Origin of the sequence: Bacillus sp. 41-22 (assembly GCF_025809295.1) — a bacterium.
Lineage (GTDB): Bacteria > Bacillota > Bacilli > Bacillales > Bacillaceae_G > Bacillus_A > Bacillus_A mycoides.
In genome coordinates this window covers 1,243,432-1,358,774 of the sequence record NZ_CP084035.1, presented here as the reverse complement: position 1 = coordinate 1,358,774, position 115,343 = coordinate 1,243,432, and the positions used below count along the sequence as shown (strand labels likewise).

The following is a 115,343-nucleotide window of genomic DNA, read 5'->3' as shown; positions in this document are numbered from 1 at the left end:
CGTACTTGTTTCAAATAATTTTCTGGAGGTAAAATAATACCGCCCTCTCCTTGAATTGGTTCTAAAATAACTGCTGCAACATCTTCTCCCACTAATGCACATGTCTCAAATGTTTTTCTCATCATATCAATATCGCCAAACGGAACATGACGGAAACCCGGAATTAATGGTAAAAATGGCTTACGGAACATTCCTTTTGCCGTCCCAGATAAAGCACCAAGGCTCTTACCATGGAAAGCACGCGTTGTAGCAATGAACGTTGTTCGTTCACTATACATTTTTGCTAGTTTTAGTGCTGCCTCCACACTTTCTGTACCACTGTTTGTAAAGAAGGCGTATTTCAAATCACCAGGTGTAATATCCGCTAAAATCTTTGCAAGCATTGCTCGAAGTGGATCCAGTAAATCCTGACTGTGCAATGCTTGACGTTTTAATTGATCTGTCACAGCTTTTACCACTTTCGGATTACGGTGACCAACATTATAAATTCCAAATCCACCTAAACAATCAATATATCTTTTACCGTTAATATCCATGAAACAAGATCCTTCATCTGACCACTCTACTGCTGCAAATTGTCCATCTTTTGTTACTGTTTTTCTATAAGCAAGAAAACCAGGGTTTACATGCTCTCTAAATCCATCTACTGTTTCTTTTTGAATCCAGTTTGCCTCTTCTTCAGTAACCTTTTCTTTTTCAATTAACTGTAGTACTTTCGTAATATACTCATTTACATTTGATTCTTTCTCATTCAATTTATTTTTCACGTTCGTTTCCATCTAATTCACCTCTACATTTTTTTTATTTGCAAACCAACCAATAGGTTCTACTTCTAGATTTATATTAATCTGCTTAATTTCTTGAAATTCTTCTAAACCAAACGTTCCTAGACTACGACCTATACCACTCTGCTTATATCCGCCCCAAGGCGCCTCATTGTATGTTGGGTGATAGCTATTAATCCACGTAATTCCTGCGCGAAGTTTGCGAATCACACGCATTGCTTTTGCACCATCGACTGTAAATACTCCTCCAGCCAAACCATAGTCTGTACCGTTTGCCAACTCAATTGCTTCCTGTTCGTCTTTAAACTTTTGAATTACTACAACAGGACCGAAGATTTCTTCCTGGACAATACGCATATCAGGTTTTACATTGACAAAGACTGTTGGTTCAATAAAGAAACCATCACCTTTTCCATCCTCCATTATTCGTCTACCTCCGCAAGCAACGTTTGCACCTTCGTCTTTCCCAATTTCAATATAACGTAATACTTTTTCCATATGTTCTTGACTTACAAGTGGCCCCATTTCTGATTCTGGATTATCACCAGGCCCAACGTTAATTTGCTGTGCTCGCTCTACAAAACTATTAACAAATTTATCATAAATCTTTTCTTCTACAAGGATTCTTGATCCTGCTGAACATACTTGTCCGCTACCTGCATAAATACCGAATAGAGCATAATCAATAGCGGTCTCAAAATCTGCATCTGCAAAAATAATATTTGGAGATTTCCCTCCAAGTTCTAACGAAATCTTTTTCATATTATCAGCCGCTGTTCTCATAATGTGCTTACCTGTTTTTGTTCCACCTGTAAAGGAAATCATATCCACTTTATTACTCGCTGCAATTTCATTTCCTACTATTGGACCAGCCCCCATTACCATATTGGCAACACCTTTTGGTAGCCCTACTTTTTCAAGGATTTCGAATAGCTTTGTTGCAGTGATTGGTGTCACTTCAGAAGGTTTAAACACAATTGTATTTCCAGCTGCTAAAGCAGGTGCAATTTTCCATACACTCATCAATAGCGGATAATTCCATGGAACAATTAATCCACAAACACCAACTGGCTCTCTTACAACCATCGCTTGCATCGGATCGGCTACATGATATGTTTGACCATCTGGCTTTGTAATCAATCCGGCATAATAGCGAAAACAAGCCGCTGCATCTCCAATATCTCCTTCTGCCTCACGGTACATTTTTCCATTATCCATTGTTTCAAGGTACACTAATTCTTCCATATTTTTATCAATTTCATCTGCTATTTTAAATAAATATGATGCCCTTTCAGCAGTGGATGTTGCTGACCAAATTCCGCTATCGAAAGCCGTTCTTGCCACTTCTATCGCGTATTTTGCATCCTCAATCGTTCCCTCAGGTGCATATGCTATACCCTTGCCATTCGCAGGGTTAATAATCGTTCTTTTCTCTTGATTACTAGACTCTCTCCATTCACCGTTTACATACATTTTTAAATCTAGCACTATATTGAATCCCCCTTCATCGATCGTTTATATATTTATAAGCAATTTTCATGCCAATCTTTAAAATCCAAAGGAATCATACATAAACTGACTATTTTCTTAAAAACAATAAACAATTTATGCACTCTCGCATACACTATTCCATTTTGCATAAAACGAAATGTTAATCATTTCTGCTACCGCCTTCACCACTCGGGACTTGAATCCTAGAGAATATGCACATGCTGAGCGCACACAAAAAGGAGAAGTCTATGTGACCTTCTCCTTTTTTAGGAATAAGAGATGATATCAGCCGCTATCCCTTTTTCACTAACAATTTTTTGATATTTACGACTCACTGAAGATTGGCTGATTCCAAGAGCTTTTGCAGCCTTAGTCGTTGTTTTATACTGCTTCATTGCAAGTAAAATCAATTGTTCTTCTACAGAATGTAGCGCTTCTTGTAATGGTAATACTCTTGTAATAACTGGTTTTGATTTTTTAAAGTCATAACCAGTTGTTAAAAACTTACTAACAAACTCCGCTTCAATTACTGGATCGTCTGCTGATACTACTAAACGTTCAATCATATTTTGTAATTCACGTACATTTCCTGGCCATGAGTAAAACTCTAGTAAGCTAAGCGCATCTGGAGTTAAATGATAATTTTTATTATATTTTTCATTTAACTGTTGCAAGAAATGAAAGGCAAGTACCGGAACATCTTCCATTCGCTCTCGTAGAGGAGGCACTCGCAACGGAATTACATTTAGCCGATAAAACAAATCTTCACGGAATGTTCCAGATTCCACCATCTTTTCAAGACTCTTATTTGTAGCAGCAATAATTTGTACATTTATTTTCGTAGGGATTGTACTTCCAATAGGAATTACTTCTTGTTCCTGTAGGACTCTAAGCAATTTCACTTGCAAATGTAAAGGCATTTCTCCAATTTCATCTAAAAATAAAATACCTTGATCCGCCCGCTTAAAATATCCTTCTTTTCCATTTTTATCGGCTCCTGTAAAAGCACCTTTCGTATAACCAAATAGTTCACTTTCTAACAAAGTTTCTGGAATTGCACCACAATTTAATTTTAAAAATGGCTTTGAAGATCGGTTTCCAAGTTGATGAATTGCCTGAGCAATTACTTCTTTTCCGACGCCAGATTCTCCAGAAATAAGAACATTGGAAGAAAAATCTGCTATTTTTTTAGCTTGGTTAATAATTTGCTCCATTTTCGGACTACAGTAAATAAGCTTCTTAAGAAAACGATCTTTATTTTTAAAGTCATCTAACTCCTTCTTATATTGCTCTGATATCTTCTTTATTTCATGTAATTCCGTCTTCAATCTCGTTGCTTCGGTAATATCCCTGGAGGCAATAATAATACGATGAAGCTCTCCGTTTTCATTAAATACAGGGTTTCCAACTGCTAATATTTTTCTTCCGCTTTTTGTTTCTTGTACAACTGATACCTTTTTTTGTTTTTCCAACACTAATCGCGTAACCGATGGACTAAATAATCCTTTCTTTTCTAGGTCTAAAAGATTTTTTCCTAACAAGTCCTTCAAATTACTCCCCCAAAAATCATTGATAACAGTTTCACTATAACGAATTAATTCCCCTTTATGATTAACAACTAATATTTCATCATAAATGCTAGACAAAATTGCATGTAAATCTTTATTTAAATCCTTTATATATTCAATTTCCATCGCCATGTCCTCGACCATCGGCAAATCTTGCACAATAATAACCATTCCTTCAATACTTTGATCAAAGTTTGGAATCGGACTATAGTCAACTAATACACCCATCTCATTTGTGATTTGTAATTGATTCAAAATCGTTTTTCCCTTTGTAAATACGTTATTAATGTGTTCTCCATTAAAAATCAGTTCTGCTGGTACATTCATAACTTTTTCAGGAGTCGATTTAATCATCTTCAAACCAGATTCATTACAATTTACAATTTTCTTTTCTCGATCTACTACAAAAATCCCCATTGGAATAGACGTTAAAATAATTTTCAATATATCAACACTCTGATTTTCTTGTTTAAATAGTTCTGCAAAAACATCCTCTCTTCTTATATATCCTGTTAGCTCATCCACTTCATTTTTTACTATGGCAATCGGCGCTCCAATAATTTGAAAAAGAGCTGTTAAAGAAATATCTTTACTAAGATGACATATTGTATCTAGTGAAACAGCATTTGAAAGTAATAGCTTAGAAGTTAATTCCTTACTATTTGATAGCAGATCCTTCACATGAACGTATGCAAATAATTTCTCTCCTCTTTTTAAAAATAGAAACGATTCTTTTATATTTTTAACATCTATATGCCATTCCTTTTCAGATTGATCGATAGGTAGAGAAACTATGGGTCTAATTTTTGTATGAGCGATGGAAAACATTCTGCTATTCCTCCTTTGAACTATTTAATTTGTATTGTATCATTAAATACAGATTTTTTTAATTAATCTGAAAATAAAACATTTCTTTCTTTATTTAATAAAAAAAGGAAGATGAGTGCCTCCATCTTCCTCATAGTTCTATCATTAATCACTACCACTAACGAAAAGATCTTCTTGAATATAAGCTAATACCATACCTGGAATTACTTTATCTCCCGCTTCTACTTCTAAAGATTGAACTTCTCCACTACATCCCATCTTAATTACTTCCAGTTTACCATTCATATCTTTAATAGCGAATAATGGCTCCCATTCATAAATTCGAGAATCCTTATCGATAGACACTTTTTCAATTATTCCATAACACGGACTCGTAATAATATCATAATACATAATCAATCATCCCTTTCTTTTATTCTATTAATATTGTTCTTCTAACCTTTGTGACTGAAGAATCATATAGAAAAAGCTTTGAAACTCTTCTATATCTTCTACCTCAATTCCTAGCCTTGTTGCCCAATATTGTTCCTCTCCAATATCTTCTTGGCTTAATAAAACCATTCTCCCATTTTGAATTGAGGTAACCATTGCTTTTCCAAGAAACTGTTGCGAATACGTAACAGCTATATCGTAACGATGACTATTCGACACAATACAGTAATAACCGATTTGTTGTCTCTCCACTTCTTCTAATAAAATATCCAGTTTCATTTTAGCCCTCCCTTTAGGTTAAAAATGCAACCAACCTCTTAGGCGCGATGCTTCTACAATCTTGCGAACCCCTTCCATATAGGCAGCAATTTTCATATTTACTCCAAAGCGTTTAGAAGTATCAAGTACGTTAGAAAAACTAGATGTAATTTTCTCCTTTAAACATTGATCAACATATTGCTCCGTCCAGTAATATCCTTGGTTATTTTGACACCATTCAAAATATGAAACAATCACGCCACCAGAGTTTGCTAAAATATCTGGAACAACCAAAATTCCCTTTTCTTCTAACATGGTTATCGCCTCTTTTGTTGTTGGTCCATTTGCAGCCTCAATGATAATCTTACATCCAAGCTTTCCTGCATTATGTTTTGTAATGACTCCTCCAATTGCCGCCGGAATGAGTACATCACATTCTTTTTCTAACAACTCCTGATTAGAAATTGTTTTACTAAAGAGATTCGATACTACACCGAAAGAATCTCTGTTTTCTAGTAAATAAGGAACATCTAGACCGTCTGGATTATAAATTCCTCCTATAGCATCTGATACCCCGACTACTTTCACACCAATATCATATAAATATTTTGCCAAATAACCTCCAACATTCCCAAACCCTTGAATAATAACTCGCATATTTTGTAGCGGAATTTGTTTTAACTCACTTACTAACTGAAGTGTATACAATACACCTTTAGACGTTGCTGTTTCCCGCCCTTGTGATCCTCCTAGCATTAATGGCTTCCCGGTTATAAAGCCTGGAGAGTCAAACTCCCTGATATGGTCATATTCATCTAGCATCCAAGCCATAATTTGCGCATTTGTATACATATCAGGTGCTGGAATATCTTTCGTCGGCCCCACAATTTGACTTACTGCTCTTACATACCCACGACTCAGTAACTCTAGTTCTCTAAAACTCAACTCCTGTGGATTACAAATAATCCCGCCCTTTGCGCCTCCATATGGCAGTCCTGTCACTCCACATTTCAAGCTCATCCAGCCAGCAAGTGCTTTTACTTCTTCTGCCGTAACATCTGGATGAAATCTAATACCACCTTTTGTTGGCCCTGCTGCGTCGTTATGCTGAGCACGATACCCTTGAAATACCTTTGTTGTTCCATCATCCATTCGAACAGGAATGCTTACTTCTAAAAAACGCATTGGTTTTTTCAGAAATTCGAATACTTCGTCTGGATAACTTAAAAAATGAAGCGCCTCTTTTAATATAGCTTGAAATTCCTCTAAAGGATTTTCAACTTCAACTGTATTTGTATGTTTTTCTGATTGAATCGGCACGATAACACCCCTCTTTATACTTTTACTAATTGTACAAAGCAATAATCGTGCCAAGTGAAAATACTACGTTAATCATATCGTGTCATCCCCTTTACTTATGAATCTTTGAGTGACTTATGCAATGCTGCATGATTATCAAATATAAAAAAAGACATCGGAACTTATCCGATGCCTTTTTCTTTTTATATTTCCTGTGCTTCTTCAAAATGCATTTGCGGAGGAGCTGAACGGAACATATTTGTAACATATAGAAGGTAACCAATTCCAATAGCAGCCCAGCAAAGTCCCAAAATAAGTGAATGGATATTGAGATTAAACCATAGTACGGCTACAGTAGCAGCACCCAAAATAGGCATAACTAAGTAATTTAAGAAATCTTTTATCGTCTTATATCTTTTTTTCTTGATTATATAGTAAGAAATTACAGACAAATTAACAAATGTAAATGCAATAAGCGCTCCAAAGTTAATAAGAGATGCTGCTGTTTCTAAATCAATGAATATAGCGAAGAGCGAAATAATTCCTACAAAAATAATATTATATACTGGGGTTCTCCAGCGAGGATGAATGTATCCGAATATTTTCTTCGGAATTACATTATCTCGCCCCATTACGTATAATAACCTGGATACACTTGTATGAGAAGCTAAACCAGACGCAAGTGTCCCCATAAGGGTTCCTACTAAAAAGAAAGCTTGAAATAATTTCCCGCCAACATATAGCGCAATTTCTGGGGATGCTGATTCTTGATTTTTAAATACAGATGTATCTGGAAAAATAGATTGTGTAAAATACGTTGTAGTAATGAATAAAACTCCGCCGATTAAAGCAGTAAGAAAAATAGCTCGAGGAATTGTTTTTTTGGCGTTTGGTGTCTCTTCTGAAAATGTAGTTACTGCATCAAAACCTAAAAATGAGAAACAAAGAATTGTTGCACCTGCAACTAACGGTGATATTTGTATATCTGATTGAAAAAACGGCTGAATGGAAAAAACTTCTCCTGTTCCCTCTCCCGCTAATAAGCCTTTTATAACTAGAAAAACAAATACGGCCATTACTAACACTTGAAATATTACTAAGAACGTATTGAAATTAGCAGTAACATTTACGCTAATCATATTTATTAATGTAACCAGGAGAACAAAGCCAATGACCCATACCCAACTAGGAACACTTGGGAAAAATGCTGACATATAAATTCTCGTTAATAGTGCGTTCACCATTGGTAGAAACAAATAATCCAATAACGCGGACCATCCAACAAGAAACCCAAGCCTTGCACTAATTGTCTTCTGTGTATACGTATAAGCAGATCCTGCGGTAGGAAAAGCCTTTACCATTTTTCCGTAGCTTGCAGCGGTAAACAACATCCCCGCTAATGCAATAAGATAAGCTCCTGGAACATGACCACCCGTTTTTTCAGAAACGATTCCAAATGTGTCAAACCCAACCATCGGTGTCATATACCCGACCCCTAGCATAACAATTGACCAAAGCCCTAATGAACGTTTTAAACCAACTACTTTCCCCACCTATCATTCCTCCTACTTTCTCTATCTAATTTCCATTTAAAAATCGACAATCAAAAGGAAGCGTTTTCAAATAACCATATATCACACCGAGTACTACCTCCCTTTTTGTTGCTTTTTAAATATTCATGCAATTTTCAAGCCAAAATTTCTAGAGTTTAAAAATTCAATATTAAAAAGAACGTATAGGTGGAATTAGACCTCATTTCTTCTCATTTTTTATTCATTTTGACATAAATTATTCAATCTCTCATACGACTAAATATGAAAATAAAACCTTAATCCGTGTTTTTTCTTGATTCCCACTTCCTCAAAAATTGGGCTTTTACAAGATTAAAATATTTCCATGAAATAATAACATTATGTAAACTATTCATAGCAAAAAAGCTGTCTTTTCTATAAAGACAGCTTTTTCTATAACACTATATTAAAAATTGAATACGAAGTCATCGTCTGCTAACTTTTCAACATTCGTTGCTTTTACGTAACCATTTCCTTTTACAGAGAAGAAGTCATGGTTTTTCGTATCTGTACGTAAACCATTTAAAACGATTGGGTTAATTTCTTCTTCCTCAAACTTCGGCTCAAGTCCTAAGTTCATAAGTCCTTTATTCGCATTGTAACGAACGAAACGATTTACATCCTCTACAAGACCGATAGAAGTGTAAATTTCTTCTGTATATGCCAATTCAATTTCATACAGTTCCATTAATAACTCTTGCGTTTCCGTTTGTACTTCTTGTTGCTCTTCTGCAGAAAGTTCTGTGAAGATTTGTTGTGCTAAAATACCAACGAATACGCCGTGAATTGACTCGTCACGAATTATTAGGTTAATAATCTCACCACTTGCCGTCAATTTACCTTGACCCGCTAAGTAAAGTGGATAGAAGAATCCACTATAGAATAAGTAACTTTCTAAGAACACACTTGCTACCATTGCCATGTATAACTCTTTTTTCGTTACTTCAGGCTTTAATAAGCGACGATAGTAACTAGTAACAATACCAGCTTTTTTCTCAAGTAATGGATGGTTATCTACCCATTCAAAAATATCATCAATTTCTTCTTCAGTAGCTAATGTTGTGAAAATATGACTGTAACTCTTCGCATGTACTTCTTCCATAGCGCCCATGAAAGCTAATACACTTTTCGCTTGTAAATTTTCAAGATGAACAAGTACAAGAGGCATCCCTTCGCCACCTTGTTTCGTATCTAAAAGTGTTAAACCACCTAATACACGCTTATAAGCAATTTGCTCTTCTTTTGATAATTGTGCCCAAGTATTTTTGTCAGAAGATACTGCGATTTCTTCTTCTGTCCAAAACTGAGCGATGTTTTGCTTCCAAAACATTAAACTAAAATCATCTTCTTTTTTGTTCCAGTTTACCGCACGCATTAAATCGCCCCTTCTCTAAATAAACATAAAAAATTGATAACTAAGCATGAGCAGGGTTCAGAAAAACCCTGCTCATAATGTCTCACTTTTTATATTAAACGGTACAAGCCACGCACTCTTCCACGCTTAATTTACGTGTTCTCGTATAATAAAGACTCTTCAAGCCTTTTTTATGTGCATAAATGTAGTAACGTGCTAACTCACGTGTTGAAATATCACTATTAACATAAAGAATTGTACTAATTCCTTGGTCAATATGTTCTTGAACTTCTGCGATTAAATCAATTAATTTAAACTGATTCATATCATAAGAAGATTTATAGTACCAAAACGTATCTTTTGATAAATACGGCATTGGATAATATGTTGTCGCATTCGCATACGTTCTTGATTCAATTTGACTTACGATTGGCATTACGCTTGAAGTTGCATTTTGAACGTAACTGATCGATTGTGTCGGAGCGATTGCAAGACGATATGAGTTGTATAAACCATTCTTCTGTACTTGCTCTTTTAAACTTGTCCAATCTTCTTTTGTTGGAATATGAATTCCTTCAAATAATTGCTGAATTTTTTCAGTTACTGGGCTGTAATCTGTCGTTTCATACTTTTCAAAGTATGTGCCGTTTGCATAATCAGACTTATCGAAGTCTTTAAATGTTTCGCCTTTTTCTTTAGCGATCTCCATACTTTTCTCAATCGAGTAGTAATTTAACATCATAAAGAATGTACGAGCGAATTCTTTCGCTTCAGCACTTTCATAAGCGATTTTATTTTTTGCTAAATATCCATGTAAGTTCATTGCTCCAAGTCCAACTGAATGAAGCTCATCATTTGCTTTTTTCACAGTTGGGGCATTCGGAATGATCGTCATATCAGAAACAGCTGTTAAAGCTTCCATTCCCGCATGAACTGCTTCACGAATTTCTTTATTTTCCATTACGTTTACGATATTTAACGATCCTAAGTTACAGTTAATATCACGGCGGATAATGTCTTCTGTACCGTAATCATTTATTTCAGAAGTTTCTTGTAGCTGGAAGATTTCTGTACATAAGTTCGACATCTTCACAGTTCCAATATCCTTCAGTGGATGCTGGTTATTTGCATTTGATTTAAACATTAAGTATGGGTAACCAGACTCAAGCTGAATCATAGCAATTTTAATCAGCATATCACGCGCACTAATATCTAATGGCTTCTTCTTCACTTTCGGATTGCTCATTAATTCATCGTACATTTCGTCGATATCTATATCATCTAAATGTTTTCCGTACTCTTTAAATACTGTATAAGGCGCGAAAACATGGAAAGGTTCGTTTTTCTCAGCAAGCTCAAAGAACTTACTTGGAACGATAATTCCGATTGATAGAGACTGAATACGGCTCTTCTCATCGGCATTTATTTTTTTGGTATCAAGGAATTCAATAATATCCCAATGGAAAATGTTTAAGTATACTGCACCTGCACCTTTTCGTTGCATATTGTTACTCCATATCGTCAAAACGTATGGGGGATAGTCATTTCTGCTATCCTCTCTATATCGCTATAGAGTTCAGACCATATCTTCTTCTCGCCAAATTCTTCATTTAACCATTTATCATATGTTTGATGCACATGAATATGGCATAAACTATAATAACTGTATACACCCTTTGAATTTGGTTGTTTTGAGAAGCCAGGTTCGAGCTACTTAGTCACCTACATAGCCACTTGGTCGTTGAACCTTCTCCTTATCTAATAAATTTAGGAGCTCGGCTGCTGATTTCCTGCAATCTTGGATTTTCAGGGTTCGCTACGTAATTTCTTCGTAGTATCCTACCTTGATATACTCAGGCGTTCCAGCAATTGACCTGGTTTTATAGTTGAGCCATAAAGTTAACCCAACTGATTCGCATACGAAAACGAATCTTCAAGTAATTTCATAACAGGTACTACACCACTTGCGGCGTTATCAATACCTTTAATTTGCTCACCACGTGCGCGTAGCTTAGATAAGTTTAAAGCTACTCCACCACCGATTTTCGATAATTGCATTGCAGTATTAATGTTAAAGCCGATTGAATTTAAGCTATCATCCATCTCTAACAAGAAACAAGACACCATTTCTCCTCTTCTGCTTCTTCCCGCATTTAAAAAGGTTGGTGTCGCTGGTTGGTAGTTTTGTTTTACAATCATGCTTGCGAAGTGTTTTGCCTTCGCAACATCACCGCGTCCTAAGTATAATGACACAATTGCTACACGATCTTCATAGCTTTCTAAGTATTGTTTTTGATCATTCGTTTTTAACGCATAATCTTTATAGAACTTAGATGCTGCCATATAAGATTGGAACTCGAAGTTTTCACCATAAGCGATGTTATAAACTCCTTCTACTTCCTCCAAGCTATACTCGTCCAGAACGTTGTAATAGTAATCATGTTCTTTCATATACTCCATTCGCTCTGCCACGCTATTAAAATGAACGGTATTCTCTCTAGCTTCTTCCATAAAGACTTCTAACGCCTCTTTATCTTTATGAAGCTGATAAAAACCGTCCTGCATTTGCGTGATTTCATTATTCAGTTCAATGTGTCGCAATCTCCCGCACCCTTTCTTTAAAATATTCTACATCATTATTTGTTCCAGATAACTCAAATTTTGATACAATAGGCACTTCATATTTAGTAGAGATTTTGTCAGCACTTGCACCAAACATGTCTCCCCAATTACGATTGCCACTTGCAGATACGCCTTTTAATTTTTCATTATTGCGTTCTAAAAAGTCTAAAACACGTTCCGGTACATTTCCAAAACCTGTTGTATACGTAATAAGAATAAAGTCTTCATCTAATACTAGAGCTTCATCAATTTGAACGGCCGGCATATTTAATTTGTGAATGAAACGCTTCACGTTTCCTGTCATAGAATCATATGCAACTAACATTTCCGACCCTCCCTCTCCAATCTATATTCTCTGTATGTCGTTTCTTGATTTCTCTATATATTGTATTACGTTTCAAAATAAGACACAAGATATATGTATAAATTCTTTCTTTTTTTAACTTTTACTTTTCGACATGACCGTCGATTTTTTTCAATACAAAGACTATGAAACAACATTCTAAAACTCATGTCAATAAAGTGCTTTTCAAAAAAGTTGTCAACGAATTTAACCTTATTTTTAAAAAAGTTACCAATATTTTTTGTCATAAAACAGTAAATGCTGGAGTAATATATTTCTCCAGCATCACGCAAAAAAGAACAGATATTAAACGATAATCTGTTCTAACAAACGATTACATTTATCAATTTTACTTTATTAAATATTATACATATTCTTTCGTTCCTCGTTACATACTAAAAGATAACTATTATAGAAAAAGATTATTATTATGGAACTTCAATTTATTTATGAAAAAAATTATTCAGGGTGCTCAATACGCAAAATATCTCTTACAAATATATGATGTGGATTCTCATCTTTATCGAGCATTGTACATACAGGAGCTTCTTCATCAAAGTATACGATCATTCCTTCTACGTACTGATATGTATGTTGAACTTGTACCGTTACTTTAATTTCTACTGCTTGTTCATACGCCCTTTTTATTTTCTGAAGCATTTTTGCTGAACATTTTCGTTTCTCTGGATACATAACCATTCCCATAAACCTATTCCCAGCTCTATCTTTCCACATATAATCCCAATGTGGCAATATGCCTTGTTTAAAATCCCCCATAATTCTCCTCTCCTTTATCTTCTATTTATGAACGTGGTGTTTCTGAATATGTATAAATTACCTGTCCACCGCGCTGTGCGTTCCCGATAATATGTTTAAAATCTTCTCGATTTACAACAACTTCTCTGAACGTATAAAATACATCTTTCGTCGCAACATACTCCTTTATTTCATCATTTTTCAGCTGATCCAAAATTGTATTTGCTAATTGTTTATCCATGTATTTCACCTCTCTGCAATATTTTATTCTATCGCATCTTCTATAGGTCGACAACGGTAAAATTATCCCGTTACTATTATGTAATTCACTTTCATTATTTTTATATCTATATCACTTTATTATATTCGCACTAAATATCATATACTAACATAGCTACTTCTCTATATCAAACTTTTTGATACCCTGTATAACAAAGTTCCAAATCACTGTTTGATATTTTATTTTATGCTACAATATACATTTAGAACTAGGAGGGATACTATGATTCGGAAAGCAAAAAAGACAGATGCGGTAGAAGTAGCACCTTTATTGTATAACGCTCTGCACGAAATTGCTGAAAAAATCACAGGTAGCACAGTTGAAGCAAAAGTAATACTAGGACTTGAAACATGGTTCGTAAAAGAAAATAATCGATTGAGCTATGAAAACTGTTTAGTGGCTGAACAAGGTGGAAAGGTAGTTGGGGTTATTGTCGTTTATCACGGTAGTGACGCTGAACAACTTGATGCACCAATCATACACTACTTAAGAGAACTACATGAAGACGAATCCATTACGTTAGAAAAAGAAGCTGAACTTGATGAGTATTATATTGACACGTTGTCAGTTTCAAGTATGTACAGTGGACGTGGTATTGGCTCTAAATTAATCGATGCAGCTGAACTTCATGCAACTGAAAAAGGGCATGAAAAAATCGCCTTACTTGTTAATTTAGAAAACAAACGCGCTTTTTCACTATATGAAAAACTTGGTTACAAAGAAGATAAAACCGTTATGCTCGTCGGTGAATCGTATGCCCATCTAATAAAACCATTACGGTCATTGGTTTCTATATCTTAAAAGGACAATTCTTTTTTACTTGTTATGTAGAGAAAGAGGCTGCCAAAGGGACAGCCTCTTTTAAATTAATTTTGTATTTAATACATTTCCATCCATCGCCTCATGAAATGTATACGTTGTACATCCCCATGGCTTCCTATGAAAAATAGGCGAACCAGACCACCCCATTGCCCTCAGTTCAGTCCCAATCATCGCATTAAAATAACTATGACCTACAAGGGCAATATGTCCATGTACGAGCGCATAGCGGTGCAACATATTAGCGGCTTGCCTTGCTCTTTCTCGTACTTCCTTATAAGACTCAACCTCTTTACTATAACCAACTATCCATCGTGTACGTCCAATAAACATCCATACATTCGGTTTACATTTCAACCATTTTGGAGCATAAAAACTCGTTGGAACTTCCGCTTCCCTAAAAAGAGGATTTTGCACAAAAGATAGGGAATCCAATAACTCAGCCGCTGACTGTACAGCGCGCCTTTGATCACTCGTTACAACCAGTTTCGCTGATTCAATCGCCTCAATTGTTTCAATTGGTATAGGAGTTTCTTTTACTGTAGTCCCTAAATCATATTGCTTCATCCATTCACGAAATAAAATAATTGTCATTGGCTCTATAGTACTGTCCAAACGACCATGACGAATAAAAGAAATTCGCATTCTTTCCACTCCCCATTCATCACTTACGAACTATATTACGTACTATTTCTTCTTGCCATCATACCATGCATAAAAAGAAAGTTATATATCCCCACCACTATCATGTGTTATCGAGTTGTGCACACCATCCAGTCCATCAAAATATGTAGTTGTTTCATGATGACGCACTTTCTTCAACTGTATATATGAAAATAAAAATAATAAAATCGCTATAAAGCTCCCCACAATTTCAAACATCATTTTCCAGCCCCTAATTTCTCCCACTTTAGTAGGTCATTGTATCTTTTATTATACTCCCGTATAAAGATGTATGCATTTTCATCATTCTTCTCCTAAACAATATTTTTTACATATTTTCTTACAAAAAGTGAATATTTTTCGAATTTTTACTTTGGAAACATTTACAAAGTAGTAAATATAGTTCAAAATAAGAAGAAATAAAAAAGCCCAAATTATTCTTTTTTTGGGAAAACTGGAACAAGGAGAGTTGCTTATGCAGATCGCAGAAACTGGAGATATCATTGAATTTAAAGGTGGAATGCAAGGCCGTGTTCAAAAGGTAAATCAAAACTCCGTTATTGTTGATATAACAATTATGGAGAATTTTAGAGAACTAGATATGGAACCTCTTACAGTTGTAAGCCATAAAAACTATACTGTCATTAATCAACATGCATAATATAATAGAAAGAAAGGATCTGTATATCATACAGATCCTTTCTTTCTATATTAACGATTATCGATCTTTTCTGGATATAAATCGTGATTCATCATGCGGTAGTCTGCCATTTTCTCATACTTAGTTCCTGGGCGGCCGTAGTTACAGTAAGGATCGATTGAAATACCACCACGTGGTGTAAATTTCCCCCATACCTCAATATAGCGTGGATCCATTAATTTAATTAAATCATTCATAATAACGTTCATGCAATCTTCGTGGAAGTCACCATGATTTCGGAAGCTAAATAAATATAGCTTTAAAGATTTACTCTCTACCATTCTTTGTTCTGGAATGTAGCTAATATAAATTGTTGCAAAATCTGGTTGTCCTGTTTTCGGACATAAACTTGTAAATTCAGGACAATTGAATTTTACAAAGTAATCACGGTTTGGATGGTTATTATCAAATACCTCTAAAATTTCCGGGCTATATTCAAATAAATATTTTGTATTTTGATTTCCTAATAATGTTACATCTTTTAAATCTTCATCTAATCTTCCTGCCATTTTAAACATCCCTTCTCATTATACCCCTCGTTTATTTCCCCATACTAACGCATGAAGCTGAGGCAGTACTTTCGCATCATTCATTTCTTTACAATTCACAGCTTTTTCAATAAGCCACTCATATTTTTCTAATAGTTTTTTTATAAGCACCGCATCATCCACTGTTTTCGTATCATCATTCCCTACTTGTAAGAAAAATGGTACATTCGGATAACGCTCGTGCATCTTAACTGCATATTCAAAATCTTGATCATCGAATACTACTACTTTTAAACTAAAATCTTTCCCTGCTAGTTTATGAATAACAGAATCTAACATATGAAAATCTGTTTTCATAGTTGAACTTGGTGGTTTTGGAGAAATCGTTACCTCATCAATTTGAAGCAACCAATCTTGCCATTTACTCCCTTGCGTTTCTACCGCTGTTCGCATTCCATTCTCCTTTAATATAGAAAGAAGAAATTGCATATTTTTCAGCAAAACAGGATTTCCACCCGAAATCGTAACATGAGAAAAATTTTCTCCACCAATTTCTACAAGCTCATTCCAAATGTCTTCCGGTGTCATTTGTTTAATTTGATCTTTGGCCGATCCATCCCATGTAAAAGCAGAATCACACCAAGCACAGCTATAATCACAGCCCGCTGTACGGATAAACATTGTCTTTTGTCCTACAACCATCCCTTCTCCTTGAATAGTTGGACCAAATATTTCTAAGACGGGGATTTTACTCATCGAGCATCCACTCCCGTCTTACTTCCGCATAACTAGTCGGCGTCTCAAAAAGACGAACAAATTCAACACGAGCTCCCTTATATTCGTTCGCACGATTATCTTTCGTTAATGCTTCTGCCATCTTTTCATAAATCCAAACGACCATATTTTCAGCAGTCGTATTCATTTCTGGCAATGTTTCGTTTAAATAACGATGATCTAAATAAATTTCTATTTCATTTTTCCAAATCTCTTTTATATCTCCAAAGTCAATTGCAAGGCCTATTTCATTTACATATCCGCTAATTCCAAATACGACTTTATATGTGTGTCCATGTAAATTTTTACATTTCCCTTCATAGCAGTGTAAATGGTGCGCTGCGTCAAATGTAAATTCCTTGCTGACCATTACTCTTTTATTATGATATTTGAGTTGTTCACGCTGAATATCCTTGTCCATTTTTTGCAAATTTTCTACGATGCGAAATCCAAAAAAGTTATCCATTAGTTGCTCGCTCCTTTGCGTTCTTGTAGATACGTATCTAATCCCGCTTTACGAAGTTGACATGCTGGACATTCACCGCAACCATCACCAATGATTCCGTTATAACATGTTAATGTTTTTTCTCTAACAAACTCAAATGCTCCAAGTTCATCAGATAATTTCCATGTCTCTGCTTTATCAATCCACATAAGTGGTGTATGAATAACAAACGGATAATCCATAGATAAATTTAATGTAACGTTTAATGATTTCACAAACACGTCACGACAATCTGGATAACCACTGAAATCAGTTTCACATACACCCGTTACAATATGACGTGCTCCAACTTGTTTTGCTAATACAGCCGCAAATGATAAAAATAGTAAATTTCGTCCATCTACAAATGTTGATGGCAATTCACCTTCTTCATGTGTAATCTCCATATCCGTTCTCGTTAACGCATTTGGAGCAAGTTGATTTAATAGGCTCATATCTAGTATCGTATGTTTAATTCCTAGCTCTTTCGCAATTTCCACTGCACAATCAATTTCTAATTTATGACGTTGATTGTAGTTAAATGTTACAGCTTCCACTTCTTCAAACTGCTGTATCGCCCAAAATAAACATGTTGTACTATCTTGTCCACCACTAAAAACAACAACTGCTTTTTCTTTTTTCATTTCACTCATTCTCCTTCTCTACTACGAATAAGAAGAAAGAACGTTCTTGAACTGTCACAATAAAAAAACAAAACAATACCTAATGATATTGTTGTTTCCATAGTTTTTTATAGAGGGAGTTCGCGAACCTCTCCCATGCAGTGCACGGAATTTCTTCTTTCATTGACAAAGATTATTGTAACATATTGTATACTACCAGAAAAAATTTCTGATTTTTTCCGCTATTTCGCATTTCATTTATTTCATTTTATAGTATGATTAATTTAATGTTAGAAGAGAGGAGGCATCCCACTGGAACTCTTTATTATTTACCTCTTTTTAAATATATTATCTATTCTCGTTACAATGCTCGTATATCATTTATTTTGGAATCAGAAAGGGAAACGATCTCCTAAATTAAATTCAGCCATATTTATTGTATTGTGTTGCCTCGCTACCATACTATGTATCACTTTCGCAGCAAAAACAAATAATGGTTTTCAGTTCGACATGCGACATATCGTATTAATTGTCGGCACGTTAACGGGAGGGCCTATTGCTGGTGGTTCTATTTTAGCTGTATTAAACATTTATCGCTTTTTATTGGGAGGAATAGGTGCGTTTCCATCCTTTATCGCTTCTATTCTCCTATTTATTGTTCTACTATTAACATACAAATTTTTTAATCGAAGTTCTAATCATATAAAAATAACACTTGCTATTTTTTACAGTCTTACTTATGGATTTGGTTGGATACCATTTTTCCTTGCAAGTGTTACAAATGAGGCAGATTATATACCACATATCATTGTGTACGAACTATGTACGATGATTGGCACGATCCTTATTTTATATTTACTACACATATTACAAATGCAAGTTCGTCTCCAAAATGAACTTATGAACGCTGAGAAATTTCATTTAATCGGCGAAATGGCAGCTTCTATCTCTCATGAAATTCGTAATCCTTTAACTGCAACGAAAGGTTTTTTACAACTTTTACAGTCAGATACATGTTCTGAGAAAGAACGAAAATTATATATCGACATAGCCATTAATGGTATCGAGCAAGCAAATCACGTTCTTACAGACTACTTAACTTTTGCAAAACCGAGTATTGAAAAAGAACAACAATTACAAGTAGAGGAAGAATTACTTCATGCGTTGTCTTTGATCACACCTCTCGCCAATTTAGCAAATGTTCGTATAAATTATATAAAACAAAGTACATCTTTCTTTATCGCTGGCGAAAAGCAAAAACTGAACCAATGTTTATTAAATATTTTTAAAAATTGTATTGAGGCTATGCCTACAGGTGGCGACCTTATTCTTACATTAGTTCCAGACCATAAACATATACAATTATATATAAAAGATACAGGAGTTGGTATGGATCAAGGACAAATAAAACGCCTTGGATCACCTTTCTACTCAACGAAAGAAAAAGGGACCGGACTCGGAATGATGGTCGTCTTCAGCGTCATTCAAGCAATGGATGGAAAGATTGATATTATAAGCGAAAAAGGGACAGGTACAACCTTCTTATTAACTTTCCCACTCATACAAAAAACGTGATGAACTTCATCACGTTTTTTCTGTTCCTTCAACTAATTCTGCAAAAGCTTTCACTTTTCCATGTGGCTTTTGATTTTCTTTCCGAGCTTTCCAGGCGCGCTCTTCTTCTCTCTTTTTCTTTGACATGCTTTTCAACTCCTTCTTTTCTTTTCTCCATGTAGTATTCCAAAATGAGAAAGAAAACTATGCATGAGTAAAAAAGAAAAGAAGCGGTTCCCCACTTCTTTCATTTTAACGCTGTAAAATTGCATGTTTCGCTTCTTTTAGCTGTGTAAGATGTCTTTGTTCGTGTAAATCTAGAAATTGAACCCATTGATATAAATTCAAATCATTAAAAATAGGATGTTTTAATCCATTTTCAAATAATTCTTTTTCATCTATTACACTATGAAGGGCATGTAATAATTCTTGTCGTGAATGTTCTAGTAATTGAATTCCTTGCAGTTTTTTCATTAATGTTTCTGTTGGTTTCATTTGTTGAGGAGCTTCCCTTTTATGTGTGCGATCAAGCGTAAGTTGGAGGTCTTTAAATGGAGCAAGTTTTCTTTCTTTTTTTTGCAAAGCATATACAAGGGCAGATGTGACAGACTGTTCAACTAAATGCAAATGATGCAAAATTTGAATAATACTCCATTTATCACGGCGTGGCTTTACATTCACCTCCGTATCATTTAACATTTCAATTTCTGATAACAACGTGCTTCGTGTAGACTGTAATGAGTGGACTAAAGTTTCTAAACTAACATCCATATTAGATTGAAGCATAGTGCTTTCCCCCCTTTTGTTGGTGAAAAGGGGCGCTCCCCATTAGAAACACCCCTAAAATAATTCTGAATTTTCTTTTATTATCTCATCATTTTTCTATTATGTCGATGTTAAACATAGGAAAAAAGTGCATGTTTTTTTACAATTTTGTGTCGTCAACAGCACGTAACCACGCTTCAATTTCTGTAATTACACTTTTTACACACCCTTCAGCGAATGGTGATGTTAAATTTGCAACTTCTACTAATTCTAAGAATGATTTACTTCCACCTTGTTGACAAAGATTCACATAATCTTCCCAAGCCTCTTGTCTATTATCTCTTGCACGTTTCCAAAATTGCAGTGCACAAATTTGAGCTAACGTGTAGTCAATATAATAGAAAGGTGAGCTATAAATATGACCTTGACGTTGCCAGAAACCACCACGCTCTAAATAATCATTATCTTCATAATCACGATGTGGTAAATACTTCTTCTCTATGTTACGCCATGCTGACTTACGCTCTGCTGGCGATGCTTCTGGATTTTCATATACATAATGTTGATATTCATCTACAGATACACCGTACGGTAAAAATAGAAGTGCTGAACTTAAGTGTGAGAAATAATATTTATCCGCATCTTCTTCAAAGAATAACTTCATCCATGGCCATGTAAAGAATTCCATACTCATTGAATGGATTTCACATGCTTCATATGTTGGCCAATTATATTCTGGAATTTCATACTTACGACTTTCATATACTTGGAAAGCATGACCAGCTTCATGTGTTAATACATCAATGTCCCCAGACGTTCCATTAAAGTTTGAGAAGATGAATGGCGCTTTATAATTCTCGATATATGTACAATATCCACCACCAGCTTTTCCTTTTTTCGCAACTAAATCTAATAAATCATTATCGAGCATGAAATTAAAAAACTCATCTGTTTCAGCTGATAATTCTTTATACATCGTTTTCCCGTGATTAATAATCCAATCGGCATCGCCTTTTGGAGTTGGATTACCTGTAGCAAACTCAAAGTTTTCATCATAATAAGCGAGCTTTTCTACACCAATGCGTGCTTTTTGTCTATTTCTTAACTCGGTTGCAACTGGAACGATATAATCTAATACTTGCTGACGATAGTTCGCTACCATTTCAGCATTATAATCTGTACGATACATTCTTGCATATCCTAATTCAACAAAGTTTTTAAAACCAAGTGTTTTCGCGATTTTCGTTCTCACTTTAACAAGCTCATCATAAATACGATCTAACTCTTCCTCGTTCTCAGCTAAAAATCCGTAGTATGCTTCACTTGCTGCTTTACGTTCACTTCTTTCTTTTCCTTGCATAAACGGAATAAGTTGCGATAACGTTCTTTCTTCTCCTGCAAAGTCAATTTTTGCAGATGCTAATAACTGCGTATATTGTGAAGACAATTTATTCTCTAATTGTAAATCTTTCACTACTTCATCTGAATATGTTTTTAAATCACATTCAGCTAGAGCAAATAATTGCTTTCCATAATACGCCTCTAATTCTTCGCGGAATGGAGAATGAATTAACGCATTATAATACTTTGTACCATACCCTTGTACAACTGGAGAGAATTCATCAAAGAAATCCTGCTCATCCTTATAAAAGGCATCTGTCGTATCAACAGAATGACGAATGTAACAAAGGTTACCCATTGTACCAAAGTCATTACGAATTTCATTAATTGAATTGATAACTTGTTTTTGTTCTTCTACAGTTTTTGCGTTATCAAACTTCTCTAAAGCAACAGTAAATTTCCCTTTTAATTCTTCAATATTTGGCCGTTTATATTCATAGTCTTTAAATGACATGAACGAGCCCCCTCTCCATTATATGCATCATTATTATAATTCAATTCTTACTTACAAATCTCCTCTTATTCTTCAGCAAAATGCGGTAGATGATGTCATAAATACATGCACACAAAAAAGCCTTGGATTTCTTTATCCAAAGCTCCTTTGGAACATATCATCATTTTTCATACTTTCCAATTTTTTTCAATAGCTCGAGTAATTCATCCTTCTCATCCTTCGTTAACATTTCAAAAGACTGATATATAACTTGCTCATGACCTGGAAAAATAGAAGCAATAAAGCTCTCTCCAGACTCCGTTAATTGTGCATAAATAACACGCCTGTCATTTGGACATGGAATTCGTTTTACAAGCCCTTTTTTCTCTAGCTTATCTACAACGTATGTAATGCTGCCACTAGCTATTAAAATACGCTCACCGATTTGCTGAAGTGGTTGGCCTCCTTTATGATATAGTAATTCTAATACAGCAAACTCAGTTGGATTTAATCCGTTACTTTGTATGGATTTATTTGTAGTATCCATAACAGAACGATGTACACGGGATAATGCAATAAATACTTTTAAAGATTGAGAAATGTCTTCTCGCTCATTATTTGATGTCATACCATTTCAACCCTTCACTTAAATTCTCCGCAACAAAAAGAAAAGCAACGTAGCACCTCATTACAACTTCCGAATGAATATTCACTCATTCCTTTTCCTTTCCCTAATGTAATGCAAATGATTCTTGAATAAAAACATGACAATTTTAACATAGTTTATATATAATGATAATAAAAAAAGAAGGAGTACCAAATTTGAAAGTCAAATTACAAAGCATAGTTTTTTACATACTGCTTGTTATACTGCCAACGATAGGGATTGGTGCCACATTTTTTTCATATCACACTTATCAAATGAAACAGGCAAACAAACTATCTGCTCACACTGTTCTCTTTTTATATAGAGACTATTTAGACCATCACCTTGGTGAAGCTATATCTGCCTTAGAAATGCTCGCAAAAGTCGTAGGGACCGAAACTGGCAACATCAATGGGATTAAACAGATTGTACATGATACCGATGGAAATGATCAACGTTTTTCCGGTCTATATTACGCTACGACAGATGGGATGATTACACTCGCATCCCAAGGCGATTCGCCGCCTATTGACGTTTCTGACCGCCAATACATCCAAGATGCATTGCAATCTAAGAAAACAACTGTATCATCAGTTATTACAGATCGCGTTCTTGGACATCAAGCTATTATGATTGCGTCTCCAATATTTAATAGACAAAAGGAACTCTCAGGATTATTATTAGCAAGTTTACGCTTTGACTACATTTCAGCCTCTTTAAATGCTATTAAACCACAATATCATTTCGAAGTGACTGATAAACATGATGTAGTTTTTCTAACCGATGATAATAACGAAACAAGCGATGGGCATTCTAACATGCTTACTACCCCACTCCAAAGATTAAATTGGAAAGTCTCTGTTTCTCCGTTACCTATTCATCAACAAACTTTATACCAGTTAGTTTCAATAGAGTGTATAGCTACTTTATTTTTAATGTCTATTTTATTTTTACTTGCTCAATATATGTTATTAAAACGTCAAACAAAACTAGAAAGACAACAAAATGAACTACAAAAAATTGAATTGGTTGGAACTTTTGCAGCTAGTACAGCTCATGAAATCCGTAACCCTCTTACTGGAATTAAAGGACTCGTTGCTCTGTTAAAAGAGAAATATAAAGATGAACAGAATCAGTTCTACTTTTCCGTAATCGAACAAGAAATAGAGCGGATTAATGAAATTGTAAGCGAATTTCTTATTCTTGGAAAACCAACTGCCATCATTGAACAAACATATGATGTAAGAACGATTCTTAATGAGGTCGCATTAATTATCCAATCTGAAGCGAATCTACATAACATTGTATTTCATTTACATTTGCCAGACCACCCTGTTCATATACGTTGCTCAAAAGACCATATGAAACAAGTGGTTTTAAACATTACAAAAAATGCAATTGAAGCTATGGCTTCTGGTGATACATTAACCATTGTAGTAACAAACAACGAAAAACACGCACACTTGCAAATTATTGATACTGGAAAAGGGATTCCTAAACATATTCAAAAACACCTCTTTCATCCGTTCTTTACTAATAAAGATACTGGAACAGGTCTTGGGCTTGTTATATGTAAACGAATTGTAGAGATGTACAATGGGCATATATTTATTGATAGTAAAGAAAACAAAGGAACGACAGTTCATATAGAGATTCCATTACACATAGTATAATTATCCTTATCCTAAAAGGGTAATTATACTTATTTCATAAAACCAGCTACAAACATTCTCCAAAAATTGTTTGATTTCCCTTCATACCCAATTTGAAAAATAGGAACCTTTATAATTGAAAACCATTTCGGTGTTTGTTTTTCTTTGTAACGCTGATACTGTACGATAAGCTTGTCCAATTCTTGACTAACTTGAATTGTCTCCATACTATTTAACCCACTTGTTAATCCTAAATGAATCATTTCTTCACGTTTCATATGAATATCATGCGAAAGCTTTTCTAATGTGTACTTCCTTTTTACAGTAAACATCCATATCCCCCTTATTTTTCTTCCATACTCTCAACGCCTCTTCTACTTTAGCCCTTTAAACACTTAATTCTATTTAAAATTGAAGAATCAGAAAATTTAACATTTTTCCCCTGTAATTTACAAATCCTTACCCTCACTTTGAGAATTATTACAAATTATTCTATCTTTGTAAATACATTCGCAATAATAGACATTTTTTTCATCTTCTTTTTTGTAAATACTCAGTAAACAGTGGATTCTCTATTTTCAATGTACTTTTCTTCGACATTTTTTGTTTAATTTATGTAAAAACGCAAAACATAATGATGATTGATAAAGTGAACTTTAATCAGTGGCGGTTTTGTCCATCCTCCACTAATTATTAGCCTTCACCAATCGGGCGTTTATGGGCAGTGGATTTTCCACCTAACTTCTTTACTCCAGCCAAATTTTGAGGTGGGAGTCTTACTGCCCGCAAATAGCGGGATAAAATAGAAAGGAAATATTTATATGCGCAAATATACTATTACAGTTCTTATCTTCACCCTGTTCATACCATTCTTCCTCTTTCCTATTCAAGCAAACGCTCATACGAATAAAGTTGCTATTGTCATCGATGATTTCGGCAATAATATGAAAGGCACAGATAAGATGTTATCACTTCCTATTCCACTCACTGTTGCTGTTATGCCATTTCTTCCTTCTACTAAACAAGATGCAATAGCTGCCCATAAAAAAGGGCATGAAGTTATTATACATATGCCAATGGAACCAATTAGAGGAAAAAAAGAGTGGCTTGGACCAAAAGCGATTACAACAGATTTAAGCGATGAAGAAATAAACAACCGACTCGAACAAGCAATTCAAGAAATACCTCATGCAATAGGAATGAACAATCATATGGGATCAAAAGTAACCGCTGATGAAAGGATTGTACGTCTTATACTTTCTGCCTGTAAAAAACACGGTTTATTTTATTTAGATAGTAAAACAAACCCTAATAGTGTTGTCCCAAAAATCGGTAAAGAATTAGGCGTTCCTATTATTGAAAACCAATTATTTTTTGATGATGTATATACGGTAAGTCACATTTCAAAACAAGCACAATTACTCATAAAAAAAATCCAAGACAAACCCATTATGGTAGCTATCGGACACGTTGGGGCTCCAGGTGAAATTACATCACGTATTATCGAAACTTCTATTCCTAAAATTCGTGAGCATGCAGACTTTATTTTTTTATCTGATTTAGCATTATCTCCACCTTCTGTTTCAAAATAAAATTCATTTCTCGCACTAAAAAAGATACCTATCTACACATAGCAGATAGGTATCTTTCCTTTTCAACTTAAATATAATCTACATGACTCACCCTGAATCCCTTTTTCTCTATCTTTTCAATTAATTGCTTTAATTTTTTTTCATTTAACTCATCCGATATATTTACGATAACACGGCGAATATATTGATCACCGTTATCAAGCGTAAACAGTCCACCGATATTATATGCTTTTAATAATGTCCCAAGCTCTTTAATTGTTCCCTTACAATCTTGTGTTGCAATTGTTAATATATAACCACCCGTCCGCATACCGAACGAATCCTCAATGACATCAAATACATTAGAATGTGTTAAAATGCCGACAAATTCATTATACTCATTTAAAACCGCTAAAAACGGGAGACGACGAATAACGTAAAAAGCTCTAAAAAAAGAATCCTTTTCAAAAATAAACGAATTTGGACTTTCCAGTACATCTTCTATACTTACATCCTCTAATCTGCTATTACACTTCTTTTCTAAAAGATCTACTTTATAAATAATCCCCGTGAATTCCTTCTCATTTTCTGCTAATACAGGAATTGCGCGAAATCCCGTTTCATTCATAATTTGTAACGCCTTTTCACCAGAATCATTCGTTTTGCAAAATGTCACCTGCTGTTTTGGCAGAAAATGATATTTAACTCGCAAAATATGTTCCTCCTTACATGTCAACATGTAATCTATATATAATAAGGAGACCTATATTTTATGAGTAAAATCTTTTTTAAAACGCTTTCATTTTTAAGGGATGGTAATCTCTGTGAATACATCTTTATATAACAGAACTTTTTGCCCCTTTTATCATTAAAAGCTTTACGTGATAGTTCATTAAATACTCTATACCTTCCAACCATTTTTTCGCTTCTTCTGGAGTTTTCCCCCACACGATCATTCCGTAATTATGAACAAGGACTACTCCTCCACCTTCAATAAAATTCGGAACATTATTTTCTAATAAATTAGCGAATTTCTTTTCATCTTCTACAATTGGAATTGTCATTTCTGTAATACCGTCTTTTCCAAAAACACGTTCCACACTACGTTTTTCGAATGTTACTTCTCCTTCTTTCCCATATAGCTCTGACATTAAATGACTATCTACAGTCTGGACTTGTAAAATGCATTCTGCACTACTTTTTTTATAAATATCCGCATGCATAAATGACTCTATAGCTGGTTTTTCTTCGTTTTCAAATACTGGCTCACACATGCAATTTACGACAATAAAATCTTCTTCAGAAAATACCCCTTTATCTCTTCCCTCTACATTCACTAAAAATGTTAATGGCTCTTTTGACGTACACATCGATAAACTAATTTTCGTACCATAAAACCAATCGCGAAGTGCCAATTCTGCTTTCACATCTTTTAATTCGTTCCATTTTTTCAGAAAAAATAACATTTCGTCACCCCCGGCGTAATATTAATATAATATTCAAATCCTTTCTATATAAAAGGAATATTTTTTGATTATTCTAAAAATTTAATTGAATTATCACACGAGAATGCCTTTTTGTCAATATGGTTTCAGCACCTATCGGAAAAATAGGCCTATCACATGTAAACACTCCTGTCTATTTAGCACTTGATTTTGTACATATAAAAAATACGTTATTCTTCTTATTAAAGAATAACGTATTTTTCTCATTTATTATTTTTTTATTGCTTTATACAGAAATTGCGCATATTGCTCACGTGTTACGAAATCATCCCCTAAAAAGTTCCCATTCCCGTCACCTTTTGATATATTATTATCCACTAATGCTTTCACATATCCTTCTGCCCAATGACCTGTTGGTACGTCTGTAAAGTTCTCCAAATTATTTTCAGTTTCATTTAACTGAAATACTTTTTGTAATACTACTGACATCTCGTACCTAGTTAATACTCCTTCTGGACGAAACTTACCTGTACCATCTCCTTGCATAATTCCAGCTTGTGCAACTGTAGCAATATCTTGCTCAAACATATGCCCTTTCGTATCAGTAAACATCTCTTTCTGCTCTACTTTACTTTCTAATTTCAAGTACCTTTGTACTAAAGATGCAACTTGTCCACGAGTAATATTATCCCCAAATCCAAATTGTCCATTTCCATATCCCTTGAAAATATTTTCTTTCGCTAAATAATGAATTGCTTCTTCTGACCAATGTCCTTTTGGTACATCTTTAAATTCTACTACCTCTACTTTCTCATCTTCTTTAGAATTGTTGTCCCCTTTACTTTCTACTACATTTTGAATTACAGATCCTGTAAAGAAGATTCCTGTATCCGCAAATGGATCTTTCACTCCAAATTCATATACTTTCTCACCTGGTGTACTCCATTTCACTACACCATTACTATACGTACCACCATCACTCTTCAGACGGATTTTTGTAGATACCTCGCCGTCTTTTTCGTATATAGGTACTTTTACTTCTTTATTTACTTCTGTATCCTCTAAAAAGACTTTTTGGTTTTGGACATTAATATAAGCTTTCTTACTTAGTTCTATTACTGGTCTAACATCGCGGATTTCATTTGCAACAAAACTTAAATATACTAACTTATTCAACTTACTAACTGGCGATAAGTCTGAAATATAATTTGCTTCTAAATCAAGTTTTTGTAAGTTTACTAGATTTGATAATGGAGTAATATCCTTTAACTCATTATTAGGTAAATCTAATTCTGTAAGCTGAGTCATTTTAGCAAGTGGTGTCACATCTTCAATTTGATTTTTACCGATAAATAATTTATTTAATTGATTCATTTGATCAATACCCGATAAATCTTTAACCTTATTACGCGTTAATACTAAGTCCTTTAAAGGTAATGAATATAACGGTTTAATATCTTCAATTTGATTACCTGCTAAAGTTAAGTATGTTACATTTTTCAATGCGCTTAATGGAGCAACATCCGTAATTTTATTATTTGCTAAATTCAAGTAATCTAGTTGTTCCATTTTCGCTAATGCTGTTACATCTTCTATTTGGTTGCCTGATAGATATAAACTTTTTACATTTTTCATTTCAATTAGTGGTGCAACGTTTGTAATTTTATTATTACTCAAATCAAGAGATTCTAAATTTCCCATCTTAACAAGTGGTGTTACATCTGAAAATTCATTACCACGCAAAGCTAAATGATTTAATTGCTTTAAATTCGCAAAGAACGACGGATCTGTTATCTTCGCATTCGCAACTGTTAAAGATTTTAAATTTGGCATATATTTTAATGCACTATAATCCAGAATCTCATTCGTGTTTAAAAACAAGTCCTTTACTTGTAATAACTCTTCTTTCGTAATTGGTGTATTTAAATCTTTTCTATTAAATACTTTTTTATTAACAAGTTCTCTTAATTTGTTATCTGTTATCATATTTTGATTATCAACTGGATTATCGGTTTCCGTATTGCCTGAATTAGAGTTATCATCTGGTTTCTCTGTTTCTTTTTCACCTACAGTTGGATCTTTAATTTCAAATTGAACTTGATATTTGTGATCATATCCAATAGCCGGAATAAATATATGCATTTGCATATTGTGCTTCTGCTCAAATTCGCCAATTTCAAATTGGACTACTTTCGTTCCATTTTTTCTTTTATCTTCTGACAGAACTTTCACATCATGAAATACACCAGGTTGATTTCTATCTTCTATTCTAAGATATTGAAAATAATCGCTATCTTGTATTGTTACAGTAACGATTTTTTTCCCATCTTCAATTGCTACTTTAGGATTTTTTATGTACTGAGAAACCATAGATGGCTCATCTTTTTGATCCTTATATATTTTAATCTCAGTATCATACGTGCGATCACTGGCTGCTGCTACCGACTGGTTTGCTTCAATTTTTATTGCTGCTAACGCTGTAGTAGAATACGCAGCAAATGGAATAGCTAATGTTGTTGCTACTACTAGAGCTTTAATATAACTTTTTTTCAAAATAATATCCCCTTATCTTATATATATTTCAATTGATAATTACTATCAATCGCTAACATAATAAATGATAATGAATCTCATTATCATTGTCAATAAGAATATTACATTACGTTTATATTTCCATAGATAAAAAATAAAAAACCCTTTACTCAAAGGGCTTTTTTGCCTATCGTATGAAGGATTTCACTTTTTTCTTTTTCATTAATAACACCAATTTTTTGCAAAATGTTTGCATACAATACAAGTTTATTATATATCCGTTCCGACATACTTTCCCTTCTTTCCTTCGACCAACTTTTTTTGTATTGGTAAATTATATGAACGAGATGAGAAAATGTGTCCACTTTTTGCATAAATACAAAGCTTTTATTTTTTTACTTGCTGATAGTAAAACTCCCACCTAAAAATTAGGTGGGAGTCTAAACGTATTCAATTCATTTAGCAAACTGTCCATTGAATATTATGCTTTTTGACTTCTTCTTCAAAACTATAGGGCATTTTCTTATCACAAATAATATGTTGAATACGAGAAAATCCTGCTATTCGGTAGTTCCCTTTGACGCCTACCTTTGTATGATCGCATAAAATATACGTTTTCTCAGCTAATTTCATCATCGCTTCTGACAGTTTCGCCTTTTCTAATTCAAAGCTAGAAACCCCAAAACCTTGCAACAACCCATCAATCGAAACGAATGCTTTATGAAAATGAAATTGATGAATTACTTGCTGTGAAATAGACCCCGACACACGTGAATGTTTTGGAGATACTTTCCCGCCTATAAATAAAACTTCACCGTGAAACATCTTTTTATTAATAGAAGAAATTAATTGTGTTGCTACTGGAAATGAACTTGTTACAATCGTTAAATTTTTACGATGAACAAGATATGGCACCATTTGAAGTGGTGTACTTCCATCATCAATCGCAATAACATCTCCATCTTCCACAAACGTTGCTGCTTTATACCCAATTCTTTTCTTCTCTTCTATATGCAGCATCTCTCGTTCTAACATCGGTGCCTCTATCCCAGCTCCCGGAAGTTGAACGGCTCCACCGTACACTTTCTTCAATTTTTTTTCACGATCTAATTCTTCTAAATACCGACGAATCGTCTCTGTTGATACTGCGAACTCTCTCGCTAATTCTGAAACTTTTACTTTTCCTTTAAACTCTACCTTCTCAAGAATTGTCCTCTTTCTCTCTTCACCTACTACAGACATAGCCTCACCCCATTTATATCTACCTCATAAACTGTCTTACTTATACAAAGTTATAATTTTCTTTTTCAGTGAAAATCTCTTCATGAATATAAATACCGCGCTTTTCTAGTTCGTCAAAAATAATTTGTGGATTTTCGAAAGCTTCTTCAGGAGTAATAACACCGACTTTATTAACTACTCCTTTTGCAATTAACTCTGTAGCGATTCCAAATGGGATACCAACATTTCTTGTATAGGCCCTTAATTTCTCCCAACCTACTACAGAACCGTCAGATAGCGGATGCGTATGGTATAACACATGCCTTTGTTCTTGATTATTTTTCATACCTACTACTTCTACATGAAGTGCATAACCATAAAGCTCTGTTGCTTGTCCTTCTTTCGATTTTAATAGATACTTCGAAATACAATCCATAATACCAATTTCTTTACCGTTTATTTCAATTTGATCATTACGCAATATACCATAATCATATAAAGCACGAACGAGCTGCATATTTTGCTCTGGCCAAGTTCCTCTTGTTTCAATAAGCTGTACACCTTTATCTTCCAGTGCCTTCGCTAACGTAATCGTTTCTGAATGCGGGATTATATACTGCATTGTTTTTCCGTAAGGTGCTGGTAATTCAATTTCTCTCGGGCGCGCAAACGGAGGTACTTGCTTAAATTCACCTTCCTCATACACTGTACGCGTCGGCAAATGTGGATCATATTCATATGTCGTTGTCTCTGTAATTGATGCAGAAAAAGCAATTGGACGATACGAGCCATGACTTACTCGAACTGACTCTACAGTATCTAACTGATTTGCTGCATACATGGCCATCATTTGCGTTACACCTGGTGTCATACCAAACCCAGGTAAACATGTTGTTCCATGTTGAACAAATTTGGAGTGGGATTCATTTTCTTCACCAAATCCATTTAAGTTCACACCGTGACAACCGGCATCTGCGATACAGCGAGTAGACAATCCATTTAACTTTATCGTCGTACCATCCATTACAATGTTATAGCCCTTCATTTTTGCGACCGTATCCTCATGATTTGTCACATCGACTTTCACAAAATCAACACGAGGATCATTTAACCACTCTACTACTTTTCGGCCTTCCTCTTCATTAAAATCGGCTACCGTAATCGTCTCAAAAGATGAAAATTGAACTAAATCTAAAATTGCTTCACGACAAATTTTACCTGCTCCACCTAAGCAAAATACTTTCACCCTATAACAACCCCTTTAGCAATACTATCAACTAAGCGATTAATATCGTCTTCATGTACATCACCGATATTTCCAATGCGGAACGTATCTACTTTCGAAATTTTACCTGGATAAATAACAAATCCATATCGCTTTAATTCATTATATAGCTGCAAAAATTCAAATCCTGCTTCTGGATAAATGAAAGATGTAATAATAGGAGATTGATATTTTTCATCTACTAATGGCTTAAAGCCCATTTCTTTCATTTTGTGCACTAGTAGTTTTTGATTGCTATAATATCGATTGTAACGGGCTCTTATCCCGCCTTCTTCTTCTAATTCAAGTAATGCCTGATAAAAAGCATGTACAACATGTGTAGGTGAAGTAAAGCGCCATTTCCCATTTTGCTCTTCCATCGTTTCCCACTGATCATATAAATCTAATGATAAAGAACGAGCTTGCCCTTTACATTTCAATAGTTCATCACGATTTGCGATGACAAAACCGAATCCGGGAACACCTTGAATACATTTATTCGCACTACTAATTAGAAAGTCAATTTGCAACTCAGCGATATCTATTTCAATACCACCGAAACTACTCATTGCGTCAACCAGTGTAACTTTTCCGTATTGTTTTCCCAATTTACATACGTCTACAATTGGATTAATAATACCTGTAGTTGTTTCACAATGAACAACTACAATATGCGTAATCTCTTTATCTTGTTGTAATAACTGTTCTACTTCTGCAATATTAGTAGGCTCCCACTCTTCTGTTTGACTGACCACCACATCTATATGTAACATCTCTGCCATTTGTACAATCCGCTTACCATACGCACCATTTGTACAAACTAGCAGCTTTCCGTTTCTAGGAATAACAGAACCAATTACTGCTTCAACCGCAAACGTACCGCTTCCCTGCATTAAAACTGTTGTGTACTTTTCTTCTTCCTTTGTCGCTAACGATACAAGCCTATTTCTTACATCTTGCACCATAGTGTTATATTCAACATCCCACGTACACCAATCGTATAACATAACTTCTTTTACAGTTTTTGTTGTCGTTAATGGTCCTGGTGTTAATAATAAATAGTGATTTTCATTCATGATCGTGTGCCCCCCTTTATGAAATAATAAGTTCTTGTTTCTCGATATGTTCAATTACGTTTTCGAGCTCCTGCATCGTTTCAATTGTAAAATGAGCCCCATTTTCAACGAAACGATTACGAACTACTTCTATTTTTTCACGAAGATCTAACGGATCCATATTCTCAACTTCCTCTTCCGTTAAACCGAGCTCACTACTACCGAGGATTACACCAACTGTCCACATTCCAGCATTTCTGCCCTCTTTCATATCTGACACGGTGTCTCCAACTTTTATCATATGATTCATTGGGTATACACAGAGTTCCATCGCATTTTTATAACACATCCACGGATATGGACGACCTGCTGGAACATCATTTGGCGTCACAAGAAAATCAGGTTTATACCCTTGTATTTCTGCTTCTTTTGCAACAATGTCCATCATTTCTCTCGTATAACCAGTTGTTGATCCAATTTTAATACCTCTTTCACGTAGTGAAGAAACCACTTCTTTTACCCCATCAATTGGCGTGGCATAGTACGGTAAAATAGCAAAGAGAATTTCTTCAAACTCTTCATACATCTCATGAATATCTTCTTCTGTTGGTAATTGTCCGAAGACATGCTTCCACTCATTCGAAATACGGGGCATTTCCGTTAATACCCTAACATGATCAATCTTCAATAACCCCATTGGTTTGCGAGCTTCTTCTGCTGTAATTTCAACACCGCGTTTATGAAAAATCTTCATGAATACTTCTAATGGTGCAAAACATCCGTAATCAACTGTCGTACCTGCCCAATCAAAAATAACTGCTTCAATTTTCATTCTATCCATCACCCTTCTTACTTATCTTTTTTGCCATTGTGACGTTCGGTTACGAAGTGCTTTCGTTCCCCATTCATATACAGCCCTCACTACAATATTTGTAACAACAATAAGTACACTCATTGCAGCTGCTGGTGCTACATTTCCTGCATCGTCCATATTTACAATTGATACAGCAGCTAGTTTAAAATCAGCCGCATATAAGAACACTACTGCCGATACAGTCACCATTGAATTTACGAAATAGTACATAACCATTTCTAAAATAGCTGGTAAACACATCGGTACTGTTATTCGAAAGAAAGTTTTATAAAACGGTACGCTCATCGACTGTGAAACAAGTTCAAACTCTCGGTCTAGTTTCTTTAAAGCAGTCGTTGCGGTAACAAACGTTACAGAGTAAAAATGAATGATATTTACTAATACTAAAACAGCAATTGTGCCATATAAGGAATGAAACGGATTTGTTACTGAAAGTCCTAGAATTTGAATTGTTGGTTGACTAAAGAAAAAGACATATCCTAATCCAAGTACTAATCCAGGAATCGCTAACGGTACAATAGAGAAAAAGTAGCCTACTTTTCTGAAAAACTGTAGCTGTTCTATTTTTTCAATCGCATAAGCGAACACAAATGTTAAAATCGCCCCGATAACTGCCGTAATAGCTGAGACAATTACACTATTTTTAAATGCTTCAATTCCGTCTCCTGTCAAACTTGAAAAATTAAAATGCTCAAGTGTAAAACTCATATTATATGGCCATACTTTCACACTTGCAGCAATACCAACTGCCACAAATAAAAGAATGATCATAAACGTGACTATGCTACAATATACGAATGAAATAACATCTCTTTTCTTATTATTTATTATTCTGTAAGGTACTGCTTTTGAAGATAAGAGATTCGCCTGTTTTCTTTGCGTAATACGATCAACTGCAAATGCGAAAATAGCTGGGATCAATAAAATCATTCCGACAGTTGCGCCCATGGACATATTTTGCTGTCCAATTACTTGCTTATATACGTCAGTAGCAAGTACGTTATATTGTCCTCCAACAATTTTAGGTGCCCCAAAATCAGTGAAACTAAGTGTAAATACAACGAACATCGCACTAATTAATCCGTATTTCACACTAGGTAAAGTAACCGTAAAAAACTGTTTCACTTTACTTGCACCCAACATATTAGAAGCTTCATATAAACGATAATCAGAACCTTGGAGAGCAATTAATAAAATAAGGAATGCTTGCGGAAATGTATACATAACTTCAGCCATTACAATTCCTACTGGTCCGTATAACGGTATTTGTATTCCTTCAAATAAACCAAACATTCCTTTTGTTATTAACCCTTGATTACCAAATAAATATGTAAGCGCAATACCGTGCATCATCGTTGGTGCGAATAATGGTAATAATGCTATGTATTGAAATACGCGCTTTCCAAAAACATTTGTACGAGCGATCGCATATGCGTAAGCGAAAGCAAGTGTAACCGAAATAATTGTTGTAGCGCCCGAAATCCATATCGTATTTTGTAGTGATTGAACTAGCGTTGGTGTTGTGAAATATTTACTGAAATTCGCAACACCAACAAAAGCTCCATCTTTATCATAAAAGGCTTGTGTAAACAGTTGTAATAAAGGCAATACAAGCATGATAAAAAATGAAAGAAGCATACCAATAATTAATAGTCTTTGTATCCACTCTTCTTTACCGATACGTCTCTTAATCTTTTTTTTTGTACTTTCTGCCTTAAAGTTTTCTAACATCTCCATCTATACAATGACCTTCTTTCCATATGACAACATATGATTTTCTGAGAAAGAGATTTGAATTGGCTTTCCTTTTCTAATAGCAGTTTCCTCTACTTCTGATGCCAATATATCCACTACAATTTTCTCATTATAAAGGTGTGTTTTCTCTTCTATGACCCGCACTTCCGTCCGGTATACAGAACCGCGAAATTCCATGCTTTCTACAACTGTTTTAATACCATTATTTTGTACAACTGTTACATGTTCAGGACGAATCGCATGTTCTTCGTTATTTTTCGAAAAGAAATTAATAGAACCAATAAAATCTGCCACAAACGGATTGGCTGGTCTTTGATAAATCTCCTCTGGTGTTCCAATCTGCATAATTTCCGCATGATTCATTACAACAATTTTATCAGCCATCGTTAATGCCTCTTCTTGATCATGCGTTACCATAATAGTTGTTACTCCCACTTTTTCTTGCAAATCACGCATTTCTCTGCGCAACTTTTCACGCACTTTTGCATCTAAAGCAGATAACGGCTCATCAAGTAACAAAATATCGGGAGACAGAGCGAGCGCACGTGCAAGTGCTACTCGCTGCTGTTGTCCACCAGACATTTGAGCAGGATATTTATCTTTTACATTCAGCAAATCCACAAGTTCTAACGCCGATAGCGCTTTTTCTTTTACTTCTGCTTTTCCATATTTTTTTGTTTTTAAGCCGTATTCAATGTTTTCAAGTGCAGTTAAATTCGGAAATAATGCATACGATTGAAAAACCATTCCGAAGTTCCTCTTTCCAGGTGGTAATGCTGTAATATCTTTTCCATTCACAGCAATACTACCTGTTGTTGCCTCTTCTAGCCCCGCTAAAATTCGGAGCAATGTCGTTTTCCCACAACCACTTGGGCCTAATAAACAAACAAACTCATTTTTTTTCACAGTAAAAGAAATATCCTTTAACGCTGTAAATGCATCAAACTGTTTTTGGATGTGTTGAATTGATAAATATTCGCTCATTTTTCTCTCTCCCACTCACTTACTTTTTCGGTTCTGCTTTTTGGCCAAACTCTTTTTCCCATTTTTCTAAAATTTTGTCACGATTTTCTGCTGCCCATTTAAAGTCATTCTTTTTATATAACTTTTCTGTCACATCTTTAGGGAATCCATCTGGAAGTTTATAATCATTTTTAATTGTCGCAAATCCATTTTTCTCGAAGTATAACTTCATTACATCATCTGTAATTGCCCAATCTAAAAATGCTTGCGCTAATTTATCATTTTTAGCATTATCTTTTTTAATAAGTGCGTTCGCTTCTACTTCCCAGCCTAATCCTTCTTTCGGCAGTACAACTTCAACTGGTGCACCTTTTTGTTTCTCTTTCAAAGCACTATAAACCATTGATACACCAACTGGATATTCACCTGCACCTGCTAATTTCGCTGGTTTTGAACCTGAATGAGTATAAGTTGCCATATTATCATGAAGTTTCTTCATGTAATCCCAGCCCTTATCTTCTCCCATAATTTGTAGCCATGCAGAAACTGTTAAAAATCCTGTTCCAGAAGAAGCCGGATGCGGCATAACTAGCGTTCCTTTATATTCTGGTTTCGTTAAATCTTCATATGATTCTGGCATCGGTAAATTTTTCTTCTTCAATTCTTCTTTATTTACAGCAATCCCCGTCATAAATGCAGTATTTCCTACCCATTTTTCTGGTTTCTTATCGTCTTTAAATTGCGAAAGGACACGATCTGCTCCTTTTGGAGAGTATCCTTTTAACATATCTTTTTTCTCTAAAGCTAATAGACTAGACGCTGCAGTTCCCCATACAACATCTGCTTGTGTATTTTTTCCTTCAGCTAGCAATTTCGCTGTAATAACTCCTGTTGAATCACGAACAATGTTCAACTTCACGTCTGGGTACTTCTGTTTAAAAGAATCAAGATAAATCGGTACAAGCTCTTCTTCAATCGCTGTGTAAACAGTTAATGATCCAGATAATTTATCATCTTTTACTTTTGCTCCAGCACTTTCTTCTTTCTTTGCACCACACCCCATTAATAACGAAAATACCATTCCAGTTGCTACAGCTTTAAAGATTGTTTTTTTCACTGTCTCTCTCTCCTTTTACAAATCTTATGTACAACTCTAATATAAACAACTAGTGTAAAAGCAGTATTAAACCAACATTAATCTTTTGTTTGTTGTTTGTTTTTGTGTAATACGTTGCTACTTCTATGTTTTTTCGCATTTTTCTGCTAATATCAAACGTGAAATTTACAAATAATTAAAAAAACCTTTATAATCCCACAAAAAAATGAGGCGTTTGTAAAAAACGCCTCACTTTTGTTTACCTTTTTTTGAATTACGATTTGCATACTTCGCACTATTTTCTCCTTCATACTCTAATGCAAATTCTGCATCTGGTAAGCTTTCTTTCGGAGTTTTATTATTATTAATTGCTGCATTTTGTTTTACTTTTCTTTTTACCAACATATTCACCTGCTCTCACGAAATAACTTTCTATTCTAGTTTGAAACAACTTACAGTAATTATTACTGGGAAGTGTTAACAAGTACATAAGAGCTTATAGATGGAAATACTACATACGAACAAGCCATTACAAAAAGGAGCGATTACTTTGAAAGAAAAAGAAACGATACAATCGCCAATTTTAGACGAGACGCTCCCTCATCAAATGAACTTTCCTTCTTTTAAAGGCACAGGCAAAAAGATGCAACAACCTTTTATAAATCAATATGATGTTGTAATTGGAGACAGTAAATACGATTCCACTAACAGTCCTCTTAATAATTGGAGTGATGAGGTAGATCCTGCCATTATGGCTGGGGAAGAATGGATCCATCCTACAAATGATATCGGATGGATTGCAGAAGAAAATCAAGAATTACTTAAAAACGAAGTTGATAATAAAAATGATGCTTTTATGCATCCCCAATTCGGAATTAACGACTAAAAAACCATTCTACCTAACATAGGTAGAATGGTTTCATACTATCCAATAATAATTCTCTCTTTCGGATATTTATAGCGAGGCGGTTGCTCTCTTCCGCCACTAGCTAATATAAATGTTAAAATACCGACGCGTCCGATAAACATAAGTACAATGAGTACAAGTTTACCAACAGTTGTTAAATCAGGAGTAACACCTGTTGATAGTCCCGTCGTTCCGAAAGCAGAACAAACTTCAACGATTAAGCTCATAAGCGGTACATTTTCCGTAATAGATAAAATGAATAGCGCTGAGGCACATAATAAAATCCCCATCGTCATAACGACAGATGCTTTCAACACGTCCTCTTCATGTAGCTGACGTTTGAAAACTCGGACTGTTCTCCCGCCTCTTGCAAATGTATATAACGATAATATACTAACTGCAAATGTTGTTGTACGTATTCCGCCCCCAACTGAACTTGGAGATGCCCCAATGAACATTAATATACTCATAAATAAAAGCGTTGGTTGTGATAATTCACGTATGTCCATTGTAGCGAGTCCTCCACTTCGCGTCGTCACAGATTGGAATAATGTATAAAATACAGTTTCATGCCATGACTTTCCTACTAAAAAATGATTTCGTTCTAATAGAAAAATCATAATTGTTCCAACAATAACGAGTACAAAAAATGTCGTTGTCGTCAATTTTGTAAATAACGAAAAGCGAAATAGTTGTTGTCGCCTTTTACTAAGGAATTGTTTTACTTCCATTAACACTGGGAAACCGATAGCTCCTAAAATAATAAGCAACATATGAATCATTTGAACAATATAATCTTTTTTGTACGGAATAAGTGATTGTCCTGTTAAATCAAATCCTCCGTTCGTTGTTGCACTCACAGCGGCAAAGAAACCGTGAAAATAAGCTTCTTGCCAAGTCGGGAAATATAGTAAGAACCTTGTACCTAACAGTATTGCTCCAATGAGTTCTATCGAAATAATTACAATTAAAATAGAACGCATCAATTCTACAAGGCCCGATAAATTCCCTTGGTTATGGTCTGCCATAATTAATCTTCTTCTTTGCAAACCAATCTTTTTCCCCGTTATAATCCAGACGAATGTACCAAGCGCCATAATTCCTAATCCGCCTAATTGTAAAATAAGGGCTAAAACAATAATTCCTGCCGTTGTAAACGTATCTGAAATCGTAACAACAGACAGTCCTGTAACACTTACCGCACTAACAGATGTAAATAGTGCATCGATAAATGTCCATTTCACTTCAGGCTTCGTAACAAATGGTAAACTAAGCAAAATTACCGATACGACTACTGCTAGTAAATAAAATACAACGATAAGTTGTACGGGACGTAACTTTTGTAAAAACTTTTTTATATCTCTCATTCCATCACTTCGCTACCTTTTTTCTATCGATTAAATAAAGAAAAATCATCACTTTCTTCATTTGTAAATAACTGCTGAAATAGTTTTGCAAATACCATTCCGTATACAGTTCCATTTCCCCCATACGGCAGTGCGTAATATAAATTATGTATTTTTTTATCTTCTTTTAAAATAGGAAGACCGTCATGACTGCCACCAAATGCTGCTGCCCAATAGTACTCTGCCCGTATATTTTTATACTGCGGGAACATTTCTTTTACAATGTTAATAAGAAGATCACGCTTATGCAATAATTTCGTATCGCCGATTTTTTGAATTTTCAGCGCCTCATCTAATCCGCCTATAACAATGCGATTTTGATACGTTCGACTATACAAATACGGACGTGCTGTTTCCCAAATTAACGATTGCTCATGCCAGCCTTCAAAATAATCTATCTTATTTGTCACAACGGCATAAGACGTTTCTACTGTTGTATTTTTTTCTTTCTTTCCAAAAATTGCTTCATAACCTGTCGCCATAATAATATTCTTTGCTACAATTTTATTTCCTGTTTTCGTATAACAAATTAAATCATTTTGGATTTGTTTAATATGTAATGCCTCTGTATGTTTGTATATAGTAGCGCCCATTTGTTTCGCTTTATGCAAAAGACTATGCGCTAATAAATACGGATTCACTTCTGCATCACCGCTTGTATATAACGCTGCTTGTTTTGCAAATGAATAACGTTTCTTAATATCAGACTCTGTAAAATATTCAACCGGAAATTCATAATGGCGTAACGTATTATATTCTTCTTGTAAAAATGAAACATCCTCATCTCTACTTGCATAATACAAACTATTTCGCGGAATAAAATGGGGATCAATATCGAGAGTTGGCACAACCTTCTCCATTGTTTGCAGCGCTTCATAACAAAGTCTATATGCTCGTACCCCTTTCTCTTCACCAAATGTATGAATAAGAGAGGTTAACGATTTATCATGAACAAATTGTAATAATCCTGTATTTGCAGCTGTGCTACCACATGCAATTGCTCTTTTTTCAATGAGCATAACACGCATTCCAATTTTAGCTAACGAATACGCTATATGAGCACCTGCTTCTCCACTTCCAATTACTAGTACATCACATATCATATCATTTTCTAACGTTGGATAACAAGGTACAGAAACTCCAGCACTCCAAAACAACTTACCAGTCATAAGCTTCATATATTATACTCCTACCATGTAATTTTCTCCTTTCTATGTTTCGTCATTTTCCATAAAAAAATCCAACTAACATACGCTAGTTGGATTTCTTCTCTTTAATTAGAACGCTCTTCAAGCCAATTTCCAACCGTCGGATATGTTTGCTTTACAGCCGTTCCACCATACACAATAGACATATGTCCTGTCGGTAAACATACATACTCTTTATCTGTGCTAGAAATATGATCAAGTAAAGCTTCTACTTGACATGGCAGAGCGATATGATCACGCTTCGCAGAAATATTTAAGACATTCGCCTTAATATTTGCAAGGTCTACCTTTTGTCCGCGAATAACGAGTTCACCCTTCACTAATTTATTATTTTGATAAAAATCACGAATCCATTGTCTATACGATTCACCTGGGAACGGAATACCATCGCCTACCCACTTTTGAACTAATTTCCAACTTTCGACGAAGCGCTCATTTTCTGAACGATCGACTAAAGCAACATATGGACCGACAAAGTTTGTAATTGGTTTTAACATCTTATTTCCGAAATCAATCATTTCTGGCGGAATATTTCCGAATGTATCAACCGCTTTATCTAAATTGAAATATTTCTCATCTAATAAAGGACCGTATAATCCTGTTTCAGAGAAATCAAAAGGACTTGTCATAAAAATCAAGTTACGAATTGGCATGTCCGGATGAAGCGCTGCATAAATAGATGTTAACGTTCCACCCATGCAATAACCAAGTAAAGAAATCTCGTCCGATTTTGCAGTTCTCATTACTTTTTTCACTGCTTTTGCAATATAATCGAACACGAAATCATCAAACTTCAAATGACTATCTTCTAAACCGAATGTGCCCCAATCAAGCATATACACATCAAAACCACGATCTACTAAATATTCCACTAAACTATTTCCTGGAGTTAAATCCATAATATACGGTTTATTAATAAGAGCGTATATTAATAAGATTGGAACTCTCTGTGTTTTTTCTTGTTTTGGAATGTAACGATACAGCTTCGTTTTATTCTTCGTCCAAATAACCTCTTTCGGTGTTAAACCAACTTGTGGTTCTGGTTCGCGTAATAAAACTTCGCTCGCTCTTTTCACACGGCGATATGCTTTACGATATTCTTCTGGGTACAACTCCAATTGCTTTTCCCATTCCGTTACGAATGTAGTCATTTTTCCTATCTCCTTTTTGGTCAATTTCTTTCTAAAAAAAGAAGTGCATTCCTGCTATGGATATGCACTTTTTTCTTACTTCATTACATGTATAATCCGCCGTTAATGTTTAATTGCTGACCTGTGATATACGCACCGTCACGGCATAGATATACTACACCTTTTGCAATTTCATCAGCTTGACCAAAACGTTTTTTCGGGATTTTCGCAACGATTTTTTGACGCACTTCTTCTGGTACTTCTGCTACCATTTCAGTATCAATAAATCCTGGGCAAATTGCGTTTACAGTTACATTTGTTCTTGCAAGTTCTAACGCTAATGATTTTGTAAATCCTAGCATACCTGCTTTTGCTGCTGAGTAGTTTGTTTGTCCAAATCCACCAGCTTGGCCAATAATAGAAGAAATACTAATGATTCTTCCTTCTTCTGCTTCCGATATGTATGGAAGTACCGCACTTGTCGTATTAAATACACTGCTTAAGTTCACGTCAATTACGCGCTCCCAATCTTCACGATTTAACTTCTTGAATGTACGATCTCTTGTAATACCAGCATTATTAACAAGAATATCAACTTTACCAAAATGATTCACAGCTTCTTCTACAAGTCTGTTTGCATCTTCTACTTTAGAAACATCCGCTTGAACTGCATAAACGTCATGTCCTTCTTTTCCTAATTCATTTACTAAGTTTTCAGCTGCTTCTTTACTGCTGTTATAGTTAATAACTACTTTTGCTCCCTCTTCTGCTAATGCTACTGTAATTGCTTTTCCAATTCCTTTTGCCCCACCTGTTACGATTGCTACTTTGCCATTTAATTGAACCATTTCTTTTCCCCCTTAAATGAATTTGTGAACGATTGTTATGAATCATTTTGGTACTCATACTAATTGAGTCCATATATTAATTATGTTTCGTTGTTTATACATGAAAAGAGATTCTCCCTCTCTCTTTTACAAGTTATAAACAAACGCGATTATCATTTTTTATTTTCTGGCTTATTTACAGGCTTTACTTCTTCTTTTACAGGTACTTGTAGTTTAGCTAGTACTGCATTTTGCTTTTCTAGCAATTCTAAAATTTGATCAACTTTCGTTTCTAACGTGCGCATATCTTGTTTTACTTTCGTAACATCACGCTTTAATGTAGGAGCTTGTCCTAATGAATCCACTTTCTCTTCTAGAATTTCCTCGATGTTATCAACTTTATTTTCTAAGTTAATAACAAGCGTAGCTACTCTAGCGATATCCTCTCTCGTCGGCACATTCACCTGTTCTAAATAATTTTTTGTCGTATCATTTAATGCTTTTTGATAAAACAAATTCAAATCTAGAACGCTGCCCATCCAAGCAGAATATTCTTCTGTTTTAATTGTTTCATTGAGCGCTTTTCCCCAAAATGTTTCGGTTTGTTCATAAGCATTTTTCCATGCTTGCAATGGATCGAATTTTTGATCAATCACTTCGACTACACTCCCTTTTTCGTTTTTGAAACAATTCAACCTATTCACTATTTTCTAATATTCCGAATAAAACTTCAAGTATATATTTTATTTTTCTTTATTTTCTAACAAATGTATTGACATTAAAAACAGATAGGTGTAAATTGCACTTATAAGCAAAAAATTCCATCTAACTGATTCATGAGGTGATGCACAATCATGCTACATAATGAACCAGAACACCCAGAAAGTTTGGAAAAAAACCAAGCGAAACAACCAAACTCCATGCCAAAAAACTTCTTAGTTCCTTTCTTACTTCTCTGTCTAAAAGACTGGAGTCTTCATGGTTACAAACTTATTCAAATGCTAATGGACATCGGCTTTTCTTCTGTTGACCAAGGTAATGTGTATAGGACACTACGCAAATTAGAAAAAGAAAATCTTATTTCTTCTACTTGGGATACAAGCGAAGGCGGGCCAGCGAAACGAATTTATTCTTTAACAGAATATGGAGAGCAATATTTAACAACATGTGCGACTTCTTTTGAACATTATCAAAATATGTTGCGGACGTTTTTCACGTTATACACCAATGCATTCTTTCCATTTTCTACTTCTCCAGAAAAGGATGAAAAGGATTCTTCATCTTCACCTGGTGGTACAGCAGAGTAATCTGCGTTCACAATATGCAAAAAAACATTTGGAGGTCAAACAATGGAAACTAAGCCATACGAATTAGTCGATGCATTTTGGAAAAACTGGTCTCAATCTCTTTCCCTCTTCTCTTCAGCTGGGAAACAATTAGAGCAACTTACTTTAGAAACGTTAAAACAACAACAAGACGCTTTGCATAAATTAACATCAGGAGTAGATGAACTAGAAAAAGAACTACACCAATTCACTGCTCAGTTCAATAACCAATATACAGACTATGTAAAGCAATTAACTGGAAACTCCTTAAATGATCAAATTAACGAGTGGCAAGAAAAGTGGAATGAGCTTTCTAATCAAATGCACCAACTTACTGTTTCGCCTACGAAAACATCTTTGTCTATTCTTACTCAAACTAGCGGCCAATTTGAAGAAACAACAAAACACTTTATCGAACAACAACAGTCGCAACGTGCAGAGGTTCAAAAACAGTTAGAAGTTTTTTTGGGAGAGTTCAAGTCCAAACAACTAGAACTCGCAAAGCAGTTCGAGGAAAACTCAAAAAATCTATTTACTTCCATCAAGTAAGAAAAATGTGGCAACTAACTGCAGCACAAACAAAACTCTTTCTTCCTCCTACTACATCAAGATGGCTTACATTTTTCGATATGGAAAAGAAGGAGGACAAAATGAATCCATTTCAAGAAGCACAAACTGTTCCGGAGCTTCGTTACGATGAGATTCAAGTCGGTGATCAAGCATCACTTACAAAAAAAATTACGGATGAGGACGTTATCAATTTTGCAAAATTGACTGGAGATGTAAATCCTATTCACATTCTAGACTCTTTTGCAAAAACGACAATGTTCAAAGAACGTATTGCCCATGGCATGCTCGTTTCAAGTTTTATTTCTACCATTCTTGGAACGAAACTTCCTGGCAAAAATACGATTTATTTATCACAAAACGTTTCATTCCGTGCTCCTGTCAAAATCGGTGATACACTTCGCGTTGTGGCAGAAGTTATTAAAAAACGGGACGATAAAAAAATTATCACATTGCAAACAAACATATATAATCAATCTGATGATATTGTCGTAGAAGGTACAGCGACAATACTGAAAAAAGAGTAGCAAATTTGCTACTCTTTTTTCTATCCAAGAACTTCTAATCACACCGTTTACTTCCGTGTATGAGTACGTCGTTTACACATAAAATAACATTACCAGATAGCACTTAGCTAAACTGGATTACTCTTTAAGGATGTGTATCAACATGGTGAAAACAAACAAATTACTAGTTCCGGGTGCAGAGCAAGCACTTGAACAATTCAAATATGAAATCGCACAAGAATTCGGTGTAAGCTTAGGATCTAATACAGCATCTCGTTCTAACGGATCAGTTGGCGGTGAAGTAACGAAACGTCTTGTTGCTTTAGCTCAACAACAATTACGCGGATAACTATATAACCTATGGCTTAGAGGCAGATATTCTCTGCCTCTTTCTTTTTTAACATACATAATAGTGCTTCTTCACATACTAGTAAGAGCAAATCGAAAGGAACGATATGTGAAATGAAACGGATTAACATTAGCATGAGTCCTCCCCGTGTTCTTACTGTATCTTTTATTATGCTATCAATTATCGGTACATGCCTATTGAAATTGCCAATTGCTACAACAACGTCTATTTCATGGCTCGATGCTTTATTTACAACGGTTTCTGCTTGTACGGTTACAGGGCTTGGTGTTGTGGACACTGGTAAAGTATTTACCTTATTTGGCCAATGTGTCATTTTAACACTTATACAAGTTGGCGGGCTTGGCATTATGAGCTTTGCTGTTTTAATCGCAATTATGCTCGGCAGAAAAATCGGCCTTCAAAACCGGATTTTATTACAACAAGCATTAAACCAAACAAATGTCGGCGGAATCATTCGTCTTGCAAAAGCATTATTTTTATTTTCTTTTACTGTAGAATGTATCGCTACTTTACTTCTCTCTTTTGAATGGGTACCAAAATACGGGGTTGCCAAAGGTATATATTATAGCTTTTTTCATTCTATCTCAGCCTTTAACAATGCTGGGTTTTCTGTGTGGAGCGATAATTTAATGCCATACTCCCATAGCATTCTCGTCAATCTCGTTATTTCTTCCCTCATTATTTTAGGTGGGATTGGTTTTACGGTTATCGTAGATATAAAAAGAAAGAAAAACTTTAAAAACCTTACTTTGCACTCAAAGCTTATGCTCTCTTCTACTCTAATCGTCAATATTATTGCTACAGCTTTTATCTTTATATTTGAGTTCCATAATTCAATTTCCATGAGAGGTTTTACACCATTTGAAGAAGGTATGGCTGCTTATTTTCAAGCGGTTTCAACACGTACTGCCGGGTTTAATACTGTTGATATCTCTGCATTATCAAAACCTTCACTTTTATTAATGATGCTTCTTATGTTTATTGGTGCTGGCAGTGCTTCAACTGGTGGTGGGATTAAGTTAACGACTTTTTTGATTATGTTTTTCGGCGTATTTAAATTTTTGCAAGAACAAGATGATATTGTCGTGTTTAAAAAATCCATTAAAGATACGCTCATTGTCAAATCATTAACGATTACTATTATTTCAATTTCTTTTATTTTTCTTTCCATTTTAATTTTAAGCATCACTGAGAAGGTTCCTTTATTAATGAGTGCTTTTGAAGTATTTTCAGCATTTGGAACTGTCGGCCTTAGCATGAATTTGACGCCACACTTAACAATCATCGGCAAAACAATTATTATCTTTATGATGTTTTTTGGAAAGATGGGGCCTTTAACATTAGCCTTTTCATTTGCACGTAAAAAACAAAGAAAAATAAAATATCCCAACGAAGATATTTTAACAGGTTGACAACCGTATAAATTATCCATATAATGAGAGTACAATAGCATATCTCCAAAGGGGAGTAGCGTCCAAGAACTATTTCTTGGAAACAAAGTCGTCATTACGTAGAACTTAGTTCTTCCGGCTTTGTTGGCATTTTCATTACATATGTCTAGCAAGACCTTTGCCTATCAACGGCAGAGGTCTTTTTTGTTTTCAAATTCCTTCCACCGTTGATACGCAGGAGTATGGGGAAACTAAACAGTGGGGAACTTCTTCACTTGTTTAGTCTTTATAGAAATGAGAGGAGAATGTACATGGATGTATCATTATTATTGGAGTATGGTTGGGTATTACTCATCCTAATTGCACTAGAGGGGATTTTAGCGGCTGATAACGCTCTCGTTCTCGCAATTATGGTAAAACATTTACCAGAAGAAAAACGAAAGAAAGCACTATTTTATGGATTAGCAGGAGCGTTCGTTTTCCGCTTCGGATCACTATTTATGATTTCGTTCCTAGTAGATGTATGGCAAGTGCAAGCAATTGGTGCGATTTATCTTATGTTTATCGCGGGGAATCACTTATTTAAAACGTATGTTAAAAAGAATACACATGAAGAAACAGAAGAAAAAGAAGCAAAGAAAAAACAAGAGAACTTTTGGTGGACTGTATTTAAAGTCGAAGTTGCTGATATCGCCTTCGCAGTTGATTCAATTTTAGCTGCTGTTGCATTAGCAGTGACTTTACCGAAAACAGGATTAGGTACGATTGGTAGTCTTGATACAGGTCAATTTATCGTTATCTTTACAGGTGGACTTATCGGATTAGTTATAATGCGATTTGCAGCAACTGCTTTCGTACAAATATTAAAACGTAAACCAGGACTTGAAACTGCAGCATTTTTAATTGTAGGTTGGGTTGGTGTGAAATTAACAGTTTATACGCTAGCACACCCTGCTTTAAATGTCCTTCCGCATTCATTCCCAGAATCCACTCCGTGGAAGCTTACATTCTGGATTGTATTAGTTGGAATCGCAGTTTGCGGTTGGTTCTTCTCGAAAGAAGTAGAAGTAAAAGTAGAAAAGAATTTAGACGAAAAAGCGCTGTAATTACAGCGCTTTTTCTTTTTTCTCGTTTCAATTCCCCTCTCTATTTTCAGAAAAAATTCCATTATACTACCTTTTGTAAACGCTTCCTTTCTAGATGTATGTCCTTTTTGTGAAATATTGCACAAACTTATTGAAACTATGAACAAATCCATGTACCTTATTCATATAAGGAGTATTTATAGACGATGTATTAAAGGAGCGTATTACTCATGCTAGAACAAGGATTAGATTACGTTGTAAAACTGGCTAAGAGCAAAAAACAAATGCTAGATATAAATCCAATGCAATATTTCATTCGTGCTGCACTTGCGGGCATTTATATCGGTTTTATTATTGTACTATGTTTTAAATTAGGTAACTTTTTTCATATTGCAGATTCACCAGCAACATATTTAGCTTCCTCCATGTTTTTCGGAATTGCTCTCGTACTTATTATATATGGCGGCGCTGAATTATTTACTGGCAATACGATGTACTTCACAGTGGCAACTTTAAGAAAAGAAACAACGATTTCTGATACACTTCGCAACTGGGTTGCTTGTTATGCAGGTAACTTAGCTGGCGCTTTATTCTTTGCCTTACTATTTTACGCAACTGGAATTTTCGAAGCAATTGATCACAGTCATTTAATGAATAAAGTTGTTGAAGGAAAGATGAATACACCTACAATGCAATTATTCTTTAAAGCGATTTTATGTAACTGGCTCGTATGTCTTGCCTGCTTCTTACCTTCTCAAGTGAAAGGTGACACAGCAAAAATATTAATGATGATGATGCTCGTTTTCACTTTCTTTTTATCTGGTTATGAGCATAGCATTGCAAACTTATCACTGTTTGCTTTATCTTTAGTATCACCACATCCTGAGACAATTTCTTTTGCGGGCGCTATTCATAACTTAATTCCAGTTACAATCGGTAACATTATTGGCGGATCCGTATTTGTCGGTATGGTATATCATTACTTAACAAAGAAAGCACCTGTTGTTGAACAAGAGAAAACTCAATTAGTTGGAGCTCAAACGGAGGAAATTATTCCTTTACAAGCACATATGAAACATTAAAAACTCCAAAGTTTTACTTTGGAGTTTTTAGCTCCCTACATATTTCAAGGCAATATAAGGATTAATTTCCCCGTTTTCCTTCCCTCTCTCTATGCTCTTTTTCATCTGATGCATACCGATGACATCATTTGTATGAAGGTGAATTTCATTAACATATAAACCTTCGTTGCAGAAAGCTTCTACGAAATCTAACCCACTTTTTTGTCGCCATCCATATTATAATCGAGGGAAATAATATTCACCTCATTATCCCTAACAATTTGCAAGGCAGATTCTACTGTAGTTGCCAAAACATATCCGTATGGGCAACTTCTTTGATCATCCATATATACATTCATTTTCTATCTCCTCTCTATTTTGCATATGTGACCAACACATAACATATTGCTCCAAGGCTAATAAAAGGTCCGAACGGAATTGGAGTTCTTATGTTTATACGTTTTAGCGCTATACTTATCCCGAAAAAACAAAGACTAAAGCAAGATGCTAAAAATAAAGTTATAAAAACCCCTTTCACTCCGACTATACATCCGAGTAACGAAAGTAATTTCACATCACCTCCGCCAAGACCATCTGGATAAATCTTTTGCATGCAATATAACAAAATGAATATAGTTCCACTACCAGCTAAACTATCTATCCAAGTAACTAACGGTACAAAAATACATTCTAAAATAAGCAAAAGCGCAAACCAAATTAAAATACGATTAGGTATTAGCATATATACTAAATCTGTAACTGAAATAATTAGAAGTAACGAAAAAAGCGATAAAATGATGATGAGCTCTCTTTCCATTCCAATTACATATACAGTAAGAAAAAATAAACTGCCTGTAACAAATTCAAATACTATGTACAAACTTGAGATTTTGCTCTTACAATTCGTACAACGCCCTTTTTGTATACAAAATGAAATGATTGGAATAAGTTCTTTCGGCTGTAACGTATACTTGCAGTAATGACAGTACGAACGCGGTTTAATAATAGATTCCCCTACTGGAACTCTCATCGCAATCACCATAAAAAAAGAACCAAACACCATACCTATTAACAATGCATATAAATAAGTGAACATCCCTTCCTCTCCTTTCCAAAAGAACATAACAAAAAAAGGAGAGAACTTCTACTTCATATTATCTTTATTCTATTAAAAAAGCAGGCCGTTTTCCGGCCTGCTTTCCCCTATTTTATACGATGAAATATACTGCTTTTAACGGCCCGTGTACTCCGACAACAAGATTCATTTCAATATCCGCAGAGTTACTTGGTCCTGTAATAAAGTTAATACAAGATGCGACTGCTTCACCTTTTTCCACACGAGAGTTCATATGTTGAACTGCCTGTGTAATACGCGGTACAAGTGTTTCACGTGGAATAATAGCAAAGTATACAGTCGGTAAAAAGTGTAAAGAACGCCCTTGTCCTTTATGACTTTGTACAACAATCGTACCAGATTCAGCTAAAGTATAATCACTAAATGCAATACCGATATTCGCTTTTTCCGCTATACGCATATTCTCTTCTTTTTTCTCAGGATCCCATACATTTACCTCAACATTTTGCTTTGGAAGCTCTTCTTTAAATAAAGAAGTCAATCCATAGGAATCAAAACGTTCATCTGCTGATAATATAATAGGTCCTCCGCCGTTTTCAACGATTACTTTTTGAATATCTTCACGTAAGCGGTCGTTTGTCGTTTCCACAACAGTTGTATGAATGTTTGTACATTGCTTTTTAAATACTTCTAACAATTCTTCTTGTGAATAATCTTTTAACGTTTCAACATTCACATTACTTTTCCATGCTGGACGTTCTACGCCTTCTGTTTTACGCGCGCGCCCAAGTTCTTTTGCGATATTATCTAGAAAGGACTCACGGTTTTGAATTAATCCTGTCATTATTTGTCCCCGCCTTTCTTATGATCTTTATACCAATCACGGAATCGTTCTTTACTTGGAGCTGGGAATTCACGAATATCCGTCCAGTTTTTAAGTGGTCCAACACCTTTTGATACACGGTTACCAGATGTAAATGGACTCATTGCTGCCGGTGCCATTTTCGATCCCATTTTATATAAAGCTGCTGAAGAAGCACCCATACTAAACATTTTCATTGCTAATTTTTCTGCAAGTGGGGCACGACCTTCTTGCTCAACGATGACTTGACGATGTTTTAATAATAAATCATGTAATGGAATTTTTACTGGACAAGCTTCTGTACATGCTCCGCATAAACTAGATGCATAAGGAAGCTCTTTGTAATCGTCATACCCACCTAAAAGTGGTGTTAATACCGCACCGATTGGTCCTGAATAAATAGATCCATACGAATGTCCACCAACGTGACGATATACGGGACATACGTTAACACAAGCGGCACAACGAATACATTGCAATATTGAACGGAATTCCGATCCAAGAATTTGAGAGCGGCCATTATCAACAACGACTAAATGAAACTCTTCTGGTCCATCTACCTCTTCCTCTTGAATTGGTCCTGCTACTGTTACATAACTTGTTAATTTTTGACCTACCGCACTACGACATAGTAAACCAACTAAAACATCTAATTCTTCCATTGTCGGAACCATACGTTCCATACCCATTACTGCAATTTGTGTTTTCGGAATCGACATGACAAGATCGGCATTACCTTCGTTCGTCACTAAACAAAGAGAGCCAGTATTTGCAACAGCGAAGTTACAACCTGTCACACCAATTTCTGCATCCATAAATTTCTCACGAAGTTGTTTACGAACAAACTTTGTCATTTCGTATGGATCATCAGAATTTTCATATCCAAGTTTTTCTTTAAATACATCACGAATTTGCGTTCTGTTTTTATGAAGTGCAGGCGCAATAATATGTGATGGTGGATCGTTATCTACTTGCAAGATATACTCTCCCAAGTCACTCTCTAACACTTCACAACCAATCTCTTCAAGGGCATGATTCATACTAATTTCTTCAGTTACCATTGATTTTGATTTTACAACTTTCTTCGCTTGTTTCTTTTTTGCAACGTCTTGAATATACTTTGCTGCATCCTCTTTCGTTTTCGCAAAGTAAACGTGACCGCCTCTTTTTGATACATTTTCACTTAACTGCATTAAATAATAATCAAGATTTTCTAACGTATGTTGACGAATTTGTTCACCTAGTTCACGCCACTCTTCCCAGTTTCCCAACTCGTCAGCTGCTTTTAATCGATTTGTATATAAACGCGTTTGTGCAGAAGATACCGCTCCGCGCATAAACGAATCTTGAATTCCATCGCCAACGCGATCATTAAATTTTTTCTCACTGATTTTCATAGACATAGCTTATGTTCCCCCTTCATGAGCGACTATTCAAGACCTCAGCAATATGCATTACTTTTACTTCTTTTCCTAAACGCTCAATACGTCCGCCAATGTTTAACAAACACCCACAATCTGCACCGATTAAATAATCAGCACCTGTTTCCATTACACTATCTACTTTTTCATCTACCATTTGCTCAGAAATTGGAGTCATCTTAACTGAAAACGTTCCCCCAAACCCACAACAATTTTGCACGTTCGGCAGTTCTCTCACAATTAATCCTTTTACGCTTGATAATAAAATTCCTGGTGCCTCTTTTACTCCAAGCAGGCGTGTCATATGACAAGATTTATGAATAGTAGCTATCCCTGGTAAACTTGCACCAACATCTGTAACTTTTAAAACATCTACAATAAATTGTGTAAATTCATATGTTTTATCAGCAACCTTTTGTGCACGTTTAGCCCACTTCGGATCATCTTTAAAAACATGCGGATACTCATGAAACATTGTCGCACAAGATCCAGATGGCGTAACAATATATTCTGCATCTTCGAAAGTTTCAATCATATGTTTCATCGCTTCTTTTGCTGCTTCTACATGGCCGCTATTATAAGCAGGCTGACCACAACAAACTTGTGCTTCTGGAAATTCAATTTCACAACCTAAACGCTCCAATACTTCAACTGTTGCTTTACCGACGTTTGTTTCAAACATATCGACTAAACAAGTAACAAATAAAGTAACTTTCATAACTATAATTCCCCCTCATTACAACTCCGCCAAAAATCATATGGTCATCAGATGACTAAGATTAGAAGAAGTAGGCTCAACCATGGCCTATCCTCTCCCTCTTCTAAAGAAAACGCTTACTTAATCTCTCTCTATTTTATCAGAAAATTAGATTTTTAAAAGATTAAATTACGAATTTATATCGCTTTTACCTGTGACAATATGTTCTACATTTGTTAAATGATCTAGCATCGCTTGCTGCGCTAATTCCACATCTTGCTTTAACACCGCATCATATATAGATTGATGCTCTTCTAAAAGTCGTTCTGATGTTGTTTGTTCACCATATAAAATAATGCGTCTTGATTCACCAATCGTTTCAGCAATCATCTCTGAAACATGATTCATGAGCTCAAGCAAGATGTTATTATGCGAAGATTCTGCAATTCCCATATGAAAATGAAAGTCTGCTTTTTCGCCAGCATTCTCATCTCCAATGCTCTTTGCCATTTCATCTAACCACTGCTTCATATTTTGCAAATTAGCTTCCGTACGTTTTGCCGCTGCCGCTCGAACTGCCCCCACTTCGAGCACCTTCCGTACTTCTAATAAATTCAAAATATCCTCTTTCTTCATTAATAACTTGTTATTTAGTGATTTTGTTAATGAAGAAGGATCGAAATTCCTTACATATGTACCTTCTCCTTGTTTCATTTCAATTAAGCCCATTGCTCTTAGCGCACTTAGCGCTTCACGAACAGCAGATCTGCCAACTTGAAACTGCTCAGCTAATTGATGAACAGGAAGTAGTTTGTCACCAGGTTTTAACGTACCATTTTTAATCATTGTTAAAATAGCTTCAGATACTTCTTCGTAAATTTTTTTCGGTTTAATAGATTTGTACTCCAGTTAAATCACCTCAGTATCTTCCAAACAACAATTGTAACGTTTTATAAGAACTTAGCATCCATAACTATTTTAGAACGAATTAGTAAGAAGTACAAATGTTTTGTTCATAAAATAGTCAAATTTTTGATATTTGTTTGATATTAATTAATACATTTACGCGTAACTATTTACCTTCAATATGAAGAGCATATTCCAAAAGTTAGAATATGCTCTCCTCATCTTGTGCTTTTAATTTAATACTAACTGTCGTGCCCTTACCTTTTTCACTTTCTATTCTCCACTCACCGTCATGTATATGAACAATTTGCCTTACAATTGCAAGACCTAAACCTGTTCCACCGTGTTGACGACTTCTCGCTTTATCTACTCGGTAAAAGCGTTCCCCCAGATTTTCTAAATGCTCTCTATCAATACCTATTCCTGTATCTTTTATGTGCAATTCACAATAATCATCGATTTGCTTTAATGTTATTATGATGTCCCCGTTTTGATTTGTATAACGTATCGCATTATCTAACACATTATGAAGTACTTGTTGCATACGATCCTCATCAATCATTACGATAATTTCAGGATTTAAATTCTTTGAAATACGAAGTTTTTTTTCTATAAACTGTAACTCGTACGTATCTAGTACATCTTCAATAAGCTGTGAAAAAACGATAGGTTGTTTCTTTAGAGGAAAGTGTTCACCTTCTAGCTGCGCTAGATCTAATAAATCATGAACGAGGCGCTGCATGCGATCTGCTTCTTTATGGATAAGTTGCGTTACTTTTTCCTGCTGCGGTCCCTTCGCTACACCGTCTAAAATAGCTTCACTATATCCTTTAATATAACTAAGCGGTGTTCTAAGTTCATGCGAAACATTAGCTAAAAATTCCTTACGCTTTACATCTTCTGTTTCTAAAGAATTTGCCATTTTATTAAACGCTTTTCCCAATCGTCCAATTTCATCTTCTGAAGAAATTGTAATCCGCTCTGAGAAATCTCCAGTAGCCAAATGATTTGCAACTCGTTCCATTTGCGAAAGCGGTCTCGTAATAGCAATAATAATTTTTCTACCAATCCATATTGTAATTAAAATCATCGCAAGTGCTAACGGTGCTAAAATAAGACCCATATCAAATATTAAGTCTTTTATACTTTTTAAAGGAATATAAGAGTATACAATACCAACTAATTTTTTATTATCTAAAACAGGGATGACAACACCCATAATATTACGATCAAAATGTTCTTCATACCCTATCTTTGTCACAGTTTCTCCATCTAATAGCGCCTGTCTATCCCCTTCACTTATAAGAGAATGATGGTGAACATCAAAAGGCATACATGCGCTTAAATCACGCGGATTGTACACGAAAAGGACATCTGAACTAGATATTTGATCGTATGCCCTTACTTTCTCTTCAAAAGTGGATACTCCTTCATTTTTATCATATTGCGTGGCAAGACGCTTCCCTTCCATTACTAATGAATCTTTTAAATTATCAACGTATAACTTTTCATATGAGTATAAAGATACAAAATAAAGAAAGGAAACTGTTACACATACTGCACATACTACTGTAAGCCAAAGCTTTTGTACCATCGTAAACATACGTTACACCTCAAATTTATAACCTACACCCCAAACGGTTTGAATGTAGTTTCCACTTTCTCCGAGCTTTAGACGCATCGTTTTCACATGCGTATCTACCGTTCTTGTACTTCCTGCATAATCATATCCCCACACCTTTTCAAGCAATTGTTCCCGGCTAAATACTTGTCCATTATGTTGGCAAAGGAAATATAGTAAATCAAACTCTTTAACCGTAAGTGATACTGCTTGTCCATCCGTCTCAATTCGTCTACTTTTTTCATTAATAAGGATTGGTCCAAACTGAATCTCTTCTTGCTGTTCTTGCTTTGTATATCGTCTTAAAACAGCTTCCATACGAGCGATTAATTCCCCGGGACTAAACGGCTTTACAATATAATCATCTGCTCCCATACGTAAGCCGTTCACCCTATTCCACTCTTCACCTTTTGCTGTTAAAAATATAATAGGTACATCCGACGTTTTTCGAATCTCTTTACAAACTGAAAGCCCATCCATCTCTGGCATCATAATATCTAGTACAACGAAATCGTAATGATCCGTCTCTAATTTTCGAAGTGCCTCTTTTCCATTTTCAGCTTCTCCCCACTCGTATCCGAAGTTATCTAAGTACATTCCGACAAGTTGCCTCATATCACTTTCGTCATCTACGACTAGCACTTTATATTTACTCATTGTCCTTCCCCTTCTCTCTCTATGAGTTGAAACGGTCCTTTTCCGACTTTAATTGTTTGTTTTATTTTCATATTCTTCATATCCATTACGCATACTTCATCGCTATCATAACTAGCTACATATCCTTCTGCACCGCTTTTCAAAAATGCAAATGGATTAGATCCTACTTCTGCAAATCCTACCTCTTGATACGTACTTGCATCAAACTTTCTAAGCGTATTCGAACCGTGACTTAGCGCATATACATACTTATCATCCTTTGTTATATTCACAGGCATAAACGGAGCATGTAAAGAACGTACCATTTCTCCGCTCTGTAATGAATACACTAATACTTTCTCATTCACTTGACTTCCATCACCATGTCCGCCAATCCATATTTCTTTCCCATCAGCGCTAACCGTTGCTCCTGTTGATGCTGGTGGAATCATAAAGGACTGTATCACTTCTTTTTTCATTGTATCAATGGTCGTTAGTTTCGTATCATAAAAGTTGAGTACAGATAACTGGTTATGATGCTCTACCATCGTTATCGGCCCTTTTCCTGTTGAAACACTCCCTGTCTCTTTCCCTTCTATCGTAAAGAACCTTACCTTTTGAGCATTTTGATCGGCAACAAATAATTGTTTTTTATCTTCTGATACGACTACATTCACAATTCCTTTTCCTGTTTTATATTTTTCCACTTGCCTTCCTTCTGCTAGTGAATATACATACATATATTCTAACTGCTTTCCGTATACAAGTATTTCCTCGTTATTTGGAAGTAGTGCAATTCCTGCCATCGGTTCATTTAATTCCCATGTCGCGATTAACTTTTTAGCTTTTTTATCAATAAAACTAATACTACCTTCCTTTATATTCGTTGTTATAATAACACTTTTATCTTTAGTAATCGGTGTATATGAACTTCCTTGACACCCTACTAATAGAAATAAAAAACAGAGAAGAAAAACATACTTTCTCAAAAGATTCCCTCCATCTTCGGATGATTTCGTTATAATTGTAAAATAACAAATAAATGTGTGGAAAATGTGAAATCTTCCTTTATTAATAAACTTACATATATAATGTACAACAAATAGAATTTGAGGTGTGCAAATTATGCTTTTTCCTGATTTAGCGAATAAAATTGTACGTGAAGTACGCAGATTAATTACTGAGAACATTATTATTATTAATATACAAGGAGTTATTATCGCAAGTACAGATGCGGAGAGAATCGGTCAATTTCATGAAGGTGCACTCCGCTGTGCGAAACAAAAGAACACTGTCATTATTACAAAAGAAGATGAAAGGCGACTAGAAGGTGTAAAAGCTGGGATGAATCTTCCTTTACTATTCCATGACGAAGTAATCGGCGTCATTGGAATTACAGGAGAACCTGAAAACATTTCACAATACGGAGAAATATTACGTAAGATGACCGAATTATTAATTCATGAAAACTACTTTTTGGAACAACTAGAACTTGAGCACCGTTCTTATGAAGCATTTGTCTTTGATTGGCTTCAAAATACAGACTGGTCTCCAAGTTTTCTAGATCGTGCAAAAACGCTTGGCATTGATTTATATAAGAAGAAACAACTTATTTTATTATCAATCGCCCAAGATAATACGATGCTCCAGCGTAAAATTTGGCAACATATGCGCAACATTTTAGCAAAAGAAAATTTATTTGTTCGCTGGGGAAATGATCGGTTTATTTTGTTTACAACAATGCAATCCAAAGAGCAAACCTTTCAATTTTTAACACGGTTAAAGCAAGACTGTGAAACTTTATTTTCTATTCCTTTATATATCGGGATTGGACAAACAGTTACGCCAAGCAATATGAACTTATCGTACGAACAAGCATTACGCGCTCTTTCAGTATCACTTGAAACGAAAAAAATTGTATTTAATGAAGATTTACGTTTAGAAATGTGCTTACAAGATATTTCTACTGAAACCCGGGAACAGTTTCTAGAGCGTACCATTGAAAACTTAGTATCATCTCCTGAGCTTATGCACACTTTACGTTTATTTATCGATTATAACCAATCTTATAAGCAGACAGCTGAGCAATTACATATACACATTAACACATTGCATTACAGGCTAAAAAAGATTGAAGAACATACAGGACTTGACCCGAAACAATTCAAAGATTTAAATGTTTTATACTTCGCACTCCTCTTATTAGATAATCATACAAAAAATAACGATAAAACAGATTAATCTTTAGATGATTGTACATAGAAAGAATCCCCCAACTTTTTTATCATTATAATGAAAGCACTGTTACAACGTTTTTTATTATGACGAAATACGTTAACAGTTTGAGGGGGATTTCCAATGTTAGAAAAGCAAATTATTGATTCATTCGTATCTATTGTTGGCGAAGAGAATGTAGATACATCCAATATGGGGCGTTTAACTTATAGTTATGATGCCACTCCAAACTTCCAAGCGATGCCTGATGCAGTCATTGCTCCTCGTAATACAAATGAAGTAGCAGACGTGTTAAAAGTGTGTAACACCCATACAATCCCTGTATATGTTCGCGGGTCTGGAACAAATCTTTGCGCTGGAACGTGTCCATTAGAAGGCGGTATCGTCCTTATTTTCCGCCATATGAACAATATTTTAGAAATTGACGAAGAGAATTTAACAATTACTGTACAAGCTGGTGTTATTACACTTGATATTATTAAAGCAGTAGAAGAAAAAGGTTTATTTTATCCACCAGATCCAAGCTCTATGAAAATTTCTACAATCGGCGGTAACATTAATGAAAACTCTGGCGGATTACGTGGTTTAAAATATGGCGTAACACGTGATTATGTAATGGGGCTTGAAATTGTCTTACCGAACGGCGATATCATTCGTACTGGCGGTAAATTAGCAAAAGATGTAGCTGGTTATGATTTAACTCGTTTATTTATTGGTTCTGAAGGAACACTTGGTGTTGTTACGGAAGCTATATTAAAACTTGTCCCTATGCCTGAAACGAAGAAAACGATGCTTGCGCTATATGAAGATATTAACGAAGCTGCTCGAGCTGTTTCTGCTATTATTGCAAATAAAATTATTCCGGCGACACTTGAGTTTTTAGACCAACCAACAATTGAAGTTGTAGAAGAGTTTGCACAAATCGGTTTACCAACTGACGTTAAAGCAATTTTATTAATTGAACAAGATGGCCCGCCCGAGGTTGTCAATCGAGATATCGAAAAAATGGCTAACGTTTGCCGTGCTATGAATGCGGTCGATGTTCGCGTTGCAAAAGATGAAGCCGAAGCAGATGCGCTTCGTACAGCACGCCGTAGTGCACTATCAGCACTTGCAAGACTAAAACCGACAACAATATTAGAAGATGCAACTGTACCACGTTCACAAATCGCTCCAATGGTTGAAGCAATTAATGCAATTGCAAAGAAATATAATATTCCTATTTGTACTTTTGGTCATGCTGGTGATGGTAATTTGCATCCGACTTGTATGACAGATGCCCGTAATGAAGAAGAAATGCATCGTGCCGAACAAGCTTTTGCTGAAATATTTGCGAAAGCGATTGAGCTTGGTGGTACGATTACTGGTGAACATGGTGTTGGCGCAATGAAAGCTCCGTATTTAGAAATGAAATTAGGTAAAGAAGGTATTGCTGCTATGCAAGGGATTAAACAAGCCTTCGACCCAAACAACATTATGAATCCTGGAAAGATGTTCGCGAAAGACTCTCGTAAAAGAGTGGTGGTTGAGCGATGACCACATTAAATAAAGAAAACATTCAAAAGGAATTTAAAGAACGATTAAGTGAAGATGAACTACTAAACTGTATGCGATGCGGCTTTTGTTTACCAACTTGCCCTACTTACATTCAATCTGGGTATAAAGAATCACATTCCCCACGCGGACGTATCGCCTTAATGAAAGCCGTCGTTGATGGTTTAATTGAGCCGGATGAAGATGTTGAAGATACATTAAATGTTTGCCTTGGCTGCCGCGCTTGTGAACCTGTTTGTCCATCTGGTGTGAATTATGGACATTTATTAGAAGAAGCTCGTGATATTATTAATCAAAATAAAAAGTTCTCCATGCCCGTGAGAGCTGTTCGTAAAGTTGTTTTTGAAGGACTATTCCCGCATCAAAACCGAATGCGAACATTAACAGGACTAATCGGATTTTACCAGCGTTCTGGTTTACAAACGCTAACACATAAAACAGGTATTATGAAGTTATTCCCTGAAACACTTGCAACGATGGACCTCGTTTTGCCAAAAGTCCCTAAAATGAAAGCAATGAAAGATCGTCCTGAATTTTTACCTGCTGAGGTGGCAAAGAAGAAACAAGTTGCATTCTTCACAGGCTGTTTAATGGATACGATGTTTTTAGAAACAAATAACGCAACGATGAAACTTCTTCAGTTAGCTGGTTGTGATATCGTTATTCCGAAAACACAAAGTTGCTGCGGGGCATTACATGGGCATGCTGGTGAAAAGAGTGGAGCAAAAGAATTAGCAAAACGAAATATAGAAGCATTCGAAGATTTAAACATCGACTATATTATTACGAATGCAGGTGGTTGCGGAGCTTACCTCGTAGACTATGATTATCTGTTAAAAGATGATCCCAAATGGGCTGAACGCGCAAAGCAATTTGTTTCTAAAATTAAAGATATTACTGCTATACTAGTAGAACTAGATTTCCATAAACGTAATGACTTACGACTCACGCCGCAAATCATTACGTATCAAGACTCTTGTCATTTACGCAATGTTATGCGAACATCTTCGGAACCTCGTATGTTACTAGAGGCCATTCAAGGCGCAACATACCGCGAAATGAAAGATGCGGACCGTTGCTGTGGTTCTGCTGGTATTTATAATATTGTCCATTCGGAGTTATCAATGGAATTTCTAGATTACAAAATGGACCGTGTACATGAAACAGATGCAGCGACAATTGTTACTGCAAACCCTGGATGTCTATTACAAATGAAACTAGGTATTGAACGTGAAGGTCTTTCTCATAAAATGAGAGGAATTCACATTGTTGATCTATTATTAGAAGCAATTGAAACCAACTCGTAATAACTCGTAACATACGTAATAATAGGAAAACGGCTATCTCCTTCGTCTACGTAAAGAGATAGCCGCTTTTTTGTCCGCTACAACATTAAAAATATGTTACTTTATTATAAAAAAGAACAACAGAAACATTACAGTTTTGTAAAAATACATCCAGTATATTCCTCAAAAAAATGCTAAAATCATTGATACAATAGGATTCTTCATTTTTAATATAGGTACATTTATCCAAAAACCCCCTCTTAAAACCAAGTATAAAAATGCTAAAAATTCCTTTTATACTCTATGTTTCTCTTATTTCATCCCTTTCCTCCTCTTAGGATAAATTAGGAAATTTTTAAGTCTATGAATTTTTTTCCATCTTTTTTCTCGCAAATTGTATGCTACGATGAATTGGTCAGTCAGACAGGCTGTCAAAAACAAATCGTGTGAAAACAAATTAAAACTTTATATAGGGGGACACACATCATGAAAAAGCGTGTTTTATTATCTGTAGCTGCTGCAACAGCTCTTACTTTAGGAGTATCTTCTTTAGATGCACAAGCTGCAACAGTACAACCATCTAACATAAAGGTTCAAAATATTCAGCATTCAAAAATGATGATGAAGCAAATGAGCCAACAAGAATTACAAGCATTCTTACAATCTATGGGAGTTGAATCATTAGCACAATGGAACCAAGGACAATTCCAACAAGATTGCTTCATTCCTGGTCAACAGCCTACTGAAAATGTTGTTACTGAACAACCAACAGCTAAGCCAGAAGCTCAAAAGCCTGCTGAGGAAACTCAAAAACCAGCTGAACAAAAGCCTGCTGAAGAAGTTGCTAAACCAGAAGCTCAAAAACCAGCTGAAAACAACAATACTCAAAACGAAACACAAAAACCAGCTGAGCAAAAGCCTGCTGAAGAAGCAAAATCTTTAAGCGAATTCGAACAACGCGTTGTTGAATTAACAAACGCAGAGCGTACAAAACAAGGCTTATCAGCATTACAAATCGATACTGAATTAAGCAAAGTAGCACGCATTAAGTCTGAAGATATGCAAAAAAACAACTACTTTGATCATAACAGCCCTACATACGGGTCTCCGTTTGACATGATGAAAAAATTTGGTATTTCTTATAAATCTGCAGGTGAAAACATCGCCCAAGGACAACGTACTCCAGAAGAAGTTGTACAAGCTTGGATGAACAGTGCCGGACACCGTGCAAACATCTTAAATAGTGGCTTCACTCATATCGGTGTTGGCTATGTAGAAAGCGGCAACTACTGGACACAACAATTTATTACGAAGTAAATAAAAAGAGAGTCTTCTAGAAGAAGACTCTTTTTTTATGTTTCATAGCTTTCTAATATGTATGCGTATAAAATATAGAACATAAACAAAATAGACCCGCAGCTTATTACACTAATTAACAAGTAAAATCCCCACTTCAGGCTCAAAAGCAACGAAAATAATATGCTGCATGCCATCACTTGAAAGATTCGCCTACTAACTAAACGGATTTTTTGTAATTTGATCGGTTCTTTCTCTCTATCCTTCACCTTTTTAAACACTTTACTAAACATAAAAAGAAACATACTAATTCCAATCGTTAGTCCTGTCTGAAAGGATATAATACTTCCCAAATTAATAAAGAGAATTAGTATATGGACAAACATCATAAATAAAGTAATACTCTTTATAAATCCATTTATAATGAAATACTCTCCTTCATTAAACTTATATATATTATGTAAAATAACATATACTAATCCATGTAAAATAATAATAAGGACAGGGATAAATAATACGACAACTTGTTTACTCATAAACTCGTTCGCTCCACCATTCTCGTTCCAATGCACTGCCATACGAGTTGGTAAATATGGATAAATACATAGAGTAAGTAAAAGACAAGCGAAAAATATCCCTAGCATATATTTATATTTGATCAAGTAATTCTCACCTCTCTTTTCTCTTAACGGCTTCGCCTCTTTCAGAGAAATCCCTGCAAAAATCTACCTTTTTCAACTTTAAACTTACACTTTACCTATTTTCTCTTTCAAATTTTTTCATTGTATCGTTTAAATTTGTAGGGAAAGGTACGTCAACAACGATCTCTTCTTTCGTAATCGGATGCAAAAAATTAATCTTCATCGCATGTAACGCTTGCCCGGACATATATGTTGTTTGCCCACCATATAATACATCCCCAACTAATGGATTTCCATTATAGCTCATATGAACGCGAATTTGATGCGTTCTACCAGTTTCTAACTGTAACGTTACGAGCGTCGCATTTTGTTTTTTAAAATATTTCTCTACTTTATAATACGTTATAGCTTGGTCTCCCTTTGGAGAAACACGACGCCTTGTAGCATGATGTCGATCTCTTCCGATAGCTGCATCAATTGTCCCCTGCTTCTTTTTTACTTTTCCTTCAACAAGTGCCATATACGTTCTTTTGATTTTCCGTTCCATTAATAAACGATCCATAATTGCACCCGCAATTCTATGTTTTGCGAATACAACACCACCTGTCGTATCTTTATCTAATCTATGGATATGCCGAACCTTCGTCTCTAAACCTTGCATTTGAAAATGAAAAGCAACAAGATTGGCAAGTGTTCCCGTCCCATTTTTTTCAGAAGGATGTGTATCCATTTGCCCCTGCTTATTTACAATGAGTACGTGATCGTCTTCAAACACTACATTTAATTCACCATATTCCGGCTCTACGCCGTACTCCTCCTCCATAAACATATGAACTTGTAACTTATCTCCTTCTTTTAAAAGTTCATTCCATCTCCTTTGTTCTCCGTTAACCGTAACACCTTTTTCCATACGAAGCTGATGTAATAACTTTTTTGGTACTTCCCATTCTACTTTTAACAACGACTCAATACTTATACCATTCCACGTCGCTGGAACCGTAATTTCGCACCATTCGCCCTTTTTCTTTGTTTCCATACTATAATCACCTTATTTCTATTGATTCTCTCATTGTAACGGAAAACATAATTTGATGCACCGTCAAAAATAGAGGACAGCCTTATAATCGACTGTCCCCTCACGCTCTAAGCCTTTTCATTTCCTGCAACACTTCTTCAGCTTTTTGTTCATACAATAAATCTTTAAAGAAATCCGCCAATCGTTTATAGTCGTTGTACGTATCTAATAAGTCGTCTATTTTCTCTCCTTTCATAACTTGTTGCTTTTGCTTCATTTTTACTGGATAGCGATACCCCGATACTTCTTGTATTTTGTAATACTCATCCTCTACTTGAATGACTTTTACAAGTTCCTCTTCTTCCGCATCCATCGTATACCCGTCAAAGTCTCTAAGCAGTTCATAAATAATATGAGTCCATTCATCTTTTGGGTAAAACCCTTTTTCCAACCGATAACCGACAATGCGATACATATGCCCATCGTTTTCAGCAAACTGTACTGTATCATTTAGCTTAAACTTAAAATAACGAAACATTGCCTTCACCTACTTGTATGTAATGTTCTTATCACATACTATGCGCAAAATATGGGCCCTGCTATTCATAAAAAAAACTCATCTTATAGATGAGTTTTTTTATGATGATTTTTCTCTTTTCTTTCGAAATGGTAGCCACCAGTTCCAATCCCCAAACAATTTCATTAAACTTGGTACGAGCATAAGACGGATAATTGTTGCATCAAGAAATATTGCTAATGCAACCCCAAGCCCCATCTGCTTTACTGGTAAAATATCAGTAAAGGCGAACGCACCGGTAACAACAATCATAATTAAAGCGGCGGACGTAATAATCCTACTTGTCGAAACAAGCCCTTCTAACGTTGCTTGATCGTTATCCCCTGTTTCTTCATAGAGCTCATGAATACGTGAAATAAGAAATACTTCATAATCCATGCTAAGCCCAAATACGAGGCCGAAAATAAAGATTGGTAATACAAATAAAACTGAACTCTCTTCTAATCCGAAATGACCACCTTCAAATAACCAAATTACAATTCCAATTGTTGCACTTAAACTAAGTACGTTCATAATAATAGCTTTAATTGGAATGAGTATAGAGCGGAATGCGAATAATAAAATGACAAAGGTTGATCCAAATATAACAGACATACCAATTGCAACTTTATCTTTAATTTCATCTTCTAACTCTTGCTGGAACGTCGTCATACCGCCCAAATAATAAGTAACATCATTTTCTTTATAATTCTTTTTGAAATCACGAACCCATTGTTTTGCGGTTTCTGTACTTGGCTTCGTATCCAAAAAGACTTCCATTGTTGTTTTATTCCCTTTCGTATACGCTTCAAATACAGGAGCTATTTTCGCAGCCTCTGGCGACTGTAACATTCCAGCAACTTGATCTGCTTTCATTCCATTTAGCCCGTCATATACACTTTTCACCTTATATACTTGCTTATCGTCTTTTAACTTTTGAACAACAGCTTCTATCTTTTGTAAACTTTCTTTTTCTGTTATATCTTTCTTCGTCTCTACTACTAATGTCACATCAGCGTGTGTTTGGACAGTTTTATTAAAGGCTTCTTCATACTTCTCAAATGCAACTCTCGTATCACTCTTTTCAGGTAACGCTTCAACACCAGGAAACTGCAAGTTAGCTGTACGTAGCGGTAATAAACAAATAACAATAAATGTTGTAACAACAATAATCATGACGATTGGATGTTTCATTACAAACTGTGCAAATTTACGCCATACATTTGATGGCGTAGGCGCCGCCTGATTCTTTTTTAATATCCTTTTACCAATTAAAGATAATAGCGCCGGAAGAAGTGTGAGCGAAAACAAAATGCTCATAATAACGACAATCATCCCGCTAATAGCAACAGACTGAATATAATCTATCTTAAAGAAAAATAAGCCTGATAAACCGACGAATACACATAACCCTGAAAATACGATAGCACGCCCTGCCGTTTGATACGTAATCGCTATCGCTTCTTTCACTGTTCTCTTCGCAACTTCCTCTCGAAAACGATTTACAAATAACAGTGCGAAATCAATTGATAATGCGAGCCCAATCATCGGCGCGACATTTAACACGAAAATAGATAGCTCTTTATCACTACCTATAAAATATAAAATCCCCATCGTACTAATGACACTAAGCGCGCCATTTACAATCGGTAAAATAGACGCAATCAGACTACCAAATGAGAATAATAGTACGAGAAAAGCAATAGGTAATCCAATCATCTCTGCTACTTTTAAATCATTTTGCGTTCTTTCATTAATCTCTTGATTAATTTTCGGATATCCTGTCGGTGTTACTTTTAATACGCTATTACTTTCCTTCTCGATTTTCCCGGCAAATTGTAATGTCTTTTCCATTCGTTCTTTATTTGTTTTCCCGGAAAATAAAATCGTCGCATAACCGATATCATCTTGTAACATCTCTTTATTTTGCATTGGATGATGGAAAGATTCGTATTTTTCTTTCTCTTCAATTTGATTTATTATCCCCTCTATACGCTTTTGAAACTCCTCATGCGAAGTATCCTTTTCCTTCTCAAAAACGAGTAAAAGTGTATCTTGAGACTGCTTAAAATCCTTATCTAAAATTTCTTTCGTCTTTTGATAATCCCCTTCTGTTTGGAAACCATCACCGCCCAATACTCCTGGAAGTTTTGGAGCAAAAATACCGAGCACTATCGCAAGTAGTAGTAATGCTACAATTACTGTATAACGAAATTGATACAAAAAAGTTCCTAACTTCCCCCACTTATCAATTTTATGTACATTTGTCTTCACACATTTTCACCTACTTTATATAATTCACTTGTCATTTATACTTTATCACATCTCCCCATAAACAAAAAACGTCTAGAAAAACTATAATACTAGTTTTTCTAGACGTTTTTTATCTCTCGTTATTAAGTCCCAATCTCTCGGTAAGTAAACGATGACAATAAATTGCGATGATTAACAAAATGCCACCTGCACAGTAACCAGCTAAAATATCAGTCGGGTAATGAACATTTAAAATAACTCTACTTAATCCAATCAATATAATTAATATGCCCATCGAAATCGTAATACCACATTTTCCAGCTACACTCTTCAAATTGGCAGCAATGATATAGGCAAGAAAACCGAATGTTATAATAGATAGCATTGCATGTCCGCTTGGGAAGCTATACCCAAGTGCGTCAAGTGCCTCATTTAATGATGGGCGGTCTCTTTTTACAATTTCTTTTATTCCCTTATTAACAAGGTGTGTCGTTAATATAGCCATTGGATACACAATCATAGCAGCATAATAACGCTTTTTCCAAAAAACGAGCAAGCTTATAATTAGTGTCGTTATAACTCCAATTGCAGATCCTAGCTTTGTAAAGTATGAGAAGAATGTAAGTGAGCTTTCCGTTTGTAATCCTTTTACCATATCACGTACGTATGTATCCATCATTGTAACACCACCTACATGTACCCTCCAAGCGATGATGCTAAATAGAACAAACAATAAAATGATACACATTAACTCATACTGATGTAACTTTTTCTTCAATCGACTTCCTCCTACTATGAAAAAATGCGATTTCTACTTTAGAAACCGCATTTTCTTACTTATTTACCTTTTGTTTTCAGCTCTGTCCAGTAGCGATCGTAGTCTTTTAACTTATCGTCTACATCAACAAGCCACTCTGTACGATCTAATTCTTCTTTTGTTAAGAAGATCATGTGATTATCACGATATTCTTTACTATGAAGAGGATGAGCTTTTTCATTTGGATTACTGTAACCAATTGACTCGTAGTTTTTCACACTTACTTTTTCATCTAATAAGTAGTTCATAAACTTCTCTGCAAGTTCTTTATTTTTCGCACCTTTTGGAATTGCTAACGTATCAGCCCAAATTGTGCCACCTTCTTTTGGTACAACGTATCCTACATCTTTATTGTCTTTCGCAATGAATGCTGCGTCTCCAGACCAAACTGTCCCGATCCAAGCATCTTCTGTAATGAATTTTTGTTTAATATTATCTGTATCGAATGCTAATAAGTTTGGAAGTAGCTTCTGCAAATCAGCAGACGCTGTCTTTAACTGTGCATCCTCTTTCGTGCTATTAGAGAAACCGTTTTTCTTAAGTCCCATTCCTAATACTTCACGAGAATCGTTTAATAAAGTAACATGTCCTTTATATTTCTCGTTCCATAAATCATTCCAGCTTGTAGGTGTTTCTTTCACATACTTTTTATTGTATGCAATTCCTGTTACACCCCAAGTATATACTAGAGAATACTTATTCTCTGGATCAAACGCAGGTGTTTTAAAGTTAGACACAAGGTTCTCGATGTTCGGGATATTCTTCTTATCTAAAGGCGCTAATAAGTCCATCTTCGCCATCGTTTTCACCATGTAATCAGATGGCTGAATTAAATCATATGTCGCGCCACCAGCTTGTAATTTCGCAAGCATTTCTTCATTACTTGCATATTTATCGTAGTTAATTTTCACGTTATATTTCTTTTCAAAATCTTTTAAAACTTGCTCATCAAAATTGTCCGCCCAGCTATAAATGTTTAATTCTTCTTTTTTCTCACCACAACCAGCAAGTACACCTGCAGCAAGACTGAAGCTAATTGCTATACCAGCTAATCTCTTCACTAATTTCATCGGTTTATTACCTCCTCGTTCTTTCTATATCATTCGTATTATAAAGGAAGGTGTCCTCCAGAGTTCTCTTCACCGTCTGCACCTTTATTACGGAAAATTTCCGATAGCACCATTAATCCTACAATTACAACAATTAATATTGTAGAAAGAGCATTAATTTCAGGCGATACTCCACGCTTAACCATACTATAAATGTATAATGGCAATGTTGTTGATCCTGGTCCTGATACGAAGAAACTAATTACAAAATCATCAATCGATAATGTGAATGTTAATAATGCGGCTGAAATAACTCCTGGTGCAATTGCTGGAAACGTTACATAACGAAACGTTTGCCACGGCGTTGCTCCTAAATCGTTTGCAGCCTCTTCTAAATCACGTCCCATACCAGAAAGACGTGCCGCTAAAATAACAACAACAAATGAAATACTGAATGTAATGTGTGCAATAATAATTGTTGTTTTTCCAAGTTCCATACCTAATTGACTAAATAGGATAAGTAAAGATAATCCCATTAAAATATCAGGAATTAAAATTGGTAAATATACAAGACCGTTAATGGCCCCTTCAAAACGATATTTGTAACGGTGTAATGCAATAGCAAAAATCACACCAAGAACTGTCGTCACAATTGTCGTTATAACAGCAATCGTCATACTATTTACAAACGCATCAATAACATCTTGTTTTTGAAATAAATCTGTATACCAATGGAGTGTAAAGCCCTCCCATTCCGCATTAATGCGAGAATCGTTGAAGGAATATACCATTAAAACCATCATTGGAAAATACAAAAACAATAAGATTAACCAAGAATAAGAAACTAAAAACTTCTTCATTTTTGCCTATTCCCCTCCGTTTCCATCATATTTATATACTTTCGTTGCACGATAATATAAGTAAATTAACAGAACAGAGAATAGAACAACAATCATAGATAACGCGGAACCAAATGGCCAGTCACGTGAACCTAAGAATTGGTTTTGAATTACGTTTCCGATTAATGCTACTTTCGATCCACCCATAACGTCTGATACAACAAACATTCCGATAGAAGAAACGAATACTAAAATAGAACCAGTTGTAATCCCTGACATCGTCATCGGTACTGTTACATTCCAAAATGCCTTTACTGGTGTTGCTCCTAAATCATAAGCCGCCTCTAGCTTACGCTTATCAAGCTGCTCAATTGCTGCATACACTGGTAAAATCATAAATGGTAATAAAGAATATACCATTCCGAGTATTACAGAAGGCGTATTATATAGCAGATTTAAAGGTTCACTAATAATACCTAGTTTCAATAGCAATGTGTTTACAAGACCTTGTGAACGTAAAATAACAATCCATGCGTATGAACGAACAAGAAAGTTAATCCAGAACGGAATCGTTGCCAATAATAGAAGGATAGAACGATATTTACGATCAACAATTGTAATTGTATAGGCGAATGGATAACCGATTAATAAACATAGTACTGTCGTAATAACAGCTATCTTCACTGTTTCCCATAACGTCCCCATATATAATGGATCAAACACACGTGCTATGTTATCTAATGTAAATTTCATTTCCACTGTCCCGTATGCTCCGCGCTGCATGAAGGCAAATGCTAATACGAACAGAAGTGGAATTAGGAAGAAGAGTAACAGCCATACGACTGTAGGTAATGCGAGTAATTTCCCTTTCTTCAATTTAAGGTCACCTCGTCCTCTTGCTCCCAGCCTACATATACATTATCTCCAATGCTCCACTGCGTTGCTTCTTCAGCAGTTTGGTATGCCATTAGTAATTCCGCTGTTTTCTCCTCACGTACATATAGCTTTTCCATATTTCCAACAAATTCAATATCTTCAATATGTCCAAGATGGTATTCTTTTAAAATTGGCTCTTCAACCGAGCGAACTTTTACATTTTCAGGGCGAACTGCTACGTAGTTTCCCCCATTTTTCACGATATTATTTTCACCGATAAACGTCGCAACAAACAATGTTTTCGGCTTATTGTAAATTTCCTTAGGCGTGCCGACTTGTTCGATATGCCCTTTATTCATAACGACAATACGATCACTCATACTCATCGCTTCTTCTTGATCGTGCGTTACATATATGAACGTAATTCCTAAATTACGTTGTAAGTTTTTCAATTCACGTTGCAAATCTTTTCTTAACTTAAAGTCAAGCGCTCCAAGTGGCTCATCTAATAGTAATACACGTGGGTTGTTTACAATTGCTCTTGCAATTGCTACACGCTGCTGCTGTCCACCAGAAAGCTTCGAAGGTTTACGATTACGGAACTCAAGTAACTGCGTTAAACGCATTGCCTCTTCCGCACGTTCTTTCTGTTCTGCTGCTGATACTTTTTGCATTTTCATACCGAAACAAATATTTTTTTCAACATTCATATGTGGGAATAGTGCGTAATGTTGGAACACTAAATTCATATGACGCTTGTATGGCGGCAAATCGTTAATCTTTTCATCATCTAATAAAAGATTCCCTTTAGTTGGGGTTTCAAATCCTGCGATCATACGAAGTAAAGTCGTTTTCCCGCAACCACTCGGTCCTAAAATTGTTAAAAATTCTCCTTCTTTAATATCTAAAGAAAGAGGGGGGATAATCACTTGATTTCCAAAATGTTTTTCTACTGCTTCAACTTTAATAATCTTTTTCATTTTCCCGTCCTATCTACCTTAAATTTTAATTTTTATATTCATGAATAAATATTTATGTTCTATAGACTATTTTTTTGTTTCGATCCAAACAAAAATGGTTGTTTAGCAGCGTTCTCTTCTATTCTTTATGTAGTATGTTTGATTCATTTTCGCATGATACATATGTCGAACAGAAAAACCCCTTCAGTTGCGAAGGGGTTTTTATCATACGGCTACGCCTACTGATAAACACCATCATCATTTTAACAACTTTCGTATGAATTTTAAAGCACTTTTTGTAGAAGAGTAACGAATTTTCATGTCGAATGCTGTAGATTGGGACAAAATGCTTTTATAATGGGAAAAAGTCCGAAAACTTTGTTCACCATGATAGCTGCCTAATCCACTACTTCCAACGCCCCCAAAAGGTAAATATGGCGTTGCAAGATGATATACGACATCATTTATACATCCTCCGCCATATGAAATATTACTCGTCACTTTCTCTTGCACTTTTCTATCTTCAGAAAATACATATAGTGCTAACGGCTTTGGATGGTGCTGAATCGTTTCAATTACCTCTTCTATTTTGTCATATTCTATAATTGGTAAAATCGGCCCAAAAATTTCATCTTCCATAACAGCACTTTGCCATGTAACATTCGTTAACACTGTCGGTTCGATGTGTAATGTTTCTTTCGTATAATTCCCGCCAATCACAGGTTTACCATCTTGCAAAAATGTACATAAACGTTCAAAATGACGCTCACTCACAATTCGCACATAATTGTCATTTTGCAAAGCATCTTTTCCATATTGCTCTGCGATTTCATGTCTTAATGCCTCGATTAACTGCTCTTTCACTGAAGAATGAACGTACATATAATCAGGCGCTACACACGTCTGCCCAGCATTCAAAAACTTGCCCCAAACGATACGTCTTGCGGTTACATCTAGCTTTGCATCTTTATGTACAATACATGGGCTTTTCCCGCCAAGCTCTAACGTAAGAGGCGTTAATTTTTTCGCCGCTGCTTCCATCACAACTTTTCCGATACCAACACTACCTGTAAAGAAAATATAGTCAAACGGTTCCTTTAAAAGTGCAGTGCTTTCCTCAGCACCGCCTTCTACTACCGATACAAGCTCTTCTGGGAATAATTCACCTAACATTCTCGTAAGCACTTTTGAAACGTTTGGCGTTAACTCTGACGGCTTTAAAACGACTGTATTGCCAGCTGCCAATGCTCCTACGAGTGGTGCAATCGCTAATTGAAACGGATAGTTCCACGGTGCGATAATAAGCGTCACACCATACGGTTCTGGCACCACTTTCCCCTTCGATCCAAAATGAGTAAGAGCTGTGCGAACACGCTTTGGTTTACTCCAAGATGAAATATGCTTCATTTGAAAAGAAATCTCTTTTAGTACATATCCAATTTCTGTTGTAAATGATTCGTGAACTGATTTATTCAAATCTAATTTCAACGCTTGAAAAATCTCATCCTCAAAACGCTGAATTCCTTCATAAAGCTTCTTCAAATTATTCTTTCTCGTCTCTAGACTCCTCGTATGTCCTTTATAAAAATATTCCTTTTGTTTATTTACAATAGAGGAAATACTCATGCACTCACCTTCTCCCACTATTTTTATCCAATTCTTTCATTATTTATATAGACTTCATATGTAACAAATTTCTATTCTTAAAGTTACATTATATATAACTTTTCCCTTTATATAAAATTCATTGCTCACAAAAAACTACCGAAAGAAAATCTCCCGGTAGTTTTACTGTATTAACGGTATAAACGAACAGCACCTGCAGAATTATCATCAGCTTGTCCTACTACTTCAAACTTCAGACCAAGCTTCGGTAAAATACGTCCTGCATCTGGAATCTGCTCATTAATATACTTTTTAGAGTCATCGAACTTCGGTACCCCTGGTAATCCATCGTATACGAATGTTCCACGCGTTGGAGATACAACTTTCCAAGCTGGCGTTTTGTCGAATGAGAACGCCGCATCAGCAATTTGGAATCGCGTACTGCTTGTAAATGTTGGTTTGCCATTTAAAGTTCCTGCAATTGCTTCTGGATGAGAGTCAACTACACCAAGGAAACCATGTCCTGGATGTACGCCAACCCAGTTATCTGTGTAAGCTGAATCCGCATACCATACAACCATACCAGTGTTATATACTGGACCGCGAGCAAATTTCAATGCGTTATCTGAACCCGCATAGTTTCTCCACTCTACATAGTAGTTATGCTTTTTCTTATCCATTCCGTTAGATGCAACGAAACCGTCCAATTTGAATTGTGGTGTACCTTCTGCATCATCAGAGAATGCAACATTTCCATCTACAGTTAGTGACGCATTATCAAGTGTAAATCCATTTAACGCCAATCCACCGTCTGTAATATATTCAAATACTAGTTTCACTTTCTTACCTTTGAATTGACTTAAATCATATGATTTATCAACCCATTTTCCATTTGTCGTAGCTGCATTTCCACTATTTGCTTTCTCACCAATTCTTTCAATCAACGTTTTTTGTCCATCTTCTGTTACAGCGTGTACTTCAAGGAAATCGTACTCTGCTTCGATTTCATACAATGACTTATAATCGAATTTTGCAGTCGTTGCTTTCGTTAAATCGAATAGTGGCGTTTCCATCGTTGTATGAAGGTCATCACCTTTTGTGCTGTAGTAATACTGTTTACCAAATGCAGGTTGAATTCCTTTTACATCTTTATCTGGTAAGTTAACACGAATCAGACCTGGACGATCTGACTTCGTAACACTTTGGTCTAAGTATGTTGCCAGACCGATACCTTTATTTAATTTCTCGTAATCTACTTCTACGATATTCGCCCAGTTACCACCGATTGTTTTTTGGAAAAACTCTTTATTTTGTGGTGATAAACTCGTTGGCGTTGTTCCTGCGATTTTACCAGCCCAGCTTCCGCCACTCATAATAGACCAAGCTTCAACCGGTTCACCATCACCGCTATACTGTGTATCATACTCATCTGGAAGACCTAAATCATGGCCATATTCATGTGCGAATACACCAACCGCGCCATCTTCTGGTTCAATTGTGTAGTCGAATGCTGCCATATTTCCGCCCCAATATGGAACTTTCGCTTGTGTACCTTCAATTGCGAATGGTTTTGGTCCAACTGTCCAGCGATGTGACCAAATTGCATCATCACCTAATTTACCACCGCCAGCTTCTTGTCCAACACCCGCATGAATAATCATTAAGTGATCGATTAAACCGTCCGGTTGATTTTGATTCCCATCACCATTTACATCATATTGATCGAACTGATCAAACTGTGATAAATCAAGTCCGCTATCTACAGCCGCTTTTAATGCATCTTTTACTAGATCACGTGGTCCTTTTGGTCCTTTATTATCATGACCTGTACCAGCATCTGCACCGTAATCAGCAGCTTTACCTGGAACTGTTAACCATTTTGTGACTGTTCCGTCCACTGTGTAACTACCACCTGATTGCTCTTCGTAATATTGTTTAAACGTTTCGATTTTGCTTCCATCCTCTAACGCGAATGGCTCATTACCGAATAACATTTTTTCATAATGTTCTTTGTTAAAATCGTTAGAATACATGTAGCCAGGCTCTTTATCAATATTGTTATGCTTGAAATCAGCGTACTCTACAAGTAAAACAAGTACTTTATCTTTACGAACTTCACCGTTATACTCTTTTTGCTTAGCAGGTGAAGTTGGTACTTTCCCATTTAAGCCTCCTCTAACTGGACCTGTTCCTGCTGTAGTCCCGTTTGCTGGCTGCTCTGATTTTTCTTTCGTATCTGCCTTTGCATCTTTCACTTTCTTTAAAAAGTCAGATGCATCTTTCGTAAGTTGGTCCCCACTTGCCGCTTCTTTCCCAGGATTTTCACCCTTCTTTTTCTCTACATACTTTTCGACAGCTTTCTTTGTTTCTGTCCCTGAAGCAGATGAATCAATTACCCCACGTTTTTTTAGCGCATTTGCTAATCTCTCTTCTGGGATTAAGTGATCATCAACTGGGCTTGTAGCTGTCTTGTTCTCCGGCGTTTCAGCATATACAGACTGGCTTCCAGCACCAAACGACAAGCCTAGAACAGCTGTCAAAGCAATTGATGATAACACTTTAAATGGTTTCTTTTTCATCCCTTATTGCCTCCCCTAATATAAAATATGTATTACACACTCTATATTATTAAAAATTCAATATATTTTCAATATTTAGTTATATTATGTAATTTTTTTAATATATTTGTAAAAATTTCATAGTTAGTATACGAATATATCACAATTCAACAATGTTTTCAGAAAATATTGAAAATATTTGTCAGAAACTTTATAATCGCCATAGAGGGAATTTAATGGGGATTTTATCTTTGTTTCATCTACAAAATATTTGATAATTCACTATATAAAATACAAAATCCGATTGCATTATCATATATTCTGTAGCAGCAATTATGACCACTAATTAGGGAGGAATTACATTTGTACAAAGATAAGGCTGACTCACTAGATCAAGAATGGATTGATTTAATACTTGAAGCTCTAGATGCTGGCATTGCCCTGCAAGATATTGAACACTTTTTTCAACGTATGAAGCATACGAGCCAGGCTCAATAGCCTCGTTCTTTTTAACGAAGTTTATGTTATAATAATCACATCATAAGACGACTACATATTGATAGAAAGGTGCGCAAATATGATAGGAGAACGTATAAAACGCCTTCGTTTACAAAAAGGCATTTCATTAACAGAACTCGCCGAAAAAGCTGGTGTCGCTAAATCTTACATTAGTTCTATAGAACGAAATTTACAAAAAAACCCTTCTATTCAGTTTCTTGAAAAAATTGCAGCTGTTCTACAAATTCCAGTTGATACTTTACTTCACGATGAAACAACAACGGAGGGTCACCTAGACTCCGAATGGACACAGCTCGTTAAAGATGCGATGAGCTCTGGTGTCTCAAAAGAACAGTTTCGTGAATTTCTCGAATTTACACAATGGAAGAAAAATCAACAATAATACATATAAAAGAGTGCTTAAAACGGGCACTTCTTTTTTTCTTTATAAAAAAAAGCGGGGAATCCCCCGCTTTTTTTATTTATTATTTTTCTTCTCCATCTGTTTGGTTAGCATTGAATGTCCATTCTAAGTTCAATGAATCGCCTTGGAATTTGTTTTGATCTTGACCATTCTCTTCGAATACAAATTGTACCCATAGATAGTCCTCTGTACCAGCTTCTAAGCCACCTTTTTCTCCCCACTCAGGAGCAAAGATGTCTTTAGCTAAAAGATCTGGATCAGCATTTTGTAAATCAGCTAAAGTTGTTTCATATACAGGCTCGCTTTGTTTATCCCAGTTCCAAAGGAATTTCACTTTAATATGCTTACCGAAGTCTTCACCAGCATTATCGCCCTTTGCATCTGCAACAGTGTACTTTGTAGCTAATTTAACATCTTTAATTGCTAACGTACCGTCGTTCTTTAATAAGAACTCTTTCTTAACAGAATCCCCTGGTTTTAAATCTTTAATATCTACAAGCGTTTTAGGGTTTAATGTAAGATCTAACGTCCCAGCTGCAAATGTATTGTTTGATACTTCTTTATCGCTAAAGTAAGCGAATGTTCCTCCACCAATTAAAGATAACCCCAATGCTGCTGATGCAACTCCCATACCTAATTTCTTTTTCAGACTCACAATCAATTCCCCCTAGCTGTTTTTTGTATTTTTATCTCTTATTTCAAAATAAGAGGTGTAACTAAAACTATATTAGCTTAGCTAATATTTGTTCTTTTTTTAAAACCTTAAGTTCATTATAACGAACAAGACTATATAAATACAATATATATTTTGATTATTTTTATTTCTCAACATTTTTTCCTTTTTTTCAGAAAAGTATTGAGAAATAAAGTGAAACTTTAATCAGAGTTTTTCTGTCCATCCCCACTGATCATTAACCTTCACCTAGCGGTGGGCTGCCAACTAACTTCCTCGCATTCGTTAAATTTTTAGGTGAAGACCTTATACCCACGAATAGTGAAATAAGAAAAACAAAGCAAATAGGTGAGTCGTAGGGCTCTCTCACCTATTTGTCTTATCATTGTATTTATTCCTTCCGAAATGCTGCTGTATTTTACTTACTATTCCTTCTTTTCTTCTTGCTTCTTACTCTCTTCTAGTTTTTTCGCCTCTTCCTGCTTCTTACTCTCTTCTAGTTTTTTCGCCTCTTCTTGTTTCTTACTCTCTTCTAGCTTTTTCGCCTCTTCTTGTTTCTTGCTCTCTTCTAGCTTTTTCGCTTCTTCTTGCTTCTTACTCTCTTCTAACTTTTTCGCCTCTTCTTGTTTCTTGCTCTCTTCTAGCTTTTTCGCTTCTTCTTGCTTCTTACTCTCTTCTAATTTCTTTTGCTTCTCAGCCTCACTCACTTGCTTTGCTGTTTCATCTACTAATAATTTTTCAAAAGCTTGAATTTGTTTATCAATCACCTGTAAATTAACCTCTTTATCAACATACTCACAGTGCTCTTTAACTATATGAAAACCAGCATTCACATACGAGAATACTTGCTTATTAGATTCACTTTTATTTCCCTTTAACTCTTCTTTCACTTTGTTATAAGGATTTTCTATTGATGCATATACCTTTTGTAACAGTTCCCTCTCAGTAACAATTTTCTCACGTCCTTGCTTCCACGTAACAAGCGCCTGTTCTAATTCTTGAGTGGAAGTGAAAGTTACTTTCGATTTCATCTCTTCATACTCATGCAAAATTACTTCCTTATGTTGCTTAGCTTGTTCTGTCAACTGATCAACTGTTTTTGGAAAAATACTTGCTGTAGAAATAGTAGCCTGCACTTTCGTCTCATGAATGAAAGCTGCCTCTGTATAAGTCATCATTTGAGAACCTAAATAAAAAGTAATAGAGCACAAACATGGCAATATAAGCATCTTTTTGAATTTGCGAGGTGCCTTCAGCATTTTAATCTCTCCTATCGAACAACTTGTTCTTTATCAAGAACTATACCTTTATTATAATAAAGTGAATTACAAAATGATATAAAAATTATGTTTCTTTTTACATTTCTCTTTTAACACAAAAAGAGACTACCACTTTTGATAGTCTCTTTTTGTTGTCATTATTATTTCGTTTCACCATCGCCTTGCTGTGCATCAAACGTCCAAGTTAATTGTAACTTATCGCCTTGGAATTCATTTTGGTCTTTTTTATTATCAACGAATTCAAATTTCACTTTGAATTTATCAGATTTACCTGCAGAAATACCTTTTTCATCCCAGAACCAAGCAGCTAAATCATTATTTACTGCTGTAAGTGTATCACCCTTCAATTTATCTAATGTAGTTTCTTTCACAATCGTCTCATGCTTATCTACATTTTTTAAGAATGTTACTTTAATATGTTTACCAAAATCATCTTTATTATCTTTCTTCGTATCTTCTACATTATAGTCTGTTTTTAATAGAACCTTTTTAATATCTAAAGAGCCTTTATTTTCTAGTTTAAATTCTTTTTCAATTGTATCACCAGGTTTTAAATTCGATACATTAACAACTGTTGATGGATTTAATGATAAATCAAGCGTACCAGCCGCAAATGTATTATTTGACACTTCTTTATCGCTAAAGAATGCAAATGTTCCTCCACCAACTAATGCTGCTCCTAATACTGCTGATGCGATACCCATTCCTAATTTTTTCTTTAAAGTCATGTCCATATCCCCTTAATATATATATATATTTGTTAACTTCCTAAACGGAAAGTATAACCAAACGAACTAGACGGATTGTTCTACTTTTTTATCTTTCTTTTCTCCGTCAATGCTACGAATAGCGCCAAAAATAGAAATTGCGGAATAGCCAAGTAAAAAGACTCCAGGAATAATGAGAAGTAATGCTGCTCCCGCTTTTGAACTCGCATAATTCAGTCCATAACCAACGTATGGAACTGTAATATCTGCATACTTTCCAATTACATTCTCTGCAAGTACTGGTGCTAAATCTGGTCCGTTGTTGTTATCCCCTTTTGTTTCATACATTACTTTTCCATTTGTATCTTTCACACCGATAATACGGTGAGTGATAATTTTGTCATCTTTCTCTTTAAACGTAATAACATCACCTTTTTTATATTTAGAACCATCTTTCGTTGGCTCTATCGCAATGATTGATCCTGTTAAAAATGTTGGTTCCATCGATCCTGAAAGAACGCTCTTAAACTGATATCCCATCACTGTTGGATCCCCGCCACTCGCTTTTGAAGAAATAACTACAAAAGCTAAACAAACCATTACCGCAAATAAAACAAATGAGATAACGTTGCTAATCACCTTCCAAATTAATTTCATCGTCTCTCTCCCTCTCCGTTGTTTTATGTTATTTGAAGTATACAATATCTACTTTAGTTCTCTAACAAGAACACAAGTAAATAATATAACGAACGATTTGGAAATGCAATAAGAAAATTTACAATTATTAGTTAAATTATTTTTGAAATGCATACAAAAAAGACCGTGACAAAATCTCATCACGGTCTACTAGCAATTTATTTTTCTTCTGATTTCATCCCTTGGTTATTTCGGCGCAGCACTACATATAAAATCGCTCCAAATAATAAAATCGCACCTATTCCAACACTTATCACTTTCACATTCGATTCCTTTACTTCAGGTGCAACTGTATCTTTTTTAGGCATCGCAAAAGTAACATCTTCTTTTGAAAGAACATTTATAGTCGCAATCGTTTGATTATTCTTTATAATATCTACCGCACCAACTACTTCACCGCGATGAATTCCTTTTTGATACAAAGATTCTTTATCCACTGAATTAACCCGAAAAGCCGTTTTTATATTTTTCCCTTCATCTTTCTTTAGCATAAGCTCTGCACTTTTTTCCAGCTCAGAATCAACATCTTTATTTAAATACTTTGCCTTTTGGTGCCAACTATGTTTATCTAGTACAGTTTGCTTCGTAAATTGCCCAAAAGAATATTCCGCCATCTGCTTCAAATCTTCATAAATTTCAGGTCTTTGAGAAGCCATTACTACATTTATAATACGATTACCATCCTTCTCATTTAATAAAACGAGCGTATTGCGTGCTTCATTCGTAAATCCTGTCTTACCACCCATACTATATGGATTTTCAAAATAAGTAGACTTATTAAAAATAGAAACTGTTTGCGTAGATGTCGTAACCGTCGTTCTTTTCGTATTCATCGCTTGTAAAATTTCAGGATACTTTTGCACACCTCTCGTAATCATGGCCATATCATATGGCGTCGTATAATGATTTGGATCATGCAATCCATTTGGCGTTACAAAATGACTATCTTTAGCCCCTAATTGCTTCGCCCTTTCATTCATCATATTGGCGAAGTTTTCAACACTTCCTCCAATACGCTCCGCAATCGCATACGACACATCATTCGCACTCAGCACCATTAAAATCATAAGTGCAGTATTTCTATTAATAGTCTCACCAGGGTGAAACTCAATTTGATAATTACTCTTCTCTTGATCTAATGCTAATTGTGAAAACGTAAATTGATCCTCTGGCTTCGTATGCTCCATCAGTAAAATCGCCGTTAACACTTTCGTCATACTAGCAGGGAACGCACGATGATGTGCATTTTTGTCGTACAACATATCTCCTGTTTTCGCATCAATCGTAGTCGCAAACTGACTAAAAACATTCGGCCCTTCCGCAGGTGGAGGTGCCACTTGCTCCGGATTTACTCCAATATTCGTCTCAGCATATAACGTCATAGGTGTCAAAAAAAATAAACAAATAACCATAACAAAAACCGAAATTTTCTTAAAATTTACCATATGACTCTCCCTTTTCCCTTTACTTTCACATTCTATAAAATACCTCTACCAACCTATATATAATTTGTATTAATTTGGAAGAATATTCACTTTTTTTACTATATCACACTTTTACGATTAGGAACATAAATATACAACAAAAAATAAGAAGGAATTACTCTTTCTTATCCTTCTCATCAATCAATGAGTCTATTAAATTTTGACTAGCTTCCTCAGGTGTAATCTCATCTGTCATCCCCATAAACGACCAACCTTTAGAATCGACCCACTCAACAAACTCTTGTAAAAACTCATCATGTGTAACATCCACATCAAGAATTGAGCCATTAATCGAAATCGTTCTATTTCTAGATACGCGCATCTTGAACGTTTTTCTTACCATTACAATAATTCTCCCTCTACTTCTGAATATTTATAAATATCTTGTACTTCTTTTATACATGATTTCTTGAAAATTGTAAAAAGGATATATTGGCCAATTTGCATATTAAAAATGAAAATCTCTTATTATATAACCCTCACACTACATTCATTTAGTCATAAATTACGGAATACATCCATATAAAAAAACAAACCAACTTATATTCTATCACACCAACTACACTTGACTTTAGTACGATCAAATAGAATATATTAGAAAACACCTTAAAATGAGGAGGAACTCCATGGCGCGTTGTACATATTGTAAAACAAAGTGGAAAGTAAAAGATGTATGGTCGATACTCGTGACATTTGAAAAAGATTGTCCGTATTGCTTCGGAAGACAATATCTATCAAGGAAAACATTGAACGCTATGCCAGAACTTATAAGCTTACCTTTACACTTCTTATTCCCTTTTCTTGTTGACTTAAGCGATGAAGGTCCTTTGGATTGGTATCGGAAATCATAACACTTCAGCATCTTCTATTTATTAAATATAAAAACATACATACTAGTATACCTCTGAAATAAAACCTATTTGATATTGGACTACCTCTTTAAAAAATTACTACACAAAAACATTGTAAATTTTCAGTTAATTATATATAATTGCTTTAGCATAATGATTAAAGATGCTATTACATAAGCATTTTTGAAGATCCCGTAGCTCAGCAGGGAGAGCGCCACCTTGACAGGGTGGAGGTCGCTGGTTCGAGGCCAGTCGGGATCATATGAGAAACCCCTTGATAGTCAAGGGGCTTTCTTTATGTAGCAAATCAATATACTTTTTTAAGAATAAATTTTTTATATACTGTTCAAGATTTGATCAATAGCTCTCTTTTGGTTAACGATTAATTTTTCATATGAAAATAAACTTATGATTTTAAATCTCTTATTAGATTTGAGTCAATATTTTAGACAAAAAAATCCAATCTAAGCTAGCTTTATTTTATTTGATTTACTGCTATTTGTAATATCGTTCACCGTGATATAGCAAAGTGCGATTCTAAACTTGTAATATTATACATATCTTAAAAAACCAGTAAATATATCCTTTTCTTTCAACTTGTATTCATCTCGATTGAAACATTGCGTAGGATTCTGTGAGACTTCCGGTTCATCAATCGCTAATATTATATTTCTACCATTTTCCCCTACTTCTTTTCCTCAATTCTTAAGAAAGACATAAATTATATCAATCATCACTCTGCGTTGTTCGCCAGAACTCAATTCTTCACTCTCTTCTTGGGAGCTTTTTAAAGTTTTCTTTGAAAAATAGCCTAATACAATAATTTTTATATTTATTTATATATATTTTGTAACAACAAAGAACTACATAGATTAACTATGTAGTCTTTTTAAATATGAATAGGCCAATCTTATTTTTTCCCTAACTTGATTGCCTTTTTTATATTACTGAATGCACCTTTACCATATAATAATACGCCACCGCGGTAAACACGACTCGTTAAACCAATCATCATACATATTGTTGCTAATAGAATCGCTAATGCAAGCGCAATCTCCCATACTGGGATATTGAGGAATCCAATTCGTACGAGCATAACAATAGGAGTAAAGAAAGGTATATAGCTAGTAATGGTAACAACCGTGCTGCTTGGATTTGACATTCCATAAAGTGCGATATACAAAGCAGCAATTAACATAAATGTCAGCGGCATAACAGCTTGAGAAGATTCCTCTATACGACTAATAACAGAGCCGAGTAGACAAGATAATGAGCCATATAATAAGAATCCTAATGTGAAGAATAGAATCCCATACACCACTAAAGTAGGAGCAACAGAATTTAAATCAATACTATTTAAAATATCATTTTTCGATTCATTAATTGCTGTTTTATACCCTACAGTTGCGACCAAACCCCAAATTATTATTTGTGTAATACCTGCCAACAATGTTGAGAAGAGCTTCGCATATAAATGTTTTGTAGGCGAAATACTTGAAACAACTAACTCCATTACACGAGAAGATTTTTCTGTTGCAACATCTGTAGCTAATTGTGCAGCATACATTAATATCATTACATAATTTAGCATGATAAAGGTATTAATTAAAATTCCTACACCCTCTGTATGTTCTCCATCTTTAACCTTATCTGAAACAGTTTTGGTTTGTATTTCTACTGGCGTTGTTAACACCTTTAATTCATCTTGCGATAGATTCAATTGCTGAGCGAAATTAGAAGATTGTATTTGAGATAAAATAGTTTGAACCTTGCTAACATCTTGCTGATTTACATCTGTCTCAGTTATATACGTAGCCTTTAGTTGTTTATTATCCAATTCCTCTACAACGATTGCATATGTATAATCACCATTTTTAACACCTGATTCTGCTTTTGGTTTATCCGTACTACGCTTAACATGTATCTTACTATCGACATTTTTAAACACTTGATTAATAGTTGTATATAATTCTTCTTTTTCTGTAACAACAACAACTTGATCGTCCTCGTTACCTGCAAAATAGTTATAAATCTTGTCAAAATTCATCAATCCTATAATTAACATAGAAATTATTATTGTAATAGCAAAATATGATTTTGATTTCACTTTAGATTTATAGTTTTGTAAAAAGATTGTCCAGAAACTACTCATTTTGTGCACCTACTTTCGCAATAAAGATATCATTTAATGTAGGCTCTTCTACTACAAACTTTTTAACATATCCTAATTTTGTTATCTCTTTAAATAAAACATGTGAAACTTCTTCATATGAAATTTTAAGAGTAACTGCATTTTTACGTTTCTTCATACTTTCTACACCTTTTATTTTTTTCAAATGGTCAAAGTCATGATCGCCAACGATTACAACGTTCTTTTTACCAAAATCACTTTTAATTTTGGCAATGTCACCCTGAACAACAGGTACTCCTTTGTGCATAATACAAATGTGTTGGCATAACTCTTCCACATGTTCCATACGATGTGAACTAAAAAGAATTGACGACCCTTGTTTTTGCATATCAAGAACAGCGTCTTTTAACATTTCAACATTTACTGGGTCTAAACCACTAAATGGTTCATCTAAAATTAAGAGTTCAGGCTTATGTATAATCGCTGTTATCAGCTGGATTTTTTGCTGATTCCCTTTAGAAAGTTCTCCTACCTTCTTGTTCAGATGCTCAGTTATATTAAAACGCTCCAGCCAATAGTGAAGTTCTTTTTCTGCATCTTTACTTTTCATGTTCTTTAGTTTTGCAAAAAAGTTAACTTGTTCTTTGACAGTCATTTTCGCATAAAGACCACGTTCTTCTGGTAAATACCCAATCTTATCTGTAACACCATAATTTATAGGTTTACCATTCCATGAAATGGTTCCGCTCGATTTCGATAAAAGTCCAAGTATCATTCGAAATGTAGTCGTTTTACCTGCTCCATTCCCGCCCAAGAATCCAAAAATTTCACCTTTTGGTATCTCGATATTCAAATTATTCACTGCAACATGCTCGTCAAATTTCTTTGTTAAATCTTTAATTAGTAAACTCATTATCCACACCCTTAATTCCCAAGATGATTTATTTATACAATTGTATATCCATAGTCAACCACAATATTTTGCCCTCTAATGGCATCGCTTTTATCAGACATTAAAAATAAAATGACATTTGTTACATCTGAAATTTCAACAAATTTCCTATATGGAATTTTTTTTAATAACTTATTTCCTTCAAAAATCATTCATTACCAACAAATGTTATATTTTTCATTATAAGGTTAGCATAAGATTTAGAATAACCAATATGCAATTTTGCATATTTTAATATTTTCATAAAGTGTTTCTTTGGAAAAATTTTCGTTATGTACTTTAAAATAACTTATAGGCACATTTAAGCTGCTCAATAGATAAATCATTCGCTTCTATCTTTTCAAAAGTTCCTGCTTTCCATCTCATAACGCTCACTACTCTCTATTAAAAATTTGTTTCTTCATTATTATAGTACTTACTTTAACATCGGCCTTACTACTCTACATTCTTCACTATGAGGCTCTTTTACGAGTATGGGCAGCCTTTTATCCTCTTCTTCTAAAATCACTTCCAATACTTCTGTTTTTTCTTCTAATATGTTGGATTCACTATCTTTAGTAGGATTTTTGCTTGTTTCAATTTTCTTCGTCACTTCGCCAAGTTTTTGCCCAACTTCTTCTGCTTTGGCAGATTCATTCGTAACGTAGTATTCTTGTTCCTCCCTTACTAACATAGGTGGCACTTGTTCTCGTTTGTTACATATTATATAAGTAATACTAGCTACAAGTAGTAGACATGTTAATAAAAAGAAGATAGTTTTTTTGTTCATATACTATTCTCCTTATCTATCATTTTATTGGATTATTTAATAGGAAATATAGTCACTAAATAGTTTTTATAGTATTTTTTGGTATTAATTTCAAATAGAAAAACCTTACTATAAAGTAAGGTTCCGTTTTTAAATTCTATAATGTTTTATTAATTAGAACGATCATTACGATAATCGCTATAAACATAACAACTAAGCAGCCGATCATTTTATAAAATCCTCGTTTCGTTAACGTTCCGCCTTGAACGTCTTTACGAATAAATAAGAATACGGCTAAAAATAATACAAGCCCCATGCCAAAAGCATACATCATTTGCATATGTTAATCTTCCTTTCTCTTTTACATCTTAATATCTTTTCGATAAAACAACAAACGATATAAAAACTGTACTCATCATAAGTGCCATTAATATATTCAATAGTTCAACCGCAGATAGCGTAATTACTTTTAAGTTTAAGCCAATAGAGAAAAGAAGATAGTATGCCGTTAGTGCAAAAAAACTGAAGAACATTCCTTTATAACGAATGAGTTTCATTCGCTCATCTTTTTCTTTAAATTGCGGGTGCAAGTAGCTTAGGCAAAAACACATGATCATCATTGCAAGTACTGTATAGGTTGGAATTGGCGGCGCGGAATGTGTCATTATACCTGCTAATATCATAGTTCCACTCATAATTAAAAAGATAATTCCCATAATTACAAAGTACTTTTGTGAATAATTCATCTCTATTCCTCCCCTTCTTTTCCTTCATAAATAAATACATGTTCTATCGTTGTCTGAAATGTTTTTGCTATTTCAAATGCTAACGGAAGTGATGGATCATATTTTCCCTTTTCAATTGAAATGATGGTTTGTCTGGAAACTCCAAGTTTCTCAGCCAATTTTTCTTGAGATAGTCCAAATTTTTTTCGGTATTCAACCATTTTATTTTCCAAGGAAATTTCTCCCTCCTTCCTTATACCGAGTATATATGTAAAGGAAACTTTACGTCAAGTTTCCTTTACATTCATTTCGTCTATTTTTCATTCTATTTATATAGAAGAAACTTTTTCAAATTCAGCACGTCTATTTTGAAATGAAACATGGAACAATGTATATAGCCGTTACTATATCTCCTCTCCGTTTTTATGAAAATTTAATATCTCCATATTTGTTTTATCCTTTTAAAATGTTTCATTCTGCTCTTTATCGGGTGAAATACGCTATTGTTTTTACGCTATTTTTCGCCATATTTATAGAAACTAACGGTTTATGAAGCATTTTTTATGTATAGCCACTTTTTTTGTAGAAATCCTTCATTTTCCTTTCGATATTTAACACTATCGAGATAAAGTTTATGGTAAATTCATAATTTTTTATTTTTTATACTATATTCCGTTATATTGTTGTATAATATCAATGAAAGCGCTTATTATTCCAATATACATAATTCGAACTAAACTTTATCGAAACATTCTGATAGTTATACTTATATTTAAATGCAACAATTATAGGTATTAATGTAGGTATACCAAATATATCCACCCCGTTTTCCCGTGAAATTACTTTATAACATGAAAGATTAACTTGGGTGATAAGTTATTGTGAATGTTTTTTTACAAAACAGATAAGTAATAGTGTTTGGTATTATGTAAATTATTGTAATAACATAAGAGTAAAGAAAAACATTTACATTGATTATTGGTTCATCAATTATTGAAAAGAGCAAAATGCACCTTTTTGTATGGAAAAAGGATTATATGCATTGGGAGGTTTAAACAAATGACGAGGAAGAATACAACGACAAACCCTTGGGCCAAGTTCCATGGTCCGAACCTTGGTTATGTTATTGAACAGTATGATCTTTACGTAACTGGAGCAGGTTCTGTTGATCCGGAATTACAAGAGCTTTTTGAAATTTTTGGAGCTCCTTCGTTTCAAGATGATGTCGTAACAGGGGACAACACAGCAACACATTTTTCTCCTCAAAACACAGGGAACATTGAAAAGATTCTTAAAGTCGTTCAACTTGTTGAACAGATCCGTTCTTTCGGGCATACATTGGCTCACATTAATCCGATGGAAGATGCTGCAAACGGACAATCTCTTATCGAGAAAACAATGAACGAACTGAGCGATGCTGACTTGAAAGCGATTCCAGCAAAAACAGTATGGCAAGATGCACCAGAGGGTATTCACACTGCACTTGATGTAATTCATAGATTAAAAGACGTTTATACAAAATCTTTAGCTTATGAATTCTCACATATACAAGATAGTGAAGAACGCGCGTGGTTGCATCAAATGGTGGAATCAAATTCATTGCGTCAACCATTATCAAATAAAAAACGAACTGCTCTTTTAAAACGTTTAACTGCTGTTGAAGGTTTCGAGCAATTCTTGCATAAAACATTCGTTGGTCAAAAACGTTTCTCAATAGAGGGCGTTGATATGCTTGTACCTGTACTAGATGAAATTGTTTCAGAAGGTGCTAAAGGCGGCGTTGAAGATGTCATGATTGGTATGGCTCACCGTGGTCGTCTAAGCGTACTCGCTCACGTATTAGAAAAGCCATATAATCACATGTTTGCAGAATTCAAACATGCAAAAATAGAAGGTGCAGTGGCAAATGCTGGCTGGACTGGCGACGTGAAATACCATTTAGGTAGAGAACAAGTCGTTGGTAATGAAGAGGTTAGCACTCGTGTTACATTAGCAAATAATCCGAGTCATCTTGAGTTCGTTAACCCTGTTGTTGAAGGTTTCGCACGTGCAGCTCAAGAGAATCGTAAAAAATCTGGTCTTCCAGAACAAGATACTACAAAATCATTCGTAATTTTAGTTCATGGTGATGCTGCATTCCCTGGTCAAGGTGTTGTGTCTGAGACACTCAACTTAAGTAGATTGAATGCATACCAAACTGGCGGAACTATTCATGTTATCGCAAATAATGCAGTCGGCTTTACGACTGATAGCTATGATTCTCGTTCTACTAAATATTCAAGCGACCTTGCAAAAGGTTTCGATATTCCGATTGTTCACGTGAATGCTGATGATCCGGAAGCTTGTCTTGCTGCTGCAAACCTTGCGATCCAATATCGTACGCTGTTCAAAAAGGACTTCTTAATCGATTTAATCGGTTACCGCCGATATGGTCATAACGAAATGGATGATCCAGCAGTTACGCAACCACAAGTGTACAAAAAAATTAAAAATCACCCAACTGTAAGAGCAATTTATGCAGATCAATTACAATCTGCTGGCGTTCTGAATGCAGATGAGGTTGAAACAATTACTCAGTTTATACAAGAGGAATTAAAGGCTGAATACGCACAAGTGCCACCAGCTGATACGAGTGCTGCAACAATTCACGTTAAAGTTCCAGAGGTTGTTGCAAAAGGAATTCAACCGATTGACACTGGTGTTTCAATTGAATCACTTCGTGCAATTAATGAAGGACTATTATCTTGGCCTGAAGGCTTTAACGTATATCCAAAAGTGAAGAAAATTCTTGAGCGCCGTAAAGATGCTCTTGAAGAGAACGGTAAAATTGAATGGGCACTTGCTGAATCGTTAGCATTCGCTTCTATTTTGCAAGAAGGTACGCCAATTCGTTTAACTGGTCAAGATTCACAGCGTGGTACATTCGCGCACCGTCATATCGTATTACACGATACTGATACAAACGAAACATATTCACCATTACACCGTTTACCGAACATTAACGCATCATTCTCTGTTCATAACAGTCCGTTATCAGAAGCTGCTGTTGTTGGTTACGAATATGGTTACAACGTATTTGCTCCAGAAACTCTTGTGATGTGGGAAGCTCAATACGGTGACTTCTCAAATACTGCGCAAGCATTATTTGATCAATATGTTTCAGCAGGAAGAGCAAAATGGGGTCAAAAATCTGGTTTAGTTCTTCTATTACCACACGGTTATGAAGGTCAAGGGCCAGAACACTCTAGTGCACGTCCAGAACGTTTCTTACAATTAGCTGCGGAGAACAACTGGACAGTTGCAAACTTAACGAGCGCGGCACAATACTTCCATATCTTGCGCCGTCAAGCATCTATCTTAGGAACAGAAGCTGTTCGACCATTAGTAATTATGACGCCGAAAAGCTTATTACGTCACCCACTTACACTTTCTACAGGTAGTGAGTTAAGTGAAGGACGTTTCCAACCTGCTTTAGAACAAGGAAACCTTGGTGCGAAACCAAATAAAGTAAAACGTCTTGTTTTAAGTACAGGTAAAATGGCAATTGACTTAGCAGCAGAAATCGAAAGTGGTAAGCATGAGTACAGCCTAGATGAAGTTCATATGGTTCGTATCGAGCAGTTGTACCCATTCCCTGCTGAAAAAGTTCAATCTATTATTAAACGCTTTAAAAACTTAGAAGAAATCATTTGGGTTCAAGAAGAACCTCGTAATATGGGCGCATGGCATTACATGGCTCCAATTCTGTTCGAACTAGCTGGGGATAAAGTGAAAACAGGTTACATTGGACGCCCGGATCGTTCTAGCCCATCTGGTGGCGATCCATTCGCTCACAAAGCTGAGCAAGAATTAATCGTTGCACACGCTTTAGATGTGAAGTACAACTTCCGTCAAGATAAACAAGAAATTGAAGTTTTCAGCAACTGAAAGTAACAATGAATTTTTCAGGCTTGGCTGTGGCAGATAGTCTGCCACAGCCAGGCTAACAAATGGAGATTACCGAAGATTAAAGAAGATAAAACACACCGTTAGGCAAATAAGGGGAGGACATTTAAAATGATCGAAATTAAAGTACCTGAGCTTGCAGAATCTATTTCAGAAGGAACTATTTCACAATGGCTTATCAACGTAGGCGACAAAGTTGAGAAAGGTGGCAGCGTTGTTGAGCTTGAGACTGACAAAGTCAATGTAGAAATCATTGCAGAGGATTCAGGTATTGTATCGAAGTTACTAGGCGAACCTGGAGATACAGTTGAAGTTGGTGCTACTATCGCAATTTTAGATGCAAACGGCGCAGCGGTGGAAGTAAGCACACCTGCTCCGGCTAATGAGCAACCAAAACAAGAAACTACTGAAGCACCGAAAGCAGCAGCTCCAAGTGCTGAACAAAATAAAGCGTTGCAAGGTTTACCAAATACAAATCGTCCTATCGCATCACCAGCTGCTCGCAAAATGGCTCGTGAATTAGGAATCGATTTAAACGAAGTACGTAGCACAGATCCACTTGGACGTGTGAGACCACATGATGTACAAGCTCACGCTGCAGCGCCAAAAGAAGCACCAGCTGCTCCAAAACAAAGTCCGGCTCCAGTTGCAAAAACTGAATTTGAAAAACCAGTTGAGCGTGTGAAAATGTCCCGCCGCCGTCAAACAATTGCAAAACGTCTTGTAGAAGTTCAACAAACATCTGCAATGTTAACTACATTTAACGAAGTTGATATGAGTGCAATCATGGAATTACGTAAAGAACGCAAAGATGCTTTCGAGAAAAAACATGATGTACGTCTTGGCTTTATGTCATTCTTCACAAAAGCAGTTGTTGCAGCATTAAAACAGTTCCCATTATTAAATGCTGAAATTCAAGGCGATGAGCTTATCATTAAAAAATTCTATGATATCGGTATTGCAGTAGCAGCTCCAGATGGATTAGTTGTTCCAGTTGTACGCGATGCTAACCAATTGAACTTCGCTGAAATTGAAAGCGAGATTCGTAATTTAGGTCTGAAAGCACGCGATAATAAACTTTCATTAAAAGAGCTACAAGGTGGTACATTTACAATTACAAATGGTGGTGTGTTCGGTTCTCTAATGTCGACACCAATCCTAAATAGTCCACAAGTAGGTATTCTAGGGATGCATAAAATCCAAGTACGTCCAGTTGCAATTGATGCAGAGCGTATGGAAAACCGTCCAATGATGTACCTTGCACTATCTTACGATCACCGTATTGTTGATGGTAAAGAAGCAGTTAGCTTCCTTGTTGCTGTTAAAGATATGCTTGAAGATCCAAAATCATTATTATTAGAAGGTTGATAGATTATTAATCTATTAAAGGCTGTAGAATGAATCATTCTACAGCCTTTTTTCATTATGTTCATACGGGACAAATCACACTACATAGACTAATAATGTATGCCTAAAACGTAAGGGGGATAAACATGAATAACCTTCCAGTTCATGCAAAACTTAAAGCAAATAAGGATACTTTCTTCCTCCCCGATTCAAACGGGGGTGTTTACTTTCGAAATAACTCCAGTTCATTCCGTATGGATGGTGATGGAATTTATGACTGGATTGAGAAATTAATGCCTATGTTTAACGGTAATCATTCTTTGACAGAAATAACCGATGGTCTCCCTCTCCCCTATCAAAATCGTGTATTTGAAATTGGAGAGATTTTATATGAAAATGGTTTCATTCGTGATGTAAGCCAAGATGCTCCCCACGAATTAAACAGTGCATTACTCGACAGATACGCTTCGCAAATTGAGTTTTTAGAAGCTGATTCCCATTCAGGCGCTTTAAAATTCGAAACGTACCGCGCAGCAAATGTGCTTATAATTGGTTCTGGCGATATGCTTACTTCCCTAGTTTCTTCTTTATTAGAATCTGGTTTACCTACATTCCATTATCTTGTTACAGATCGTGCTGAAACAAACTACGATCGAATTCACGAACTAAGCGAACGTGCATATGCAAATGATGACAATGTACTTATTCAAGAAATAGATATTACAATTGATCGCCCTTTACATGAAGTATTCGAGCCTTTCGACTGGATTTTATACGTTTCCCAAAATGGAGATATTGAAAGTTTAAGAGCAATCCATACTATTTGTAGAGAGTTTAAGAAAAATTTCATACCAGCTATTTGCTTATCAAGAATTGGTTTAGCTGGACCCGTCGTAACCGCAGACCGTGAAGAATGCTGGGAATCAGCTTGGCATCGTCTACACGAAACTACTTTACAAAGTGAAAATCCACCTGAACTTTTCTCACCAATTGCATCTGCAATGTTAGCAAATGTTATCGTTTTTGAGTTATTTAAACATGTCGCTGAAGGTTCACATAGGCAGCATAATCCTCAATTCTTTTTATTAAACTTGGAAACACTTGAAGGAAAGTGGCACCCTTTCATAAAACATCTTCTCGCAACCGATGAAATCTTTACAATTGATACGGTGCAAAATCTTCAAGAAAACCTTGCCCAACGTTCCGGACAATATACTTCAACTGAACTTTTTCGTTTTTTTGATACGTTAACTTCTAAAGAAGCTGGTATATTCCACATGTGGGATGAACAAGATTTACACCAATTGCCTTTATCACAGTGCAATATTCAAGTTGCAAATCCATTATCAGACGGACCTACCTCTCCCCTTCCTACTATAACTTGCGGTGGATTAACTCATAATGAAGCACGCCGCGAAGCTGGTTTAACAGGAGTTGAAACATATGTAGCTGAAATGATTCATCGTCTTATCCCCGAACATACTGATATCGGTATTGGTGCTGGGGAAACGATGACAGAAGGTGTATACCGAGCACTCCAAAAACATTTAAATAATAAGTTATATGAACGCCAATCACATATGCTAGAAGAGATTACAAAGCTTTATTTAACCGAAATTCATGATAAACATTGTAGGTTTTACTACGATGCTCTCTCTACAATTCATGAAATACCTAAAGTAGGAATGAGTGAGGAGTTACTTGGTTTTCCTGTCGTTTGGATCGGTATTAATGATAGATGGTATGGTGCGGCAAATATTAATATAACACTCGCATTAAGAAATGCTCTGCAACAAGCACTCCTTCATATTCAAAATGAAGAGATTCCTTATAAAGCTAATATGTTACCGGAATCATCCATTGTTTTATATAGTACGGATCCTGTTAGAGTAGCAATACAAGAAGAGGAAGAAATTCCAGGCGTACAGTCTTTACAAGTTGCTTTGCAAAATTTAACGGAAAACAACTTGTATCCATTCGTTTTTGATTTAGCTATTGAGTCATTTTTAAGAGACAACTTAGATGGTGTATATGGGGTATTAATTGCAAAGGAGGATGACCAATGACTCAAAACATACTACTTATAGGAGATGGCCTACTCACAGACTATGTACATGAGCAATTGTGTAAGCAATATTCACTCATCCGCCAGCATACAATTACAGAAGCTCTCCCTGAAAACATTCATCTTGCTCTCGTTTTACATGACGGGTCTCCTTCTTCCGTACATCATGATGCAGAGCTTATCTTTCGCTCAAATAATATTCCGTGGCTTCGCGCGTTTACTTCGTTTGGTGAAGGTATTATCGGTCCTTACGTGAAGCCTCTTACAACTGGATGTTCCCACTGCGCTGATGGACGCCGGTTTATAGCTGGCTTTGATCAAAAAGAAATGTGGGAACTACAACGAAAATATGCATTAAAAGCAGAGAACGTGACGAGGCGTGATGTACGTGCCACCCAAAATGGAATGTTACAAATGTGCCAGCTCATTCATGCCGAAACAGAGAAAATATTAGCTCATGGATATTCTTCTTTAGAAAACGAACTCATTTTACTGGACTTACAAACGTTACAATGTACCCGGAATTCGTTTCTTCCAGACCCTCTCTGTCCGGTATGCAGCAATTTGCCTGACGATACAGCAGATGCAGCGCAAATTTCTTTACAACCAAGTTTGAAAACGAGTACTGAAACGTATCGCTGTCGTTCCATTCATGAGCTAAACACATTTTTAACGAGAGACTATTTAGATTACCGGACTGGTATTTTAAACGGCAAAATGCAACATTCTTTATTACCGTTTGCTGATGTCATTATAAACATGCCGTTACTGTTTGGAAATGAAGGTGTCGCGGGCCGGACTCATTCATTTTCACTTAGTGAAGCAACCGCTATTTTAGAAGGTTTAGAACGCTATTGCGGTATGTCGCCTCGTGGAAAAAAAACAAATGTACATGGCAGTTTTCGTGAGCTAGAAGATATTGCACTGAATCCCCTCACACTTGGTGTGCATACAAATGAACATTACAATCGTGATAGTTTTCCATTTAAGCCGTTTGATCCTGATTATGAGCAAAACTGGGTATGGGGATATTCTTTATTACAAAACCGACCACTTCTAGTTCCAGAATCAATCGCTTATTATAGCCTTGGTCATAGAGATGCTTTCGTGTATGAAACATCAAATGGATGTGCAATTGGTGGTAGTTTAGAAGAAGCAATTTTTCACGGCATTTTAGAAATTGTAGAGCGTGACGCCTTTTTGCTCACTTGGTATGCCGAATTACCTCTTCCCCGTCTCGATCTTAGTTCAGCCAATGATACTGAATTGCAACTAATGTTGGAACGCTTACGCACAATTACTGGATATGAATTATACGTTTTCAACGCGACGATGGAACATGGTATTCCGAGCATATGGGTCATTGCGAAAAATACAAGGCAAGATGGTATGAATCTCGTCTGTGCTGGCGGCGCACATATGGAACCAATTCGAGCTGTAAAAAATGCAATTCATGAAATAGCGGGCATGTTACTTATAACAGATGAAGAGCTTGAACAAAAAAGAGAGAAATATGAAAACGGTTTACAAGATCCATATCTTGTTTCGCAAATGGAAGATCATAGTATGCTGTACGGATTGAAAGAAGCGGAAGAACGTCTTCACTTCCTTTTACGTGATGATGCTCCAGTGCAAACGTTCCAAGAAATGAATGCATTACAATCATTTGATATGGATTTAACATCTGATCTTCATCAACTTTTAAACAGGTTACATCAATCTGGACTTGAAGTAATTGTTGTAAATCAAACGGTCCCCCTTATAGAAAAGAACGGCTTACATTGTGTAAAAGTAATTATTCCAGGCATGTTACCGATGACGTTCGGTCACCATCTCACTCGGGTTACAGGACTGGATAGAGTGTATACCGTACCGATGACACTTGGATATTGGGCTGAGCCTTTAACGAATGAAAGTTTAAATCCACATCCGCATCCGTTTCCATAATTCATAGTGAGGGGGAAATTTGATGCAACCTGATACTTTTTTACATCATCTCCATTTTTCTATTAATGAAATTATGTCGTCCGATAAAGAGATTGACTGGGAAGACGCACCACTTCCTTATAAATTATATCGAAATTTACCAGTAATCCCTCTCTCTTTAGAAATCCCATTAACTTTGCGGAATTCTTCTACTAAACCTAACTTAGAGGAAATCGGGCATTATCTTTGGTACTCATTTGGTTTAACACAATTATGTCAGCCTACTACTAACCTAGAAAATAATAAAACAACGACTCTATTTCGAAGATTCATCCCTTCTGGGGGTGCTTTATATCCGAATGAATTATATATGTATTTAAAAATTGATCATTATCCAGACGGCATTTACCATTACGACGCCGCGCACCACCGTCTTATCTTACTTCGTGAAGGAAATTTTGATTCTTATCTTACAGAAGCACTCGGCAATCGTTGTAACATACATTCTTGTTTTGGTGCTGCATTTGTATCCACTATGTTTTGGAAAAACTTCTTTAAATACAATAACTTTTCGTATCGTCTGCAAGGATTAGATAGTGGTGTTCTAATCGGTCAATTACTTGAATGCGCAAAACAATTTGGTTATACAAATGGTGTATATTTTCAGTTTCTAGATCGGGCAATGAATCATTTACTTGGACTGTCAGAAGGTGAAGAAAGTGTGTATGCTGTTATTCCTTTAAGTACAGAACCGAATACAGATTGGTTTCATGATGATCATCACGAAAATAAAACTATTACTTCTCATGACTTGTTGCAGCAAATCCCGCCGTTAACACATGAGCATTTCGTTCGCTCAAAATATGTAGATGAATATCCGATGATAAAAAAAATAAACGCAGCTTCTATGATTGAATCAACAGAACACTTCCAAACATTTACCCGTGAAGAACGACAACAATATAGTGCACACGCTATGCAGCTACCTAAAGTGGAACGTTTATCATATGATTTTTTACAACTTTGTAAAAAACGATATTCACCTGATTCTGACTTCATTTTAACGAAATGGGATGCAGCCGAGCTCGCTACTCTACTACAAGCAGCGAGCCTCTCCTTCCCTTATTACAACGACCTTGATGGCAAATATTTAAATGAAAACGCACGAGTCTCACTATATGGATGTTTTTATAACGTAAAAGACATAGAAAACGGCGCTTACGCTTATAACAGTAGGACACATTCCATACAGCCAATTCGGTACGGAGACCTTCGTTATTCTCTGCAATCCAGTATGACGATGGATAACGTAAACCTTTTTCAAGTACCACTTTGTCTACATGTAATCGGAAATAAAGATTACTATAAAAATAAATTAGGTTATAGAGGATATCGAATTCATCAAATGGAAGCTGGCATGCTCGTTCATAAACTCGTTTTAGCTGCGACCGCTATGGGGATGGGCGGGCATCCGTTACTAAGTTTTGATACAAATTCATGCGATCAATTGTACGGGATTGATGCCGGAAATGAAACTTCACTCATTCAAATTCCGGTTGGGGCGTATCGAGCGCGAAATTGGCTAAAAGGGTCCTTGCATAATTAGAAGCACGCCGATTAATGGCGTGTTTTTTTTAAAGGAGTTAAATTATTAAAAGCGAAATAAATACATATTCTTATATAAAAGGAGAGTTTGAATTGAGTATTTTACAAAGATTAATCGAGCAAGCGAAAAATCCTCGCGGGACAATTGGTTCCTCTATGCTTTGCATTATGAATGCTGCGCATACGAGACTAACAAATTGGGTTTTACAAAAAATACATATACGTGAAAATACAGTTATTTTAGATATTGGTTGTGGGGGTGGTAAAACCATACAGACTCTTTCAAAACGAACTCCGCTTGGGAAAATATACGGGATCGACTACTCCAATCAAGCTGTTGAAAACTCAAAGAAAGCAAATATGAAGGATGTCAAAGCAGCGAAAGTAATTATTCATCAAGCAAGCGTCTCCTCTATTCCATATCATCCGGACTTCTTTGATCTCATTACCGCTTTTCAAACCCACTACTTTTGGCCTGATGTTGAGAATGATATGAAAGAAGTATTTCGCGTCTTAAAACCGAATGGATCCTTTTTACTAGTCGCTGAAACTTTCAAAATCCAATATCATATGGATAAATTTAAGACGACCGAAGAATTAGTAAACCTTTTTTATGAGACGGGATTTACAAGCGTGAAATGTTATGAAGAAAGAGGGTGCCTTTATTTAATAGGAAATAAGTAAAAAAGCAGACCTTTCAAGGTCTGCCTTTTTTACTAGATTACTTTAAAAATACTCTTAATTTGTCTTGCAAATAACCAGTTTTTCGTACCGTAGTTATCATTTAGACTATCTAAATTAATAGCTTTCCCGTTAGAAAACTTTAGTTCTAACGTTGTATTTTTGTCATTTGTTTTTAAGTTGCTATTTGTAATGTCATCATACTTTAATTTTTCAATCTCAATATACTCTTCCTTCTCTTCTCCGATAACGACGTGATCTTGGAAGAAGAAGAATACTTCTACTTTCTTACCGAAACAAAATATGTTTTTCGTATAAATTAATGTCGCGTTATCAAGTCCGACACATACTTCTTTCATCTCTTCAACAACGTTTCCTAAGTCTTCTTCGTTTCTTGCATTTGATTCAGCAATCCATTCTTCGATTGTATTCATGTTAATTGCCATACTGTGCCCCCTGGTTCGTTCATTGCTTTATTAAAAAACAAATACTATATGACAATATAAGCGATACGTACTATGTTTTCAAGGGTGAACGGTATATTCAAAATAAAGTGAAACTTTATTTATTCCCCTTTCACAAAAAAAATAGCACTTAAAAAAGTGCTATTCCGCTCTCCTTGCTGCTTGTTGAATTGGATCCCAAACGCTGTTATATGGTGGTGCGTAACTTAAGTCGACATCTTCTAAATCGTGAATACTCATTTTATTGAAAAGTGCCATCGCGATAACATCAATACGTTTATCTACGCCCTCTTCTCCAATTACTTGACCGCCTAATAATTGTTTCGTATCGGCGTGATATAGTAATTTCAAGTGAAGTGGCGAAGCACTCGGGTAATAGCCCGCCATATTTGTTGAATCTACTTTGACCGTCTTATACGGGATGTTTAGCCCTTTCGCTTCTTTTTCATTTAAGCCTGTTCTTGCGAGCGTCAGATTCATAAATTTAATAATGCCTGTACCTAACGTACCTTTGAATGCTCTGCGTTTATCAACCATGTTGAGTCCGGCAAGTCGCCCTTGTTTATTCGCAGTCGTTCCGAGCGGGATATGGTCATGAATTTCCTTTATAACATGGTAATGTGTTGCACAATCACCAGCAGCATATACGTCTTTCACATTCGTTTGCATATAAGCATTTACTTCAATTGCACCTTTATGGTTTTTACGTATATTTGTCCCCTCAAGAAAATCAGTATTTGACTGTACACCGACAGATACTAAAACGAGATCAGTTTTATACGTCCCTTTATCCGTCTCCAGTTGTTCTACTCTTTCTTTTCCTTTAAACGCTTTTACATTTTCATTCGTTAAAATTTCAATATTATGTTTATCTGCTTCTTTATGTATATATTCCGCCATATCGGCATCATAAATTGTGCCAATATGATCGTTTCGCTCAATCATTCTTACTTTCTTACCAAGTTCGACGAATGTTTCTGCCATCTCTAGTCCAATTGCACCGCCGCCAATAATAGTTACAGCCTCAACTTTATTCGTTTCTAGCGTTTTTAATATGCGCTCAGCATCCGGAATTGTTTTTAAAAGATGAACGCCTTGCAAATCTCGCCCTTCCCATTCTGGCATAACAGGACGCACTCCAGTCGCAATTAATAAACGGTCATACGGAAATTCAAAAACATCTTTCGTCTCCGTATGCTCTGCGTACACCATTTTCTTTTCCGTATCTACTTTCGTTACTTCATGACGTACTTTCGCATCAATTCCATATTTATCACGAAACGTCTTTACATCGCGTGCAATTAACTTTTCAGTAGAAGCAATAACACCACTAATCACATACGGTAATCCGCACTGAGCGTATGAATAGATTTCACCTTTTTCTAACGTTACAACATTTGCAGTTTCATCGTTTCTAACAATTTGCATTGCTGCACTCATACCTGCTGCATCTCCGCCAATAATGACATAGTTCACTTTACCACTCCTTCTTTTTTACATACTCTTTACGATTTCCATATTTTATAGAAATAACACCTACTTCCATTGTAAAGAAATAGAATTCTATCTACAAATTTGGTGCACAAACCTATGCATGAATAGGTATCCGTCGTGTCTTATAAACAAGATGTTTAATATGCTATAACAGTAACTATTGAAAGTAGGTGAAACATACATGTGCGCCGGCCTTCTCGCTCAAACTCCAGAGGAACCGCAAGAACCGAAAGCCGCCATGCCACTTGATCAAGAATTTTCTATTAACGTAACATTATACAGCGCTCGTGCTTGGTTATCTAATGATGAGACTTTCGCACAAACGATTTGGAAAGGCTCTCGCTTTGCTTCAGCATCACACGCTGGCAAGTCCATCTTGCCAATCGGTACTGTTAAAATTGTAAACTTATCTGATGATACAATAACAGTTACTGCCTCATCAGAAAAAGATGATACTCTCAAAATAGTCGTACCCCCTCGTTCTGAAGGTGTTTTAACATCTAGTGCATTATCTGATGTGCAAGCAAGTACATCAGGAGGAGCAAGCAAAGTCACATTCCTCTTTCATATCTTTTTCTCAAGGGATCCTGGTCCAGCTAAATAACCATAGAAAAGGTACAGCTATGCACTGTACCTTTTTCACGTGTTTATTCTCTTGATTTGATCAATTCAACATTATAAGTTTCAATATCTGTTAGCTTTCCTGTAAAATACGGATTTTCTCTATACCAAGACTGTTTTGAAAAATACGCTTGCATATCTTTCGTTTGAAACATATGTCCATGTCTTGCGTATATTTCGTTTCTTGCTATTTTCAATTGTTCTTTCGATAAATATGTTAAGTCCGTACTCGTTAATTTTCGAATATCACTATCAGGGAAGATGAAACCATTATATACATAATGAGTCGTAGGCGGTGGAGTAACATTGTAAACAACTGTTTTTTCTACACTTTTCTTTTGAAATGGAAGATTATAAGCCGAAAGTGCCGTTACCGTTTCTACCTTTGTCGTTTCCCTTCCGTTTTCTCCATTTCGTTCTAAATAAATCGCCGCACTTCCATCAGTCGCTATCGGTCCCCACGTAATTTCTTCTCCAGTCAACGCAGTAACTGGCTTTTGATTCACGTACAATGTTGCACCAGACGCATTCGTTTGAACTGTAATATATTGCCCTTGCAACGTTAAATCTACCGTTACATTATTTTGACTTTGTTTCATAAGTACAACCTTTTCCTCACGTGATAGTTTTACATAGTCATTTTTATATTCAGATTGAAATACTTGAGTTCCAGGAAGAAACGGTCCATATTGCTTCTCAAACTTTTTGTCATTTGTCTTATCAATTTCTTTTCCGTTCAATTTTAAAGATGTACCTTTTTCATTTGTAAGCAGAGTCGTATAATACGTCTTCGCTTTCAATTTATACCGATCAAATAAAAAGAAATGTTTCCCATCTTTCGTTAAAGAAAAATCTGCTCTTTCTATTCCATCCCCTTGTTTTTCACCTTGCCTCAAATATTCTTTCAATTCATTCACGTAAAATGGATTTTCTTTTATATATGAAAATAGAGGCGTTAAACTCTCTCTCGTTACAATAACGGTTAGATCATCTGCCGTGATGATCTCAGCTAATTTCTCCCCGTCCCTCTCTTGTAAAATAGTAATCATTCGGTCTACTTGTGCCGTCTGCTTATAATACGATGATCCATACAAATACAATCCAACAATTACTATAACAAGTAATGTTAAGAGTGTAATGCCAACTTTTGTACCACCGCTCATTTTCTTCTTTACTACAAGACTTTCCCTCTTCATCCCGCAGTTTTGGCAAAATTGCACTCCACCTTCATACTGAGCTCCGCATTTTGTACATACATTCATCCATTCAACCACCTTTTCGTTAGAAGCCTGTTAATCCCCCGATAAAGGTTTGGATTATCGTTTTAATGTAAGACCAAAACACGATAAACGTTGCAATTCCGATTAAAACATTTGCGATAATAAGTGTGTAAACAGGATCTACTCCGCCGTTGTCTAATTTTAATATAGCTACAATTATACTGATTCCCATATACGTTGTAGCCAGCCCTAATAAGATTGGTAAAAAAAAGATCAATAGGAAACTAAATAGAAAAGAAAGAACTAGTATAGCAATAGCTGGCGTCGCTATCGTCCCCCATATACCGAATGATTCAAGAAAAGAAAAAGATGATTTCATCATCTTACCACTTACAAAAATAATAAATCCGACAAATAAAGTTAAAATTAATAAAAAGAAAAAGACCATTACAGATTCTCCAAAGAAAGTAGGAGTAGCTATATCTGGCACTAATGTCCTCGTAACAGTCGCCGCTGCGCTCATCATTCTATAAAAAATACATGCTCCTAAAAAGCAAATAAGCACAAGACTTACAATTCCATTTCGCACTTCAATATTTCCACTTTCCATAATGGCCGATGGTGATTTAAAAGCATTTTTAAAGAACTGAAAATAGCCACTTGCAAATTGTTTCACTTGCTCTACCGTTTCATTCGGACGAGTTTCCTTTACTCGTGCCGGGCGCGATAGCTGCCCTTCTTCCTGCCCACCACTCGCTACAACTTCTTCCGTTAACGAATGTCCACAATTTCCGCAAAACCTTGCTTCCGCTGCATTTTCAGTATTACATGCCGGACATTTCATTCTCTCATCCCTCCTTAAGCATATACCTTATAGGGTGTTACAAATTCAATATATGACTTTGTACATAAAACATGACTACAAGAAAAAGAATATGAAATCCTTCTTTTAAACGAAACTATGTGTGCTAGTAATATAGAAAAATAATGTTATTATGAAACAGAGCAAATAAAGTGAAACTTTAAACAGATTGGATGAAGACAGTGGAATTTGTAAACTCGATTTTTCAAACACTCCTTACAAGTGTGATCCAATTATTTTCTTTAATTGGTGTCATCATTGTAATTGGATTTATATTAGGTTATTTAGAATCTCTCACACGAACGTATTGGTCGAGAGCTTTTGGTAGGAAAGGTTTTCTTTTAACCGCGTGGATTGGTGTTCCCGTTCATGAGCTTGGACATGCAATTATGTGTCTATTATTTCGTCATAAAATTGTAGCAACGCAGTTTTTCCCAACAGATACAAGTCAGGGGGCTTTAGGTTACGTACAACATCAATACAATCAAAAAAGCGTATACCAACGAATCGGTAATTTCTTTATCGGCATCGGTCCTATTATTTCTGGGATTACTGCCTTAATACTTTTAATGCGCTATTTCGTACCAGATTCATATTCTTTATTTAATACGAATCTGGAAAAAACTGTTACATCGACTTCTATTAACTTAGACATGATCCAAAACATGCTACTATCGACGTTTGTATTATTGAAAAGCTTATTTACATTTAGCAATTTATTGAATCCTTCATTTTGGTTATTTTTATTTATCGCTATTTGCATTTCCGCACATATCGCTTTAAGTAAACCAGACATTAAAGGATCAATAGACGGTGTTATCGTCATGTTTATCATATTATTTTTATTCAATATAATAGCAGGACTTTTTCAGTACGATAGTAATCAACTAATCGGCAAAGTTATGAAATATAATATGTATTTCATTGCATTTTCTAGTGTGGCGCTTCTTTTCTCTTCTATTTCTACACTTGTTAGTTTTGGGTTTTATAAAATGAGAGGAGGACGTTCGTTGTGAACGTCCTCTTCTCTCCTTAAATAATTATTTATCAGCTTTAATAAGTTATTGAATCGGAATAGGTGGTCCAATTTTTTTGTTTTCTTTCCCCGAATACGGTACAAGTGAATATTTTCCCACCGCTACATTTATTCCATCAAATCTACTAAAAGAAATACCGCCATCTTCATTCGATATAACCACCTCTTTAAATGTATGTGCTTCCCCAGATTCTGATTCGATTTTAAAATAAATATCTTCATTTGTACTTTGTGTCACATCATAATAAATCGTTGTGGAAATCGGCGTAGAAACTACTTTTTTAACAGTTACTTTATTGCCATCATATAAAACAATTGTTTCATTTAAATCAAACGTCTGCTTCTCTTTCATCAACTGAGCTTGCGATACTTCAATATCAAATATCCATGGTTGCTCAATTACAGTATCCCTGTTGAATGTATCATAAGTAATTTCGATTTGAAGTTCATCAGTTTGTGGCATTTCACTTAACTCGATACCACCGTAAATTGTAAACATAGAATCATTTACTTCAATTGATTGTGCATCCTTTGTATTAGAAAAGTCACGCCCATTTATTCGTACCTGTGGAATTAAATATGTTTGATAATCAAATTTCACACCCTTCGCTGGCTCAAATGTTGAACTGATGAATAATTTATTGTCATCCACTAATACCTCATTTAACGTCAGTTTACCGTATTTATTTTCAGCAGTTTTCCCAATAGCCGTTTTATAGGGAGAATAGTCAAGTGGTTGCTGTTTATCAATATATTTTTCAATCAATCCCGCAATAAATGGCATATTTGCTAAAGATGTTTGTCCAAGTGGCACTATAATACTGACAATTAACATGCAAGCTGCTGCGACTCCGAACCATTTTTTTGTTTTTTTATTTTTGCGTAGCTTATTTTTCACACGTTTTTCCCACTGCTTTTCCTCTATTTTGGTTAAGGGAGTCTCCTCAAACTCTGTGATGTCCAACTGAATATCATTTAACTCTTTATAAATAGACATGCCCTCACACTCCATTTTTAAAAATAAAAATCTGTTTGAGCTTTTTTCGTCCGCGTGACAGTTTGTTATGAATCCATGACTCTTTCACATTAAGGTGGGATGCAATTTCACGAGACGGTACACCTTCTAAATAATACTTTTCAAAAATGTTACGCTCTGTTGCTGACAACTCACTAAGCAATTCCTGTACGTCTAAGAAGTCATTTTGTTTTCTTTGTTCTTGATACAGACGATCATTAATCTCTGTACAGACAGTTTGTTGCTAATTTCTCGCATTTTTCCGCTGATAATCAATTGCCCGATATTTAGCAATGGCTGCTATCCATTGTTTAAACGTATTTTTACTTGAATCAAATGAATCGATATGAAACCAAATGGCTAATAATACATCATCTAAGCATTCTTCATAATCTTGCTGATTACTATATACATATCGTTTAATAATAGCGCTGAGTAAACCTCCATATGTTTGGATAATGAACGTAATGCTCTTTTCATTACGTTGTTGAATTTGTTGCACAACATTTTCTTCTGTTATCTTCAAGCGTAGACCTCCTTGTACTGCTAATTGGTACCTACTTTCTAATACGAATGAAAATCGATTACTCTATCACTGCTTTTAATATTGCAAACATAATCTCACCATTCCATGCCATATACCTCGCTCACGATAAGAAGAGCTAGTTCATTTAGAACTAGCTCTTCTTATCACTTCTCCCTCTTATAATCACAATGCTCAACCGGAACACGAGCGTGCCCTTCTTCATCGGTACACCATGACTGTGACTGAAAGGCAAGAAAAATACCAATCCACTCTTCCTTCTTCTCAAAGTGAATCAATATCCCACCGTCTTGCCATTTGCCATCATCACCTTGCCATTTCTCTACATTCCCTTGATTCATATGAATATCGTGTATACCGTTTCCAGGTGTAAAGTGGAAATACGAATCCGGAACCTTTTCTTCTGGTCCCCACCTTTCACCAAACGCATAAATAATTGCTTTCTCATCTATTGCTCTTTTTATATAATGTTCTATTTTCTCATTTAAATCATTATCAGATCCCGATTTTTCAGCAGGTAAAGGAATCATTTGCTTTGAATCAAATAAATTACCTCTTACATAATCTAAAGCTACTTTCGGCTCATTGTTTTTCACTTCCGTAAAACCGAACGGTAATGTCGGTAAAATATGAATCGCCTCTGATCGAATATTGTTACTCGCAAAATATAAAACTTCCGACGGATAGCTTTGCGATTTCACGTTAATTGCAATGCGATAATTAACTCCTGCTTCGCCTTGTAAATGAACTTGATAATGAGGTGTTTTCCCTTTTCCAATCTTAGATTGTACAACTGTACCTTTTAATACACCGTAGTTTTTTAAGGGCATCTCTTTCATCTCCTATTCATTTAGTAGAAGCTTTTCATACTTTAGGCATTATCCATATAAAAAGAAAATCCTCCTTTCCCAGGAGGATTTCTTATTTTCTCAACATATACCAAACAATAACCTCCACCACTACAAGCAACACCGCACCAAAAATCATTAACGTCGTCTTCTTTAATAGTTCATTTTCACGATAAGGGATATTACATAAATACGCGCCTAGTGTAATCCGTGATGGACAAGCGATTGTGGCTACTGATGATGCGGTGTTTTGGAGTGTTGTGACATATTGCCACGGGATCGCTACGTTTTGCGCTGTTTGCATTTGTAGCTTTATAAACATCGCATTTGATCCTGCGTTACTACCTGTTAAAAAGCCGCCAATTCCGCCTATGAAAGGAGCAACGAAAACGAAAAATGTCCCAAATGTTTCACCAGCTGTTTTTGCGAGTAATGAATGCATACCAGATGCACCCATTAGTTCTGAAATTGCGATAAACATTGTCGTTGTAATAGCGAAAGGAATCCATTGTTTTATCGTTTGTGAGAGTGATTGTTTAATAATATTTGATGGAATGCGGAAGAAAATAATTGTAAATAAACAAGTCATAGCGAGCCAAAATCCTGGTGAATATAGTAGCTCTAGTTTGTAAGAATATGATTTTAAATCGAGAACTGCATATGACCTAAGAAAATCATGTAATACTGGAACGAGGCGGGAAAGTAAAATACAAACTGTTAAAAAGATATAAGGGCTAATAATTTTTATAATAGATACTTCTCTCTCTGCAGTCGCCGCATGTTCTGTTATAAAGTTTTGCTCACTTTTGCCTTTTAATTTAATGATTAGAAAGCCAAATGTAATGGTAACGATAGAACTTAATATCCCTGCAAGTTCAACACTTACGTATGCGTTAGAAAGATAGATTCCGAGAGAAAATAATAGAAAGAATCCTACTCCTTCCTTACACTTTTCTATAACTGCCTGCCAGCCACCGACAACGTATAAAGAAAGGAAGATAAAATATGCGAAAATCGGGATGCTTAATAATGCTGTATTTGTACCAAGAGTTGTGAGCGGCATGTTAATAAGCTGAGAACCGATAATCGTACCCGTTGCCATCGCGCCCCATGAACTTGCAAGTAAACCGATAAACGATAGTAGCACAGCTTGAAACGGTTTATAACCGAGCGAAAGAAAAATAGGTGCTGCGACCATAAAACCAATTCCGAATCCACTTACTGATTCAATAAGTGGACAAATGCCAAAGCACATAAGAAGCATTTGTAGTAAGCGATCGTGCGTAACTTCTTCTAGAAAACGCGCTACTTGATCGATGTACCCCATTTTGTTCATGAGGTGAAATAAAAAAATACCGAAAAATAAAACGTATCCGACAATAAAACAAATTAACCAACCTTTAATCGTTGCGTGCACAGTTTCACTTATCCCTAATTGGAACGTTGGCGAAAGTAAAACGATTCCGACAGAAACGGCATAAGAAATTAATGAAGCCCTTAATGACGTTTGTTTAAACAAAAATAAACAAATAAAAATCATCATAATTGGGATAAGTGCCAACAATATGGCCATGCTATCATCTCTTTTCGTAAAAATTGCAATTTTTAACTATTATATAACAGATGTTATGATTTTCAATTATTTTTATAACAGATTTTAAAAAGGAGCCGCTTGGCTCCTTTTTTGAATAACTAATATTTTATCTTTTATCCTGAAAAACCGTCTGCTGTCCAATCATTTTTTCTAGTACAACAAACACAATATAAGCACATATTACTTGCAATACAATATTCCCAAGTTTTATTAATTCAAATGAATGGATCCATTGGAATAATTCACTTAATAATACAATCGAAACGATACTAAATAGTTCTATACTAATCGAAAATATACATACTTCTAAAATAGATTGCTCTTGTATTCGATTTAATTGGGAAAAGATGAATACATATCCTAAAAACAGAGCCATCAACTCTATTTTCGTCATGCTAATGAGCCAAGCGTATAATGGTACAGTTAAAAAAAGATATAATAGTTTACGTCTTAGCATGCCTTCTCACCCTCTAAGTTATAAGTATTTTCTGTATATTTTAACATTTATTACACAAAAGAAACAGAAGAGACTTAAGCCTCTTCTGTTTCTTTTACTGCATGTATTAACTCACAAATTTCTTCTCGCTTTTCATTTTCTAACAGCTCAATGACTTTACTTCCAACGACAACGCCGTCACATATTGTAATCATTTCTTCAATTTGCTCTCGTGTTGAAATACCGAATCCTGCGACTACTGGTAAGTGGACGTGTGCTTTTACTTTTTCTAAGTAACTACGAATCTCATCTTTAAAGTTTTGACGTACTCCCGTTACGCCCGCTACTGTAACGGCGTAGACGAATCCTTGTGATTCACTCGTGATTTTTTCGATTCGTTCAATAGGGCTCGTTACGGTAACGAGTGGAATTAAAGCGATATTCGCCACGCGAAGGAGCGGTGCAATAATGTCTTGTTCTTCATACGGTAAGTCTGGAACGATAATACCGTCCACCCCTGCTTCAAGACAGCTCTCAATGAAACGTTCCTTTCCGAATGCGAGTACTGGATTTAAATATGTCATAAGTACAAATGGAATTTGAACTTCTTGCCTCACCTCTATTAATGCTTGAAAAATACCTTTCAATGTTACACCGCTATCTAATGCTCTTTTTCCTGCCCTTTGAATAGTTGGACCGTCTGCGACTGGATCTGAAAATGGGATACCAATTTCAACGATGCTTGCTCCTGCTTCATCAAGAAAACGAATTCTTTCTTTTAACTTTTCAAGTCCACCATCTCCGCCCATTACATACGGAATAAATGCTTTCTTGCCATTTTCAAACGCTGCTATAATTTTTTCTACTCCCATTTTTTACACCTCTTCCATATAACGTTTTATACTCTCTACATCTTTATCACCGCGGCCGGATAAACAAATGACAAGTCCTTCGTCTTTCTTCATTTGCGGCGCTAGTTTTAAAGCGTATGCAACAGCATGTGAACTTTCTAATGCCGGGATAATCCCTTCTTTTTTCGTTAATAATTGAAATGCTTCTAACGCTTCTTCATCTGTAATGGAATGATAAGAAACGCGGCCAATATCTTTTAGCAAGCTATGTTCTGGCCCAACACCTGGGTAATCCAGCCCTGCCGAAATAGAGTGCGCTTCTTGAATTTGCCCTTCTTCATTTTGCAGAAGATACATCATCGATCCGTGTAAAACACCGACACTTCCTTTCGTTAAAGTGGCTGCGTGCTTTTCTGTGTGAACACCTTTTCCAGCTGCTTCAACACCGTAAAGAGCAACTTCTTCATCGTGTACGAACGGATAAAACATTCCCATTGCATTACTACCACCGCCAATACAAGCAACGACTGCTTCTGGTAATTTCCCTTCTAACGCTTCGTATTGCTTTTTCGTTTCTTTCCCAATTACACTTTGGAAATCACGAACAATTTGCGGGAATGGATGTGGCCCGAGAACTGATCCCATAATGTAGTGCGTATCGTGTACATGTGAAACCCAGTAACGCAGCGCCTCGTTTACCGCATCTTTCAACGTGCCGCTACCTGCCGCAACGCTTTCTACTTTTGCTCCGAGTAATTCCATTCGAAACACGTTTAATTTTTGTCGTCTCACATCTTCTTCTCCCATGAAGATGACGCATTCTAAACCGAAAAGTGCACATACAGTAGCTGTTGCAACTCCGTGTTGTCCTGCTCCTGTTTCAGCGACAACTTTCTTCTTACCCATTCTTACCGCAAGAAGTGCCTGACCGATTGTATTGTTAATTTTATGAGCTCCCGTATGGTTCAAATCTTCACGTTTCAAATAGATTTTTGCTCCGCCGCAATACTTCGTCATATTTTCAGCGAAATAAAGCGGTGTTTCTCTTCCAACATACGTTTGTAAATAATGATCTAATTCCTTTTGAAACGCTTCATCTTGCATCGCTTCTTTATATGCTTCTTCTAATTCTAATACGGATTGCATTAACGTTTCTGGAACGTATCGTCCTCCGTATATACCGTAATGACCTTTTTCATCTGGATATGCGTAGTTCATTTTGAACACTCCTTCGCTTTTTTAATAAATTGTTTTATTTTCTTTAGATCTTTCTTTCCTTCTGTCTCTACTCCGCTGCTCACATCGATCATATATGGCTGAACGGTTCGAATTGCTTCTTCTATATTAAGGATGTTTAATCCGCCAGCTAATATCGTTTTCTCTCGCAACTCGTTTGGCATATGTGCGAGTAACTCCCATGAGAATGTCTTTCCGTTTCCTCCGTGGAACTTTTCTTTCGGGCTATCAAATAACAGATAATCTGTATCATATTTTTTCGCACATTCAATATCTTTCTCTAAAGCTACTCCTACCGCTTTTATAGACGGAATATTCAATCTTTCGATTTGATGATTGTCTTCATCCCCATGCAATTGCACATGCGTTAACCCGCACTCCTCTGCAATTTTCTGGATCACTTCTACTGATTCATTTACGAAAACACCTACCTTGAAAACGTGGACTGGAATTTCCCCAATAATTTCTTTCGCTAGCCCTGGGGTGATTTTCCGCTTACTTTCTGCAAAAACAAATCCAATTGCATCTGCTCCGTATTCGCAAGCATGTTTTGCTGTTTCAACATCAGTGATGCCGCAAATTTTCACTTTCATATGTTCACCTTACAGTCTTCGAAAAAGTTACTTATAGAAGATGATGTCATAAGTGCTTCTCCAACTAATACACCTTTTGCACCAGCTCGTTTGACGCGAATGATATCTTCTTTTGAATGAATGCCACTTTCACTAATCCAAAGTAGGTTTTCCTCATTCAGTCGTTTTCCGAGCTTTTCAGTTTGGCTTAAATCTACTTCAAATGTTTTTAAATTACGGTTGTTAATACCGATAACGTGCGGATTTAATCGGATTGCAATTTCTAATTCCTGTTCATCATGAACTTCAACAATCGCTTCTAATCCTTTTTCTAGCACGTAGTTATAAAGCTCGTTTAATTTCTCTTTTGACAATGCTGCAACAATTAATAAAATAAGATCTGCTCCTGCTTCATACGCTCTATCAATTTGGATTTTATCGATTATAAAATCTTTACATAAAAGCGGAATGTTACTTTCTGCTCTTGCCGTTTGTAAGTCGTGAAACGACCCTTTAAAAAATTGACCGTCTGTTAAAACCGAAACTGCTCCAGCACCGCATTCTTCATATGTTTTCACTTGTTTTGGCACATCAACGTGTAAATTAATATCGCCTTTTGATGGAGACGCTCGCTTTACCTCTGCTATTACAGTAAACTGCTCTAAAGCTTTTACAAGTGAGTGTGTTTTCCTTTTTTCTTTCACTGGTGAATATGTTTCATATAACTCCGCAACTTCTACTTTCTTTTGCTCTACAATTTTGTCTAAAATCGTCCCCATTTTAATTCACCCTTTCTAATTTTTCATGGCTTGCTGCAATTAATAAGTTTAGTTTGGCTAATGCTTTTCCAGAGTCAATGCTATGTGCCGCTAGTGTAATTCCTTCTTCAATCGTTTCTGCTCTTCCATTTGCGAAAAGGGCTAGACCTGCATTTAATAAAACAGTATCGCGATAGACACTCTTTTCTCCGCTTAATACTCCGAGCGTAATCTTTGCATTTTCTTTTGAATTCCCACCTCTAATTTCTTCATTTTTCACTCTTGAAAAACCATACTTTTCTGGATCAATACTCATTTCTACTATTTCATTATCTTTTAAAACGACGACATGATTTTCTCCCTGTAATGATGCTTCATCTAAAAAGCCACTTCCGTTTACGACGAGCGCTTGTTTTCTGCCAAGTTTCTGCAATACTTCCGCTACTGGCAATAACATATCTCGCTTATAAATACCGACAAATTGTGTTTCTAAATTAACCGGATTCGTCAACGGTCCAATTAAGTTAAAGATCGTCGGAACGTTTAATTCTTTTCTTATTTTCATAATGCGTCTTAATGCTGGATGCATCGCTGGTGCGAATAAGAAGGCAATACCTACATTCTCTAATAAATAGTCAATCTCACCCGGCGTACAGCTTATGTTTACACCGAGTTCTTCTAATAAATCAGCACTTCCTGTTTTACTAGAAACAGCGCGGTTTCCATGCTTCGCAACCTTTACACTAGCTCCGGCAAGTACAAATGCCGATGTTGTACTAATATTGAATGTTTGCGCACCGTCACCACCCGTTCCGCAATTGTCCATCGCGCCTTTTATATGATTTGAAAACGGTAATGCCTTTTCGCGAAGAGCACGAACGAGACCGTATATTTCTTCTGCTGTTTCGCCTTTCGCTTTCAGCAATACTAAGAAAGCTGCAACTTCACTTTCCAATATGTTGTCACTTAATAAAAGAAGTCCCGCTTCATACATTTCTTCTTCTGTTAAATGTTGTCCCTCTACTAATTTTCGAAGATAACTGTTCATACTCTCTCCTCCTCTTTCACTTCTGCTAAAAAGGCACGTATTAACTTTCCGCCTTCTTCTGTTGCAATTGATTCTGGGTGAAACTGTAATCCAAAGAGCGGATAATAGTTGTGACGAACTGCCATGATTTCTCCGTCATCCATCGCTGTCGCAAGTATGTCAAAACACTGCGGCAAACTATTTTGCACTGCGACGAGTGAATGGTAACGCATTGCTGTTAGCGGCTGCGTTACGTACGAAAAGATTGACGTTCCGTTATGTTTCACACGCGATGTTTTTCCGTGTTTAATGCGCTCTGCTCTAACAATTTCTCCTCCAAATGCGGATATGATTGCTTGATGGCCAAGGCAAATTCCTAAGATGGGAACGTTCTTATAAAAATGACGAATAACATCGATACAAATTCCAGCATCTTCTGGTTTCCCAGGTCCTGGTGAGAGCACAATTCCTTTCGGCTTCATCTCCTCTAATTGTTCAATTGTTATTTGATCATTTCTTACGACAACAATTTCTTTCTCGTACTCGCCTAATAGTTGATACAAGTTATATGTGAACGAATCATAATTATCGATAAGTACAATCATTTCATAACCTCCAAAAGCGCTCTCGCTTTATTTAATGTTTCTTCATATTCAGCAACCGGGTCTGAATCGTAGACGATACCCGCTCCTGCCTGAACGTACGCTTTCTCGTCTTTTACAACCATCGTTCGAATTGCTAGCGCCATATCAAGATTTCCTGAGAATGAAATATATCCAACTGCTCCGGCGTATACATTTCTTTTTTCATGCTCTAACGTATTAATAATTTCCATCGCTCTAATTTTCGGAGCACCTGATACTGTACCCGCTGGTAAACAATACGCTAATGCATCAAATCCACTTATTCGTTTTCGCAATGTTCCGTAAACTTCAGATACAATGTGCATAACGTGAGAGTATTTTTCTACTTTCATATATTTATCTATCATCACAGATCCAATTTCACTTACTCTGCCAATATCATTTCGCCCTAGGTCCACAAGCATCATATGCTCCGCCCGCTCTTTCTCATTTCCTAACAGTTCTTTTTCGATTTCCTCATCTTCCTGCTCCGTTTTCC

Annotated in this window: 113 protein-coding genes, 1 tRNA gene, 4 pseudogenes and 2 riboswitches (2 of these 120 only partly in view); of the genes and pseudogenes, 29 read left to right on the top strand and 89 right to left on the bottom strand. The window is 35.6% G+C overall.

What is annotated here, in order from left to right; translation table 11 throughout:
* From LCF45_RS06910 to LCF45_RS06850, 13 genes and pseudogenes are all read right to left on the bottom strand, one after another.
* A protein-coding gene (locus LCF45_RS06910) for a putrescine aminotransferase (RefSeq protein WP_002168835.1) crosses the window boundary here: on the bottom strand, nt 1–779 show its 5' portion. 595 nt of this gene lie to the left of the window's left edge; only the first 779 of its 1,374 coding nucleotides appear in the window; the start codon lies at nt 777–779; its stop codon lies beyond the left edge, outside the window.
* Nucleotides 780–2,273, bottom strand: coding sequence for an aldehyde dehydrogenase family protein (locus LCF45_RS06905; protein WP_033730619.1), 1,494 nt, complete (start codon nt 2,271–2,273; stop codon nt 780–782).
* A gap of 269 nt (nt 2,274–2,542) precedes the next feature.
* Nucleotides 2,543–4,672, bottom strand: a complete 2,130-nt coding sequence (locus tag LCF45_RS06900; RefSeq protein WP_002186350.1) for a sigma 54-interacting transcriptional regulator — start codon at nt 4,670–4,672, stop codon at nt 2,543–2,545.
* A gap of 144 nt (nt 4,673–4,816) precedes the next feature.
* Nucleotides 4,817–5,065 (bottom strand): biotin/lipoyl attachment domain-containing protein, encoded by a 249-nt coding sequence (locus LCF45_RS06895; RefSeq protein ID WP_002011502.1) that lies wholly within the window; start codon nt 5,063–5,065, stop codon nt 4,817–4,819.
* A 27-nt stretch (nt 5,066–5,092) separates the two neighbouring features.
* Nucleotides 5,093–5,383 carry an SAV0927 family protein gene (locus LCF45_RS06890; protein WP_000762559.1) on the bottom strand — a complete coding sequence of 97 codons (291 nt, stop codon included), beginning with the start codon at nt 5,381–5,383 and terminating at the stop codon, nt 5,093–5,095.
* 18 nt (nt 5,384–5,401) lie between these two features.
* Entirely contained in the window at nt 5,402–6,682 is a 1,281-nt protein-coding gene (locus LCF45_RS06885) for a Glu/Leu/Phe/Val family dehydrogenase (protein WP_002126199.1), read from the bottom strand.
* Nucleotides 6,683–6,864: 182 nt separating this feature from the next.
* Nucleotides 6,865–8,214, bottom strand: a complete 1,350-nt coding sequence (locus tag LCF45_RS06880) for an APC family permease (RefSeq protein ID WP_002126196.1) — start codon at nt 8,212–8,214, stop codon at nt 6,865–6,867.
* Between the two features lie 424 nt (nt 8,215–8,638).
* Complete coding sequence (gene nrdF / locus LCF45_RS06875) at nt 8,639–9,607, bottom strand: class 1b ribonucleoside-diphosphate reductase subunit beta (RefSeq protein ID WP_002011508.1); 969 nt, start codon at nt 9,605–9,607, stop codon at nt 8,639–8,641.
* Between the two features lie 94 nt (nt 9,608–9,701).
* A pseudogene (locus tag LCF45_RS06870) lies at nt 9,702–11,087 on the bottom strand (ribonucleoside-diphosphate reductase subunit alpha); the annotation flags it as partial.
* A gap of 401 nt (nt 11,088–11,488) precedes the next feature.
* Nucleotides 11,489–12,187: pseudogene (locus LCF45_RS06865) on the bottom strand (ribonucleotide reductase N-terminal alpha domain-containing protein); the annotation flags it as partial.
* Nucleotides 12,174–12,533 (bottom strand): class Ib ribonucleoside-diphosphate reductase assembly flavoprotein NrdI, encoded by a 360-nt coding sequence (gene nrdI, locus LCF45_RS06860; protein ID WP_000959445.1) that lies wholly within the window; start codon nt 12,531–12,533, stop codon nt 12,174–12,176. The pseudogene LCF45_RS06865 and the gene nrdI, both read right to left, overlap by 14 nt.
* A gap of 477 nt (nt 12,534–13,010) precedes the next feature.
* Nucleotides 13,011–13,328, bottom strand: a complete 318-nt coding sequence (locus LCF45_RS06855) for a hypothetical protein (RefSeq protein ID WP_002011512.1) — start codon at nt 13,326–13,328, stop codon at nt 13,011–13,013.
* A 25-nt stretch (nt 13,329–13,353) separates the two neighbouring features.
* Nucleotides 13,354–13,548, bottom strand: a complete 195-nt coding sequence (locus LCF45_RS06850) for a hypothetical protein (protein ID WP_002011514.1) — start codon at nt 13,546–13,548, stop codon at nt 13,354–13,356.
* Between the two features lie 261 nt (nt 13,549–13,809).
* On the opposite strand from LCF45_RS06850, the gene LCF45_RS06845 reads away from it, so the two are divergent.
* Complete coding sequence (locus LCF45_RS06845) at nt 13,810–14,388, top strand: GNAT family N-acetyltransferase (protein WP_002168839.1); 579 nt, start codon at nt 13,810–13,812, stop codon at nt 14,386–14,388.
* A 60-nt stretch (nt 14,389–14,448) separates the two neighbouring features.
* On the opposite strand, the gene LCF45_RS06840 is transcribed toward LCF45_RS06845, so the two are convergent.
* Together LCF45_RS06840 and LCF45_RS06835 are read right to left on the bottom strand one after the other, a co-directional pair.
* Nucleotides 14,449–15,051: a histidine phosphatase family protein gene (locus tag LCF45_RS06840; RefSeq protein WP_002126185.1), complete on the bottom strand. Its 603-nt coding sequence runs from the start codon at nt 15,049–15,051 to the stop codon at nt 14,449–14,451.
* Nucleotides 15,052–15,132: 81 nt separating this feature from the next.
* The gene (locus LCF45_RS06835; RefSeq protein ID WP_002126183.1) at nt 15,133–15,291 is read right to left on the bottom strand and encodes a hypothetical protein; all 159 of its coding nucleotides are present in this window, start codon (nt 15,289–15,291) and stop codon (nt 15,133–15,135) included.
* A 253-nt stretch (nt 15,292–15,544) separates the two neighbouring features.
* Here LCF45_RS06835 and LCF45_RS06830 point away from each other — a divergent pair, with 253 nt between their 5' ends.
* Nucleotides 15,545–15,730: a YkvS family protein gene (locus LCF45_RS06830; RefSeq protein WP_002064385.1), complete on the top strand. Its 186-nt coding sequence runs from the start codon at nt 15,545–15,547 to the stop codon at nt 15,728–15,730.
* A 50-nt stretch (nt 15,731–15,780) separates the two neighbouring features.
* Here LCF45_RS06830 and queF read toward each other — a convergent pair whose 3' ends face one another.
* From queF to queC, 4 genes are read right to left on the bottom strand one after another with little or no spacing between them, the layout of a single operon-like run.
* The gene (queF, locus tag LCF45_RS06825) at nt 15,781–16,278 is read right to left on the bottom strand and encodes a preQ(1) synthase (protein ID WP_002086808.1); all 498 of its coding nucleotides are present in this window, start codon (nt 16,276–16,278) and stop codon (nt 15,781–15,783) included.
* Between the two features lie 18 nt (nt 16,279–16,296).
* Entirely contained in the window at nt 16,297–17,013 is a 717-nt protein-coding gene (gene queE, locus LCF45_RS06820) for a 7-carboxy-7-deazaguanine synthase QueE (protein ID WP_002126181.1), read from the bottom strand.
* Nucleotides 17,006–17,497: a 6-carboxytetrahydropterin synthase QueD gene (gene queD, locus LCF45_RS06815; RefSeq protein ID WP_002011526.1), complete on the bottom strand. Its 492-nt coding sequence runs from the start codon at nt 17,495–17,497 to the stop codon at nt 17,006–17,008. Before queD ends, queE begins: the two co-directional genes overlap by 8 nt.
* Entirely contained in the window at nt 17,497–18,159 is a 663-nt protein-coding gene (gene queC, locus LCF45_RS06810; protein ID WP_263894718.1) for a 7-cyano-7-deazaguanine synthase QueC, read from the bottom strand. The genes queD and queC overlap by 1 nt, the downstream gene beginning before the upstream one ends.
* 93 nt (nt 18,160–18,252) lie before the next feature.
* A riboswitch (PreQ1 riboswitch) is annotated at nt 18,253–18,296 on the bottom strand.
* A gap of 208 nt (nt 18,297–18,504) precedes the next feature.
* Between queC and LCF45_RS06805 the strand changes: the two genes are divergently transcribed.
* Complete coding sequence (locus LCF45_RS06805; RefSeq protein WP_002186353.1) at nt 18,505–19,713, top strand: ATP-binding protein; 1,209 nt, start codon at nt 18,505–18,507, stop codon at nt 19,711–19,713.
* A 9-nt stretch (nt 19,714–19,722) separates the two neighbouring features.
* On the opposite strand, the gene LCF45_RS06800 is transcribed toward LCF45_RS06805, so the two are convergent.
* From LCF45_RS06800 to LCF45_RS06785, 4 genes are all read right to left on the bottom strand, one after another.
* Nucleotides 19,723–19,839: a DUF6254 family protein gene (locus LCF45_RS06800; RefSeq protein WP_000038354.1), complete on the bottom strand. Its 117-nt coding sequence runs from the start codon at nt 19,837–19,839 to the stop codon at nt 19,723–19,725.
* 105 nt (nt 19,840–19,944) lie between these two features.
* Nucleotides 19,945–20,478: a DinB family protein gene (locus tag LCF45_RS06795; protein ID WP_002030551.1), complete on the bottom strand. Its 534-nt coding sequence runs from the start codon at nt 20,476–20,478 to the stop codon at nt 19,945–19,947.
* A 139-nt stretch (nt 20,479–20,617) separates the two neighbouring features.
* The gene (locus tag LCF45_RS06790) at nt 20,618–22,312 is read right to left on the bottom strand and encodes a M3 family oligoendopeptidase (protein ID WP_002011536.1); all 1,695 of its coding nucleotides are present in this window, start codon (nt 22,310–22,312) and stop codon (nt 20,618–20,620) included.
* 160 nt (nt 22,313–22,472) lie between these two features.
* The gene (locus LCF45_RS06785; RefSeq protein ID WP_002011538.1) at nt 22,473–22,919 is read right to left on the bottom strand and encodes a MarR family winged helix-turn-helix transcriptional regulator; all 447 of its coding nucleotides are present in this window, start codon (nt 22,917–22,919) and stop codon (nt 22,473–22,475) included.
* A gap of 194 nt (nt 22,920–23,113) precedes the next feature.
* On the opposite strand from LCF45_RS06785, the gene LCF45_RS06780 reads away from it, so the two are divergent.
* Nucleotides 23,114–24,610 (top strand): DUF3149 domain-containing protein, encoded by a 1,497-nt coding sequence (locus LCF45_RS06780; RefSeq protein ID WP_078206331.1) that lies wholly within the window; start codon nt 23,114–23,116, stop codon nt 24,608–24,610.
* Nucleotides 24,611–24,639: 29 nt separating this feature from the next.
* Here LCF45_RS06780 and LCF45_RS06775 read toward each other — a convergent pair whose 3' ends face one another.
* Complete coding sequence (locus LCF45_RS06775) at nt 24,640–24,921, bottom strand: aspartyl-phosphate phosphatase Spo0E family protein (RefSeq protein ID WP_002011543.1); 282 nt, start codon at nt 24,919–24,921, stop codon at nt 24,640–24,642.
* A gap of 489 nt (nt 24,922–25,410) precedes the next feature.
* Between LCF45_RS06775 and LCF45_RS06770 the strand changes: the two genes are divergently transcribed.
* Complete coding sequence (locus LCF45_RS06770) at nt 25,411–26,181, top strand: divergent polysaccharide deacetylase family protein (protein WP_002011545.1); 771 nt, start codon at nt 25,411–25,413, stop codon at nt 26,179–26,181.
* A 67-nt stretch (nt 26,182–26,248) separates the two neighbouring features.
* Here the strand turns inward: LCF45_RS06770 and cbpA are convergent, their stop codons facing one another.
* The 11 genes from cbpA to LCF45_RS06715 all read right to left on the bottom strand — a co-directional run bounded on the left by cbpA (nt 26,249) and on the right by LCF45_RS06715 (nt 38,770).
* Complete coding sequence (cbpA, locus tag LCF45_RS06765) at nt 26,249–26,872, bottom strand: cyclic di-AMP binding protein CbpA (RefSeq protein ID WP_002126172.1); 624 nt, start codon at nt 26,870–26,872, stop codon at nt 26,249–26,251.
* Between the two features lie 124 nt (nt 26,873–26,996).
* Nucleotides 26,997–27,626, bottom strand: a complete 630-nt coding sequence (locus tag LCF45_RS06760; protein ID WP_002011549.1) for a class II aldolase/adducin family protein — start codon at nt 27,624–27,626, stop codon at nt 26,997–26,999.
* 249 nt (nt 27,627–27,875) lie between these two features.
* Nucleotides 27,876–30,158: an NEAT domain-containing leucine-rich repeat protein gene (locus LCF45_RS06755; protein ID WP_078202988.1), complete on the bottom strand. Its 2,283-nt coding sequence runs from the start codon at nt 30,156–30,158 to the stop codon at nt 27,876–27,878.
* A 438-nt stretch (nt 30,159–30,596) separates the two neighbouring features.
* Nucleotides 30,597–31,379, bottom strand: a complete 783-nt coding sequence (locus tag LCF45_RS06750) for a DeoR/GlpR family DNA-binding transcription regulator (RefSeq protein WP_002030497.1) — start codon at nt 31,377–31,379, stop codon at nt 30,597–30,599.
* A gap of 40 nt (nt 31,380–31,419) precedes the next feature.
* A complete protein-coding gene (locus LCF45_RS06745) occupies nt 31,420–32,604 on the bottom strand; it encodes a saccharopine dehydrogenase family protein (protein ID WP_002126167.1) in 1,185 nt (394 codons plus the stop codon).
* Nucleotides 32,601–33,698: a 2-aminoethylphosphonate--pyruvate transaminase gene (phnW, locus tag LCF45_RS06740; RefSeq protein WP_002168848.1), complete on the bottom strand. Its 1,098-nt coding sequence runs from the start codon at nt 33,696–33,698 to the stop codon at nt 32,601–32,603. The genes LCF45_RS06745 and phnW overlap by 4 nt, the downstream gene beginning before the upstream one ends.
* A gap of 16 nt (nt 33,699–33,714) precedes the next feature.
* Nucleotides 33,715–34,509 carry a phosphonoacetaldehyde hydrolase gene (gene phnX / locus LCF45_RS06735; protein WP_002186358.1) on the bottom strand — a complete coding sequence of 265 codons (795 nt, stop codon included), beginning with the start codon at nt 34,507–34,509 and terminating at the stop codon, nt 33,715–33,717.
* Between the two features lie 21 nt (nt 34,510–34,530).
* Nucleotides 34,531–36,288 (bottom strand): putative 2-aminoethylphosphonate ABC transporter permease subunit, encoded by a 1,758-nt coding sequence (locus tag LCF45_RS06730; protein ID WP_078206333.1) that lies wholly within the window; start codon nt 36,286–36,288, stop codon nt 34,531–34,533.
* Entirely contained in the window at nt 36,289–37,290 is a 1,002-nt protein-coding gene (locus tag LCF45_RS06725) for a putative 2-aminoethylphosphonate ABC transporter ATP-binding protein (protein ID WP_002086828.1), read from the bottom strand.
* Nucleotides 37,291–37,309: 19 nt separating this feature from the next.
* Entirely contained in the window at nt 37,310–38,386 is a 1,077-nt protein-coding gene (locus LCF45_RS06720) for a putative 2-aminoethylphosphonate ABC transporter substrate-binding protein (RefSeq protein WP_002030507.1), read from the bottom strand.
* A gap of 228 nt (nt 38,387–38,614) precedes the next feature.
* Nucleotides 38,615–38,770 carry a hypothetical protein gene (locus LCF45_RS06715; protein ID WP_002011566.1) on the bottom strand — a complete coding sequence of 52 codons (156 nt, stop codon included), beginning with the start codon at nt 38,768–38,770 and terminating at the stop codon, nt 38,615–38,617.
* Between the two features lie 97 nt (nt 38,771–38,867).
* Between LCF45_RS06715 and LCF45_RS06710 the strand changes: the two genes are divergently transcribed.
* Nucleotides 38,868–39,251 (top strand): DUF3905 domain-containing protein, encoded by a 384-nt coding sequence (locus LCF45_RS06710; protein ID WP_002011568.1) that lies wholly within the window; start codon nt 38,868–38,870, stop codon nt 39,249–39,251.
* A 38-nt stretch (nt 39,252–39,289) separates the two neighbouring features.
* Here the strand turns inward: LCF45_RS06710 and LCF45_RS06705 are convergent, their stop codons facing one another.
* From LCF45_RS06705 to phaR, 5 genes are all read right to left on the bottom strand, one after another.
* Entirely contained in the window at nt 39,290–40,639 is a 1,350-nt protein-coding gene (locus tag LCF45_RS06705) for a TrkH family potassium uptake protein (protein ID WP_002126155.1), read from the bottom strand.
* Between the two features lie 23 nt (nt 40,640–40,662).
* The gene (locus tag LCF45_RS06700; protein WP_263894717.1) at nt 40,663–41,856 is read right to left on the bottom strand and encodes an NAD(P)/FAD-dependent oxidoreductase; all 1,194 of its coding nucleotides are present in this window, start codon (nt 41,854–41,856) and stop codon (nt 40,663–40,665) included.
* 95 nt (nt 41,857–41,951) lie between these two features.
* The gene (gene phaC / locus LCF45_RS06695) at nt 41,952–43,037 is read right to left on the bottom strand and encodes a class III poly(R)-hydroxyalkanoic acid synthase subunit PhaC (protein WP_002011573.1); all 1,086 of its coding nucleotides are present in this window, start codon (nt 43,035–43,037) and stop codon (nt 41,952–41,954) included.
* Between the two features lie 83 nt (nt 43,038–43,120).
* Nucleotides 43,121–43,864, bottom strand: a complete 744-nt coding sequence (locus LCF45_RS06690) for an acetoacetyl-CoA reductase (RefSeq protein ID WP_000250406.1) — start codon at nt 43,862–43,864, stop codon at nt 43,121–43,123.
* Nucleotides 43,865–44,016: 152 nt separating this feature from the next.
* Entirely contained in the window at nt 44,017–44,499 is a 483-nt protein-coding gene (gene phaR, locus LCF45_RS06685; RefSeq protein ID WP_000566956.1) for a polyhydroxyalkanoic acid synthase subunit PhaR, read from the bottom strand.
* 198 nt (nt 44,500–44,697) lie between these two features.
* On the opposite strand from phaR, the gene phaQ reads away from it, so the two are divergent.
* The 7 genes from phaQ (at nt 44,698) to LCF45_RS06650 (ending at nt 50,169) form a co-directional block, all read left to right on the top strand.
* Nucleotides 44,698–45,150 (top strand): poly-beta-hydroxybutyrate-responsive repressor, encoded by a 453-nt coding sequence (gene phaQ / locus LCF45_RS06680; RefSeq protein ID WP_000903018.1) that lies wholly within the window; start codon nt 44,698–44,700, stop codon nt 45,148–45,150.
* 42 nt (nt 45,151–45,192) lie between these two features.
* Nucleotides 45,193–45,717, top strand: a complete 525-nt coding sequence (gene phaP, locus LCF45_RS06675) for a polyhydroxyalkanoic acid inclusion protein PhaP (RefSeq protein ID WP_078178267.1) — start codon at nt 45,193–45,195, stop codon at nt 45,715–45,717.
* Between the two features lie 101 nt (nt 45,718–45,818).
* Entirely contained in the window at nt 45,819–46,262 is a 444-nt protein-coding gene (locus tag LCF45_RS06670) for a MaoC family dehydratase (RefSeq protein WP_001067911.1), read from the top strand.
* A 142-nt stretch (nt 46,263–46,404) separates the two neighbouring features.
* Nucleotides 46,405–46,590, top strand: coding sequence for an alpha/beta-type small acid-soluble spore protein (locus LCF45_RS06665; protein WP_000241212.1), 186 nt, complete (start codon nt 46,405–46,407; stop codon nt 46,588–46,590).
* A gap of 113 nt (nt 46,591–46,703) precedes the next feature.
* Nucleotides 46,704–48,023: a TrkH family potassium uptake protein gene (locus LCF45_RS06660; RefSeq protein WP_002126145.1), complete on the top strand. Its 1,320-nt coding sequence runs from the start codon at nt 46,704–46,706 to the stop codon at nt 48,021–48,023.
* 38 nt (nt 48,024–48,061) lie between these two features.
* A riboswitch (yybP-ykoY riboswitch) is annotated at nt 48,062–48,234 on the top strand.
* Between the two features lie 79 nt (nt 48,235–48,313).
* Complete coding sequence (locus tag LCF45_RS06655) at nt 48,314–49,108, top strand: TerC family protein (RefSeq protein WP_002011580.1); 795 nt, start codon at nt 48,314–48,316, stop codon at nt 49,106–49,108.
* Between the two features lie 209 nt (nt 49,109–49,317).
* Nucleotides 49,318–50,169: a formate/nitrite transporter family protein gene (locus LCF45_RS06650; protein WP_002011581.1), complete on the top strand. Its 852-nt coding sequence runs from the start codon at nt 49,318–49,320 to the stop codon at nt 50,167–50,169.
* Nucleotides 50,170–50,196: 27 nt separating this feature from the next.
* Here LCF45_RS06650 and LCF45_RS06645 read toward each other — a convergent pair.
* The 9 genes and pseudogenes from LCF45_RS06645 to LCF45_RS06605 form a co-directional block, all read right to left on the bottom strand.
* Nucleotides 50,197–50,507, bottom strand: a pseudogene (locus tag LCF45_RS06645) (cyclic-phosphate processing receiver domain-containing protein).
* 14 nt (nt 50,508–50,521) lie between these two features.
* Complete coding sequence (locus LCF45_RS06640; protein WP_263894716.1) at nt 50,522–51,244, bottom strand: prepilin peptidase; 723 nt, start codon at nt 51,242–51,244, stop codon at nt 50,522–50,524.
* A gap of 112 nt (nt 51,245–51,356) precedes the next feature.
* Nucleotides 51,357–52,067: a LutC/YkgG family protein gene (locus LCF45_RS06635; protein ID WP_002126142.1), complete on the bottom strand. Its 711-nt coding sequence runs from the start codon at nt 52,065–52,067 to the stop codon at nt 51,357–51,359.
* Nucleotides 52,067–53,488 carry a LutB/LldF family L-lactate oxidation iron-sulfur protein gene (locus tag LCF45_RS06630; protein ID WP_002011586.1) on the bottom strand — a complete coding sequence of 474 codons (1,422 nt, stop codon included), beginning with the start codon at nt 53,486–53,488 and terminating at the stop codon, nt 52,067–52,069. Before LCF45_RS06630 ends, LCF45_RS06635 begins: the two co-directional genes overlap by 1 nt.
* 16 nt (nt 53,489–53,504) lie before the next feature.
* Nucleotides 53,505–54,224 carry a (Fe-S)-binding protein gene (locus LCF45_RS06625; protein ID WP_002011587.1) on the bottom strand — a complete coding sequence of 240 codons (720 nt, stop codon included), beginning with the start codon at nt 54,222–54,224 and terminating at the stop codon, nt 53,505–53,507.
* Between the two features lie 168 nt (nt 54,225–54,392).
* Entirely contained in the window at nt 54,393–55,082 is a 690-nt protein-coding gene (locus LCF45_RS06620; RefSeq protein WP_263894884.1) for a FadR/GntR family transcriptional regulator, read from the bottom strand.
* A 229-nt stretch (nt 55,083–55,311) separates the two neighbouring features.
* On the bottom strand, nt 55,312–56,712 hold the full coding sequence (locus LCF45_RS06615) for a sensor histidine kinase (RefSeq protein ID WP_078202985.1): 1,401 nt from the start codon (nt 56,710–56,712) through the stop codon (nt 55,312–55,314).
* Between the two features lie 3 nt (nt 56,713–56,715).
* Entirely contained in the window at nt 56,716–57,387 is a 672-nt protein-coding gene (locus LCF45_RS06610) for a response regulator transcription factor (RefSeq protein ID WP_078202984.1), read from the bottom strand.
* Complete coding sequence (locus LCF45_RS06605) at nt 57,384–58,355, bottom strand: YncE family protein (RefSeq protein ID WP_263894715.1); 972 nt, start codon at nt 58,353–58,355, stop codon at nt 57,384–57,386. Before LCF45_RS06605 ends, LCF45_RS06610 begins: the two co-directional genes overlap by 4 nt.
* A gap of 136 nt (nt 58,356–58,491) precedes the next feature.
* On the opposite strand from LCF45_RS06605, the gene LCF45_RS06600 reads away from it, so the two are divergent.
* The 4 genes from LCF45_RS06600 (at nt 58,492) to LCF45_RS06585 (ending at nt 63,758) form a co-directional block, all read left to right on the top strand.
* Nucleotides 58,492–59,607: a CdaR family transcriptional regulator gene (locus LCF45_RS06600; protein ID WP_078202982.1), complete on the top strand. Its 1,116-nt coding sequence runs from the start codon at nt 58,492–58,494 to the stop codon at nt 59,605–59,607.
* Between the two features lie 117 nt (nt 59,608–59,724).
* Nucleotides 59,725–61,137: a glycolate oxidase subunit GlcD gene (gene glcD, locus LCF45_RS06595; protein WP_078202981.1), complete on the top strand. Its 1,413-nt coding sequence runs from the start codon at nt 59,725–59,727 to the stop codon at nt 61,135–61,137.
* Nucleotides 61,134–62,462, top strand: a complete 1,329-nt coding sequence (locus LCF45_RS06590; protein ID WP_002086860.1) for a (Fe-S)-binding protein — start codon at nt 61,134–61,136, stop codon at nt 62,460–62,462. The genes glcD and LCF45_RS06590 overlap by 4 nt, the downstream gene beginning before the upstream one ends.
* A gap of 465 nt (nt 62,463–62,927) precedes the next feature.
* A complete protein-coding gene (locus LCF45_RS06585; protein WP_002030537.1) occupies nt 62,928–63,758 on the top strand; it encodes a CAP domain-containing protein in 831 nt (276 codons plus the stop codon).
* A gap of 35 nt (nt 63,759–63,793) precedes the next feature.
* Here LCF45_RS06585 and LCF45_RS06580 read toward each other — a convergent pair whose 3' ends face one another.
* From LCF45_RS06580 to inhA1, 11 genes are all read right to left on the bottom strand, one after another.
* A complete protein-coding gene (locus tag LCF45_RS06580) occupies nt 63,794–64,399 on the bottom strand; it encodes a DUF1648 domain-containing protein (RefSeq protein WP_002126129.1) in 606 nt (201 codons plus the stop codon).
* Between the two features lie 91 nt (nt 64,400–64,490).
* On the bottom strand, nt 64,491–65,414 hold the full coding sequence (locus LCF45_RS06575) for an RluA family pseudouridine synthase (protein ID WP_002126127.1): 924 nt from the start codon (nt 65,412–65,414) through the stop codon (nt 64,491–64,493).
* Nucleotides 65,415–65,514: 100 nt separating this feature from the next.
* Nucleotides 65,515–65,931, bottom strand: coding sequence for a hypothetical protein (locus LCF45_RS06570; protein WP_002126125.1), 417 nt, complete (start codon nt 65,929–65,931; stop codon nt 65,515–65,517).
* A gap of 99 nt (nt 65,932–66,030) precedes the next feature.
* The gene (locus tag LCF45_RS06565) at nt 66,031–68,223 is read right to left on the bottom strand and encodes an MMPL family transporter (RefSeq protein ID WP_002166118.1); all 2,193 of its coding nucleotides are present in this window, start codon (nt 68,221–68,223) and stop codon (nt 66,031–66,033) included.
* A 109-nt stretch (nt 68,224–68,332) separates the two neighbouring features.
* A complete protein-coding gene (locus LCF45_RS06560) occupies nt 68,333–68,980 on the bottom strand; it encodes a phosphatase PAP2 family protein (RefSeq protein ID WP_002011488.1) in 648 nt (215 codons plus the stop codon).
* Nucleotides 68,981–69,039: 59 nt separating this feature from the next.
* Nucleotides 69,040–70,089, bottom strand: coding sequence for a spermidine/putrescine ABC transporter substrate-binding protein PotD (potD, locus tag LCF45_RS06555; protein ID WP_002011485.1), 1,050 nt, complete (start codon nt 70,087–70,089; stop codon nt 69,040–69,042).
* A 38-nt stretch (nt 70,090–70,127) separates the two neighbouring features.
* Nucleotides 70,128–70,928, bottom strand: a complete 801-nt coding sequence (potC, locus tag LCF45_RS06550; protein WP_002011483.1) for a spermidine/putrescine ABC transporter permease PotC — start codon at nt 70,926–70,928, stop codon at nt 70,128–70,130.
* A 6-nt stretch (nt 70,929–70,934) separates the two neighbouring features.
* On the bottom strand, nt 70,935–71,783 hold the full coding sequence (gene potB, locus LCF45_RS06545) for a spermidine/putrescine ABC transporter permease PotB (RefSeq protein WP_002126118.1): 849 nt from the start codon (nt 71,781–71,783) through the stop codon (nt 70,935–70,937).
* Complete coding sequence (gene potA, locus LCF45_RS06540) at nt 71,780–72,763, bottom strand: spermidine/putrescine ABC transporter ATP-binding protein PotA (RefSeq protein WP_002126115.1); 984 nt, start codon at nt 72,761–72,763, stop codon at nt 71,780–71,782. The genes potB and potA overlap by 4 nt, the downstream gene beginning before the upstream one ends.
* A 237-nt stretch (nt 72,764–73,000) precedes the next feature.
* Complete coding sequence (locus tag LCF45_RS06535; protein ID WP_002126112.1) at nt 73,001–74,368, bottom strand: aldehyde dehydrogenase; 1,368 nt, start codon at nt 74,366–74,368, stop codon at nt 73,001–73,003.
* Nucleotides 74,369–74,538: 170 nt separating this feature from the next.
* The gene (inhA1, locus tag LCF45_RS06530) at nt 74,539–76,926 is read right to left on the bottom strand and encodes a M6 family metalloprotease immune inhibitor InhA1 (protein WP_002126109.1); all 2,388 of its coding nucleotides are present in this window, start codon (nt 76,924–76,926) and stop codon (nt 74,539–74,541) included.
* A 342-nt stretch (nt 76,927–77,268) separates the two neighbouring features.
* On the opposite strand from inhA1, the gene LCF45_RS06525 reads away from it, so the two are divergent.
* Nucleotides 77,269–77,403: an anti-repressor SinI family protein gene (locus tag LCF45_RS06525; protein WP_002011474.1), complete on the top strand. Its 135-nt coding sequence runs from the start codon at nt 77,269–77,271 to the stop codon at nt 77,401–77,403.
* 79 nt (nt 77,404–77,482) lie between these two features.
* Nucleotides 77,483–77,806, top strand: coding sequence for a helix-turn-helix domain-containing protein (locus tag LCF45_RS06520; protein ID WP_002030429.1), 324 nt, complete (start codon nt 77,483–77,485; stop codon nt 77,804–77,806).
* 82 nt (nt 77,807–77,888) lie between these two features.
* Here the strand turns inward: LCF45_RS06520 and calY are convergent, their stop codons facing one another.
* The 6 genes from calY to LCF45_RS06490 all read right to left on the bottom strand — a co-directional run bounded on the left by calY (nt 77,889) and on the right by LCF45_RS06490 (nt 83,010).
* Nucleotides 77,889–78,482 (bottom strand): biofilm matrix protein CalY, encoded by a 594-nt coding sequence (gene calY, locus LCF45_RS06515; RefSeq protein ID WP_002126106.1) that lies wholly within the window; start codon nt 78,480–78,482, stop codon nt 77,889–77,891.
* Between the two features lie 443 nt (nt 78,483–78,925).
* A complete protein-coding gene (locus tag LCF45_RS06510; RefSeq protein ID WP_002168858.1) occupies nt 78,926–79,759 on the bottom strand; it encodes a DUF4047 domain-containing protein in 834 nt (277 codons plus the stop codon).
* Nucleotides 79,760–79,920: 161 nt separating this feature from the next.
* Nucleotides 79,921–80,508 carry a CalY family protein gene (locus tag LCF45_RS06505; RefSeq protein ID WP_000172837.1) on the bottom strand — a complete coding sequence of 196 codons (588 nt, stop codon included), beginning with the start codon at nt 80,506–80,508 and terminating at the stop codon, nt 79,921–79,923.
* Between the two features lie 66 nt (nt 80,509–80,574).
* Nucleotides 80,575–81,144: a signal peptidase I SipW gene (gene sipW / locus LCF45_RS06500; RefSeq protein ID WP_002064334.1), complete on the bottom strand. Its 570-nt coding sequence runs from the start codon at nt 81,142–81,144 to the stop codon at nt 80,575–80,577.
* Nucleotides 81,145–81,341: 197 nt separating this feature from the next.
* Complete coding sequence (locus LCF45_RS06495) at nt 81,342–82,628, bottom strand: D-alanyl-D-alanine carboxypeptidase family protein (RefSeq protein ID WP_002126097.1); 1,287 nt, start codon at nt 82,626–82,628, stop codon at nt 81,342–81,344.
* A 154-nt stretch (nt 82,629–82,782) separates the two neighbouring features.
* The gene (locus LCF45_RS06490) at nt 82,783–83,010 is read right to left on the bottom strand and encodes a hypothetical protein (RefSeq protein WP_000251865.1); all 228 of its coding nucleotides are present in this window, start codon (nt 83,008–83,010) and stop codon (nt 82,783–82,785) included.
* Nucleotides 83,011–83,293: 283 nt separating this feature from the next.
* Here LCF45_RS06490 and LCF45_RS06485 point away from each other — a divergent pair, with 283 nt between their 5' ends.
* Together LCF45_RS06485 and LCF45_RS06480 are read left to right on the top strand one after the other, a co-directional pair.
* Entirely contained in the window at nt 83,294–83,518 is a 225-nt protein-coding gene (locus LCF45_RS06485) for a hypothetical protein (protein WP_002168860.1), read from the top strand.
* Nucleotides 83,519–83,706: 188 nt separating this feature from the next.
* Nucleotides 83,707–83,779: transfer RNA gene (locus LCF45_RS06480), tRNA-Val, on the top strand.
* Nucleotides 83,780–84,428: 649 nt separating this feature from the next.
* Here LCF45_RS06480 and LCF45_RS06475 read toward each other — a convergent pair.
* The 7 genes from LCF45_RS06475 to LCF45_RS06445 all read right to left on the bottom strand — a co-directional run bounded on the left by LCF45_RS06475 (nt 84,429) and on the right by LCF45_RS06445 (nt 88,307).
* A complete protein-coding gene (locus LCF45_RS06475) occupies nt 84,429–85,670 on the bottom strand; it encodes an ABC transporter permease (protein WP_078202979.1) in 1,242 nt (413 codons plus the stop codon).
* The gene (locus LCF45_RS06470) at nt 85,663–86,562 is read right to left on the bottom strand and encodes an ABC transporter ATP-binding protein (RefSeq protein WP_078202978.1); all 900 of its coding nucleotides are present in this window, start codon (nt 86,560–86,562) and stop codon (nt 85,663–85,665) included. Before LCF45_RS06470 ends, LCF45_RS06475 begins: the two co-directional genes overlap by 8 nt.
* 32 nt (nt 86,563–86,594) lie before the next feature.
* On the bottom strand, nt 86,595–86,753 hold the full coding sequence (locus LCF45_RS06465; RefSeq protein ID WP_078179204.1) for an SDR family oxidoreductase: 159 nt from the start codon (nt 86,751–86,753) through the stop codon (nt 86,595–86,597).
* 263 nt (nt 86,754–87,016) lie between these two features.
* Nucleotides 87,017–87,370, bottom strand: a complete 354-nt coding sequence (locus LCF45_RS06460) for a hypothetical protein (RefSeq protein ID WP_078206338.1) — start codon at nt 87,368–87,370, stop codon at nt 87,017–87,019.
* Nucleotides 87,371–87,506: 136 nt separating this feature from the next.
* Nucleotides 87,507–87,689 (bottom strand): DUF3976 domain-containing protein, encoded by a 183-nt coding sequence (locus LCF45_RS06455; RefSeq protein WP_002011459.1) that lies wholly within the window; start codon nt 87,687–87,689, stop codon nt 87,507–87,509.
* A gap of 28 nt (nt 87,690–87,717) precedes the next feature.
* Complete coding sequence (locus LCF45_RS06450; protein ID WP_263894714.1) at nt 87,718–88,095, bottom strand: permease; 378 nt, start codon at nt 88,093–88,095, stop codon at nt 87,718–87,720.
* A gap of 2 nt (nt 88,096–88,097) precedes the next feature.
* Entirely contained in the window at nt 88,098–88,307 is a 210-nt protein-coding gene (locus LCF45_RS06445; protein ID WP_000428510.1) for a helix-turn-helix transcriptional regulator, read from the bottom strand.
* A gap of 826 nt (nt 88,308–89,133) precedes the next feature.
* Between LCF45_RS06445 and odhA the strand changes: the two genes are divergently transcribed.
* The 6 genes from odhA (at nt 89,134) to LCF45_RS06415 (ending at nt 99,646) form a co-directional block, all read left to right on the top strand.
* A complete protein-coding gene (gene odhA, locus LCF45_RS06440) occupies nt 89,134–92,001 on the top strand; it encodes a 2-oxoglutarate dehydrogenase E1 component (RefSeq protein ID WP_002126030.1) in 2,868 nt (955 codons plus the stop codon).
* Between the two features lie 129 nt (nt 92,002–92,130).
* Entirely contained in the window at nt 92,131–93,387 is a 1,257-nt protein-coding gene (gene odhB, locus LCF45_RS06435) for a 2-oxoglutarate dehydrogenase complex dihydrolipoyllysine-residue succinyltransferase (RefSeq protein WP_002168867.1), read from the top strand.
* Nucleotides 93,388–93,512: 125 nt separating this feature from the next.
* Entirely contained in the window at nt 93,513–95,432 is a 1,920-nt protein-coding gene (locus LCF45_RS06430) for a putative thiazole-containing bacteriocin maturation protein (protein WP_078202975.1), read from the top strand.
* Complete coding sequence (locus tag LCF45_RS06425) at nt 95,429–97,378, top strand: TOMM precursor leader peptide-binding protein (protein ID WP_263894713.1); 1,950 nt, start codon at nt 95,429–95,431, stop codon at nt 97,376–97,378. The genes LCF45_RS06430 and LCF45_RS06425 overlap by 4 nt, the downstream gene beginning before the upstream one ends.
* Before the next feature lie 22 nt (nt 97,379–97,400).
* Nucleotides 97,401–98,963, top strand: a complete 1,563-nt coding sequence (locus LCF45_RS06420) for a SagB family peptide dehydrogenase (protein ID WP_002126024.1) — start codon at nt 97,401–97,403, stop codon at nt 98,961–98,963.
* A 92-nt stretch (nt 98,964–99,055) separates the two neighbouring features.
* Complete coding sequence (locus LCF45_RS06415) at nt 99,056–99,646, top strand: class I SAM-dependent methyltransferase (RefSeq protein WP_078206341.1); 591 nt, start codon at nt 99,056–99,058, stop codon at nt 99,644–99,646.
* Between the two features lie 32 nt (nt 99,647–99,678).
* On the opposite strand, the gene LCF45_RS06410 is transcribed toward LCF45_RS06415, so the two are convergent.
* Both LCF45_RS06410 and LCF45_RS06405 read right to left on the bottom strand, forming a co-directional pair.
* A complete protein-coding gene (locus LCF45_RS06410; RefSeq protein WP_002126019.1) occupies nt 99,679–100,089 on the bottom strand; it encodes a DUF3908 family protein in 411 nt (136 codons plus the stop codon).
* A gap of 159 nt (nt 100,090–100,248) precedes the next feature.
* Nucleotides 100,249–101,583, bottom strand: a complete 1,335-nt coding sequence (locus LCF45_RS06405; protein WP_002126016.1) for an FAD-dependent oxidoreductase — start codon at nt 101,581–101,583, stop codon at nt 100,249–100,251.
* A 199-nt stretch (nt 101,584–101,782) separates the two neighbouring features.
* Here LCF45_RS06405 and LCF45_RS06400 point away from each other — a divergent pair, with 199 nt between their 5' ends.
* Nucleotides 101,783–102,205, top strand: a complete 423-nt coding sequence (locus tag LCF45_RS06400) for a hypothetical protein (RefSeq protein ID WP_002126015.1) — start codon at nt 101,783–101,785, stop codon at nt 102,203–102,205.
* Between the two features lie 43 nt (nt 102,206–102,248).
* Here the strand turns inward: LCF45_RS06400 and LCF45_RS06395 are convergent, their stop codons facing one another.
* Nucleotides 102,249–103,484: a TcaA 3rd/4th domain-containing protein gene (locus LCF45_RS06395; protein WP_263894712.1), complete on the bottom strand. Its 1,236-nt coding sequence runs from the start codon at nt 103,482–103,484 to the stop codon at nt 102,249–102,251.
* A gap of 19 nt (nt 103,485–103,503) precedes the next feature.
* Nucleotides 103,504–104,286, bottom strand: coding sequence for a zinc ribbon domain-containing protein (locus tag LCF45_RS06390; protein ID WP_002126012.1), 783 nt, complete (start codon nt 104,284–104,286; stop codon nt 103,504–103,506).
* 200 nt (nt 104,287–104,486) lie between these two features.
* On the opposite strand from LCF45_RS06390, the gene LCF45_RS06385 reads away from it, so the two are divergent.
* Complete coding sequence (locus tag LCF45_RS06385; protein ID WP_002126011.1) at nt 104,487–105,320, top strand: hypothetical protein; 834 nt, start codon at nt 104,487–104,489, stop codon at nt 105,318–105,320.
* A gap of 45 nt (nt 105,321–105,365) precedes the next feature.
* Here the strand turns inward: LCF45_RS06385 and LCF45_RS06380 are convergent, their stop codons facing one another.
* The 12 genes and pseudogenes from LCF45_RS06380 to trpE all read right to left on the bottom strand — a co-directional run.
* Nucleotides 105,366–106,337 (bottom strand): DUF4179 domain-containing protein, encoded by a 972-nt coding sequence (locus tag LCF45_RS06380; protein WP_003188036.1) that lies wholly within the window; start codon nt 106,335–106,337, stop codon nt 105,366–105,368.
* A gap of 4 nt (nt 106,338–106,341) precedes the next feature.
* Nucleotides 106,342–106,881, bottom strand: a pseudogene (locus LCF45_RS06375) (sigma-70 family RNA polymerase sigma factor).
* Nucleotides 106,882–107,045: 164 nt separating this feature from the next.
* Entirely contained in the window at nt 107,046–107,729 is a 684-nt protein-coding gene (locus LCF45_RS06370; RefSeq protein WP_078202970.1) for a DUF2278 family protein, read from the bottom strand.
* 91 nt (nt 107,730–107,820) lie between these two features.
* Nucleotides 107,821–109,320, bottom strand: a complete 1,500-nt coding sequence (locus LCF45_RS06365) for an L-lactate permease (protein WP_003188030.1) — start codon at nt 109,318–109,320, stop codon at nt 107,821–107,823.
* A 127-nt stretch (nt 109,321–109,447) separates the two neighbouring features.
* Nucleotides 109,448–109,798, bottom strand: coding sequence for a DUF4029 domain-containing protein (locus tag LCF45_RS06360; protein ID WP_016126699.1), 351 nt, complete (start codon nt 109,796–109,798; stop codon nt 109,448–109,450).
* 74 nt (nt 109,799–109,872) lie between these two features.
* Entirely contained in the window at nt 109,873–110,649 is a 777-nt protein-coding gene (trpA, locus tag LCF45_RS06355; protein ID WP_002011422.1) for a tryptophan synthase subunit alpha, read from the bottom strand.
* Between the two features lie 3 nt (nt 110,650–110,652).
* Nucleotides 110,653–111,846: a tryptophan synthase subunit beta gene (gene trpB, locus LCF45_RS06350; protein ID WP_002086917.1), complete on the bottom strand. Its 1,194-nt coding sequence runs from the start codon at nt 111,844–111,846 to the stop codon at nt 110,653–110,655.
* A complete protein-coding gene (locus LCF45_RS06345) occupies nt 111,843–112,457 on the bottom strand; it encodes a phosphoribosylanthranilate isomerase (protein WP_263894711.1) in 615 nt (204 codons plus the stop codon). Before LCF45_RS06345 ends, trpB begins: the two co-directional genes overlap by 4 nt.
* Complete coding sequence (trpC, locus tag LCF45_RS06340; protein WP_002011417.1) at nt 112,454–113,215, bottom strand: indole-3-glycerol phosphate synthase TrpC; 762 nt, start codon at nt 113,213–113,215, stop codon at nt 112,454–112,456. The genes LCF45_RS06345 and trpC overlap by 4 nt, the downstream gene beginning before the upstream one ends.
* Before the next feature lies 1 nt (nt 113,216).
* A complete protein-coding gene (gene trpD, locus LCF45_RS06335; protein ID WP_078202968.1) occupies nt 113,217–114,242 on the bottom strand; it encodes an anthranilate phosphoribosyltransferase in 1,026 nt (341 codons plus the stop codon).
* Complete coding sequence (locus tag LCF45_RS06330; RefSeq protein WP_002086924.1) at nt 114,239–114,826, bottom strand: anthranilate synthase component II; 588 nt, start codon at nt 114,824–114,826, stop codon at nt 114,239–114,241. Before LCF45_RS06330 ends, trpD begins: the two co-directional genes overlap by 4 nt.
* A protein-coding gene (gene trpE / locus LCF45_RS06325) for an anthranilate synthase component I (protein WP_078202967.1) crosses the window boundary here: on the bottom strand, nt 114,823–115,343 show its 3' end. The gene runs 898 nt beyond the window's last position; 521 of the gene's 1,419 nt are visible here — the last part of the coding sequence; its start codon lies off the right edge, out of view — the gene reads right to left on this strand; it ends in the stop codon at nt 114,823–114,825. Before trpE ends, LCF45_RS06330 begins: the two co-directional genes overlap by 4 nt.

What these genes read in the sequence shown, in the direction of transcription:
- LCF45_RS06900 (WP_002186350.1), bottom strand. Translation starts at nt 4,672, where the DNA reads ATGTTTTCCATCGCTCATACAAAAATTAGACCCATAGTTTCTCTACCT.
- LCF45_RS06895 (WP_002011502.1), bottom strand. Translation starts at nt 5,065, where the DNA reads ATGTATTATGATATTATTACGAGTCCGTGTTATGGAATAATTGAAAAA.
- LCF45_RS06890 (WP_000762559.1), bottom strand. Translation starts at nt 5,383, where the DNA reads ATGAAACTGGATATTTTATTAGAAGAAGTGGAGAGACAACAAATCGGT.
- nrdF (WP_002011508.1), bottom strand. Translation starts at nt 9,607, where the DNA reads ATGCGTGCGGTAAACTGGAACAAAAAAGAAGATGATTTTAGTTTAATG.
- nrdI (WP_000959445.1), bottom strand. Translation starts at nt 12,533, where the DNA reads ATGTTAGTTGCATATGATTCTATGACAGGAAACGTGAAGCGTTTCATT.
- LCF45_RS06855 (WP_002011512.1), bottom strand. Translation starts at nt 13,328, where the DNA reads ATGGGGGATTTTAAACAAGGCATATTGCCACATTGGGATTATATGTGG.
- LCF45_RS06850 (WP_002011514.1), bottom strand. Translation starts at nt 13,548, where the DNA reads ATGGATAAACAATTAGCAAATACAATTTTGGATCAGCTGAAAAATGAT.
- LCF45_RS06845 (WP_002168839.1), top strand. Translation starts at nt 13,810, where the DNA reads ATGATTCGGAAAGCAAAAAAGACAGATGCGGTAGAAGTAGCACCTTTA.
- LCF45_RS06840 (WP_002126185.1), bottom strand. Translation starts at nt 15,051, where the DNA reads ATGCGAATTTCTTTTATTCGTCATGGTCGTTTGGACAGTACTATAGAG.
- LCF45_RS06835 (WP_002126183.1), bottom strand. Translation starts at nt 15,291, where the DNA reads ATGATGTTTGAAATTGTGGGGAGCTTTATAGCGATTTTATTATTTTTA.
- LCF45_RS06830 (WP_002064385.1), top strand. Translation starts at nt 15,545, where the DNA reads ATGCAGATCGCAGAAACTGGAGATATCATTGAATTTAAAGGTGGAATG.
- queF (WP_002086808.1), bottom strand. Translation starts at nt 16,278, where the DNA reads ATGGCAGGAAGATTAGATGAAGATTTAAAAGATGTAACATTATTAGGA.
- queE (WP_002126181.1), bottom strand. Translation starts at nt 17,013, where the DNA reads ATGAGTAAAATCCCCGTCTTAGAAATATTTGGTCCAACTATTCAAGGA.
- queD (WP_002011526.1), bottom strand. Translation starts at nt 17,497, where the DNA reads ATGGATAACTTTTTTGGATTTCGCATCGTAGAAAATTTGCAAAAAATG.
- queC (WP_263894718.1), bottom strand. Translation starts at nt 18,159, where the DNA reads ATGAAAAAAGAAAAAGCAGTTGTTGTTTTTAGTGGTGGACAAGATAGT.
- LCF45_RS06805 (WP_002186353.1), top strand. Translation starts at nt 18,505, where the DNA reads ATGCTCGTATATCATTTATTTTGGAATCAGAAAGGGAAACGATCTCCT.
- LCF45_RS06800 (WP_000038354.1), bottom strand. Translation starts at nt 19,839, where the DNA reads ATGTCAAAGAAAAAGAGAGAAGAAGAGCGCGCCTGGAAAGCTCGGAAA.
- LCF45_RS06795 (WP_002030551.1), bottom strand. Translation starts at nt 20,478, where the DNA reads ATGCTTCAATCTAATATGGATGTTAGTTTAGAAACTTTAGTCCACTCA.
- LCF45_RS06790 (WP_002011536.1), bottom strand. Translation starts at nt 22,312, where the DNA reads ATGTCATTTAAAGACTATGAATATAAACGGCCAAATATTGAAGAATTA.
- LCF45_RS06785 (WP_002011538.1), bottom strand. Translation starts at nt 22,919, where the DNA reads ATGACATCAAATAATGAGCGAGAAGACATTTCTCAATCTTTAAAAGTA.
- LCF45_RS06775 (WP_002011543.1), bottom strand. Translation starts at nt 24,921, where the DNA reads ATGTTTACTGTAAAAAGGAAGTACACATTAGAAAAGCTTTCGCATGAT.
- LCF45_RS06770 (WP_002011545.1), top strand. Translation starts at nt 25,411, where the DNA reads ATGCGCAAATATACTATTACAGTTCTTATCTTCACCCTGTTCATACCA.
- LCF45_RS06760 (WP_002011549.1), bottom strand. Translation starts at nt 27,626, where the DNA reads ATGTTATTTTTTCTGAAAAAATGGAACGAATTAAAAGATGTGAAAGCA.
- LCF45_RS06750 (WP_002030497.1), bottom strand. Translation starts at nt 31,379, where the DNA reads ATGTCTGTAGTAGGTGAAGAGAGAAAGAGGACAATTCTTGAGAAGGTA.
- phnW (WP_002168848.1), bottom strand. Translation starts at nt 33,698, where the DNA reads ATGAATGAAAATCACTATTTATTATTAACACCAGGACCATTAACGACA.
- phnX (WP_002186358.1), bottom strand. Translation starts at nt 34,509, where the DNA reads ATGAAAATTGAAGCAGTTATTTTTGATTGGGCAGGTACGACAGTTGAT.
- LCF45_RS06730 (WP_078206333.1), bottom strand. Translation starts at nt 36,288, where the DNA reads ATGGAGATGTTAGAAAACTTTAAGGCAGAAAGTACAAAAAAAAAGATT.
- LCF45_RS06725 (WP_002086828.1), bottom strand. Translation starts at nt 37,290, where the DNA reads ATGAGCGAATATTTATCAATTCAACACATCCAAAAACAGTTTGATGCA.
- LCF45_RS06715 (WP_002011566.1), bottom strand. Translation starts at nt 38,770, where the DNA reads ATGTTGGTAAAAAGAAAAGTAAAACAAAATGCAGCAATTAATAATAAT.
- LCF45_RS06710 (WP_002011568.1), top strand. Translation starts at nt 38,868, where the DNA reads ATGGAAATACTACATACGAACAAGCCATTACAAAAAGGAGCGATTACT.
- LCF45_RS06705 (WP_002126155.1), bottom strand. Translation starts at nt 40,639, where the DNA reads ATGAGAGATATAAAAAAGTTTTTACAAAAGTTACGTCCCGTACAACTT.
- LCF45_RS06700 (WP_263894717.1), bottom strand. Translation starts at nt 41,856, where the DNA reads ATGAAGCTTATGACTGGTAAGTTGTTTTGGAGTGCTGGAGTTTCTGTA.
- phaC (WP_002011573.1), bottom strand. Translation starts at nt 43,037, where the DNA reads ATGACTACATTCGTAACGGAATGGGAAAAGCAATTGGAGTTGTACCCA.
- LCF45_RS06690 (WP_000250406.1), bottom strand. Translation starts at nt 43,864, where the DNA reads ATGGTTCAATTAAATGGCAAAGTAGCAATCGTAACAGGTGGGGCAAAA.
- phaQ (WP_000903018.1), top strand. Translation starts at nt 44,698, where the DNA reads ATGCTACATAATGAACCAGAACACCCAGAAAGTTTGGAAAAAAACCAA.
- phaP (WP_078178267.1), top strand. Translation starts at nt 45,193, where the DNA reads ATGGAAACTAAGCCATACGAATTAGTCGATGCATTTTGGAAAAACTGG.
- LCF45_RS06670 (WP_001067911.1), top strand. Translation starts at nt 45,819, where the DNA reads ATGAATCCATTTCAAGAAGCACAAACTGTTCCGGAGCTTCGTTACGAT.
- LCF45_RS06665 (WP_000241212.1), top strand. Translation starts at nt 46,405, where the DNA reads ATGGTGAAAACAAACAAATTACTAGTTCCGGGTGCAGAGCAAGCACTT.
- LCF45_RS06660 (WP_002126145.1), top strand. Translation starts at nt 46,704, where the DNA reads ATGAAACGGATTAACATTAGCATGAGTCCTCCCCGTGTTCTTACTGTA.
- LCF45_RS06655 (WP_002011580.1), top strand. Translation starts at nt 48,314, where the DNA reads ATGGATGTATCATTATTATTGGAGTATGGTTGGGTATTACTCATCCTA.
- LCF45_RS06650 (WP_002011581.1), top strand. Translation starts at nt 49,318, where the DNA reads ATGCTAGAACAAGGATTAGATTACGTTGTAAAACTGGCTAAGAGCAAA.
- LCF45_RS06640 (WP_263894716.1), bottom strand. Translation starts at nt 51,244, where the DNA reads ATGTTCACTTATTTATATGCATTGTTAATAGGTATGGTGTTTGGTTCT.
- LCF45_RS06635 (WP_002126142.1), bottom strand. Translation starts at nt 52,067, where the DNA reads ATGACAGGATTAATTCAAAACCGTGAGTCCTTTCTAGATAATATCGCA.
- LCF45_RS06630 (WP_002011586.1), bottom strand. Translation starts at nt 53,488, where the DNA reads ATGTCTATGAAAATCAGTGAGAAAAAATTTAATGATCGCGTTGGCGAT.
- LCF45_RS06625 (WP_002011587.1), bottom strand. Translation starts at nt 54,224, where the DNA reads ATGAAAGTTACTTTATTTGTTACTTGTTTAGTCGATATGTTTGAAACA.
- LCF45_RS06615 (WP_078202985.1), bottom strand. Translation starts at nt 56,712, where the DNA reads ATGTTTACGATGGTACAAAAGCTTTGGCTTACAGTAGTATGTGCAGTA.
- LCF45_RS06610 (WP_078202984.1), bottom strand. Translation starts at nt 57,387, where the DNA reads ATGAGTAAATATAAAGTGCTAGTCGTAGATGACGAAAGTGATATGAGG.
- LCF45_RS06600 (WP_078202982.1), top strand. Translation starts at nt 58,492, where the DNA reads ATGCTTTTTCCTGATTTAGCGAATAAAATTGTACGTGAAGTACGCAGA.
- glcD (WP_078202981.1), top strand. Translation starts at nt 59,725, where the DNA reads ATGTTAGAAAAGCAAATTATTGATTCATTCGTATCTATTGTTGGCGAA.
- LCF45_RS06590 (WP_002086860.1), top strand. Translation starts at nt 61,134, where the DNA reads ATGACCACATTAAATAAAGAAAACATTCAAAAGGAATTTAAAGAACGA.
- LCF45_RS06585 (WP_002030537.1), top strand. Translation starts at nt 62,928, where the DNA reads ATGAAAAAGCGTGTTTTATTATCTGTAGCTGCTGCAACAGCTCTTACT.
- LCF45_RS06575 (WP_002126127.1), bottom strand. Translation starts at nt 65,414, where the DNA reads ATGGAAACAAAGAAAAAGGGCGAATGGTGCGAAATTACGGTTCCAGCG.
- LCF45_RS06570 (WP_002126125.1), bottom strand. Translation starts at nt 65,931, where the DNA reads ATGTTTCGTTATTTTAAGTTTAAGCTAAATGATACAGTACAGTTTGCT.
- potD (WP_002011485.1), bottom strand. Translation starts at nt 70,089, where the DNA reads ATGAAATTAGTGAAGAGATTAGCTGGTATAGCAATTAGCTTCAGTCTT.
- potC (WP_002011483.1), bottom strand. Translation starts at nt 70,928, where the DNA reads ATGAAGAAGTTTTTAGTTTCTTATTCTTGGTTAATCTTATTGTTTTTG.
- potA (WP_002126115.1), bottom strand. Translation starts at nt 72,763, where the DNA reads ATGAAAAAGATTATTAAAGTTGAAGCAGTAGAAAAACATTTTGGAAAT.
- LCF45_RS06535 (WP_002126112.1), bottom strand. Translation starts at nt 74,368, where the DNA reads ATGAGTATTTCCTCTATTGTAAATAAACAAAAGGAATATTTTTATAAA.
- inhA1 (WP_002126109.1), bottom strand. Translation starts at nt 76,926, where the DNA reads ATGAAAAAGAAACCATTTAAAGTGTTATCATCAATTGCTTTGACAGCT.
- LCF45_RS06520 (WP_002030429.1), top strand. Translation starts at nt 77,483, where the DNA reads ATGATAGGAGAACGTATAAAACGCCTTCGTTTACAAAAAGGCATTTCA.
- LCF45_RS06510 (WP_002168858.1), bottom strand. Translation starts at nt 79,759, where the DNA reads ATGCTGAAGGCACCTCGCAAATTCAAAAAGATGCTTATATTGCCATGT.
- LCF45_RS06505 (WP_000172837.1), bottom strand. Translation starts at nt 80,508, where the DNA reads ATGACTTTAAAGAAAAAATTAGGAATGGGTATCGCATCAGCAGTATTA.
- sipW (WP_002064334.1), bottom strand. Translation starts at nt 81,144, where the DNA reads ATGAAATTAATTTGGAAGGTGATTAGCAACGTTATCTCATTTGTTTTA.
- LCF45_RS06495 (WP_002126097.1), bottom strand. Translation starts at nt 82,628, where the DNA reads ATGGTAAATTTTAAGAAAATTTCGGTTTTTGTTATGGTTATTTGTTTA.
- LCF45_RS06490 (WP_000251865.1), bottom strand. Translation starts at nt 83,010, where the DNA reads ATGGTAAGAAAAACGTTCAAGATGCGCGTATCTAGAAATAGAACGATT.
- LCF45_RS06485 (WP_002168860.1), top strand. Translation starts at nt 83,294, where the DNA reads ATGGCGCGTTGTACATATTGTAAAACAAAGTGGAAAGTAAAAGATGTA.
- LCF45_RS06475 (WP_078202979.1), bottom strand. Translation starts at nt 85,670, where the DNA reads ATGAGTAGTTTCTGGACAATCTTTTTACAAAACTATAAATCTAAAGTG.
- LCF45_RS06470 (WP_078202978.1), bottom strand. Translation starts at nt 86,562, where the DNA reads ATGAGTTTACTAATTAAAGATTTAACAAAGAAATTTGACGAGCATGTT.
- LCF45_RS06465 (WP_078179204.1), bottom strand. Translation starts at nt 86,753, where the DNA reads ATGATTTTTGAAGGAAATAAGTTATTAAAAAAAATTCCATATAGGAAA.
- LCF45_RS06460 (WP_078206338.1), bottom strand. Translation starts at nt 87,370, where the DNA reads ATGAACAAAAAAACTATCTTCTTTTTATTAACATGTCTACTACTTGTA.
- LCF45_RS06455 (WP_002011459.1), bottom strand. Translation starts at nt 87,689, where the DNA reads ATGCAAATGATGTATGCTTTTGGCATGGGGCTTGTATTATTTTTAGCC.
- LCF45_RS06450 (WP_263894714.1), bottom strand. Translation starts at nt 88,095, where the DNA reads ATGAATTATTCACAAAAGTACTTTGTAATTATGGGAATTATCTTTTTA.
- odhA (WP_002126030.1), top strand. Translation starts at nt 89,134, where the DNA reads ATGACGAGGAAGAATACAACGACAAACCCTTGGGCCAAGTTCCATGGT.
- odhB (WP_002168867.1), top strand. Translation starts at nt 92,131, where the DNA reads ATGATCGAAATTAAAGTACCTGAGCTTGCAGAATCTATTTCAGAAGGA.
- LCF45_RS06430 (WP_078202975.1), top strand. Translation starts at nt 93,513, where the DNA reads ATGAATAACCTTCCAGTTCATGCAAAACTTAAAGCAAATAAGGATACT.
- LCF45_RS06425 (WP_263894713.1), top strand. Translation starts at nt 95,429, where the DNA reads ATGACTCAAAACATACTACTTATAGGAGATGGCCTACTCACAGACTAT.
- LCF45_RS06420 (WP_002126024.1), top strand. Translation starts at nt 97,401, where the DNA reads ATGCAACCTGATACTTTTTTACATCATCTCCATTTTTCTATTAATGAA.
- LCF45_RS06410 (WP_002126019.1), bottom strand. Translation starts at nt 100,089, where the DNA reads ATGGCAATTAACATGAATACAATCGAAGAATGGATTGCTGAATCAAAT.
- LCF45_RS06400 (WP_002126015.1), top strand. Translation starts at nt 101,783, where the DNA reads ATGTGCGCCGGCCTTCTCGCTCAAACTCCAGAGGAACCGCAAGAACCG.
- LCF45_RS06395 (WP_263894712.1), bottom strand. Translation starts at nt 103,484, where the DNA reads ATGAATGTATGTACAAAATGCGGAGCTCAGTATGAAGGTGGAGTGCAA.
- LCF45_RS06390 (WP_002126012.1), bottom strand. Translation starts at nt 104,286, where the DNA reads ATGAAATGTCCGGCATGTAATACTGAAAATGCAGCGGAAGCAAGGTTT.
- LCF45_RS06380 (WP_003188036.1), bottom strand. Translation starts at nt 106,337, where the DNA reads ATGTCTATTTATAAAGAGTTAAATGATATTCAGTTGGACATCACAGAG.
- LCF45_RS06370 (WP_078202970.1), bottom strand. Translation starts at nt 107,729, where the DNA reads ATGCCCTTAAAAAACTACGGTGTATTAAAAGGTACAGTTGTACAATCT.
- LCF45_RS06365 (WP_003188030.1), bottom strand. Translation starts at nt 109,320, where the DNA reads ATGGCCATATTGTTGGCACTTATCCCAATTATGATGATTTTTATTTGT.
- LCF45_RS06360 (WP_016126699.1), bottom strand. Translation starts at nt 109,798, where the DNA reads ATGCTAAGACGTAAACTATTATATCTTTTTTTAACTGTACCATTATAC.
- trpA (WP_002011422.1), bottom strand. Translation starts at nt 110,649, where the DNA reads ATGGGAGTAGAAAAAATTATAGCAGCGTTTGAAAATGGCAAGAAAGCA.
- trpB (WP_002086917.1), bottom strand. Translation starts at nt 111,846, where the DNA reads ATGAACTACGCATATCCAGATGAAAAAGGTCATTACGGTATATACGGA.
- LCF45_RS06345 (WP_263894711.1), bottom strand. Translation starts at nt 112,457, where the DNA reads ATGAAAGTGAAAATTTGCGGCATCACTGATGTTGAAACAGCAAAACAT.
- trpC (WP_002011417.1), bottom strand. Translation starts at nt 113,215, where the DNA reads ATGGGGACGATTTTAGACAAAATTGTAGAGCAAAAGAAAGTAGAAGTT.
- trpD (WP_078202968.1), bottom strand. Translation starts at nt 114,242, where the DNA reads ATGAACAGTTATCTTCGAAAATTAGTAGAGGGACAACATTTAACAGAA.
- LCF45_RS06330 (WP_002086924.1), bottom strand. Translation starts at nt 114,826, where the DNA reads ATGATTGTACTTATCGATAATTATGATTCGTTCACATATAACTTGTAT.